We start from the raw sequence: 113,844 nt of genomic DNA, 5'->3' as shown, positions 1-113,844 counted from the left end.
ATAATCTCAGGAGAGACGTCATGTTCAAGCAGAAGCCGCTCGCAGCGGCCGTATCGTTGGCCGTATGGAGCCTGGCCGCCGTCCCGGCCGTCGCGCAGGACGCACCGGCCCAGATCCAGACCGTCGAGGTCACCGGTATCCGCGCCTCGATGGCCAAGTCGCTGGCCGTCAAGAGGGATTCCTCCGCCAACGTCGAGGTGATCACCGCCGAAGACGTGGGCAAGATGCCGGACAAGAACCTGGCCGATTCGCTGCAGCGTCTCGCCGGCGTGGCCGTGCGTACCGACTACGACGAGGCCGAGAAAGTCGCGATGCGCGGCTCCAACCCGGACCATACCCTGATCCTGTTCAACGGTCACACCGTCTCGGGCGGCGACTGGTACTTTGCCGACCAGCTCTCGAGCAGCCGTTCGACCAGCCTGTCGCTGATGCCTTCGACGGTCCTGAACCAGGCTGTCGTCTACAAGACCTCGCAGGCCAACATCGTCGACGGCGGCATGGCCGGCACCATCAACGTGTCCACCCGCAAGCCGCTGGCGCAGAAGGAGCGCCTGACCGGCGTCGTCAACCTCGGCGCCGTGTACTCGCAGCTGCCGAGCAAGGCCGCGCACGACACCAACGCCTCGATCAACTGGAAGAACGAGTCGAACACCTTCGGCTTCATCCTGCAGGGCTTCGCCGAGAAGCGCCACTCGCGCCGCGATTCGGCTTCGCGCTTCGCCTACTCGGGCGGCAGCGGCTGGGATGTGATCAACACCAGCACCATGAAGGGCATCACCGACGAATCGCTGGCCGGCACCGGCTACAAGGCTTCGGACCTGGAAGGCGTGCGCATCCCGGGTTCGATGAGCATGGAATACGTGGAAGGCGTGCGTGACCGCAAGGGCGGCATGTTCTCGGCGCAGTTCAAGCCGAACAACGACCTCGACATGACCATGACCGGTTTCCATTCGGAGATGAAGGCGAATAACTTCGGCCGCCTGAATGCCGGCGCCATGTTCAGCATGCTGCGCGGCCTGGGTGGCGCTCAGGGCGGCGCCGCGCCGACCGATTCGAACGGCCAGCGCGTCTATGCGCAGATCAAGAACCCTGTGATCGTTACCGAGCGCACCATGTACGGCCACGAGCTGAAGGTGCTCAAGGCGGCCGACATCGTCTACCCGGCCGGCACCACCCCGCAGTACATTGGCGAGACCGAAGGCGCCTACCGTGACGGCGCCAAGGCCAGCAGCGCCTTCCTCGACCTCGACGTGAAATACCGCGTCAGCCCGGACCTGACGGTCAAGGCGCTGCTGTCGGCCACCAAGGGCGTCGGCGAGACCGCGCTCGACCAGGGCCTGACCTACACCCGCTACGGCACCGGCGTCTCCTATGCGCTGGGCAGCCTGTACGACGCCCCGTTCGTCAAGTGGTATGGTACCGGCCCGAACGTCCCGGGCCGCAACGCCGACGGCAGCGGCTACGTCCTGACCGGCCGCGCCGCCTCGGGCGTGACCACCAACGACCGCGAGAAGAGCATCAACCTCGATGCCGAGTACAAGCTCGACACGACCTACGTCAAGTCGCTCGAGTTCGGCGTGCGCCACGCCGATCACCGCCGCGACAGCGCCCGCCGCTTCCCGCAGCTGCGCAGTGGCGACCTGAACGCCAACGCACCGACCGGCGCCTTCAATTTCCAGCCGATCCCGGCGGACTTCGGCGCCGACCTGGACGGCCCGGCAGGCTGGGACAACACCAGCTGGACCCTGACTCCGGACGCGCTGAAGGCCTATTTCGCGGCCAACTACAAGCCGACCAACTCGGAATGGGAGCGCCGCGTCTCGACCGAACTCGACATGCGCGAACGCCAGAGCTCGGGCTACCTGATGGCCAACCTGGAAGGCGAACGCTGGTCGGGTAACGTCGGCCTGCGCTACGTGCGCACCCAGGTCAACGCCAACGTGCCGTCGCCGATCCCGGCAGGCACCTGCCCGCGCACCGAACCGGGCAAGCCGACCACCACCTGCGCGGCCGTGCCGGGCGCGATCACCACCGCCAGCGACGGCGTGCAGTACTACGACGGCGTGCCGTTCAATCCGCTCGCAGGCGTGATGTACTACAAAGATGCCAAGGAAAGCACCTTCAACAACCTGCTGCCGAGCCTGAACCTGCGCTACGAGCTGACCAAGGACCAGATCCTGCGCTTCGGCGCCAGCAAGACCATCTCGCGCCAGAACTACAACATCCTGGGCGCCGGCTACGGTTCGCCGACCTGCACCGACGGCTTCTGCCAGGTCACCGGTCCGAATCCGAACCTGGAGCCGCTGTTCGCCAAGAACCTGGACATTTCGTACGCCTGGTACTTCGCGCGCCGTTCGATGGTGGGCGTGAACCTGTTCGCCTCGAACATCACCGGCTATCCGAAGACCGGCGTGGCCGGCCAGGACACCGTGCAGCTGCTCGACCCGCGCGACAACATCATCAAGAACTTCGCGGTGAACTCGGCCTCGCAGCAGGGCGCGCGCATCCGCGGCATCGAGCTGATGTACGAGCAGCCGTTCGGCAGCACGCCGTTCGGCTTCACCTCGAACGTGAGCCGCGCCAAGACCGAAGTGGATGACGGCCGCCCGATGGTGGGCGCTTCCGAGTATGCGGCCAACCTGGGCGTGTACTTCGAGAACGACACCGTGTCGGCGCGACTGGTCGCCAACTACCGCAGCGAGTACGTCAACACCTCGACCGCGCCGGCGCCGAACGCCAACAGCCAGGGCCTGTCGACCATCAACGGCGTCCTGATGCCGGTGGCGCCGACCATGGCCGCGCCGGTGACCACGCTGGCCTTCAACGCGAGCTACAACCTGCGTCCGGACCTGGTGCTGTCGTTCGACGCGACCAACCTGACCAACGTGAAGCGCGCCTACTACCGCTACAGCGAAGCGGAGCAGCAGAAGCTGGACGTGTCGGGCCGCATCTTCTACCTGAATCTGAAGTACCGCTTCTGATTCCGGCCTAGTCCGATCAAGGGGGAGCTTCGGCTCCCCTTTTTTTATCCGCAGCGAGACGGGCTTCCACTGCCGCCCGCCGCCCTGTAGGAGACGGCCTATCGAACAATGTGCGGCACCTAACGGTGGGTCCGGGAGCCCATCGTTATCATGGGAACCGTCTGAGTGAGGCACCTGTGCGACAAGCGCACGGTACCGACAGCTCAACAGGTTAGCCGGTCGCCTCGAGGACCGGCACCAATTTCGGGCCGCGCCCCAGGCGTCGGCCCCCAACGGAAGTGGAGGTCGCCATGTCCGAGATCAAGCAGCCACCCAAGCACCTGGTTCGTGAATACCTCGAGCGCCGTGCGCGGGACAGCGCACCACCGCCGACGCCGGAGGAAATCCGCCGCCAGCTCGGCTGGGGAATGCTGATGCCTTCCGATCTCAAGATGGGCACCAACCGCTCCTGATCCCGCGCCGCGCCGCGGCTCACCACCGTCCACCAGGAGACACTCATGACCAGAAAGATCGGCAGCAAACACGAGGCACAACACCGCGGCAAGAAGGAGCGCCAGGAGATCCGCCGTACCAACATCGCGCGCGAAGCCGTCAAGATGGCCGAAGCCCGCGCCAAGTACCGCAACCAGGTCAAGGGCCGTCCGCAGATGGACCTGTCGGCGTCAAGCTGAGTTTTACCGAAGCAGTATTCCCATCTGGCCCGCCTCCTCACAGGCGGGCTTTTTTTCGCCCCGCCATTCGCCGGCCTCGCCGCCGTCCGCCGAATACTTCGCCATTCACCGCCGCCACACTGCCATTCACCGAAAGGCGCTTCCATTGCATGTTGCTGCTCCGGTATCGTGTATCCATACAGTCCACACACGAGGAGTCACGCATCATGCATACCGAAGAAGCTTACCGCTGGCGCAAGCAGGCCGTCCTGGGCCTGGTCCTGATTGCCGTCGGCACCGTCGTCCTGCTCGACCGCATGTACTACATCGATGCCGGCGCCTACTGGCGCTACTGGCCATTGCTGCTGGTCGTGGTCGGCATCACCCAGACCATCGGCTATCCGAGCCTGCGCGAATTCCGCAGCGGCCTGTGGATGGTCTTCATCGGCCTGTGGCTGTTCGCCTGCTTCAACCATGTCTTCGGCCTGACTTTCGGTAACAGCTGGCCGCTGTTCATCCTGGCCTGGGGTGTGGAGCTGGTGTTCCAGCCGCTCGTCGCCCGCCGTTTCGCCCAGCAGCAGTCGGCCCTCAAGGGAGTGGAGCATCAACATGAAGGATAATTTCCAGTCGAAGGGCGTCACCAGCCAGGTCGTGCTCGGCCTCCTCGTGATCCTGATGGGCCTGTTGTTCCTGCTCGATAACCTCGACCTCATCGAGATCCGCCGCGTCCTGAGCTTCTGGCCGATGGTGTTCATCATCGCCGGCACTGTGAAGCTGTGCGACACCCAGAGCCGCAACGGCCAGCTGCTGGGCGGCGGCCTGATCGGGCTCGGCGTCCTGATGATCCTGGACCGCATGGACATCATCGACTTCAACATCCGCACCCTGTGGCCGCTGTTCCTGATCGGCGCCGGCGCCTTCGTGCTGTACAAGGCCCTGGATGCGCGCCGTGCCGGACCGACGGCGTCGCTGAAGGACGGGGCCGGTCCGGGAAGCGACGTGGTCGATGTGGCCGCCATCCTGGGCGGATTCGAACGCCGCGTCACGACGCAGAACTTCCGCGGCGGCGAGATCACGGCGGTGATGGGCGGCTGCTCGCTCGACATGCGCACCGCCTCGATCCAGGACGAAGCCGTGATCAACGTGTTCGCGTTCTGGGGCGGCGTCACGCTCAAGTGCCCGCCCGACTGGACCGTCGTGCTGCAGGGCACCCCGATCATGGGCGGTTTCGAGGAAAAGACCGCGACCCCGCCGCACAGTCAGAAGCGCCTGATCATCCGCGGCTACGCGATCATGGGCGGCGTCGAGGTGCGCAACTGATGGTGCTGGCGCGGCGCGGCAGCGCGCTCTACCTGCTGGCCTGGCTGATGCTGGGCCTCTTGCTGGCGGGGCTGATCAATGCCGCCACCGGCGCGGGGCCCGGCGCCAGCCTGCTGTTCGCGCTGCCGCTCACGCTGTTCTACGCGGTCGCCTGCGGCTTCTCCAGCTACTACCTGTGCCGCGCCTTTCCGCTGGCGCAGCGTCCGCTGGGTGCAGTGCTCTCGGTATTCTTCTTCAGCGGTCTGAGCGCGGCGCTGCTGTGGTGCGCGGCGGGCAGCGCCTGGGCCGCGGTGTGCGCGGCGCTGCTGGCCGAGGGCGAAGCGCTTGCCTTCACCCGGCCGTTCGCGGCCCTGATGCTGGGGATCGGGATGCTGCTGTACTGGATGACGGCGGTGGCCCAGCTGCTGGCGCTGGAATTCGAACGCGCGCGCCGCGCCGAGACGCGCGAGCTGGAATCGCGCCTGCTGGCGCAGGACGCCGAGCTGCGCATGCTGCGCACCCAGATCGATCCGCACTTCCTGTTCAACAGCCTGAACTCGATCAGCGCGCTGACGGCGATCGACCCGGGCCGGGCGCGCGACATGACCCTGCAGCTGGCGGGCTTCTTCCGCCAGACGCTCGGACTGGAAGCGCACCGCAAGGTGCGCCTGCGTGAGGAGCTGGTGCTGGTCGAGCGCTTCCTGGCGATCGAAGGGGTGCGCTTCGGCCCGCGCCTGTGCTTCGAGCACAGCGTGGGCGAGGGCGCGCAGGAATGCCTGCTGCCGCCGATGATCCTGCAGCCCTTGGTGGAGAACGCGGTCAAGCACGGGATCGGCGGACTGCTGGAAGGAGGTAGCATACGCCTGCTTGCAGAGCGCTCCGGTTCGCTGTTGCGGGTCCGGGTGGAAAACGATGCGGACCCGGATGAGACAGGTACGAAGGAAGGCAAGGGCATCGGCCTGGTGAACGTGCGCCAGCGCCTGGCGGCGGCCTATGGCAGGGACGGCAGCGTGCACTGGGCACGCGAGGACAAACTATTCCGGGTGGAGCTGGTGCTGCCCGCGGAGACGGAGGAGAAGTAAGCGATGCGAGTACTGATCGTCGACGACGAACACCTGGCGCGCGCGCTGCTGCGCGAATACCTGGCCGGTCATCCGGACATCGAGGTCGTGGGCGAATGCGCGAACGGCTTCGAGGCCGTCAAGGCCATCGGCGAGCTCGATCCGGAGCTGGTCTTCCTCGACATCCAGATGCCCAAGCTGGACGGCTTCGAGGTGGTCGAACTGGCCGGCAGCAAGCCGTATTACATTTTCGCGACCGCCTATGACCAGTACGCGCTGAAGGCCTTCGAGGTGCACGCGATCGACTACCTGCTCAAGCCCTTCAGCCGCGAGCGGCTGGCCCAGGCGCTGGACCATGCGCGCAGCCGCCGGCCGCAGCCGGAAGCTTTGCAGACCCAGCTGCAGGCCGTGGTCCTGGATGCCGCCCAGCGGCGCGGCTACCTGGAGCGGGTCCTGATCAAGGACGGGGCACGGGTGCACGTGGTGGCGAGCAGCAGCATCGACTACATCGAGGCGCAGGACGACTACGTGCAGGTGACGGCGGCCGGCAAGGCCTGGCTGAAGAACCAGCGCATGTCGGAACTCGAGGCCCAGCTCGACCCGCAGGTGTTCATCCGCATCCACCGCTCCTTCATCGCCAACCTCGGATCGATCGCGCGCATCGAACCGGCCAGCAAGGACAACCATTGCGCCGTGCTGAAGGACGGCACCCGGCTGCCGATCAGCCGCAGCGGCTACCAGAAGCTGCGCGACATGATGCGCTAGGAGGCGACAGCGGCGTCCACGTCCCACCAGGCGGGCAGCAGGGCGCGCACTTCCGGGCGGCCAAAGCGGTCGTCGATCAGCCAGACCACGCCACGGTCCGTCTCGGTACGGATCACGCGCCCCGCCGCCTGTACCACCTTCTGCATGCCGGGATAGAGATAGGTGTAGTCGTAGCCGGCCCCGAACATCGCCTGCATCCGCTCGCGCAGCTGCTCGTTCACCGGGTTTACCTGGGGCAGGCCGAGCGTGGCGACGAAAGCGCCGATCAGGCGATCCCCCGGCAGGTCGATGCCTTCGCCGAAGGAGCCGCCCAGCACCGCGAAGCCGACGCCGTGTCCGCCAGGTATAAAGCGCTCGAGGAAGGCGGCGCGTTCCGGCTCGCTCATGCGCCGTTCCTGGCGCCAGCTCGGGACCTCCGGATGGCGTGCCTGGAGTTCCTCCAGCACCTGCTCCAGGTAATCGAAGCTGCTGAAGAAGGCCAGGTAGTTGCCGGGACGTTCGGCATACTGGCGCGCGACCAGGTCCGCGATCGGCCGCAGCGAGGCGGCGCGACGCTGGTAACGGGTCGAAATGCCGCCCGCGACGTGGACCTCGAGCTGGCTGGCGGAAAACGGCGAGGCGACGTCGGCCCAGGCGGTATCGGCCGGCATGCCGAGCAGGTCGCAGAAGTAGTGCCAGGGACTGAGGGTGGCCGAGAACAGCGTCACCGAGCGGGCCAGCGCGAAGCGCGGCGCCAGGAAGGGCGCCGGCACCACGTTGCGGATGCTGATGGTCGAATCCTTGACGCCGGCACGCGCCAGGTCGCACAGCGAATGCTCGCCGAAGGATTCGGCCAGGCGCAGGAAGGCCAGGGCGTCGAAATGGAAGCGCTGCAGTTCCGGGTCGAGCGGACCGGGGACCTCCACCAGGAAGTCGTTCACGGTGCTGGTGGCGTTCTGCAGCGCGTCCAGCAGCTTGGCCGGCACTTCGGGCAGGACCTGGTAGGGGGCGAAGGGCAGCGGGGCCTCCTTGTCGGCGCCGCTCCAGGCGCGGCCGACGCGCTCCAGGGCCTTCTTGACGACCCCGGGCGCGTTGGCGCGCGCGGCGCGCAGCTGGCCGCGCTCCAGTTCCACGCTGTACATCGCGCGGGCACGCGACACCATGTTGTGGGCTTCGTCGACCAGCACGCTGGTCTTCCAGCCGCGCTCGAGCGCCAGCGCGTAGAGCATGGCGCTGCCGTCGAAATAATAGTTGTAGTCGCCGACCACCATGTCGGCCCAGCGCGCCATCTCGCTGCCGAGGTAGTAGGGGCAGACTTCATGGGCAAGGCCCACTTCGCGCAGGGCATCGCGGTCCAGCAGGGCCACCTGGGCGGCCGCCGCTCGCGCGGCCGGCAGGCGGTCGTAGAAGCCCTTCGCCAGCGGGCAGGCGTCGCCCTGGCAGGCCTTGTCCGGATGCTCGCAGGCCTTGTCGCGCGCCGTCAGTTCGAGCACCCGCAGCGGCACCGTGGCGCCGGCGCCCAGGCTGGCGGCGGCATCGAGGGCGAGGCGCCGGCCCGGGGTCTTGGCTGCCAAGAAGAAGACCTTGTCGAGGCCCTCTTGCGGCATCGCCCTCAGGACCGGGAACAGGCTGCCGACGGTCTTGCCGATGCCGGTCGGCGCCTGCGCCAGCAGGCAGCGCCCGCTGATGTTGGCGCGGTAGACGTTTTCCGCCAGCTGGCGCTGGCCGGGGCGGAAATCCGCATGCGGGAAGCGCAGTGCGCCCAGCGCCGCGTCGCGCGCCGTGCGGTGCGCCGCTTCGCTGGCAGCCCAGTCCGAGAAGCGTTCGCAGAGTTCGGTGAACAGGGCGGCAAGGTCTTGCGCGCTCCGGGTTTCGCGCAGCACGGTTTCCTGGCCGCTGCCGATGTCGTAGTAGACCAGGGCCAGGTTGACGCTGTCCATCCCGAGCTGGCGGCACAGCAGGTGGCCGTAGACCCGCACTTGCGCCCAGTGCAGGTGGCGGTGGTTGTCGGGAATGGCGTCGAACTTGCCGCGGTGGGTCTTGATCTCTTCGACCAGGTTCTGGTCCGGGTCGTAGCCGTCGGCGCGCCCGCGCACGTGCAGGTCGCCCCAGCTTCCTTCGAGCGATACCTCGGTGCGGTAGTTCTCGCCGCGCCGGCTAGTCACGACCGCATGGCCGTTGATGCCTTCCTGGGCGGTGGGCGAGGGCGTGAAGCGCATGTCGAGGTCGCCCTGCTTGGCGGTGAACTCGCACAGGGCGCGTACCGCGACGCTGTAGCGAAGGCTGACATTCAAGCGGCCTGCTCCCACTGGAGGTAGCACACCGACACCGGCATCCCGTGCGTCGAACAGTAGTCGATCCAGCGCAGCTGGTTGTCCTGCAGGCGGTCACCCGGGCCCTTCACTTCGATCATGGTGTAGCGGTGTTCCGCCGGCCAGAACTGGATCAGGTCGGGAAAGCCAGTGTGGTTGGCCCGGACGTCCGCCAGGATCCGTTCGCACCATTTGCGCAGGTGTTGCGGCGGGATGCAGGCCAGCGCCAGCTCCAGCAGTTCCTCGCTGAGTGCGCCCCAGTACACGAAAGGCGAGGCGATGCCCGCTTTCTCGCGGTAGTGGGCGCGGATGGTGTCGCGGTAGCTGCCGTCGTCCAGCCGCGCCAGGCAGGCATCGAACTCGGCCTGGCGGCGCAGGTGGAAGTCCGGGCTGTGCAGGTCGGCCGGGCCGCGGTGGAAGGGGTGGAAAAAGGCGCCGGGAATGGCGGCGAAGATCGCCGGCCAGCACAGCAGGCCGAACAGGGAGTTGGCCAGCGCGTTCTCGACGTAGAACACGGGCGCGTCTTCGCGCGCGAGGTGGTCGCGCACCACGCCCTCGACCCAGCGGTCTTCCACTGGCATCGGCAGCGCCAGGTCGAGGCGCTCGACGAGCGGCTTGCGGGCCGGCAGCCTGGCATGGCCGAGGCGGCGCGCCAGGCGCGGCCCGATACGCATCAATTGCTGGCGCTCGGCCTCGCTTTCCGGCGCGGCCTGGGCCACCTGGAACAGCGCATACGCTTCATCGAAGCGCTCGTGCTTTTCCAGCACGCGGATGGCGCGTCCGCGCGCACCGAGGAAGCGGCAGCGCGCATAGACGGCGTAGGCATTGTCCCAGTCCTTTAGCTTTTCAAAACCCTGGCCGATCTGGAACAGCAGCTTCTCGCGCCGGCTCACCAGCCAATCGTTGTCGAACACATGGGCGGGCAGGTCGCGCAGCACCTCGTCGAGCGGCTCGCCGGCGTAGAAGCGCTCCTTGCAGGCATGCAGGAGGATGTAGTGCTCGACGTCGGCGCGCGAGCGGAAACCGCGCGAGGCTTGCGAGATCTCGACCTGCTCGAAGCGGAACATGCCGAGGTCGGACAGCACGAATTCGGTCCAGTCCTGGGCCAGGTTGCCGAAGAAGATCAGGCGCAGCCGGTCGCACAGCGGCTTGACCCCGATGCGCAGCGCGAGATCGGCGCAATCGCGGTACCACGCGGAGAACGCCCGGCTGTCGGCGAATTGCTCGCGCAGCGCGTCCAGCTGCTCGCCCTTGCGCGCGTTCTTGTGCGGCAGCTGCGGACCGAAGGCGCTGGCGATCTCGGGCTTGGACAACAGGTCGAACAGCTCATCGAGCGAGATGACCGGGTCGGCCTCGACCCAGCCGGTGGCAAGCAGCTCGCGCGCGGCCTCGACCGGACAGCCGATCTCGGCATACACCAACTTACTGGCGCGGAACAGATTCCCCTTGCGCATGACCATGCGCACGAACAGGGCGCGCGCAGGCCGCGGCAGCGTGGGAAAGGCGGCAAGGAAGGCGAGCTCGTCGTCGACCAGCAGGTCGCGATAGCGTTCGCTAATCCAGTCGAGGACGCGCTGGAAATTATCCAGATAATAAAACTCGTTTTCCAGAACCCTGATCATGTCATGACGCCATACTGTGCTTTCGTACAGTATAGCGCCACGTGGGGGCAATAACCCAGCAGTAAGCCGCTTTTCGGCGAACTTTCAGCCCGGTTGCGGACTTTTCGCCACGCTACTGGCTGGGCGGGCGCGACTGGCAGGCATTGTTCGGGCACAGCAGCTCGGTCATCTGCGAGCCTTCGGGCGCGTGGCCGTTGGCGTGCACGATGACGGCCGAGATCAGCGCGACGTCGGCATCGACCGGGGCTTCCGGGCTCCGGGCCGGGTTCACGCCACGCTGGGTCTTCGCCTGGGCCGGCTTGACGGCGCTTTTCGCCACCACGACCTGTCTGGACTTGGCCGGCGCGGCCGCCGGACGCGGGACCGGCCTGGTCTCGGCCGCCGGTGCCACTGGACGGGCAGGGGCACTCGCCTTCGCTACCGATCGTGGGGGCACGGCCGCCGCGGGAAGCGGAGCGACCGTGGTGGCGCGCGCCGGCGGCGTGGCTGTTTCCGCGGCGGGCTTGTCGGGCGCCGATTTGAGCAGGCGCAGCGGCGGGACCGTCTCGGCCGGCGGCGCCTGGTCCACGATGAGCGCCGCTCCGGCCGACTGGGTGTCGGGCGCGGCCGCAGCCGGGGCCATCGCGACCTGCAGGATCGTCGCCGCTCCCGCGGGACTGTCGCCCGGCGCCGGGGCATTGCGCCGTGGCGCCTGCTCCGCTTCGGCCAGCACCGACTCCTGTACTTCGGGACGCAGGCCGTCGTTGTTGGCCGCCATCCAGATCAGTGTACCGGTCAAGGCCAGCGCCAGCGTCGCGCTGGCACCGTACCACGCCAGCCGTATGCCCGACGTACCGGCCTTGCGCTTGCGCGCCGGCTCGCGTTCGAGCATCGCCAGGATGCTGTCCTCGCCGGAGGTCGCGGTGCGGCGAGGCGACATCAGGTTCGGACGCATGGACGGGGATTGATTTTCGTCTGTAGGCCGCACGGCATTACTCCTAAGATTGGTTCTCCCAGTTCTGATTAGAAACAATCTTGGAGGAAGCGATGCTGATTTTTCTCGCCCTTCTGTACTTTTGTCTGGCGACCGCTGCAATCTGGCTGGCCCTGTTTCCGAGCGGAAGGGCCCTTCTGGGGCGTGGGCTGTTCATGCTGCGCCAGCGCTGGTCCCGGCGTGCCCTCGGCTGGCAGATCGCCGGCAGCCGCTATGCGGGCGCGGTGCGCGGCGAGCTTCCCCGGGATATCCGCGGCAACATCCTGCGCTTCATCCGGCGCCACCGCATCGCCTGCGCGGTCGGGGTGCCGGCCATCCTGATTCCCTCGCTGCTGGCGCTGGCCCTGAGCAGCCCCGCCATGCTGCCGGTCTACGAAGGGAAGACGGCGGCGCCCGACGTCCAGGTGGCGGCCCTGCTGCAGGGCGAGCGCCTGGTGCCGCCGGTAGCCCTGCCGCCGATGGCCTTCACCACCGCGGAAGTCGAGCTGGTACGGCCGATGCTGGTGAACGCGAGCCGCAACTGGGGGCTGCTGCATCCGGATTTCAGCCAGCGCCTGCTGCTGGCCTTCAAGATCATGAAGGAAAAGCACGGTTACGAAATGGCGCTGCTGGAAGGCTACCGCAGCCCCGCGCGCCAGGACGAGCTGGCAAGGGCCGGCAGCCACGTCACCAACGCGCGCGCCTTCCAGAGCTGGCACCAGTACGGCCTGGCCGCCGATTGCGCCTTCTGGCGCGACGGCAAGCTGGTGATCTCCGAAAAGGATCCCTGGGCCATGCGCGGCTACCAGTTGTACGGCCAGGTGGCCGAGCAGCTCGGCCTGACCTGGGGCGGGCGCTGGAAGATGATGGATTTCGGCCACACCGAATTACGCATGCGCGGAGTCATGCAACGCTAGGTTTTGTGCACTGCCGGGCAACCCTTGCGCCGTCGCAAGTATTGCCCGGCAGTGCCGTGCGAGCATTTCCTTTAGAACATTCCTACAATCCACCATCCTGCTCCCGCCATGGCACGAATCTGGCAGTTACTGACCGACAGCCGAGTGCTGGTCGCGATCGGCATCGCCGCGCTAGCGGCTTGCCTCTTCATCGGCGCCGACCTGATCGGCATCGACCTCATCTGGGCCCTGATCGTCGGGCTGCTACTGCTTGCCTGTTGGGGCATCTGGTGGGCGATCCGGCGCCACATCCGTGCCCGCGCGGCCAAACAGCTGGGCGAGGCGATCATCCCGGGCGACGACAACGGCGCCGGCGCGACCGGCGAGATGGCGGTGCTGCGCAAGAACATGCTGGAAGCGATCGCCACCATCAAGACCTCCAAGCTGGGCCTGACGCGCGGCGCCGCGGCGCTCTACGAGCTGCCCTGGTACATGATCATCGGGAACCCGGCGGCCGGAAAAAGCAGCGCCATCGCGCGCTCGGGCCTGAGCTTTCCGATCCCCGGCAACAAGGCGCTGCAGGGCGTGGGCGGCACCCGCAACTGCGACTGGTTCTTCACCACCGACGGCATCCTGCTCGACACCGCGGGCCGCTATTCGGTGCAGGACGACGACCGCGCCGAGTGGTTCAGCTTCCTCGACCTGCTGAAAAAACACCGGAGCAAGGCCCCGATCAACGGCATCCTGATCGCCGTCAGCGTGGCCGAGCTGGTGGCCGGGCCCACCAGCGCCTCGCACGAACTGGCCAAGAGCCTGCGCACCCGCGTGCAGGAACTCACCGAGCGCCTGGGCGTGCACGCGCCGGTCTACGTGGTCTTCACCAAGGCCGACCTGGTGGCCGGCTTCACCGACTTCTTCGCCGACACCGAACGGTCCGAACGCGAGCGCATCTGGGGCGCCACGCTGCGCTACAACCGCCGCAGCGCGCCGCAGGACGTGCTGGGCTTCTTCGACGAGCACTTCGACGAGCTGTACGACGGCCTCAAGGAGATGAGCCTGGCGAACATGGGCGCCAACCGCAGCACCCAGATGCTCCCCGGGGTGTTCACCTTCCCCCTCGAATTCGCGGCCATCAAGACGCCGCTGCGCGCCTTTCTCTCCACCCTGTTCGAAGAGAACACCTACCAGTTCAAGCCGGTGTTCCGCGGCTTTTATTTCACCAGCGCCCTGCAGGAAGGCAGCGTGCAGGACCTGTCGAGCAAGCGCGTGGCCAGCCGCTTCGACCTGGCGCTGCGCGAGCAGAAGGGCGGGGAGGTCGCCGAGCAGTCCGGCTACTTCCTGCTCGACCTGTTCCGCAAGGTGATCTTCGCCGACAAGGAGCTGGTCAAGCGCTACACCAATCCGAGCGCGGCGCGCTGGAAGGTGGCGGCCTTCTTCGGCGCCACCATCCTGCTCGGCGCCGCGCTGGGCGGCTGGAGCTGGTCCTACATGGGCAACCGCCAGCTGGTGGCCAACGTCCAGTCCGACCTCGACAAGGTGGCCAGGCTGCAGGCTGGGCGCAGCGACCTGCAGTCGCGCCTTGAGGCGCTCGACATCCTGCAGGACCGCATCGAGCAGCTCGACAAGTACCACCAGGAGACGCCGTGGGCGCTGGGCTTCGGCCTGTACCAGGGCGAGGGTTTGGCGCGCAAGCTGCGCGACGAATACTTCGCCGGGGTGCGCGCGGTGATGGTGGAGCCGGTGACCGCGTCGCTGGAATCGATGCTGGCCGAGGTCAACGCGAATGCGGCCCAGCTGACGCCTTCTGCCGCGCCCGATGCCGCCAGCGCCCACCTGGTGTCGGCGCCGGCGGTGCCGCAGGCCGGCGGCGGGCAGTACCAGAGCGTGTCCGCCACCAGCGTGGCCGACGCCTACAACGCCCTCAAGACCTACCTCATGCTGGGCGACAAGCGCCACGCCGAGCCGGGCCACCTGAACGACCAGCTGACCCGTTACTGGCGCACCTGGCTCGAGGCCAACCGCGGCAACATGCCGCGCGAGCAGATGATCCGCAGCGCCGAGCGCCTGCTGACCTTCCACCTGTCGCAGGTGAACGATCCGGCCTGGCCGCAGATGACGCTGAAACTGAGCCTGCTCGACAGCACCCGCGAGCACCTGCGCCGCGTGGTGCGCGGCACCCCGGCGCGCGAACGCGTCTACAACGACATCAAGACCCGCGCCGCGACCCGCTTCCCGGCGGTGACGGTGGCGCGCATCGTCGGCGAGCAGGACCAGGGCCTGGTGGCCGGCAGCCATGCCGTCAGCGGCGCCTTCACACGCGAAGCATGGAACAAATATGTGCTGGGCGCGATCCGCGACGCTTCCAGCAGCGAGGCGCAGAGCGCCGACTGGGTGCTCAAGACCGTATCGAAAGACGACCTGACCCTGGAAGGCAGCCCGGAACAGATCCAGAAGGCCCTGATCGAGATGTACAAGGCCGAGTATGCGCGCGAATGGCTGAAGTTCGTGCAGGGCGTCGCGATCGCCGACCTGAAGGGCTTCGAGGGCAGCGTGCAGGCCATGAACCGCCTGGGCGATCCGCAGTCTTCCCCAGTGGCGAAACTGCTGCGCACCGTCTACGACGAGACCGTGTGGGACAACCCGGGCGCCGCCGGCGCGGGCCTGTCCAGAACCGAGCGCACGTTTGCGGAGTGGTTCAAGGAAGTCATCCTGCGCCGCGCGCCCTCGGATGCGCGCACGCTGGCCAATACGGTCGACCCGGGCGCGCTGCTGGGCGGGCCGGCCAATGCGGGGGCGGGACCGATCGGCCGCGAGTTCGCCGGGGTGGCGCGCCTGGTCGGGGTCAAGGAGAAAGATGCGTCGCTCATGACCGGCTACCTCGACGCGCTGTCGAAGCTGCGCACCCGCCTGAACGCCCTGAAGAACCAGGGCGACCCGGGCCCCGGCGCCAAGCAGTTCATGCAGCAGACCCTGGAGGGCAACGGTTCCGAGCTGGCCGATGCGCTGCGCTACGTGGACGAGCAGATGCTGACCGGGATGAGCGACACCCAGAAGGCGGCGCTGCGTCCGCTGCTGGTGCGCCCGCTGACCCAGACCTTCGCCATGATCGTGCTGCCTTCCGAGGCCGAGATCAACAAGACCTGGCAGCTGCAGGTGGTCGAACCCTTCCAGCGCACGCTGGCGACGAAGTATCCCTTCGCCGCCGGTTCCAACGTGCAGGCCACGCCAGGCGAGATCGGCCAGATCTTCGGGCCGGAAGGGCAGGTCGCCAAGTTCGTGAATACCTCCATGGGCCCGCTGGTGGTGAACCGCGGCGGCGTGCTGGCGGCGCGCACCTGGGCCGATATCGGCATCTCGCTGGCGCCGCAGGTGATCTCCAGTTTCCCCGGGTGGATCGCGCCGCTGTCGGCGAATGGCGTGGCCGAGGGGGGCGGCCCGCAGACCGTGTTCCAGATCCTGCCGCAGGCGGCGCCGGGCACGCTCGAGTACACGCTCGACATCGACGGCCAGCAGCTGCGCTACAAGAACACGGCGCCGGTCTGGACCAATATGGTGCACCCGGGACCGCAGGGCGTGGCCGGCGTGCGCATCTCGGCCGTCACGTTTGATGGCCGCAGCGTGGAACTGTTCAACGAGCCGGGCCAGGCCGGCCTGAAACGGATGATCGACTCCGCCCAGAAGAAGAAAAAGGACGGCGGCGTGTTCGAGCTGCGCTGGAGCGCGGGGAACGTCGCGGTGACGGTCGACCTGAAGATCGTCTCGAGCGCGGCCGCCAACGGCAGCGGCGAGCAGGGCCAGGGCTTCCGCGGCCTGCGCCTGCCGACCGCCATCGTCGGACGCGTGCCTGACATGCCGGCGCCGGCGCTGGCCAGCGCCGGCGGAGGCCAGTGATGCGCGGCCCGGCTTCCGAACGGATCGGCTACTTCGGCAAGGTCCCGGCGCGCGCCGATTTCGTCAAGCTGGCCGACGACCCGGCCGCCATCGCGATGCTGGACCGCTGGCTGGCCCAGGTCATGACCCAGCTGGCCCAGGACGCGCGCTGGCGCATCAACTACGACGCCATGCCCCCCATCAGCTTCGCCCTGGTGGGCCCGGCGCGTCGCCATGCGATCGCCGGCCACCTGCTGGCCAGCCACGACCAGTCGGGACGGCGCTTCCCCTTCCTGGCGGCGCGCACCCATGCGGTGCAGGACCCGGCCGCTTTCGTCACGCGCTGCCCGCTGGCCTTTGCGCCGCTGTGGACCTTCCTCGAGACGCGCTGTCCGCGGGTGCTGTGCGAGGCCGACCCCGGCCCACACCTGCAGGCGATCGCCGAAGAGAACGTCGTCCTGGGCGACGCCGAGCCGACGCTGTCGCACCTGCTGGCCAACGGCACGGTCGGCTCGCTCGGCGCGCTCCTCGGGGAGCGCCAGTTCGCGCGCATGGTGCTGGCGCTCGGCCTGCTGCTGCAGCCGGTGATGCACAGCCAGCCGGCCGAGCTGCACAAGAGCCTGGTGCTGCCGCTGCCGAACGACGCCGGGCAGCGCTACCCGGTGGCCGCGTTCTGGCTGCAGCTGGTGGCGCCTTTCCTGCGCCGCTCCAACTTCGACCTGGCGATCTTCATCACGCGCCAGGAGGGGCGGCCGGTGCTGGTGGTGGGCTTTTGCGCCGCCCTGGCCGAGACCTTGCGCGCGCTGGTCGACCCGCTGGTCGGCGCCGAGCAGCAGGTGCGCCTGTCGGACACCGGCTGGATCGACGAGCAGCTCTACATCGACCTCGACGTGCGCTCGCTGGCGAGCTACCTGGCGCAGGCCGACCTGCCGCTCGGGCTGGCGCGCGACATGTTCATGAAGACCTTCATTGGAGCTGGAGCGTGAAACCTTTCGTCTTGATCCTTGCTGCGGTGCTTGCCGGCGCCGCCCATGCCCAGCAGGTGGCCCCGGTCGTCGTCAGCGGCACCGTCGCCGACGAAGCGACCAGGGCGGCGCTGCTCGACCGCCTGCGCATCGTCTACGGGGCCTCGCGCGTGGTCGACCAGCTGACGGTCGGCACCGTGGCGGCGCCCGCCAACTGGAACGACTACGTCTCGCGCCTGATCAGCCCGAACCTGAAGCTGGTGAGCCGTGGCCAGCTCAAGGTCGAGGGCAGCAATGTCAGCCTGCGCGGCGACGTCGCCAACGAAGAGCAGCGGCAACGGATCGCCGGCGACATCGCGGCCAGCCTGAACGGCACCTACACCGTCAACAACGGCCTGCGCGTGGCGGTGTCGGAACAGGGCGTGCTGGACGCCGCGCTGGCCAACCGCATCATCGAGTTCGAATCCGGCAAGGCGACCCTGACCGAATCGGGCATGGCGGTGCTGGACCAGATGAGCGCGGCGATGCAGAAGCTCAGGGGCGTCAAGGTCGAGGTGATCGGGCACACCGACAACGCCGGCTCGCGTGCCGGCAACCTGTCGCTGAGCCAGGCGCGGGCGGAGGCGGTCAAGACCTACATCGTCGGGAAGGGTATTGCGGCCGATACGATCGCGGTATCGGGCGAGGGGCCGGACCGGCCGGTGGCCGACAATCGCACGCCGGAGGGGAAGGCGAGGAATCGCCGGATCGAGTTCAAGGTGATTCAGTAGAAGCATATTCACCCGGGTCCGCGCGCAGGCGTTGACCCGGGTGGCTTGAACGCTAGGGCAAGGTAATCGTCACATGCGCCGCCTTCGGCGGCAGCTTCACCAGGTCGTTATAGGCCGCCATCTGCGTCGACGTCTCGTTCGACAGCGCCGTCCGGAAGCCCAGGTAGGCGCCCAGCCCCGCCACCATGAACACCGCGCCCAGCACCCACAGCGACAAGTCGCTCTGTAGCCGGTTGACCACCTGGTCCGGCCGCTCGGCGTGGGGCGCGAAGCCGCGGGTGCGGCCGCGCATGCGGGCGATCTCGTCGCCCAGGCGCGCCACCAGGTAGTCCAGCTTGTCGCGGCCGTCGAGCGCGTAGCGGCCCTGGAAGCCGAGCAGCAGGCACATGTGGAAGACTTCGAGCGCCTCCACGTGCACCTGGCCCTTGGCGCGCAGGTCCTCGAGGCGGTGGAAGAAGTGCTCGCCCGCCAGCTGGTCGCCGAACACGCGCAGCTGCAGGGGGCGGGTTTCCCAGGCTTCGCGCACCTCGTAGGTCGAGCGCAGGATGATCTCGTCCACCGCCGAGCAGAACGCGTACTTGGCCGCCGTCACGTCCTCGGCCGAGATGCCGAGTCCCTTGGCGTTGCGGTCGACGTCGGAAAGAAAAGCGGTCATGTTGTCGGCAAACGCCACCTTGTCCTGCGGGCCGCAGCCGTTCTTCAGCAGGAACAGGGCGTAGAAACCTTCGTACATGATGTCCACCAGGCGCTGGGGCGGACGTTCGGTCTTCTGGCCGGGTTGCGGCGCCACGCGCCGTTCGACGAAGGCGCTCATGCCGCCACCGCGATCAGTTCCAGGCGCAGGTCGCGGATCCCGTTCGGGACGTAGATCGAGATCGCCTGCGATTTGAGCATCGTTTCATACAGCATGCCACGGTTCTCCAGGGTGAAATAATAGGTATCGGGCCGCACCGGCACCGCCGCCGGCACCTGGGGGGCGTGCACCAGCTTCACGCCGGGCAGGGCCGACAGCACGAATTTGTCGACGTCTTCCGGCGCGCCCACCTTGAACTGCAGGGGCACCACGTCCACCAGCTGCAGCGCCGGCATGTCGGCCGACACCGCCAGGTAGAGGGTGGTCTGCAGGTTGATGCGTCCCGAATCGAGCGCCCCCAGGTAGTAGGACGGGCGCTCGCGGTTCAGGGCGATCGTGAAATAGCGCGACGAGATCACGGTGTCGAGCAGGTCGCGGATGATGCCGTCCAGGCGCGCGAACTGCGGACCCGGATCGGCATGCACGTAGGAGGGCAGGTCTTCCAGCCGGTAGCTGCGCGAGTAGGTCATCAGGCCGCCCGCCAGCCCCAGGAGCTCGCCGAACAGGCGTTCCGGATGCAGGTCGCGATGGCCCAGGTAGTGCGACAGCGCGGCGTAGCCGGTGCTGGCCGTGTGCAGCAGCCAGAAGGCCGAGACGTCGCCGCCGCGGATCTCGATCACGTTCTTGCTCGGCTCGCGCATGTGCCCGTACAGGGCGTTGACCTTGGCCAACAGCTTTTCCATCAGGCGCGCCAGGTTCAGGTGCAGCCCGGGCGCGGCGTCGATCGACAGGCTGGGCGGCACGAAGGATGGGTCGGCCTCGAAGCCCCCTAGCGGCACGCGCTTTAGCCGCAGCAGGGGGAAGCTGTCGTAGGCTTCCAGCGGCTCGGTGTCGGCCACCAGGCGCAGCGCCTTGCGCAAGTAGGTGATCGGGGCCTCGGCCGCGCGCGTGTACAGGTCCTGGGTCTCGCGTTCGTGAATGGCAAAGCGGGCGTCGGCCTGGGTGTCGGCATCGAGGACCGCGTTGTCGCCCCAGGCCTTCAGGGCCGGCAGGGCGGCATGGAAGGTCACCGTCTGCACGCCGGCCGGAAGCTCGCCCAGGCGAACCTGCAGCGGCAGCGGGTCGCCGTCGGGCGCGCGGTAGACCTCGCCGTCCGGGAACAGCACCGACAGTTCCTCGATCCGCAGCACGTCGTGGCGCAGGGCGTCGTAGTCGACCACCAGCTTGCGCACGCCCCAGGCATAGGGGTGCAGGGCGCAGGCCGTCTGGTTCAGGCGCACCTCGTGGTAGCGGTCCTGCTGCTGGAAATGCTGGGGCCGCAGGAAAAGTCCCTCGCCCCACAGTAGCTTCGCTGGCATGCTCATCGACATCGCCTCCTGCTCTCAAATTACTAGCTTGGCGGAAACAACGCCGGCTTCATTGACAGCGCACAGAAGAAAGCGTCGCGGCCTCGCTGCTGCCGCCCACCGTCATGGCGCAGGCGTGCAGGCCGAGCGTCACGCCGCCGCGCTCGGCGTCGGCGGCCGGCACCGCGGTGCGCCAGCGCCCTTCGGCGGGACGCTGGAACAGGGCGACCACGGCCAGGTAGCCTGCTTCGCGGCCGAGTTTCTCAAGGACCTCGTAGCGCTGCCCCGGCACCAGCATGATCTCGCGGACCTCCAGCAGGTCCGGGCCCAGGCTGTCGCGTTCCGCCTGCGCGTTGAGGAAGGCGGAATAGGGCGCCTGCTCGAACGCGTCCTTCTGACGCAGCTTGTACAGGCGCACGGCAAGGGCGATCGGCTGGCCGCGCTTGTCGACGTTCAGCTTGGGCGCGGCATGCAGGCGCAGCGCCACGCTGCGGGGCGGCTTTTGCGCATCGGGCAGCTCGGGCGGCTTGCGCAGCCCGGTGGCCTCCATGGCCTTGGCCGCGAGGCCATTGCTGCCGCAACCGGCCAGGACGCAGGCCGCCGCCAGGATGGCCAGGGATGACATTGTTCTCATCTCCATTTCCTTTACTCATCGTTTGCGGGTTCAAGCACGGATTGAAACCCAGTGGCGTGCGAGTGCCGTGATCGCGCGCAAGCGCAAGCTGCGAACGTGTGAAAGAAAGGGAACTCTGCTTTGGTTGACAGTGCGCAACTTCGCCTGAAGGCGCTTGCGAATAATGGTGGCTGGCTTAACTGTCGTGGAGAAAACAGCATGATGTACAAACGCTTGATGCCCTTGATCCTGGGAGTCGTCGCCCTGGCCGGGTGCGAAACCATCCCGAAAAAAGACACCCCAAAGTCGGCGGCCGCCCTGGGGGAGCAAGTCTTTACCGAGGCCGATGCCGCGATCGCGGCGAAGCAGGACGAGAAGGCCTACAGCATGATGAAGGCCGCCAGCCAGTCGCACCCGGTCGACAAGCGGCCCTGGGTCAAGATGGCGCAGATCCGCTTCAACGCCGGCGTCTACGGCGACGCGATCACCAACGCGCAGGAGGCGCTGGAGCGCGATCCGGACGATACGGTGGCGCACAGCATCATCGCCGTCAGCGGGCTGCGTGTGGCCAGCAAATCCCTGTCCGACCTCACCCGCAGGAACAATCTGGCCGGCGACGTGAAGAGCGAAGCGCAGGACCTGGCCAAGCTGCTGCGCCAGAGCCTGGGTGAACCTGTGCTGGTCCCCGCGAAAGGCGACATGAGCAAGTCTTCGGCGCCGGCAAGATCGCGCACGTCCACCGCATCGGCCCAACCGGCAGCCCAGACCAAGGCAGCCAGCAACGACAAGGACCCGTTCGCCGGCCTCAAGTAACCCGCGCGGCCGGCCCGCCGGCCCTTCCCAATCCCCCGCAACCTGGAGTCGACATGGCCAAGAGTGAAAGCGTGCAGAAACGCTTGCAGAAGGTGCGCGCGCCGCGCGTGCAGATGACGTATGACGTCGAGATCGGCGACGCCATCGAGAACAAGGAACTGCCCTTCGTCGTCGGCGTGGTGGGCGACTTCGGCAACGACCCCTCGCAGGAAAAGAAGCGCCTGAAGGACAAGAAGTTCGTCAACGTCGACGCCGGCAATTTCGACGAGGTGCTGGGGGCGGTGGCACCCAGCGTGACCTTCCGGGTCGACAACCACCTCTCGCCCGAGGGCGGCCAGTTCGCGGTGCAGCTGCAGTTCAAGGAGATGGACGACTTCCGGCCGGAGTCGGTGGTGCGCCAGGTGGCGCCTCTCAACGGCCTCTTGGAGGCGCGCACCAAGCTGGCCGACCTGCGCAACAAGCTGGCCGGCAACGACAAGCTCGAAGACATCCTCAGCGAAGTGCTGGGCAATACCGAAAAACTGCAAAGCCTGAAGAAGCAGGGCAAACCTGAAGGGGAGGCATGATGGCGGCAGTCCTCGATACCGCAAGGGCCAATGCGACAGCAGTGGAACTCGACGCCTCGCTGCTCGACCAGATCGTCGAGCAGAGCCGCGTCGCGAAATCCAGCAGCGAACACGAACGCGCCCGCGACATCATCTCGGAGCTCGTCACCCAGGTGATGCAGGGCACGATGGTCATGTCGAACAACCTGTCGGCGATGATCGACGCCCGCCTGGCCGAGCTGGACCGCATGATCTCCGACCAGCTGTCCGCCGTGATGCACGCGCCGGAGTTCCAGAAGCTGGAACGGAGCTGGACTGGCCTGAACTACCTGGTCAGGAACAGCGCGACGGGGGCCAACCTGCAGATCCGCATGCTCAACGCCAGCAAGCGCGAGCTGGTGAAGGACTTCCAGTCGGCGCTGGAGTTCGACCAGAGCAGCATGTTTAAGAAAGTCTACGAAGAGGAATTCGGCAGCTTCGGCGGCGCGCCCTACGGCACCCTGATCGGCGACTTCGAGATCTCGCGCCAGCCCGAGGACATCTACTTCCTCGAGCAGATGTCGCACGTCGCCGCTGCCAGCCATGCGCCCTTCATCACCTCGGCCTCGCCCGAGCTGTTCGGCATCGACAGCTTCGGCGACCTGGGCAAGCCGCGCGACCTGGCCAAGGTCTTCGACACCGTCGAATACGCCAAATGGAAGGCGTTCCGGGAGTCGGAAGACGCGCGCTACGTGGGCCTGACCCTGCCGCGCTTCCTGGGGCGCCTGCCTTACCACCCGGCCGACGGCATGACTACCGAAGGCTTCAACTACGTCGAGGACGTGGACGGCAGCGACCACCAGAAGTACCTGTGGTGCAACGCGGCCTACGCGTTTGCCTCCAAGCTGACCAAGGCCTTCGAGGACTACGGCTGGTGCGCGGCCATCCGCGGCGTCGAGGGCGGCGGCCTGGTGGAAAACCTGCCGGCCCACACCTTCAAGACCGACGAGGGCGAGGTGGCGCTCAAGTGCCCGACCGAGCTGGCGATCACCGACCGCCGCGAGAAGGAGCTGTCGGACCTCGGCTTCATCTCCCTGGTCCACTGCAAGAACACCTCGTACGCGGCTTTCTTCGGCGCGCAGTCGGCGCAGAAGGCGAAAAAATACAACAACGAGGCGGCCAATGCCAACGCGGTGCTGTCTTCGCAGCTGCAGTACATCTTCGCGGTCTCGCGCATCGCTCACTACATGAAGGCCATGATGCGCGACAAGATCGGCAGCTTCGCCGCCGCCTCGAATGTCGAGGATTACCTCAATCGCTGGTTAACCCAATATGTGCTCCTCGACGACAACGCGAGCCAGGACCAGAAGGCCCAGTTCCCGCTGCGCGAAGCCAGCGTGCAGGTGTCCGAAGTGCCGGGCCGTCCGGGCGTGTACCGCGCGGTGTCCTTCCTGCGTCCCCACTTCCAGCTCGACGAGCTGTCCGTTTCGCTCCGACTGGTCGCGGAGTTGCCCCAATCGACCAATGGCTAAGCAGCTTTTTTCTTTCAACGTGAATGGAGTAGAACATGGCAATTGACGTGTACCTGCAGATCGACGGGATCAAGGGCGAATCGATGGACGACAAGCACAAGGACTGGATCGAGTGCCTGGCCGTGGACTGGGGCGTGAAGCAACCGCGTTCGGCCACCGCATCGACCGGCGGCGGCCACACCGCCGAGCGTTGCGAACACGAGGAGATCACGCTGAAGAAGCTGGCCGACCTGTCCTCGCCGATCCTGCTGCAGACCTGCTCGGCCGGCAAGACCATCCCGAAGGCCAAGCTGGAGTTCATGCGCGCCGACGGCCAGGGCGAGCGCATCAAGTACTTCGAGATCGAACTGGAGAACGTCCTGATCGGCGCGGTCGAGCCGAGCGTGAAGGAGGGCAGCATCATCCAGGAGCAGGTCGGCCTGAAGTTCTCGAAGATCAAGTGGAAGTACACCCAGCAGAAGATCGGCGGCGGCTCGGGCGGCAACACCTCGGGCGGCTGGGACCTGGCGGCCAACAAGATCGCTTGACCCGTCCACGGCCGCCCGGGGGTGCAGACCCGGGCGGCCGGTGCGAGCGCGGCGCACGCGGCCGATGCCGCTGCGCCGCGCGCTTTTTGAACGATCGGAGGAAGCATGAAGGGCTTCAAGCCCGGCCTGCTGGACCGCCTCATGGACGAGCGCCCGGACGCCGGCCGGGGCGTGCCGCTCACGGGCGAACAGCTCAAGGACAGCGTGGCGCGCGACCTGGAAGCGCTCCTCAACACGCGCCTGCCGTTCGATCCGGCCATCCTCAACGCCTATCCGGAAACGCGCGGGTCCTTCCTGCACTACGGACTGCAGGACTTTGCCGGCTACTGCCTCACCAGCAGCGCGGACCGCGCGGCCGTCTGCGCCAGCATCCAGGACGCCATCGAAGCCCACGAGCCGCGCCTGCGCGACGTGTCAGCCACGCTCGACCTGGTGGCGGGCAGCGTCAACCGCCTCAGCTTCATCATCCATGCCCGCCTCAGCCTGCCGGACAGCAGCGAGCCGGTGAACTTCAATGCGGTGCTGCAGCCTTCGTCGCTGCACTACGCCGTCAAGCGCAACGGCCGGCCGCGTGGCTAAGGCTGCGGCCGGCCCTCTTTACTACAAGGACGCGACACGATGGACATCAACCTCAAGACCCTGATCGGCAAGCTGAACGACACTACCCGCGCCGCCGCCACACGCGCCGCCTCGATCTGCGTCGGCATGGGGCAGTACGAGGTCGAGATCGAGCATTTGTTTCTGGGCCTGATCGAGCAGCCGGGCAGCGACCTGTGCGTGATCGCGCAGGCCTGCGACGTCAGCCTGACGGGCCTGGAGACCGATTTGCGCAACGAGATCGCCCGCTTCGCCACCGGCAGCGCGCGCACGCCCGTGTTCTCGCGCCACCTGCCGGTGCTGTTCGAGCACGCCTGGCTGATCGCCTCCCTGGCGACGCCGACTGCGGGCCAACCGAACCAGATCCGCAGCAGCCACCTGCTGCTGGCGCTGCTCACCGAACCCTCGCTGTCGCAGCTGGCAATGCGCGCCTCGCCGCTGTTTCGCAAGTTCCCGGTCGACCGCCTGAAGCACGACCTGCAAAAGCTCACGCGCGGTTCAAGCGAGGCGCAGCCGGTGGCGCGGGAAGAGGACGACACGCCTGGCGACGCGGCCGGGGAAATCGCGGCCGGCCCGGCGCGCGCCACCCCGGCGCTCGACCAGTACACCACCTGCCTGACCCAGCGCGCGCGCGACGGCCGGGTCGATCCGGTGATCGGGCGCGATCCCGAGATCCGCCAGGCGATCGACATCCTGATGCGGCGGCGCCAGAACAATCCGATCCTGACCGGCGAGGCGGGCGTCGGCAAGACCGCCGTGGTGGAAGGGCTGGCGCTGCGCATCGCAAAGGAGGACGTGCCGGACGTGCTGAAGGGCGTCGAGATCCACACCCTCGACATGGGCCTGCTGCAGGCCGGGGCGTCCGTGAAAGGCGAGTTCGAGAACCGCTTGAAGAACGTGATCGACGAAGTCAAGAAAAGCCCGCACGCGATCATCCTGTTCATCGACGAGGCCCACACCATGATCGGCGCCGGCGGCGCCGCCGGCCAGAACGACGCCGCCAACCTGCTCAAGCCTGCGCTGGCGCGCGGCGAGCTGCGTACCATCGCAGCGACCACCTGGGGCGAGTACAAGAAGTACTTCGAGAAGGACGCGGCGCTGGCGCGGCGCTTCCAGGTGATCAAGGTCGAGGAACCGGACGAGCCGACCGCCTGCGCCATGCTGCGCGCCATGGCCCCGCTGATGGAAAGCCACTTCAAGGTGCGCATCTACGACGATGCCGTCACCGAGGCGGTGCGCCTGTCGCACCGCTACATCAGCGGCCGCCAGTTGCCGGACAAGGCGATCAGCGTGCTCGACACCGCCTGCGCCAAGGTGGCGCTGGGAAGAAGCGCCACGCCGGCGGCGCTGGAAGACTGCAGCCGCCGGATCGAGCGCATCGACGCCCAGATGTCGGCACTGCAGCGCGAAGCCAACAGCGGCGCCAACCATGAAGACAAGCTGGTGGAGCTGCGTCGGCAGCGCGGGGCGCTGGACGACGAACGCATCGGCCTGCAGCAGCGCTGGGACGAGGAGCAGAAGATCGCGCTTGAAATCGGCGAGATGCGCACCGCGCTCGAGGAGGGAAGGACCCAGGATGCGAGTGAATTGCGTTCCCGCGTCGACCGCCTGCGCAGCCTGCAGGGCGAGTCGCCCCTGGTGCCGGTGCAGGTGGACGGCCACACGGTGGCCGAGATCGTCGCCAACTGGACCGGGATCCCCCTGGGCCGCATGGTCAAGGACGAGCTGAACACGGTGATGCGGCTGCAGTCCATGCTGGACGAGCGCATCCTCGGCCAGTCGCACGCCAGCCACGCCGTCGCCCAGCGGGTGCGCACGGCGCGCGCCAACCTGGACGACCCGAACAAGCCCAAGGGCGTGTTCCTTTTTGTGGGCACCTCGGGCGTGGGCAAGACCGAGACCGCGCTGGCGCTGGCCGACATCCTGTATGGCGGCGAGCGCAAGCTGGTCACCATCAACATGAGCGAATACCAGGAGGCGCATAGCGTCTCGGGTCTGAAGGGTTCGCCGCCGGGCTATGTCGGCTATGGCGAGGGTGGCGTGCTGACCGAGGCCGTGCGCCGCAATCCCTACAGCGTGGTGCTGCTCGACGAAGTGGAAAAGGCGCACCCGGACGTGATGGAGCTGTTCTTCCAGGTCTTCGACAAGGGCGTGATGGACGACGCCGAAGGGCGCCAGATCGACTTTCGCAACACCATCATCATCCTGACCTCGAACGTGGGCTCGAGCCAGATGATGGCGGCCTGCCTGAACAAGCCCTTGAGCGAGGTGCCGACGCCGGAGCAGCTGGCCGAGCTGATCCGCCCGCTCTTGACAAAGCATTTCAAGCCGGCTTTCCTCGGGCGCCTGGCCGTGGTGCCTTTCTACCCGATCCGCGACGAGGTGCTCACCAACATCATTCGCCTGAAACTGGACCGCATCAAGGCGCGCGTGATGGACAACCACCGCGCGCGCTTCGAGTATGACGAGGCGCTGGTGTCGGCGGTCCTGAACCGCTGCACCGAGGTCGATTCCGGCGCGCGCAACGTCGACAACATCCTGAACGGCACGCTGCTGCCCGAGATCGCGGACAGCGTGCTGGCGCGGATGGCCGAGGGCGGGGCGATCGCCCGGGTCAAGGTGGGCGCGACCAGGGCCGGCAAGTTCAAGTACGCGATCGAATAAGGAGGGCTCATGCTGAACCTTGAAAAACTGCTGGTCCCGCTCGCTGCGGACCAGCCCTGCGGCGAGGACCTGGCGTTCTCGCCCGAGTTCGACGCCATCAACCGTGCGCGCCAGGCCGACGACCCGTCGATCGAGCAGGGCGCCTGGGTGACGACGCTGAAGGAAGCCGACTGGAAGTTCGTCTCGAAACGCTGCGCGGAGCTGATCGAAACCCGCAGCAAGGATTTGCAGCTGGCGGTCTGGCTGGCGGAAGCGGGCACCAAGACCGGCGGCCTGGCCGGCCTGGCGGACAGCCTGCGCCTGTTGGCGGCGCTGTGCGAGCGCTACTGGGACAGCGTGCATCCCTTGCCAGACGAGGACGGCCATGAGCGCCGCATCGGCAACCTGGCCTGGATCGCGGCCCGCATCGCGCCCCTGGTCAAGGAAGTGCCGCTGGCCGACGGCGTCACCATGATCGCCTTGGAAGCGGCGCGGGGGCGCGGACCGGACAGCGTCGCCGAGCTGGAAGCGGCGCGCACCAAGGCGACGCCGGCGGCGCGCCAGGCGCTGGCGGAAGCGGCGCACGATTGCCTGGCCGCGCTGACGGAGCTGGAGCGCGTGGTCGACGAGCGCCTGGGCGCCGATGGGCCCAGCTTCGGCGCCGCGCGTGCGGCGCTGCGCGACTTCGAGGACTTGGCGGCGCCGCCGGTCGCGCACCCGGCGGCGACCGCGCAGGCCATGCCGGTGGTGGTGGCCACGGGCAGTCCGCTGCGCGTGCAGGGCGTGGTGGGCGAGGGACCGCTGCAAAGCCGCGAACAGGCGCTGGCCCAGCTGCGCGGCGTGGCCGAGTTCTTCCGCCGCACCGAGCCGCACAGCCCGGTCGCCTACCTGGCCGAGAAGGCGGCGCGCTGGGGCGAGCAGCCGCTGCATGCGTGGCTGCGTTCGGTCATCAAGGACGATGCCTCGCTGGCGCGGCTGGAGGAATTGCTGGGAATCGAGACGGAAAACTGAGGGGGAGAGAAGTTGAAAGAAAATTTCATTCTACGCACGTAGATGAAATTTTCTTTCGTGAGGGCCGGCATTGCCGGCCTTCTTGCTTTATTCGGCCTGCTTCTGCGTACCCGGCTGCACCATCGACGTGGCCTTCGCGATCTGCGCTTCCACGGTCTGCACCGCCTGGCGGGTAGCCTGGGTCACCTGCTCGTAGCCTTTGAAGGCATTGTCGATCGCGGTCTTGATGATCTCCACGGCGTTCTCCGAGCCCGGCTTGACGTTCTGGGTCACGTCGTAGATGAGCGCCGACAGGGTGCTCTTGGCTTCGGCCACGTGGGTGTCGGCGGCCTGGCGGAATTCCTGGTGCATCTCGTCGATGATGGCTTTCAGTTGCTCGCGGTATTCCGCAGCGCCGGCTGCGCCCGGCTGCATGCGCGCATGCAGCGCCGCGATGGCGGCCTTCGGGTCGCCGGTGCCGGCCAGACCCGCCATTTCCTGGCCCGCCGCGATCGAGCCGGCCATCGAGCTCCTCGCTGCATTCATGTTCAGCGCCACGACCTGTTCCACACCCTTGACCGTCTTGTCGGCGAGGGTATTGAAAGTCTGCATCTGCAGGTCGAACAGGGTCTTGGTGGCGTTGGCGAACTGCTCCGGACTCGTAAACATCGGTGTCTCCTCGCTATTTGAATAATCGGATGAAGGTCGAATGAACTACGGCTTGCACCCCATTATTTAGTAACAATGGGTTTTTCGCAACGCGCGTCCCGATAGGGGCCGGCAGATTTTTCCCAGCCCGGACCGAGGGGCGTTTGCGAGCATGCAAGCGCGCCGTTCAATTTGCTGCGCCATTGGTAATAGGGCGCTGGACCGGCCAGTGCCGCATGTGCAGCCAGGCCGAGTGCAAGGAGGAGGGTAGCGTGTTTCATGTGCTGTCGAGCTTACCTTCATGGTGGCACATGTCAAGCATCGCGTCGATTTTCCTCCTCGGCCGGACCACCAGCCCTGCCTAGGCCACCCGGTTGTAGCGAAACACGATTTCGTAGCGGCTGTCCTCGTCGTCGCTGATGTATTCGCGCCGTTCGCGGTACTGGCCGGGGATCTTCTCGAGCGGCGTCACCCGGACCCTGATCCCTTGCGGCGTGACATGTTCGCTCGCCGCCGGCAGCGCGACATCCACGTTGGTCAGTTCGATCAGGTCCTGGACGCCGGGGCCGATCATGTCTTCGATGATCGGATCGGCCGGCGCCCACAGCGCCACGAAGACGTCGATCGCCACCACCACCGCGGCCGCGATGGCGGCGGCGATCAGGCCCTTGAGGCCGTAGCTGGCCAGCTTCGATGCAATGCCGCCGGCTTCCTTGAGGTGGTCCATCACGAAGGCCAGCTGGTCTTTCAGGATGTCGATGAAGGCGTCGAGGGTGTCCTCGATCTGGCGCTCGAACGCCTCCTCGCCATCGATCTCGAAGCCCCGGATCGATAGCGCGGCGCCCAGGATCGGCGTTTGGTGCGAGAACAGCAGGTGGTCCATGGCGCGCGTCTCGCCGCTGTCGACGTCGCCGAAGCGGATCGGTTCGCCGCCATTGGGCAATTGGGCTTCGCCGGAGCTCAGGTCGGGAAACAGCGGCAGCGCGAGGATCCGGATGCCGACTTCGTCCGAGCCGAACGAGGCGGGCGAGGTCTCGGCCCGTGCGTACAGGCTTTCGCTCCTGATCTCGAAGCGCGCGGTGGAAGGCGTGGCGACGCCGATGTACTCGACGTTCGACAGCAGCACGGGGCCGTGGCCGGGGTGGGTGCTGAGGTTGGGCACCGCGACCTGGAAACCATACACGCCGGGAGCCAGGTCGGCCGGCAGCTGGAAGCTGAGGCGGTCGTGCACGCGGCAATCGAGGATCAGGCGGTCTTGACCGCCGATGCGCTCGGTGAGCGGGGTCTCGTCGTCGCCGCACACCTGGGCGGGGACTTCGCGCAGCACCGTGCCCGGCGTGTCTTCCGCGAGTATCCGCACCAATGCATCGACGCTGGAAAAATTCACGCCTTCCAGCAGCACGCCCTGGCCCGCTTCGATCTCCAGCACCCGCTGGCAGGCGCCGGCCGCGCTGTTGCCGGGGCAGTCGCTCGTCTGCACTTCGCACACCTGCCGTGCTTCGTTGCCTTCCATGATGACGCGGCAACGCTGCTGCAGTTCGGAGGGCAGGTACTCGCCCGGGGAAAGCGGCGGCGTGTAGCTGCCGGTGCGCAGGCCGTTGACCCGGCAGATCCGCACCAGGGGATCGAAGTTCTCCTCGCCGGGGATATAGGGCCGCACGCGCACCCGGCCCGGATGCTCCCGGGTCGCACAGGCGGCGTCGTCGAAGGCCTGCTCGCCGACGCGGTCCGCGATCTCCTGGGCATAGCTCAGCGACAGCTGTGTAAGGTCGATCGGCTCGTCGATGGAGGGCAGCAAGCTGGTAGCGAACAGGCGGCTGCGCTCGCCGCCGGTCAGGCTATCGAGCGAATCGCCCGCGCAGGCCAGCACCCGTTTCAATTCCGGCGGCAGGCGGCGCAGGGTGGCGAAGCCGCGCTCCTCCAGCGCATTGGCTGGCGCCTTGCCCGCAAGGTAGCGCCGCATCAGGTGGAAGAAGGAGGCGCCGAGCGTGCTCGGGACGCGGTTGTTGGCGAGCAGCCGGTCGAGCTTGTTGCGCCGGCTCTGCTTGGGCTTGGCGCCGAGCGACACCGGCACGCAGGCGCCGGGCACGCCGGGCGGACAAGGGTGCTCGCCGCCCGGCGGCGCGCATGGCGCCTCGGGTGGCGTGGGCGTCGAGCAGTTGTAGATGTTGATGGTGCCGCTGCTCTTGATGCGGATGTTGATGGTGCATCCGCCTTCATGCCCGGGCTTGCCGGTATCCGGGGCATTGTTCTTTCTTGATTTCATGATGTAATCTCCGTAAGAGGCGACAAGGGCAGGGCGTGGGCCATCAGACAGGCTCGACACTAGTGACCGTAGCGCGGGATGCGCGCCCGCCCTTGGATTACGCTCAATGGAGAAGGCATGGGAGGCTAAAATCCCATGATTGGATAGGCAACAGGAGATGACAATGCTGCAAGGCGCTACGCTGCTCAATATCGGCGACGCCGCCAAGGCGTCCGGCGTGTCGGCCAAGATGATCCGCCACTACGAAGCGATCGGCCTGCTTAAGGAGGCGAAACGTACCGACGCCGGCTACCGCGTGTACGGCGAAGACGAGGTGCGCGTGCTGCAGTTCATCCATCGCGCCCGTGCGCTCGGTTTTTCGCTGGAGCAGATCGGCAAGCTGCTGAGCCTGTGGCAGGACCGGGGACGCGCCAGCGCCGACGTGCGCGCCCTGGCGCGCGCCCACATCGATGAGCTCAACCGCAAGATCGCCGAGATGGAAGCCATGCGCCGCACGCTCGAAGCGCTGGCCGCGTCCTGCCATGGCGATGCGCGCTCGAGCTGCCCGATCCTCGACGACCTGGCGGCACAGGAAGAGGGCAGGTAAACGCAAAACGCCGTAAGCCTTTTACAAAGCTTACGGCGTTTTGCGGGACTTGTCGTCCTAGGTAGAGTTTGGTGCCCACGGAGGGACTCGAACCCCCACACCTCGCGGCACATGGACCTGAACCATGCGCGTCTACCAATTCCGCCACGTGGGCACTGATACTGCTACGACTTCAAAACTTCTTGCGGATTTACATCCGGTAGTTGGTGCCCACGGAGGGACTCGAACCCCCACACCTCGCGGCACATGGACCTGAACCATGCGCGTCTACCAATTCCGCCACGTGGGCATTGATACTACGAACTGCTACAACAACATTACAACTTGCGGAAAACTGCTCCGGTAGAGTGGTGCCCACGGAGGGACTCGAACCCCCACACCTCGCGGCACATGGACCTGAACCATGCGCGTCTACCAATTCCGCCACGTGGGCACTGATACTACAAACTGCTACAACAACATTACAACTTACGGAAAACTGCTCCGGTAGAGTGGTGCCCACGGAGGGACTCGAACCCCCACACCTCGCGGCACATGGACCTGAACCATGCGCGTCTACCAATTCCGCCACGTGGGCACTGAACTAACTCTGCTACAATAGCAGGCTTTGTCATTTTTCGCCAGATCAACTTTCGTCGACCTTCGTTCTGAATGCCTCTGCCGCTACTGTTTTTCTCCTGCTGCAGCGAGCTGCGTTGCTGAAGAGACCGAGATTATAGCGGAAGGATTTCAAAAGTCAAAAGCCCAAAGCAGGTTTCCATCAGGGAGACTTCGAGCACGCTTGGCTGCACATGTTAGGCGAATCGCATGGCAATCCCTTACACTACGCCTGTCAAGGTGTTAATCAATCCCGGGCAGCTGCACCGGCAGCGCCGCTACCAAGAGAAATAAGAAAACGATTTGAAGCAACCTACTCATACCATTCCTAGCCGCGAGGAAATCCTCGCTGTCTTTCGCAGTGCCAAAGGCCCGCTCGGAGCGAGCGACCTGGCGCGCACCCTGAAGGTCAAGCCGGCCGCCCAGGAAGTGCTCGGCCGCCGGCTCAATGCCATGGAGCGCGACGGCCAGATTCGTTCCGACGTCAGTGGCACCTATCTGTTGGCCGACCAGTCCGGTTTCGTCACCGGCCGCGTCAGCGCGCACCGCGACGGCTACGGCTTCGTCATTCCGGATGAGGGCGGCGACGACCTGTTCCTGAACGATAAGGAAATGAACAAGGTGCTCAACGGCGACCGCGTGCGCGCACGCGTCACCGGCACCGACCGCCGCGGCCGTCCGGAAGGGACCATCGTCGAAGTGGTCGAGCGCGCCAACACCCACCTGATCGGCCGCCTGATGAACGAAGGCGGCGTCTGGATCGTCTCGCCGGAAGACGTGCGCATCAGCCAGGACGTGCTGGTGGCGGGTGGCCCGGGCAAGGCCAAGGCGGGGCAGGTGGTCAGCGTCGAACTGATCGAGCAGCCCTCGCGCTTCCAGCAGCCCACCGGCCGCATCGTCGAAGTGCTCGGCGAGCTGGACGACCCGGGTATGGAAATCGAGATCGCGGTGCGCAAGTTCGGCGTGCCGCACGTGTTCTCGCCCGCCGCGCTGAAGCAGGCCAACCGACTGCCGAACGAAGTCGTGGATGCGGACCTGGCAAACCGCGTCGACCTGCGCGACGTGCCCCTGGTGACCATCGACGGTGAAGACGCGCGCGACTTCGACGATGCGGTCTACTGCGAGCCGGTCAAGATCGGCCGCAGCAAGGGCTATCGCCTCCTGGTGGCGATCGCCGACGTCAGCCATTACGTCAAGCCGAACGACGCGCTGGACACGGACGCGCTCGAGCGCAGCACCTCGGTCTACTTCCCGCGCCGCGTGATCCCGATGCTGCCCGAGAAGCTGTCCAACGGCCTGTGTTCGCTGAACCCGGCGGTGGACCGCTGCACCCTGGTGTGCGACATGGTGGTCACGCAGGACGGCGAAGTCACGGCCTACCAGTTCTACCCGGCCGTGATGCACTCGGCCGCGCGCCTGACCTACAACGAAGTTGCCGAAATCCTCGGCAACACGGCCGGTCCCGAAGCGCAGCGCCGCCCCGGCATCGTGCCGCACCTGCTGAACCTGAACGAGGTATTCCGCGCGCTGCTCAAGGCGCGCCAGGAACGCGGCGCGATCGACTTCGAGACCACCGAGACCTACATCGTCTGCAATGCCGTCGGCAAGATCGAAAAGATCATCCCGCGCACCCGCAACGATGCGCACCGCCTGATCGAGGAATGCATGCTGGCCGCGAACGTGTGCGCGGCCGACCTCCTGATCCGCCACAAGCACCCCGGTACCTTCCGCATCCACGCGGTGCCGACCGAGGAAAAGCTGCTGCAGCTGCGCACCTTCCTGAAGCTGGTCGGCCTGAACCTGGGCGGCGGCACTTCGCCCACGGCGCGCGACTACGCCGAGGTCATGCAAAAGATCAAGGAGCGCCCGGACGCGGCCCTGCTGCAGACCATGCTGCTGCGCTCGATGCAGCAGGCCGTCTACAGCCCGGACAACGTCGGCCACTTCGGCCTGGCCTATGAGGCCTATGCCCACTTCACCAGCCCGATCCGCCGCTATCCCGACCTGCTGACCCATCGTGCGATCAAGGCCATCCTGCAAGGGAAGAAGTACGAGCCGAAGGGCATCGAGCCGGGCACGCTGAACACGACCCTGTCGAATTCGGCGCGCAAGCAGGCCGCCAAGGACAAGGCCGAAGGCCGCGGCAAGAAGGAACAGGACCTGACGATCTGGGACGCGCTCGGCGTGCACTGCTCCGCCAACGAGCGCCGCGCCGACGAAGCCTCGCGCGACGTCGAGAACTGGCTGAAGTGCTACTTCATGCAGGACAAGCTGGGCGAAGACTTCACCGGCACCGTGTCCGGCGTGACCCCGTTCGGCATTTTCGTCACGCTCGACCAGCTGTACGTCGAGGGCCTGGTGCACATCAGCGGCCTGGGTACCGACTACTTCCAGTACGACGAGGCGCGCCATGAACTGCGCGGCGAGCGCAGCGGCCAGGTCTACAAGCTGACCAGCAAGGTCAACGTCAAGGTTGCAAAGGTCGACCTCGAGGCACGCAAGATCGACCTGGTGCTGGCCGAAACGCAGGAAAGCATCCCGGCGCCGCTCGAGCGGGCCCGCCAGGCCGCGGTCGAGGCCCTTGAGCCGAAGCCGCCGAAGAAGCGCAAGGCGAAAGCCCAGGCCGAGGCGCCGGTGGAGCCGTCGCGCTACACCAGCGCCGAGGAAGGCGGAGACGAAGACGAAGACGTCGTCTTCGTGCCGCCGCCGCGCGCGCCGCGCAGCGCCCGCAATTCCGCTGCCAAGGGCTCCGCCAAGACCGCCGGCAAGACCGCAAGCAAAACCGCGTCCAAGACGCCCACGAAGCGTGCCGCCAAGACCAGCGCGCCAAAAACCAAAGCGGTGGCCAAGACCCCCGCTGCCAAAACTAGCAGGAAGAAACAGTAATACATGAAAAATAAAATGTTATTCGGGTTCCACGCGGTGACCTCGCGGCTGCGCCACGAGGCCCAATCGGTGGAAGAGATCTTCGTCGATGCCGAGCGCAATGATGCCCGCATGAAGGCCCTGATCGCCAGCGCGAAAGAGGCCGGCGTGCGCGTGATGCCGGTCGACGCCGCACGTCTCGACAAGATCACCGGCACCCGCCGCCACCAGGGCGTGATCGCCTTCGCCAGCCAGCTTGCGCTGGCGCGCAACCTGGACGAGCTGCTGGACGCGATCGAAGGTCCGCCGCTGCTCCTGATCCTGGACGGCATCACCGATCCGCACAACCTGGGCGCCTGCCTGCGCGTGGCCGACGGCGTCGGCGCCCACGCCGTGATCGTCCCGAAGGACCGTGCGGTCGGCCTGAACGCCACCGCCGCCAAGGTGGCGAGCGGCGCGGCCGAGACCGTGCCCTACATCACGGTCACGAACCTGGCGCGCACCATGCGCGAGCTGAAGGACCGCGGCATCTGGCTGATCGGCACCTCGGACGACGCCGACAAGGGCCTGTACGAAGCCGACTTTACCGGCCCGACCGCGCTGGTGATGGGCTCGGAAGGCGAGGGCATGCGCCGCCTGACGCGCGAGACCTGCGATCTGCTGGTCAACATCCCGATGTTCGGCTCGGTCGAGAGCCTGAACGTGTCGGTCGCCTCGGGCGTCTGCCTGTACGAGGCACGCCGCCAGCGCATCGCGCGCGAAGGCTAAGCGCCTCAGCCAATTGGGGGGAACAATGCCATCGGCATTGTTCCCCCGTTCCTTGCGCGCCCAACAGCGCAAGCTGTCCCCGCCAGTCCAAGCCATCCCCAAGCAAACCCCCGCAACATACGCTACCATCCGCATTGGTTTGCGAATTTCCTTATTATGTTTTCCAACTTACGCGACGATATCCAGAGCATCATCCAGCGCGACCCCGCCGCCCGCAACGGCTGGGAAGTCCTGACCTGCTATCCCGGCCTGCACGCCGTGATCATGCACAGCTGGGCGCACGCCTGCTGGAAGCTCGGCCTGAAGTGGATCGGCCGCTTCATTTCCTACGTCGCCCGCATCATCACCGGCATCGAGATCCACCCGGGCGCCACCATCGGCCGCCGGGTCTTCATCGACCACGGCTTCGGCGTGGTCATCGGTGAGACCGCCGTGGTCGGCGACGACTGCACCATCTACCAGGGCGTCACCCTGGGCGGCACCACCCTGGTGGCCGGCACCAAGCGTCACCCGACGCTCGAGCGCGGCGTGATCGTCGGCGCCGGCGCCCAGGTGCTGGGCGCCTTCACGGTCGGCGAATACGCCAAGATCGGCTCGAATGCCGTGGTCATCAAGCCGGTCCCGAGCGGCGCCACCGCGGTCGGCAACCCGGCCCACATCATCCGCAAGGAAGACCAGTCGCGCAGCGCCCACCTGTTCGCCGCCTACGGCGTCACGCCCAACGGCGACGATCCGCTGTCGAAGGCCCTGCGCGGCCTGATCGACCACGTGGCGCGCCAGGACGAGCAGATCGAACGCCTCACCAACACCATGCGTGAGGCCGGCCTGTGCTGTCCGAAGGTCGCCGAGGGTGATAAACTCGATTCGGAACAACTGAACCGACTGGTCGACTGAGGAAACGCATGACGAATGAAACGACGGGCACGCCCGACGGCGCTGTATTGGACCCGATGGAAATCCGCGTGCTCGCGGTACTGGCAGAAAAAGAGGCGCTGACGCCCGATAACTACCCGATGTCGGTCAACGCCATCGTCAACGGCTGCAACCAGCTGTCGAGCCGCGACCCGATCATGCAGGTGACCGACGAGGTGGTCCAGGATACCCTGCAGCGCCTGATCGAGAAAAAGCTCGTCAGCGCCATCTCGCAGGCCGGCGCCCGCGTGGTGAAGTACGAGCACCGCATGCGCATCAAGTGGACCCTGGAGCAGGACAAGGTCGCGGTGCTCAGCATCCTGATGCTGCGCGGCCTGCAGACCGCCGGCGAGATCCGCACCCGCACCGGCCGCCTGTTCGAGTTCAAGAGCGTGCAGGACGTCGAAGCCGTGCTGCAGTTCCTGATCGATAAATACCCGCCGCTGGTCGCGAAACTCGACCGCGCCGCAGGCACCAAGGAGCCGCGCTACGGCCACCTGCTGGGCGGCGAGCTGGCCGCCTACGAACCGCCCGCCGCCGGCGCCGGCCTCGGTGGAGGCGGCGCCAGCCGCGTCGGCCAGCTGGAACAGGAAGTCGCCGCACTGCGCGGCGAGCTCGAGGAACTCAAGGCGCAGTTCGAGGCGTTTCGCCAGCAGTTCCAGTAGCCGGCGCCGCTTCGGCCGGCTCGGCAAACGTCAGTTCGACCAGCGCATCGTCGCTCCAGCTGGCGTTCCCGATCGGCACCTGGAAGGTATGGCCCTTGACTTCCAGTTTCGCCGAACGGTTGCCGTCCACCAGCACCGCCCCCAGCAGCGGCTGGTCGCTGCGGAAGGGGAAATGCGCCTTCCTGCTCACGTTCTCCCAGCGGAAATCCTCGGGGTCGCCGAAGAAGTTGCACCAGTCGGTGCGCAGCAGGATGGTGTTGATGGTCATCACCCAGAAGGTCGGGATCTCGGCCTTGGCCATCGCCACGGTCACCTTGCACTCCAGCCGCAGGTCGCCCAGGCGGCGCTGGTGGGCGGCCAGGCCCGGCGTGCGGATGTCGGGGTCGGTGCGGTAGGCGCGGCGCTTGCGGTTCAGTTCCAGCTCGCTTTCCGCGTCCTCGGCGGCATCAACGCGCGGCACCACGAAGCGCCGGTCGGCGTCGATCGTGATCGGCAGTTGGTAGCCGCCGTCGCCCACCAGGCGGAGCGCCAGCGGCTGCGCCGACTCGTCCTTCCCCTGCGGGCGCAGCCGGAAATGCAGCTGTTCGGCCCTTGGTGCCAGCTGCCGGTGCCGCTCGAAGGCGTCCAGGCCGGCCAGGATGACCTTGTACTTGCGCACTTCCGGATTGCGCATGGCGTTCACATGCACGGGTTCCAGTTGGCGGACCGGCTTGTCCTCCGCGGCAGCGCTGCCGCAGAGGAGCAGGGCCCCGAGTGCTATCGCTGACAGGGCGCGCACGGAATCAGCCCTCGTCGCGCCAGCGGCGCAGGCGCATGGCGGCGTAGATCATCGCGGCGCCCGCCACGGCGGCGACCCAGGTGCTCGGGTGGCTCAGCGTGGAGTAGGACAGGCCGAGCAGGGTGGTCGGGTCCAGGCCGTACTGCTGGTTGATGGTCTCGATGTCGCCGTAGGACAGCCAGATGCCCGGCACCAGCCCGGCCAGGCCGCGCAGCACGACTTCCTGGACGAACCAGTCGACGTCGATGACCGAGTTCGACACGTGGCCGACGATGATGTTGAACCACTTCAGCAGCAGGGCCACGACCAGCGGCGTGCCGACCGCCCACAGGAAGACCTTGGAGCGCGCCCAGCTCGACACCATCAGCAGCCAGCCGACGGTCGGCAGCGCCCAGACGACGTACAGGGGCAGGAAGGCCAACAGGTACAGCGGACCGAGGTACAGGTTCGGTTCCATCAGCACCGGTGCGAACAGGTTGACGCCCTTGCCGGCGGCGCTGATCATGCCCAGCACCAGCAGGGCCAGGCCGGTCACTACGCCGATGGCGATCGTGATCAGGGGCGCCACGACCAGTGCGGTGGCGGCTTTCGACAGCACGGTGTCGCGGTCCGACAGCGGCAGCGACTTCCAGAACAGGATGCTGCGGTCGCGGCGGTCGTCGTGCAGGGCGGCCAGGCAGTAGAAGAACACCACCACGGCCAGCACGATGAACAGCGGCGCCGCCAGGCCGAGGTAGCCCGAGGCCGCGACATGCGCAATCTTGTAGCGCAGCGCCGGCGGGATACCCTGGATCGAGACGACGTTGTGGCCATTGATCTGGATGGCCTCGCTGCCGCCGAAAGCCATGGCGTACATGAAGCCGCCGCCCACCAGCAGCAGCATCGCCGCGGCGACCGCGACCGGGGTCCAGAAGAAGGCGCCCTTGTGCTCCCAGAACTCGCGCCGGAGCAGCCATTTCATCGTTTTCATGCGTAGGTTCCTTTCATGGTTGCCACGAACAGGTCGGCAACGCTGGGATTGCGGGTCTCGCCGAGCTGGGCGAGCTGGGCGCGCGACACGCCGCCCGGTGCGCCCGAATCGAACAGCATCACCGACTTGCCGAACACGGTGCGCTTGTCGAGCGGGGCCAGGGCATTGGCGGCGTTGAGCTTGTCGGCCGGGACCATTACTTCGGTATAGCGCTCGCCGATCTCTTCCATCGAGGCGGACAGCACGATCTTGCCTTCGCGGATGAACATCAGGTCGGTGAGGATGTGCTCGACTTCCTCGACCTGGTGAGTGGTGATGACGATGGTCTTTTGCTCGTCGAAGTAGTCTTCCAGCAGGTTCTGGTAGAACTGCTTGCGGTACATGATGTCCAGGCCCAGCGTCGGTTCATCGAGCACGAGCAGCCTGGCGTCGATGGCCATCACCAGCGCCAGGTGCAGCTGGACGATCATGCCCTTCGACATTTCCTTGACCTTCATGGTCGGCCTGAGCTTGGTGTGCGCGATATAGCGTTCGGCCTTCTCGCGGTTGAAGCGCGGATGCACGCCGGCCACGAAGTCGATCGCGTCCTTCACGCGCAGCCAGCGCGGCAGGATCGCGACGTCGGCGATGAAGCAGACTTCCTTCATCAGGTCGTCGCGCTGGGTGCGCGGGTCGAAGCCCAGCACCGTCAGCTGGCCGTCGAAGGGAATCAGGCCGAGGGCGGCTTTCAGGGTGGTGGTCTTGCCCGAGCCGTTGGGGCCGATCAGGCCGACGATGCGGCCGGCGGGGATGTCGAAATCGATGCCGTCGACGGCGGTACGCTTGCCGTAACGCTTGGTCAGGCCGCGTGCTTCGATAACGGCATTCATGCTGAACCTCCCGGAGCGTTGTTGCCGGAGGCATTGAGCAGCTGTTCGACGTTCAGGCCGAGGCGGCGGATGCGTTCGACCATGGCGGGCCATTCCTCGCGAATGAAGCGCTCGCGTTCGGTGGCCAGCAGTTTCTCGCTTGCTCCTTCGGTGACGTACATGCCAATTCCCCTTCGTTTTTCTACCAGGTTCTCGTCGACCAGCTCCTGGTAAGCCTTGGAGACGGTGATCGGATTCAGTTGATATTCGGCCGCGATCTGGCGGACCGAGGGCAGGGCGTCGCCGGCTTTCAAAATACCGTCGAGCATCATGCCCACCACCCGCTCCTTGAGCTGGCGGTAAATGGGTGTGTTGTCATTCCAGCCGACTGTCATGTCCAGTCCTCCTCGGTCGTAGTGCTGCATGGTTCATCTGTCTCTCCCTCGCTTATGCTGATTGGGTGATTTGTTGAAGTGGTGTTGTAGTGAAGTATAACAGCGACTTGGCAAATGTAAACATACATATTGAACAAAAACGCGGGCGCGGCTTGTCCGGCCACTTTGGTAGGATGGGGAATCTATCAAGGAAGGAAGGAGGGAAGGATGCTGACGTGCCCGAACTGTGGCGTCTCGCCGCTGACGCATGCGATCAGGGAAATGCATTACACCTACAAGGGGCAGAGCACGACGATCCCGGACGTCGTCGTCGAGCACTGCGCCGGCTGCAAGGAAGTGATGTTCGCGCAGGGCGAGCACGAGCATTACGGCGAACTGGTCGCGGCCTTCCGCAAGCTGGTGGATGCGCAGGAGCTCAAGACGATCCGGGCGATGCGCAAGGGGCTGGGACTGACCCTGCAGAAGGCGGACGAACTGTTCGGCGACGCCGCGGGGGATTTTGCGCGCTTCGAGTCGGGCGAGGCGCATGCGCCGGTGGCGCTGGTAAAGCTATTGCGGCTGCTGGGCAAGCATCCTGAACTGTTAGATGAAGTCCGGTAAATCGTGGCGGGTGAGCGTGCCATCGTGGGCCAGCTCGATCCACCCGCCGCGCCGCGGCTCCGCGTCCAGCTCCCAGTCCGGCAGCACGTAGCGCAGCCTGCCGCCGGACTCATGCATGGCCGGCCGGTGCGTGTGGCCATGGATGATGACGGTGGCATCGGCCGCATCGAACAGCGCCTCCACGCTCGAGGGCGTCACATCCATGATCTCGTAGGATTTGCCGGCCTGCGCCTCGCGGCTGCCTTCGCGCAGCCCGGCGATGATCGCCTTGCGCTGGGCCAGGGGCATGCCGAGGAACTGCTGCTGCCATGCGCGGTCGCGTACCTGGGCGCGGAAGGCCATGTACTTGAGGTCGGCAGTGCATTGGGCGTCGCCGTGCACCAGGGCGATGCGCTTTCCGCCGGCACTGATCACATGCGGCTCTTCCAGCAGGCTGAGCCCGGCCGCTTCGGCAAAGCCCGGCCCGACCAGGAAATCGCGGTTGCCGGCCAGCCAGTAGACGGCGGTGCCGGCGGCGCTCACGGCGCGGATGGCGCTAGCGACCTGCTGGTGGAAAGGCTCGTCGACGTCGTCGTCGCCGGCCCAGTATTCGAAGATATCGCCGAGCAGGTAGAGCCGCTCGGCGCGGGTCGCACGCTCGACCAGGAAGCGGAAGAAGGCTTCGGCCGTGCGCGGATGCGAGGCCTGCAGGTGCAGGTCCGAGATGAACAGCGCGAACGTGCGCGCAAGGGTGGTCATTGGATCGTTGGGACTTGCCGCCCTGCGCGCACTGCGATCATCAGATGACTTCGACCTTCTCGATGACGACCGGATCGACCGGCACGTCCGAGTGCATGCCGCTGCGGGTGGTCTTCACGCCGTTGATCTGGTCGACGATGTCCTGGCCTTCGGTGACCTTGCCGAACACGGCGTAGCCCCAGCCGTCCTGGCCCGGATAGTTCAGGAAGGCATTGTCCTTGGTGTTGATGAAGAACTGGGCCGATGCCGAGTGCGGCGCCGAGGTGCGGGCCATGGCGATGGTGTACTTGTCGTTCTTCAGGCCGTTCTTGGCTTCGTTCTCGACGGTCGCGTCGGTCGGCTTTTGCTTCATGCCCGGCTCGAAGCCGCCACCCTGGATCATGAAGTCCTTGATCACGCGGTGGAAGATGGTGTTGCTGAAATGACCCTTGTTGACGTAGTCGATAAAGTTGGCAACGGTCTTCGGGGCCTTGTCGGCATCCAGTTCGACGGTGATGTTGCCCATATTGGTGGTCATGCGAACGCTGGTCATGTGCTGTCCTGTTGAGTTGGTTATTGTTAATGCGGCAAACGCATCCGCTATTTTACAAGCTTGTCGCCCTTGAGCACGCTTACTGACTTAATGAAGATCGGCGTCACCGGCACGTTCTGCATGCCGCGCACGTCGTCCACCATCACGCCCTTGATCTTGTCCACGACTTCCTGCCCTTTCACGACCTTGCCGAAGACGGTATAGCCCGAGCCTTTGTAGAACGGATGGTCGATGCCCGAATTGTCGGCGACGTTGATGAAGAACTGCGAGGTGGCCGAATCCGGATGGTCTTCGCGCGCCATCGCGATGGTGTACGGCTGGTTCGACAGGCCGTTATTCGATTCGTTCTTGACCGGCTTGTTGGTCTTGCGGCCCTCGAACTTCTCGTTCATGCCGCCGGCCTGGATCATGAAGCCGTCGATCACCCGGTGGAAGATGGTGCCCTTGTAGAATCCCTGCTTTACGTACTGCATGAAGTTGGCCACCGTCTTCGGCGCCCGTTCCTCGTCGAGCTGGACCACGATGTCGCCCATCGTGGTCTTGATCGACACCTGCGGACCCTTGACGACCGGCGCGGCGGGCGCGGCATCCTGGGGAGCGTCGGTGGTGGTTTCCTGCGGCGCGCCCAGGGCGGCGCCGGAAAGGAGCAGGGCGCCGGCGCCGAGGGCGATGCCCTTGAGCAGCGAACGGCGGAAGGCGGTGGTCATTGTCTGGGCTCTCCTCTGATGGATACCGCGCAATGCGGTGTCAAGTGTTTTCCCGAAAAATAAAGCTGAACCATATGCGGCCAGCCGGGATTTTAACAATGCTATACTTTGCGCAGAACGTCCCATTCTATCAAAGAAGAACAACACCCGAGGGTACAGACGATCTCGCCGCGCCGCAGTTGCAGCTCCGATCCTCTCCCTCACCAGAATACACCCATGAGCCAACTCAAGATTTACAACACGCTCGCGCGTGACAAGCAGGTATTTGTCCCGATGGAAGCCGGCAAGGTCGGCATGTATGTGTGCGGCATGACCGTGTACGACTACTGCCACATCGGTCACGCGCGGATGATGATGGCTTTCGACGTGATCTATCGCTGGCTGATGGCCTCGGGCTACGAGGTCAAGTACGTCCGCAACATCACCGACATCGACGACAAGATCATCAAGCGCGCCGTCGAGAACGGCGAGACCATCGGCCAGCTGGTCGAGCGCAACGTGAAGTACATGGACGAGGACATCGGCGCCCTGGGCATGCTGCCGCCGACCGTGGTGCCGCGCGCCACCGAGTACGTGCCGCAGATGCTGTCGATCATTGAGCAGCTCGAAGCCAAGGGCCTCGCCTACCGGAGCGAGGACGGCGACGTGAACTACGCCGTGCGCGGCTTCGAAGGCTACGGCAAACTGTCCGGCAAGTCGCTCGACGACCTGCGCGCCGGCGAGCGCGTCGACGTCAGCAGCGGCAAGCGCGATCCGCTCGACTTCGTGCTGTGGAAGGCCGCCAAGGAGGCGGAACCAGCCGAAGCCAAGTGGGACTCCAAGTGGGGCAAAGGCCGTCCGGGCTGGCACATCGAGTGCTCGGCCATGTCCTGCGCCACCCTGGGCCAGCATTTCGACATCCATGGCGGCGGCGCCGACCTGCAGTTCCCGCACCACGAGAACGAGATCGCCCAATCGGAAGGCGCGTTCGGCGGCAACATGGTCAACTACTGGATCCATAACGGCTTCGTGCGCGTGGACAACGAGAAGATGTCCAAGTCGCTGGGCAACTTCTTCACCATCCGCGACGTGCTCAAGAAGTACGACGCCGAAGTCGTCCGCTTCTTCATCCTGCGCGCCCACTACCGCAGCCCGCTGAACTATTCGGATGCCCACATCGACGACGCCAAGGGCGCGCTGACCCGCCTGTACACGGCGCTGTCGACGGTCGACATCGATAACGAGCAGCCGGCCGTGAACTGGGATGAAGCCCACGCGGTGCGCTTCCGCGAAGCGATGGATGACGACTTCAACACGCCGCTGGCCGTGGCCGAGCTGTTCGACCTGGCGAGCGAAGTCAACCGCAGCAAGTCGCTGGACGCCGCGCGCCAGCTCAAGGCGCTGGCCGGCGTGCTAGGCATCCTCGAACGCGCGCCGCAAGCCTTCCTGCAAGGCGGCAGCGAAGGCGGGGGCGCGAGCATCGATGATGCGATCGCGCGCCGCGCGGCCGCCAAGAAAGCCCGCAACTTTGCCGAAGCGGACGCCATCCGCGCCGAACTGACTGCCGCCGGGATCATCCTGGAAGACAAGCCGGACGGAACGACGACCTGGCGCCGCGCATAATGGCCGCCGACAAGGACACATCCGCGGCCATGGAGCCGCAGGGAGAGCTTGCCGTCCCGATCTACTGGGCGGAAGCGAAGGCCGCGCTGATCGCGCGCGACCGCATCATGGCCAAGCTGATCCCCCAGATCGGCGACCTGCACCTGCGCGGCCAGCCCGACCCCTTCACCACGCTGGCACGTTCGATCGTGGGCCAGCAGGTGACGCCGAAGGCGGCCGACGCCGCCTGGGCCAAGCTGCTGGCCACCTGTCCGAAGCTCTCGCCGGCCCAGGTGCTCAAGGCCGGCGCCGTCGAGCTGGCCGGCTGCGGACTGTCCAAGCGCAAGACCGAATACATCCTCGACCTGGCCGACAGTTTCAAGGCCAAGCGCGTCCATGCCGACCTGTGGTCGCAGATGGACGACGAGGCCGTCATCGCCGAACTGGTCCAGATCCGCGGCATCAGCCGCTGGACAGCGGAGATGTTTTTGATATTTAATCTGCTCCGTCCAAACGTGCTGCCGCTCGACGATCCCGGCCTGATCCAGGGAATCAGCCAGAATTATTTCTCTGGCGAACCTGTTTCTCGCAGCGATGCGCGCGAAGTGGCGGCGAACTGGGAGCCCTGGCGTACGGTGGCAACCTGGTATTTATGGCGTAGTCTCGATCCGGTATCCGGTTCGGGTACGGTAGAATAACGCCCACAACAGGGGCCCACGAGGCCCGGTGCATGCTGCGCGAACGGAAACGCTGCGGCCACGAAATAATCCGGAGGTACAATGACTAAAACAACTTTCCTCAATTTTGAGCAGCCGATCGCCGAGCTGGATTCCAAGATTGAAGAGCTGCGTTTCGTGCAAGACGATTCCGCCGTCGACATCTCGGAAGAGATCGACCGCCTGGCCAAGAAGAGCCAGCAGCTCACCAAGGACATCTACGCCAAGCTGACCCCGTGGCAGGTGTCGCAGATCGCCCGCCACCCGCAGCGTCCATACACGATGGACTACGTGAACGCGATCTTCACCGATTTCCACGAACTGCACGGCGACCGCAGCTTCGCCGACGACCAGTCGATCATCGGCGGCCTGGCCCGCTTCAACGGCCAGGCCTGCATGGTCATCGGCCACCAGAAGGGCCGCGACACCAAGGAACGCGCGATGCGCAACTTCGGCATGCCGCGTCCGGAAGGCTATCGCAAGGCCATGCGCCTGATGAAGCTGGCGGAAAAATTCGGCCTGCCGATCTTCACCTTCGTCGATACCCCGGGCGCCTTCCCGGGCATCGATGCCGAAGAGCGCGGCCAGTCGGAAGCGATCGGCCACAACCTGTACGTGATGGCCGAGCTGAAGGTCCCGTTGATTGCGACCATCATCGGTGAAGGCGGTTCGGGCGGCGCGCTGGCGATCGCCGTGGGCGACGCGGTGCTGATGCTGCAGTACTCGACCTATTCGGTGATCTCGCCGGAAGGCTGCGCCTCGATCCTGTGGAAGACCTCGGAGCGCGCCAGCGACGCCGCCGACGCCCTGGGCCTGACCGCGCACCGCCTGAAGGCCATCGGCCTGATCGACAAGATCGTCAACGAGCCGCTCGGCGGCGCGCACCGCGATCCGAAGCAGATGGCGCAGCTGCTCAAGCGTGCACTGGCCGACACCCTGCGCCAGTTCCAGGGCATGAAAACCAAGGACCTGCTCGACGCCCGTCACGCAAAGCTGATGGCTTACGGCAAGTTCAAGGAAACACTGCCGCGCGAAGAGTGAGTTCCACCCGTGCCGGGCAAGTCCCGGTGACCTTCGCGCAGGCCATGCACGGCCTGCGCGAGTCGTTCACCCCCACCTCCATTGCGCTTGCCTGCAGCGGCGGCCTCGACTCGATGGCCCTGCTGCGGCTTGCCCACGCCTGGGCTGCCGAGCAGGACATCGTCCTGCATGCCTTCCACGTCCATCACGGGCTGAGCCCGAATGCCGATGCCTGGCTGGCGCATTGCCGTGAGGCCTGCGCGGCGCTCGGCATCGCCTTCGACAGCCGCCATGTCGAGGTTGTCAAAGGCAAGGACGGCATCGAGTCGGCCGCGCGCAAGCTGCGCTACCGCGCGCTGGGCGAGATGTGCGTCGCCCACGGCGTGCCGCTGCTGCTCACCGCCCACCACCTCGACGACCAGGCCGAGACGGTCCTGCTCCAGCTGCTGCGCGGCTCCGGCCCGGCCGGGCTGTCGGGCATGGACGCGGCCAACCGCGCGCCCGGCCTGCTGGGCGACCCGGAACTGGTCATGGCGCGTCCGCTGCTGCCGCTGTCGCGCGCCCAGCTCGAAGACTACGTGCGTGCCGAAGGCCTGGCGTGGGTCGAGGACGAATCGAACAGCGATCCGCGCTATGCCCGCAACGCCTTGCGCCACGCGGTGATGCCGGCGCTGGCAGCCAGCTTCCCGGGTTACCAGGCGCGGCTGGCGCGCGGGGCGGCCCACGTGCAGTCGGCCCAGCGCATCCTGGATGAAGTCGCCGGGCAGGACCTGGCCGCCTGCCTCGACGGCGAGGCGGTCGACCTCGCCCGCGTGCAACAGCTCAGCCGCGACCGCGCCGACAACATGCTGCGCCACCTGTTCCATGTGCGCGGCCTGGCGATGCCCTCGACCGCCTGGCTGGCCGAGATGGTGTCCCAGCTGTTCTCGGCGCGCGAGGATGCGCAATTGAAAGTGACGCATCCGGGCTGCGATATCCGCCGCCACCGCGGCAAGCTCTACCTCACACCGAAGCTGCCTGAGCTTGCCGGCATGCGCGACCCCGACGATATCGGCGTGCTGGTCAAGGAAGGCCAGCGCTTCCGCTGGAACGGGGAGGCCGCGCTGGACTTTCCTGCCTATGGCGGCGCGCTGCACTTCGACGCCGCGCCGGCGGGTTTCGATCCGGCCTGGCTGCGCAGCCAGTTTCTTACCATCGACTTCCGCCAGGGCGGAGAGCGCCTCAAGCCCGCCGCCAACCGTCCCACCCGGGGACTGAAGGCGCATTACCAGTCCCTCGGCGTGCCAAGCTGGGAGCGCGAGCGTGCGCCGCTGGTGTGGGCGGACCGCGAGCTGCTGTTTGCCGCCGGCATCGGCATGGATTGCCGCCACCTGAGTGCGGGGCAGGGCGAGCGCATCGCACTGCGCTGGGTGCCCCAAGCTGTCTAGACTTGTTTTTGTTTCTATACGAAAAACGGTATTACTTTATTTTGTTTTCGTATAGCTTTTTCTCCCGACCGTCTTGTGATACTGCGCTGCAGCATGCTAGAGTAAGGGTCCCCTTTTGATCTTTCAACAAGCTGGAACCCTCCCTGATATGGCTTTAATTGTCCACAAGTATGGCGGGACGTCGATGGGCTCGACGGACCGTATCAAGAATGTCGCGGCCCGCGTGGCGAAGTGGCATGATGCCGGCCACCAGATCGTCGTGGTGCCTTCCGCGATGTCCGGTGAAACCAACCGCCTGATCGCGCTGGCCAAGGAAATCATGCCGCAACCGGACCCGCGCGAACTGGACATGATTGCCTCGACCGGCGAGCAGGTCTCGGTGGGCCTCTTGGCGATGGCGCTGCTGGCCATCGGCAAGGACGCGGTCTCGTACACCGGCTGGCAGGCGGGCATCCGCACCGATTCCTCGTTCACCAAGGCGCGCATCCAGTCGATCGACGACACCCGCGTGCGCGGTGATCTCGAAGCCGGCAAGATCGTCATCATCACGGGTTTCCAGGGCATGGACGAAGATGGCAACATCTCGACGCTGGGCCGTGGCGGTTCGGACACTTCGGCCGTGGCGATCGCCGCCGCGCTGAAGGCCGACGAATGCCTGATCTACACCGACGTCGACGGCGTGTACACGACCGATCCGCGCGTGGTGCACGAGGCGCGCCGCCTGAACAAGATCACCTTCGAGGAAATGCTCGAACTGGCCTCGCTGGGCTCGAAAGTGCTGCAGACGCGTTCGGTCGAATTCGCAGGTAACTACCAGGTCCCGACGCGCGTGCTGTCGTCGCTGACCGATCCCCTGATGCCGCTGGACGAAGAAGCGAAGTCCGGCACCCTGATTTCGTTTGAGGAAGAAAGCAACATGGAACAAGCCGTCATCTCCGGTATCGCCTTCAATCGCGATGAAGCCAAGATCACCGTCCTGGGCGTGCCGGACAAGCCGGGCGTGGCCTTCCACATCCTCGGCCCGATCGCCGAAGCGAACGTCGAAGTCGACATGATCATCCAGAACCAGTCGGTGGACGGCAAGACCGACTTCACCTTCACCGTCTCGCGCGGCGACTACGCGAGGGCGATGGGCGTGCTGGAAGAGCAGCGCGAGGCGCTGGGCGCGGCCAAGATCCTGGGCGATGCGAAAGTGTCGAAGGTGTCGGCCGTGGGCGTCGGCATGCGCAGCCACGTCGGCGTGGCCTCGCAGATGTTCCGCACCCTGTCGGAAGAGGGCATCAACATCATGATGATCTCGACCTCGGAGATCAAGATCTCTGTGCTGATCGACGAGAAATACATGGAACTGGCCGTGCGCGCCCTGCACAAGGCTTTTAACCTCGAGCAAGCTTAACAATTTTCAAAATTTTTGGGCGTGCGTCCTTGACGCAACGTGCACCAGCCCTTAAGATGCGTGCACTCAGCGCTGACTGACACACAAGTCGGAACTGATTGGAGGCGTGGCCGAGTGGCCGAAGGCACTTCCCTGCTAAGGAAGCATATGGGCTTAAACCTGTATCGTGGGTTCGAATCCCACCGCCTCCGCCAAGTTACAAATAAGAAAGCCACCTTCGGGTGGCTTTTTTATTTGTAACGTCGGCGGAGGCGAGGAGAGCGCCTGCGCGCTCTCCGCGTGGGATTCGAAGGGTTGCGCGTACTCGCGCAACCGCGGCCCGCGGAACGTGGGCGAATCCCACTTTGCGCCCGCTAGCGGGCGCCCCGCGAGCGCAGCTCGCGTCCGTCATCACTTCAGGCCTTTCTACGCACCCGCCCTAACACTCACACGGCACCCCCACCGGCATCCCCAACCCCTCCACCGTCGCAATCGTCGTCGAAAACGGCAGCGCAAACGAAAACGGAATCAGCGAGAACAAGGGCACGTAAGGCACGGCGTCGCACTCATCCGCCCCCCCACCCGGCATGCAGATGCGAACCCGCACCAGCCGAATGCAGCGCGCACCATCCATGTCCTGGGCGCAGTTGACGCGGTTCTCCAGCGGACTGGCGGGCAAAGCCGCCCCGAGCGATACGGGGATGTTGGAATTCGCCGGAAGCCGCAGGTAATCGATCTTGACGTGCCGATCCGAGATGGGATCGCCCATCAACAGAACGCCCGGTGTGGTGCGGAAAATCGCCAGCTCACGTACATCCTGCATGGCGCCCTCGTTGCTGAAGTCCGTATTCACGGCCAGCGCCGCGGCCCGGCGCGTCACTTCCTGCAGGGTATTGCAGAGGTACATCGCCCGTGCAAGCTCGACAATGCCGAAAAACAGGATGAAGAAGATCAGCGCCACCAGCGCGAATTCGACCGCGGCACCGCCGAGTTGCTTTACAGGTGACCGGTAACACATGCGGGTTTTGTTAGTCGTTGTCATGATATAGCTCAACCTGCGCTCCTAGCGTCTGCTCGGGAACCAGCCCGGCGAATTCTCCGTAGAGGGAGGTGGCGGTCGCCGTCCTGGTCATGAAGAACTTTCCTATGCCAAGTACGCTTGCTTTGTTGTCGGTGACCGGGCAAGCCAGCAGGGGCAGATTCAGGACGCGCCGACCCCGGATACTTTTGTTCGTCGTCGCCGGCGCCCTGTAGAAGACTGACCCGCTCTTGTATGAATAGGGCGTGGGCGTGGCCGCTTCGGACGGGTAGGGCGTGGTCGTGGAGGGTTTCGGCTTGCCGGCATACAGGGTCTCCCATGCCGTGGTGTCGAAAGTCGCATAGCCCCCCGCCGGTTCCGGATCGCCCAGGTCCTCATACGATTCATACTTCACCGCCTTGGCGTACGACCACAGTGGCCCCCAGTGGGCGGCCGTGGTGCCGGTGGGCGCGCTGTCCGGTTCCGCGATCGTCCACCGTCGTTCCGTGGTCTCCAGGCGTTTTGCCGCTTGTCCCTCCGGTTGTACGCTCATCCATGGCGAGCCGCCGTCGTAGGTATATTCCTTGATGTTCGCATCGGCCGGCGCCGTACGGGCGTCGCACGGGATCCGCGGCGTGGTGCTGTAGGAACCGAAGCGCGAATTCAGATGGTAGTAAAGGCTGGAAATCGGGAATGAAGACGACACGACTACTTTCCCGCCTGTCAGCCTGGTCATCGCCATCGTCCCTGTGCACACGAAAGGAGCAAGGGTGTCGACATTGGTGATGGGCGCAGTACCCGGTAGGGGATTGACCGTGAAGGTCTGTCCGGCGGTCGACCCGGGCCGGTTAAGGTCCAGCAAGTTGTAACTGATGCCGCGCCGAAAACCATGTTCCTCGAGTTCGCCGTTGTGATCGCGGCGCGCCTCATCGCGCATGGCGCAAATGCCCAGCGGTGTCACGCTGATCGCGGAGCGGCCCGCGATCGCGCGGGAGCTGGAAGTCGCGATATCGGCGTCTGCAAACACATGCAAGAAAGATGCTTTCACCTCGCCGTAGTCGGCGTCGAGGTCGCGCGTGTCCACTTTCACGAACAGTAAGTCGTCGGCGTCCGCCTTCGCCTCCGCCGCGTTACGCCAGGGGCCGCCCGGGCTGCTCGCGAACGCGATGGCCCGGTCCAGCGCGCCCACCTTCTTCATGCCGTACTGGTAGCTGGCCTTCCAGTCCGTGGCCGACATGATGGTCGTCACCGCGTCCAGCGCACGCTGGATCCCCGGTTCGGTGCCGTCGAGCTGAATCGCGGCCGCCAACGCGGCCGCATCGGCCAGGTTCTGCAGCTCCATCTTGCGGTTGTGGACTCGGGAAATGTCCAGGGCCAGCGCGAAGAAGGCGATGATGATGACGAGCGCTCCCGCGAACATGATCGCGATTGCTCCGGACTCGCGCACGGGAAGCCGTGGAGTACGATGCCGCCTCCACACGCCGCGTGCTGTGCTGTCATCCACCTCCATGCGTCTCTCCTGGCCTTGCGACATGTGTGAAAAGGTGATGCGTGTCCATCACTCCTGGCGCTAGCGCCCTGCGTAAGGGAGCACGACTTTGCTTTTCAAAACGAAGTTGGGATTGTCCAGATAGAGCGCAATCAATTCTGGAAAGACATCGTTGCGAAGGCTGACCTCCACGCTGACGCGAACGGTTTCCGGTCGCGTGACGTTGCACAGCGCGGTGTCGCAAAACAGCAGAATGGTGATCCCTTCGGCCCACGGGGCGATATCCATCAGTTCCTGTTGCGCTATCCATCGGGCCACCGCTGGATAGCGTGGCTCGTTGAATGCTCCGCCACCGGTCCGTATCTCGGCTTGCGTGGCGGTCGACAGAAATCGCGCGGCATCGTGCGCAGCCTTCTGCGTTGCGCTGTAAGCCCAGAAGAGGCGTGCAAAGAAGAGCATCAAGGTGAGAAGCATGACGAGAACAGGCAGAATGAATGCCATTTCGACGGCAACACTACCCTTTTCCGTCTTGCGGAACAGCCGCGGCCACGTTTTCATCGCTTCCCTTCCCAGAGCCCTTTGCCTGTCTCGATTCTAGACACCGAATTTTTGAGGCAATTGACATAGGACATTGCGCCAACACATCATGGCGCGGTCGCGACATCGCCGCGTCCGGATTTTTTCCGGCGCGCGGCACGGCGCCGCTTGTCCGCCCTGACCAGCAAGGCGCAGCAGGCGCATAACCAGAATACCCAGCAGCCCAGCGGAAACAAGACGATGTCGAGGTCCCGGTAAGCCAGCGCGATCGGGAGAAAGAAGCCGCTCAAAGTGAGGGCGCTGCACAGGAGAACATGGTCGCGGGTGAATGCCAGCCGGGACCACGGCGCAAGGCACAGGCATGCGGCCAGCAATCCGAACAGGAGCAGGGCGCCGCTCAGGAACAGGATGCCGAGGAAGGCGCCCATGAGAAGCGGGAACAGGGCGGGCAGCAGCAGCGCCCAGGCCGAGCCCCGGTGCGCAGGCTTTGCTTCACCCGCCTTGCGCGGCGCGCCTGCCGTGGCGCGCGGCAGCGCAAGGACGGTCAGGATCGATCCGGGCAGCGCATTGAGGGCATGGGCGTACCAGCTTGCTCCCACGCTGATGGCCCATGCTTCGAGAAGCGCCCATCCTGCCACGGAAAAGACCAGGATGATGAAGGAAGAGTCGGCTTGTTGCGTCGGCTGCGCGTCGTTCGACACCATGCATGTCCTCTCGCTGTCGATCGGGGAAGAACGGATTCCTTCAGTCTGGCCCCTGGGAATTCTTACCGCAAATAAAGCTTTCGGAGAATTGAGGTGCATCAGCCGGGCACGGGGCCCGCTCAGGCGTGGCCGATCCCGGCGCTGCTGTAGGTTCGTTCGAACTCCCAGATCGGCACGGGCCGGCCCAGCAGGTAGCCCTGCAGCGTTCCACAGCCCCCGCCGACCAGGAAGCTGCGCTGCGCCTCATGCTCGACCCCCTCGGCCACGATGTCGAGCTTGAGCTTGCGCGCCAGGGCGATGATGGCTTCGACGATCGGTGCGGCATCCGGATCGAGATGCACGTCGTGCACGAAGGAGCGGTCGATCTTCAGGGCGCTCAAGGGGAAGCGCTTGAGGTAGGCGAGCGAGGAGTAACCGGTGCCGAAATCATCCAGCGAAAAATGCACGCCCTGCTTGCACAGCGCGCGCATCCGCTCGATGACCTCGGCAACGTTGTGGGCCAGCACGCTTTCGGTCAGTTCCAGGCACAGCTTGTCGGGTGGTGCGCCGGTTTCGAGCAGGGCGCCGGCCACGCGCCCGGTGAAATCGGCACTGTGCAGCTGGTGCGCGCTGATGTTGACCGCCAGCTCGAGTTGACCGAGCGTGCGGTCGGCGCGCCAGCGTGCCAGGGCGCGGCAGCTTTCATCGAGCACGTACTGGCCCAGCGGCACGATCAGGCCCGAGGATTCCGCCACGCCGATGAAGTCGTCGGGGACGAGCAGCGCGCCGTCGGCGCGGCGCCAGCGCACCAGCACCTCGGCGCCGACCAGGCGGCCAGCGCTGGAGAACTGCGGCTGGCAGTACAGCACGAACTCGTGCGCCGACAAGCCTTCGCGCAGGGCGTGCTCAAGCGCCGCCTGGTGCTCGGCCGAGGCCTGCATGCCGGGGTCGAAAAAGCGCGCCGTATTGCGTCCCTCCGACTTGGCACGGTACATGGCCAGGTCGGCCTGCTTGAGGATGGTGTCGAGATCGGTTGCGCCGCCGTCGAACAGCGCGACGCCCATGCTCGGCGTGCTCAGGAACAGCCTGCCGTCCAGGTAATAGGGCTGGGCCAGGGAGCTTTGCAGTTTTTCCACGACATGCTGGGCCTCCGCGACCGCGTCCCGGGCTTCCTCCGCCAGGTCTTCCAGCACCAGCACGAACTCGTCCCCGCCCAGGCGCGCCAGCTGGTCGCAGTGGCGCACCGTATGGCGCAGGCGCTGCGCCACCTGGCGCAGCAGCATGTCGCCGAAGTCATGGCCCATGGTGTCGTTGAGCAGCTTGAAGTTGTCCAGGTCGAGGAAGATCACGGCCCCGAAACAGCCCGAGCGCTGGCTGCGCGCCAGCGCCTTGTCCAGCTCCTCGACCAGCAGGCGCCGGTTCGGCAGGCCGGTGAGGTGGTCGAAATTGGCCAGCTCGTAGATGCGCTGCTCGGCCTGCTTGCGCTCGGTGAGGTCGGTATTGGTGCCGGAGACGCGCAGGGCCCGGCCCCTGGCGTCGCGCGTGACGAAACCGCGCGACAGCACCGGCACGTAATGCCCGTCACGATGGCGTAGGCGCCACTCGACGCTATAGGTTTCGCGGTCCCCCTCCAGCAGGTCCTTCCAGAAGCGAAGCAGCTCGGGCCGGTCCTCAGGGTGCATCAGCTCCAGCCACAGGTCCGTATGGCAGCCGAGTTCGTCGGGCTGGTAGCCGAGCATGGTCCACCAGCGCTGGGAATAATGGATCTCGTCCTCGACGAGATCGTAATCCCAGTACGCATCGGTCGAGCCCAGCAGGACAAGGCGCAGCCGCTCCTCGGATTTCTGCAGGCTCTGCTCGGCCTCCTTCAGCGCGGTGCAGTCGGTGAAGCACACGACCACCCGGCGCAATACGCCCTGCTCGTCGCGCTCAGGATAGGCGTTACAGATCAGCCAGCGTACCGGGTCCGTCTCGGTGTCGCGGATACCGAGCACCTGCTGGGACAGCTGGCGGCCGGTGCGCAGCACTATGTTGACGGGAAACTGCTTCGCTTGCATGGGGCTGCCGTCGGCACAAAACATTTGCCAGGATTTGCCGTCCGAGCCTGTGCCGCACAATTGCGCCAGGCTGCGCCCGATGAGCTCGCAGGCAAGACGGTTGGCGTGCAGGATGCGGCCGTCGACGTCGTGCACGACGACGCCCGCCGGCAGGTGCTCGAGCAGGTCGTCGAGCCGGCGCTGAAGATCCGCGGCAGTGCTGGAAGCCATGATGACAGCTGAACTGGAGTGGTCGTGTTTACGCGCGATGGTAGCACGACGCTCCATAACAGGGCAGCACGGACATCCGCGTCCCAGGCCGCTATCCGGCCAGTATCTCCTCGACGGCAGCGATGTCCGCCTCCGCCAGTTCCGGCATCGAGGCCGCCCGCACCGCCTCGACGACCTGCGAGGGCCTGCTCGCGCCGATCAGCGCCGACGTGACCGCCGGCTGGCGCAGCACCCAGCGCAGCGCCAGTTGGGCCAGCGACTGCTCGCGCTGCTGCGCAAAGGCATTCAAGGCCCGCGAGATGTTCAGGCGCTCGTCCGTGAGGTGTTCCTTGCGCAGGAAGCCCGCGCTGCCCGCCGCGCGCGAGTCGCCGGGCAGCCCATCGCCCAGGTAGCGATCGGTGAGCAGGCCCTGCGCCAGCGGAGAAAAGGCGACCGCGCCGATGCCTTCCTGCGCCAGCACCGGCAGCAGCTCGGTCTCCACCTGGCGTACGAACATGCTGTAGCGAGACTGGTTGACGATGCAGGGCGTGCCCAGCCGGCGCAGTTCCGCCGCGGCCAGGCGCGTCTGTTCGCCCGGGTAGTTCGAGATGCCGGCGTAGAGGGCGCGTCCGCTGCGCACGATGTAGTCGAGTGCCGCCATGGTTTCTTCGATCGGGGTGCCTGGGTCGGGCCGGTGGTGGTAGAAGATGTCGACGTAGTCGAGCCCCATCCGCTTCAAGCTCTGGTCCAGGCTGGCGACCAGGTACTTGCGGCTGCCGCAGTCGCCATAAGGCCCGGGCCACATGGTGTAGCCGGCCTTGGTGCTGACCACGATCTCGTCGCGGTAGGGCCGCAGGTCCAGGTCGAGGATGCGCCCGAAGTTGCTCTCCGCCGAGCCCGGCGGCGGGCCGTAGTTGTTGGCCAGGTCGAAGTGGGTGATGCCGAGGTCGAAGGCGCTGCGGACGATCTCGCGCTGGCGCGCCAGGTCGTCGCCGCCGCCGAAGTTGTGCCACAGGCCGAGCGAGATGGCGGGCAGGCGCAGGCCGCTGCGGCCGCAGCGGCGATAGGGGAGCGACCCGTAGCGTCCGGGAGCAGCTTCCCAGCTCATGCCGCGACCGCGCCGGCGCCGGCGGCGGCGCGGCAGACGTAGATCGTCGCGCTGCCGCCGTTCGGCGCGGTATAGGCGCGTTGTACGGCCTCGCGGGCGGCGTCGACCAGCTCGTGCGGCACCAGCGCCACCACGCAGCCGCCGAAGCCGCCGCCGGTCATGCGCACACCGCCGGCCGTTCCAATCACCGACTTGACGATGCCGACCAGCTGGTCGATCGCCGGCACGGTGATCTCGAAATCGTCGCGCATCGAGGCGTGCGAGGCTTCCATCAGCTCGCCCATACGCACCAGGTCGCCCGCGGCCAGGGCCTGTGCGGCGGCAGCCACGCGCGCGTTCTCGGTCACGACGTGGCGCGCGCGCCGCAGCACCATCGGGTCGAGCTCGGCGGCGCGTGCTTCCAGGGTGGCCAGGTCGAGGTCGCGCAGGGCGGGCAGGCCGAAGTGGCGGGCCGCCTGTTCGCACTGCTCGCGCCGCGTGTTGTAGGCGCTGTCCACCAGGCCGCGCGCGACATGCGAATTGAAGATCATGATGGCGGCGTTGGCCGGGATCGGCACCGGCCGGACCTCGAGCGAACGGCAGTCGATCGTCAAGGCATGGTCCTGCACGCCGCAGGCCGAACTGATCTGGTCCATGTTGCCGCACTTGGTGCCGACGAAATCGTTCTCGGCGCGCTGGGCGACCAGGGCCATGTCGACCGGGCTCAAGCCCTCGAAGCCGGGCAGGGTGGCGAACAGCCGGCAAACGGCCACCGACAGCGAGGCCGACGAGGACAGCCCGGCGCCCTGCGGCACGTCGCCGGCGATGGCCAGGTCCATGCCCTGCATCGGCAGACCGCGCTCCACCAGATCGCGCACCACGCCGCGCACGTAGTTGGCCCACATCGGGGCGTCCAGGCGTTCGATCAGGGCGTCGAGCGAGTAGGTGTCGAGCGCGCCGTCATAGTCGGCGGCGGCGACGCGTATCTGGCGGTCGTCGCGGGGGCGCGCCACGATGACCGTACGGTAGTCGATGGCGCAGGGTAGCACCAGGCCGTCGTTGTAGTCGGTGTGTTCGCCGATCAGGTTGACGCGGCCGGGAGCCTGGACCTGGATCGAGGGAGCCTGGCCGAAGGCGGCCTGGAATACGGTGGCCGCGCGGGCCAGCGGGGTAGCGTTCATCGTGCTTTCAGGTGGACGGGTTGTGGAGGTAATGCACTTCGGACTGGGCGCGCAGCTGGGCGGCCGCCTGTTCCGGCGTGAGGTCGCGCTGGGTCTCGGCCAGCATCTCGAAGCCGACCATGAACTTGCGTACAGAGGCCGAGCGCAGCAGGGGCGGGTAGAAGTGCGCGTGCAGCTGCCATGGGGTGGCGTCGTCCTCTGAATACGGCGCGCCGTGCCAGCCCATCGAATAGGGGAAAGAGGTCTGGAACAGGTTGTCGTAACGGGTCGTCAGGCGCTTCAGGGCCAGCGCCAGGTCGGCGCGCTGTTCCTGGTTGAGGTCTTCCAGGCGCTTGACCGGGAAGCGAGGCAGCAGCAGGGTCTCGAAGGGCCAGCTGGCCCAGTAGGGCACCACCGCCAGCCAGTGGGAGGTAGCGACGACCACGCGTTCGCCATCGGCCGCCTCGCGCTCGACGTAGTCGAGCAGCAGCGGCTTGCCCTGTTCGGCGAAATACGCGCGCTGCTGGCGGTCTTCCGTCGCCGGCAGGTCGGGCAGGAAGCTGGTGGCCCAGATCTGGCCGTGCGGGTGCGGGTTCGAGCAGCCCATCACGGCGCCCTTGTTCTCGAAGACCTGCACCCAGCGGTGCTGCCGGCCGAGCTCCGCGGACTGCTCGCACCAGGTGTCGACCACGCCTTCGATCGCCGCCAGCTCCAGCAGGGGCAGCGACTTGCTGTGGTCCGGGGAAAAGCAGATGACGCGGCTGGTGCCGCGCGCGCTCATCGACTGGAACAGCGGATCGTCGCCGGGCGTGGCCTCGGGCGTATCGGCCATCAGGGCGGCGAAGTCGTTGGTAAACACATAGGTGCCCGTATAGTCGGGATTCTTCTCGCCGTTGACGCGGGTATTGCCGGCGCACAGGTAGCAGCTGGGGTCGTGCGCGGGCTTGGCTTCGCGGTCGACCGCCTCCTGCTGGCCCTGCCATGGGCGCTTGGCGCGGTGCGGCGAGACCAGCACCCAGTCGCCCATGAGCGGGTTGTAGCGGCGGTGAGGATGATCGGTGGGATTGAACATCGAGGGCCTCGTTCGGTTCTAGGATATCAAGGAATGCTTGTACGGCGTCTTGCCGACAGGATGGCGAATAGTAATGGGTTTCCCTTTTCAAGAACGCATGCTTGGCAAATTGCTCATGTTCATGAGTGCTTGATGGAAAAACTCAAGGGCGTGAGTGTTTCGGGCGGCGGGCCGATAGCGCTTGCGGTGCGCGCTCGGGCATGCCTAGACTGGCAGCCCGTTCTTGTTGCTCATCGTACATCACCATGATCACTTTCGATTTCGCCGCCGCCGGGCTGCTGCGCAAGGCCGCGGCCGCCGGACTGGTCACCTGCTTCGCAGCCTTCGCCGCCGCGCAGGCCGCGCCGGTCGACCTGAACCAGGGCTGGCTGTTCCACCGCGACGACAGCCGCCAGGCCGCCGGCATCGAACAGGTCCCCGCCAATGGCTGGACCCGGGTCGACCTGCCGCATGCGGCGCGCATCGAGCCGCGGGTGCCGACGGCGCCCTGGCAGGGGACGGTCTTCTACAAGAAGCAGCTCCAGAGCGCGCTGCGTCCGGGGGAACGCGCCATCCTGCGCTTCGAGGGCGTGATGAACGTGGCGGACGTCTGGCTGAACGGGAAACACCTGGGCCAGCACCTGGGCGGCTACCTGCCGTTCGCCTTCGACATCACCGACATCCTGCAGGCGGGAGGCGACAACGAACTGGTGGTGCGCGCGAATAACGAAGACAACCCGATCACCGGCCCCAAGCCGCTCAAGGACCTGGACTACATCCAGCACGGCGGCATCTACCGCGGCGTGTCGCTCGTGATCAAGCCGCCGGTGCACGTCACCGACGAGATGCTCTCCGATACGCCGGGCGGCGGCGGCATCTTCGTCACCACGCCCCAGGCCGACAGGAAGGCGGCCGTGGTCCAGGTCAAGACCGAAGTCAGCAATACGTCGAACAGCGCGCAGGCGGTGACCGTGCGCCATACCCTGGCCTGGCGCGGCCGCCAGGTGGCGCGGGTGGAACAGCAAGTGCAGCTGGCAGCGGGCGAGCGCCGCCACGTGAGCATCCCGCTGACACTCACGCAGCCGAAGCTGTGGTCGCCGAAGGCGCCGAACCTGTACCAGCTGGAGACCAGGGTAGCGGCCGCCGGCCGCGAAGACGTGGTCAACACCCGCATCGGCGTGCGCCGCCTGGCCTTCGAGGGCGGCAAGCTGCTGCTCAATGGCGAGCCGGTCCACCTGCGCGGCGTGAACCGGCACCAGGAATATCCCTACGTCGGCTACGCCCTGTCAGAAAGCGCGGACCTGCGCGACGCGATCCTGATCAAGAAGTACGGCTTCGACTACGTGCGGCTGTCGCACTATCCGCAGTCGCCCGCCTTCATGGCGGCGGCCGACGAGCTGGGGCTGATGGTGCTGCCGGCGATCCCGGGCTGGCAGTTCCACAACCCCGATCCCGCCTTTGCCCGCCAGGTGATCCGCACCTGCGCCGACATGATCCGGCGCGACCGCAACCACCCGAGCGTGCTGGCCTGGGAGTGCTCGCTGAACGAGAGCCGGATGCCGGACGCGCTGGTGCAGGCCCTGCACGACACGGTGCATGCGGAATACCCGGGCGAGCAGGCCTTCTCGGCCGGCTGGGTGCCGCAGACCTATGACATTTACCTGCAGGCGCGCCAGCACAGGATCGGCAGCAAGCATGCGCTGCCGAACAAGCCGCTGATCGTGTCCGAATACGGCGACTGGGAATACTACGCGATGAACGCGGGCTTCAACCAGGGCGCCTGGTCCGACCTGAAACCGGCCGACCGTTCCAGCCGCCAGGCGCTGGGGAGCGGCGAAACGCGCCTGCTGCAGCAGGCCAGGAACGTGGCCGAGGCCCATGACGACAACTACGCGACCCCGGCCTTCGCCGACGGCTACTGGGTGATGTTCGACTACGCGCGCGGCTACGCGCCGGACCTCGAAGAATCGGGCGCACTGAGCATCGAGCGCCTGCCCAAGTTCTCGGCCGAGTTCTTCCGCTCGCAGCGCGATGCGAAGGAAGCTTCGCCGCGCTGGGGCGGCGGCCCGATGGTGTTCATCGCCAGCTACTGGCAGGCCGATTCAATGCCGCGGGTACGCGTGTTCAGCAATGCCGAGGAGGTCGAGCTGCGCCTGAACGGCAAGCCGGTCGGGCGCAAGAAGAGCCTGCCCTCGGCGACGCATCCGCGCCTGGCGCATCCGCCGCTGGAATTCGATACCGGCGGCTTCGCGCCCGGCGAACTGGTGGCGCGCGCGTATTCCGGCGGGCGCCAGGTGGCCGAGCATCGCGTCCGCACGCCCGGCGCGCCGGTCAAACTGGCACTGGCGCTGGACGACGTGGGCGTGCCCCCGGCTGCGGGAGACCTGGTGTTCGTGCGTGCCCGCCTGCTCGATGCCAACGGAACTACGGTGCCGCTGAGCGGCCGGGAAGTGGCCTTCACCGCCGGTTCGGGAACAGAGATCGTCGGCGCTTCCACGGTGTCCACCGAGGCCGGCATCGCCAGCGTGCTGGTGCGCGTCCAGGGGCCACGCGCCAAGCTGAGCGCCCAGGCGGGCAACCTGACAGGAGGCCTTGCCCCATGAAGACCGACAAGTTCCTGAAGCGCGCCGCGCGCACCTCGCTGGCCGTCCTCTTGTGGGGTGCTTGCTCGCTCGGCCAGGCCGCCGAGGTGCTCGACCTGTCCGGCGCCTGGCAGTTCGCACTGGATCGCGAGGACCAGGGCGTGGCGCAGGGCTGGCATGGCCGCAGCCTGCCGGACAGCATCAGGCTGCCCGGCATCCTGAATGCGCAAGGCTACGGCGACGAGATCAGCGCCCAGACCCCGTGGGTATTGTCCCTGTACGACAAGCACTGGCACCAGCGCGCGCAGTACCTGCCGTATGCCCAGCCGGGCAAGGTGAAGGTGCCCTTCCTGGCCCAGCCGCAACGCCACTACCTGGGCGCCGCCTGGTACGGGCGCGAGATCGACGTGCCGGCCACGTGGAAGGGCAAGCGCGTGGTGCTGTTCCTGGAGCGGCCGCGCTGGGGATCGACGTTGTGGGTCGACGGGCGCGAGATCGGCGCCAATCGCAGCCTGGTGGCCGAACACGCCTACGATCTGGGCCTGTTGGCGCCGGGCCGGCACCGCATCAGTGTCCGCGTCGACAACCGCATGCTGATGGACTACCGCCCCGATTCGCACAGCGTCTCCGATTCGCAGGGCATGAGCTGGAACGGCATCGTCGGCAAGGTGGAACTGCGCGCCACCACGCCGGTGTACATCGACGACGCCCAGGTCTTCCCGCGCGTGAGCGACCGCAGCGCCCTGGTGCGGGTGCGGATCGGCAATGCCAGCGGCAAGGCGGGCAGCGGTACGCTGACGGCCAATGGCAGGCGCATCCCGGTGCGCTGGCTTGCATCCGGCGGCGAGGCCCAGTTCCGGATGCAGTACCCGAAGAATGCGCAGACCTGGGACGAATGGAATCCGGCCCTGCAGAAGCTCGCGCTGCGCCTGCAGGGGGAGGGGGCGGACGACCGGCAGCAGCTGCGCTTCGGCTTCGTCGAAATCCGGACCGAGGGCAAGGACATCCTGGTCAACGGCCGGCCCACCTTTTTCCGCGGCACCCATGATGGCGGCGGTTTTCCGCTCACCGGCCATCCGCCCACCGACGTCGAATCCTGGAAGCGCATCTTCAGGATCAACAAGGCCTGGGGCATCAACCACGTGCGCTTCCATTCCTACAACCCGCCGCAGGCGGCCTTTGCCGCCGCCGACGAGGTCGGGATCTACCTGCAGGCCGAGCCGGGCATGTGGAATGCCGTGTCGCCCGGCACGCCGATGGAAGCCATGCTCTACGAGGAAAGCGAGCGCATGCTGCGCGCCTATGGCAACCATCCGTCCTTCCTGCTGTTCAGCCCCAGCAACGAGCCGAAGGGCAACTGGAAAGCCGCCTTCGACAAGTGGATCGCCCATTACCGCGCGAAAGACCCGCGCCGCCTGTACACCAACGGCACCGGCCATACCGAACCCTCGGTGCCGGGACTGGACCAGGGCACCGACTTCCTGGCCGTCCAGCGCATCGGCCCCAAGCCCCTGCGCAACAAGACCGGCTGGTTCGGCCGCGACTACGCGGCCTCGCTCGAGGGCGTCAAGGTGCCGGTGATCACCCACGAGATCGGGCAGTGGATCGCCTATCCGGACTTCAAGGTGATCGACAAGTTCACAGGCTACCTGCGTCCCGGGAACTACGAGATCTTCCGCGACTCGGCGCGCGACCAGGGCGTGCTGGAGAAGAACGGGGAATTCGCGCTGGCCTCCGGCGCCTTCCAGCTGGCCTGCTACAAGGAAGAAATCGAAGCGGCGCTGCGCACGCGCGGCATCTCGGGCTACCAGATGCTCGACCTGCACGACTACCTGGGCCAGGGCACGGCCCTGGTCGGGGTGCTGGACGCCTTCTGGGAACCGAAGGGCTACGCCACGCCGGAAGGCTTCCGCCGCTTCAACGGCGAGACCGTGCCGCTGGCGCGCCTCGAGCGCCGCGTCTACACCACCGCGCAGCAGCTGGAAGTGCCGGTGGAGATCGCCCACTACGGCCGCGCCGACCTGCGCGGGGCCCGGCCCTGGTGGAAGCTGGTGGACGCCGCCGGCAAGACCGTGATCGAGGGCCGCCTGCCGGCGCTGGATATCGCCGCCGGGACCAACACCCTACTTGGACGGATCGGCGTCGACCTGTCGCAGCTGGCGGCGCCGCAGGAGTACCGGCTGGTGGTGGGCCTGGACGGCACCCGGATTGCCAATGACTGGAACCTGTGGGTCTACCCCGAACGGGTCGACACCGCCGCGCCGCCGGGCGTGTTCGTCACCCATGCCTGGGTCGACGCCGAGCGCTTGCTGGCCGAGGGCGCGAAGGTGCTGTACATGCCGCCCAAGGCTGACCTGGACTGGAGCTCGCCGCCGCTGGCGGACGTCCCGGTGTTCTGGAACCGCTTGATGAGCCCGGGCTGGGGCCGCATGCTCGGCACCTGGGTCGACACAGCGCATCCGGCGCTGGCGGGCTTTCCCACGGCCGCCCACCACGACTGGCAATGGACGGAACTGGTGGCGGGCGCGCGCGCCATGAACCTCGGCCGTCTGCCGCGCGCGCTGCAGCCTATCGTGCAGCCGATCGACGACTGGAACCGCAACTACAAGCTGGGCCTGCTGTTCGAAGCCCGGGTAGGGAAGGGCCGGCTGCTGGTGTCGACCGCCGACCTGGCCAACCGCCTGGACGAGCGCGTGGTGGCGCGCCAGCTGCGCCGCTCGGTGCTGGACTACATGGCAAGCAGCGCCTTCGCCCCGAAGGTGGAAGTCGCCCCCGCCGCGTTCAGGTCGGTCCTGTTCGATACCCGCGTGATGAAAAAGCTCGGCGCCACGGCCAGCGGCTGGCCGAACGCCGGCAATGCGGTCGACGGCGACCCGAATACCTTCGCCCTGCTCAATGCCCCCGCCGGCGCGCCGCGGCCGCAGACCGCGCTCACCATCGCCTTTCCCCAGGCGGTCCCCTTCGACGGCCTGGTCCTGATGCCGCGCCAGAACCACCGCGACCACGAGGGCGACGTACGCGAGCTGTCGGTGCAGGTCAGCGACGATGGCCAGAGCTGGCGCGAAGTGCTGCGCACCGAGCTGGCGTCCAGCTTCGATCCGCAGGCGCTGCGCTTTGGCCAGGCTGTGAGCGCCCGCCAGCTCCGGCTGGTGCCGCTGTCCGGCTTCGGCGCGGACCGCGCCAGCGCTTTTGCCGACGTCGCCGTCTCGTACACGGGGCCGGCGCTGCCGGCCCTGCCGGGTGACGTGGAGTACAGCCGCTCGCGCTCGGCCAGCGCCGACGTCGACGAGGCCGGCATGGACGACCGGCGGCCGAGGCGGGACAGCAGGCCTTGATCTGCGGATCGTCCCGTTTTTTCCACGAAAAAATCATCCGGATGAGTCATTGTGGGGGTGGCGATTTTTGCATGGGACAGCGGCTTATGATGCATCGCTGACATCGTTTTCATGTCAGGCAGTCGTAGGCAAAACCCATACCAAATACGCCAACGGAGACAACATGATTCACAAGAAAGCGAGAGCCTCGACCCTCGTGCTCGCATTGCTGGCCGCCGCCGGCAGCGCCAGCGCGGTCATCACCATCCCCGGCAAGCAGATCGAAAACCTGAACCGCGGCGCGGTCGCGATCGCGAGCGCGAACGCGTCCAACCCGGGAGTCTTCATCAGCTGGCGCCAGCTGGCTACCGACGCCAATGGCACCAGCTTCAACGTGTACCGCGGCGCGACCCGGCTGAACGCCTCGCCCCTGAACGCACTGAACTTCACCGACCCGGGCGGCACTGCCACCGACAGCTACACCGTGCGCGAGGTCGTGAACGGCGTGGAGCAGCCGGGCAGCCCGGCCGGCGCCACCTGGGCAAAGCCCTACAAGTCGATCCCGGTGCAGGCGCCCCCGAGCGGCGTCACGCCCGCCGGCGAAGCCTATACCTATGAAATCAACGACGGCAGCCCGGCCGACCTGGACGGCGACGGCAGCTACGAGATCATCGTCAAGTGGCAGCCGAGCAATGCCAAGGACAACTCGCAGTCGGGCTACACCGGCAACACCTACCTGGATGCCTACAAACTCGACGGCACCCGCATGTGGCGCATCGACCTGGGCAAGAACATCCGCGCCGGCGCCCACTACACCACCTTCGTCGCCTACGACTTCGACGGCGACGGCCAGGCCGAGCTGATGGCGAAGACGGCCGACGGCACGGTCGACGGCCAGGGCGTGGTGATCGGTTCGCCGAGCGCCGACCACCGCAACAGCGCCGGCTACGTCCTCGCCGGCCCTGAATTCCTGACCGTGTTCAACGGCCTGACCGGCGCCGCCATGAAGACGGTGAACTACCTGCCGGCGCGCGGCAGCGTGTCGGCCTGGGGCGACAACTACGGCAACCGGGTCGACCGCTTCCTCGGCGGCGTGGCCAACCTCGACGGCAACCGCCCGAGCGCCATCTTCTCGCGCGGCTACTACACGCGCGCCGTGATCGCGGCCTGGGACTGGCGCGACGGCGCCTTGACCAGCCGCTGGGTGTTCGACACCGACGTCGCCGGCAGCGCGGCCAGGGGGCAGGGCGCGCACTGGTTCGCGACCGGCGACGCCAATGGCGACGGCCGCGACGACATCGTCTACGGCGCCGCCACCATCGACAGCTATGGCCAGCTGCTGTACACCACCAACCTGGGACATGGCGACGCGCTCCACTTCGGCAAGTTCGACCCGGACCGCGCCGGCCTGCAGGTCTACATGATCCACGAGTCGCCCGCCGCCTACGGCGCCAGCGGCTCCGGCCTGCACGACGCGGCGACCGGCGCCCTGATCTGGGGCGCGAGCGGCTCGAACGCCGACGTCGGCCGCGGCGTCTGCTTCGATGTCGACCCCAACTATCCCGGCGCGGAATGCTGGGCCTCGCGCGGCGGCCACCGCACGGTCACCGGCGCCCTGATCAACAGCACGGCACCGAGCTCGATGAACTTCGGTGTCTGGTGGGACGGCGACCTGCTGCGCGAACCGATGGGCAGCGTGGCGGTCCAGAAATGGAACCCGGCCACCAGGACCTTCTCCACGCTGCTCGATACCAGCAGCTACGGCGGCACGACCAACAACGGCACCAAGGCCACGCCGGTGCTCACCGCCGACCTGTTCGGCGACTGGCGCGAAGAGATTGTCGTGCGCAACAGCAGCAATACCGAGCTGATGGTGTTCAGCACCGCGATTCCGACCACCACCCGCATCAACACCCTGATGCACGACCCGCACTACCGCAGCCAGGTGGCGGCGCAGAACGCCGGCTACAACCAGCCGCCGCATACCAGCTTCTACCTCGGCCATGGAGCGACTTCCTTCCCGCAGGCCCCGGTGCACGTGCCCTACGACGGCACCGGGACGGTGCAGGCCGAGACCGCGATCGTCGGCGGCGGCACCGCCGTGAAAAGCGACCGCGGCGGCTACCGCCAGCTGGGCTTCCTGAACTTCCCCCTGAATGGCGGCGCCGCGGAGTTCCAGCGCATCAACGGCGGGGCGGGCGGCGCCAGGACCATCACGATCCGCTACGCGAACGGCAACCCGACCCCGCGTACCGGCGTGCTGCGCGTGAACGGCGTGGCCCAGGCGATCACCTTCCGGGTCACCGGCAGCTGGACCACCTGGACCACCATGAGCGCCACCGTCAACCTGGCCCCCGGCCAGAACAACACGCTGCGCTTCGAATCGACCGGCCAGGGCCTGGGCAATATCGACGAGCTGATCGTCCCGTAATGAACAAAATGCATAAGGTGATCCGGATGAAAAAACTTCACATGCTGTTTGCGCTGTTCCTTGGCCTCCTCGCCCAGGCCGCGTGGGCCGCGCCGATCGGTTGGTACGAGTACGGGGCGACCTGGCGCGACGGGACTTTCCAGGGCCGCTTCCATTACGACAGCGCGTCCCCGGCGCGCATCACGGCGGTCGAGGGCCTGCTCTCGACGTCGGTCCAGGCCACGGCCATCGACCAGGTCTACTACCTCGACTACGACCAGCCCGCCGATTGGCACTTCCTCGCCAATACCAACCCGGCCGACCCGGGCGGCCATGACGCGGGCTTCTACCTCACGCTGCTCGACCTCGGCGCCTCCTTGAGCATCGACCTGTCCGGCCAGAACGGACTGTATGACTGGAGCAGGTTCGAGGAAGCCTACATCGACGACTCGCCCCTGCTGTCGTTCACGCTGCGGGAAGCGAGCGCCGTGCCGGAGCCGGGCAGCGCCATGCTGCTGCTGGGCGGGATGGCGGGCCTGGCCGCGCTGCGCCGCAGGAAGGGCAAGGGGGATTGATGTCGCGCCGCCCGCTGTCGGTCGCCGCCGGCATCCTGCTGGCGCTCCAGCTGTCCTGGAGCGCCCCGGCCGGCGCCGCCGCACCCTCCGTGGTGCAGGTGGCGCAGGCGGCCTATCCCGAGCTGCCCCTGAAGGTGAGCCTCGACCGCCCGGACTGGACCTACCGCGCGGGCGAGCACGCGATCTTCCGGATCAGTATCGACAAGAAGCCCTATCCGCGCGAAGGCATCCGGATCAGGTATCGCCTGGGACCGGACATGCTGGAGGGGCCGGAGCGCAGCGCGGTGGTGCCGGAGGACGGTCTGTTGCTGGCGGCGCCGGGCGGGGACAGGCCGGGATTCGTGCGCTGCATCGTCAGCGCCAGCATCGACGGCAAGGCGCTCGAAGCGGCGGCGACGGCGGCCTTCAGCCCGCTGGAGCTGCGCCCGGTGCAGGCGGAACCCGAGGATTTCGACGCCTTCTGGGCGGCGCAGAAGCGCGAGCTGGCCAAGGTCGAGCCGGCGTTCCGGCTGCTGCCGGCGCCGGCGCTGTCCACGCCGGAAGTCGAGGTGTCCTATCTCAGCTTCCAGAACGTGGGACCGGGCACCCGCACCACCCGCATGTACGGCGTGCTCTCGGTGCCGCGCGGGGAGGGGCCGTTCCCGGCGGTGCTGCAGGTGCCGGGCGCCGGCGTGCGCGGCTACAAGGGCACGCCGGAGCTGGCCGCGAAGGGCTTCATCACGCTGCAGCTCGGGATCCATGGCATCCCCGTGGACCTGCCGGCGGAACTGTACGAGCAGCTCAACGCCGGCGCGCTGGCCGGCTACAACCGCTTCAACCTGGACGACCGCCACGCTTATTACTACCGCCGGGTCTACCTGGGGACGCTGCGCGCCCTCGACTACCTGGTGCAGCACCCGAAGTGGAACGGCAGGCAGCTCGCCACCCAAGGCGGCAGCCAGGGCGGCCAGCTGGCGATCATGGCCAGCGCCCTGCATCCGCGCGTGTCGCTGACGATCGCGTCCTACCCGGCCTACAGCGACGTCACCGGCTACCTGCACGAGCGCGCCGGCGGTTGGCCCGCGCTGTTCCGCAAGGACGGGGAGGGGCGAAGGCAGGACCAGCCGGTCGAGCCGAAGGCCGCCACCTCGGCCTACTACGACACCGCGAACTTTGCCAGACGCCTGCGCACCCCGGTGCTGTACTACGCCGGCTACAACGATACCGTGACGCCGCCGACGTCGACCTTCGCGGTGTACAACGTGATTCCGACCGCCCGTACCCTGGTGGTCGAGCCGGACCAGGTGCACCTGACGTCGCAGGCGCACCGCGACACGATCGAGCGCTGGCTGCTCGAGCACGCGGCGGGCAAGCGCTGATGGCGGTCTTTGCGTTCACCTTGCGAATCGATCAAGTCCTTGATTACTTCGCGCCCGCCGGAGGATCGGCTGCCCGTCCTTCGTCTTTATGGATGACGGCCCCGTGCGGCCTGCCGCACGGCCGTCGACTCCATGGGCTTCTTTCGCTTGGAAGACGCTCTTACGCACGGTCCGTCGCGGCCGTGCTTTTTTTTGTCCAGCAGGATCATTCATGAGCAAGTCCTTCGTACACAAGCCCTCCCTCCTTGCCGGCGCCATCGGCGTCCTGGTGGCCTCGCTGTCCTGCGCGGCCGCCGCCCAGGACCCGGTGGTGTTCGACCGCATCGCCGAGGTCGCCGCGCGCGTGGCGTCCCCGCCGCCGGACGCCAGGCCGCTGGTGCGCTGGTGGTGGTTCGGCCCCGCCGTGGTGCCGGCCCAGCTGGAACGCGAGATCGCGGCCATGAAGGCCGGCGGCTTCGGCGGCTTCGAGATCCAGCCGGTGTACCCGATGGAACTCGACGATGCGGCGCGCGGCATCAGGAACCTGCCCTACCTGTCGACGGAGTTCCTGGACGCCGTCTCCTTCGCCAACCGCCAGGGCCGCGCGCAGGGGCTGCGCGTGGACATCACGCTCGGTTCGGGCTGGCCCTTCGGCGGGCCGCACGTCAAGGTCCAGCACGCCGCGGCGCGCCTGCGCCTGGCCAGCATCGAGGTGCCGGCCGGGAGCGGGAGCTTCGCGCTGCCGGCGGTGATGAACGGCGAGCGCCTGCTGGCCACCTTCGTCGCCCCCGGCAATGCCAAGCAGTACGAGGCCGGCAAGCTGCAGCGCATCGGGGCGAGTGCGGACGCCGGCGGCCGCGCCGCCATCGCGCCGGACGCAGCGGAGCGCGTGGTGCTGGCCTATATCGCCACCCGCACCGGCCAGCAGGTCAAGCGTCCGGCGCTCAATGCCGAAGGCTTCGTGCTCGACCACCTGAACCGCGAGGCGGTCGAGCACCACCTCAAGACCGTGGCCGAACCGCTGTTGAAGGCCTTCGGTGAGCAGCCGCCCTACGCGGTGTTCTCGGACAGCCTCGAGGTCTATGGCAGCGACTGGACCGCCGACTTCGTCGAGGAATTCCGCAAGCGGCGCGGCTACGACGTGCTGGCGCACCTGCCGGCCATCTTCAACGGCATCGGCGAGCAGGCCGGCGCGCTCAAGCGCGACTGGGCGCTGACCCAGACCGAACTGGTGAACGAGCGCTACCTTACCCCGATGGACGACTGGGCCAGGGCCCACAAGACCCGGTTCCGCTCCCAGACCTATGGCGAGCCGGCGGTATCGATGTCGAGCAACCGCCTGGTGGCGCTGCCTGAAGGCGAGGGGCCGCAGCACCGCGCCTTTTCCTTCACCCGCCTGGCGACGTCCGCCGGCCACCTTTACGGGCGCCCGGTGATCTCGGCCGAGACCTGGACCTGGCTGAATTCGCCGGCCTTCTCGGCCACCCCGCTCGACATGAAGGCCGAGGCCGACCGCATGCTGCTCGAGGGTGTGAACCTGTTCGTCGGCCACGGCTGGCCGTATACGCCGCCCGGGACCCGTGCGCCCGGCTACGCCTTTTATGCGGCGGCCGTGTTCAACGATCACAACCCCTGGTGGAACGTGATGCCGGACGTGAACGCCTACCTCACGCGCATGAGCTGGCTGATGCGCCAGGGGGCACCCGCCAACCAGGTAGCGGTGTTCCTGCCCAATGACGACGTCTACGCGCGCCTGGTGCCGGGCAAGGTTTCACTCTCGGCCGAGATGCACCACTACGTCACGCCCGAGCTCACCGCCCAGGTCCTGGACGCCGGCCACAACCTCGACTACGTCGATGCCGAATCCATCCTCGCGCTCGGCCTGAAGCACCCGGTGCTGGTGATGCCGCGCGTGCGCCGGCTGGCGCCCGAGGTGCTGGACAAGCTGGCCGCCTACGTGCGCGGCGGCGGCAAGATCATCGCCGTGGGCGGCACGCCGTCGATGGCGCCGGGCTACCTCGATGCCGCGCGGATCTCCGCGCAGGTTGCGGCAGCTTCGAAGGCCCTGTTCGCATCCGGTCCGAACGTGCAGGTGGTGGCCGACGATACGGCGGTGGGCGCGGCGCTGGACAAGGCGCTGGTGCCGGACTTCAGGCTGGCCTCCAACGCCGCCGAGGTCGGCTTCGTGCGCCGCAAGCTGGCGGACGCCGACATCTACTTCGTCGCCAACACCGGCAATACGGTGGTGGACACCACGGCCACGCCCGGCGTGCGGCGCGCGCATGCGGCCTGGCTGGATCCGCACAGCGGCAGGTTGACGCGCGCCCCCGCCGGCGGCCCGCTGCCGCTGGCGCTGGCCCCCTACGAGTCGCGCGTGCTGGTGCTGTCCGATACGCCGCTGGCGGCCGCCGAGGCCCCGCGTCCGGGCCCGGCCAGCGTGCTGGCCGACCTCGGGCGCGACTGGCAGGTCGCCTTCCCCGGCAGCGCGGCCAAGCGGCCGATGCCGCAGCTGCGCTCCTGGACGGACGAAGAGGCGACCCGCTACTTCTCCGGCGTGGCGACCTACAGCAAGACCGTCAGGCTGGACGCCACCCTGCTTGCGGGCCAGCGCGTACTGCTGGACTTTGGCCCGGGCACGGCGCTGGCGAGCACGCCCAAGGTGCCGGCCGGGATGCGCGCCATGCTGGACAGCCCGGTGCGCGAGGCGGCCGAGGTCTGGGTCAACGGCAAGCGCGCCGGCGCGGTCTGGCATCCGCCGTATCGCGTCGACGTGACGCAGTACCTGACCCCGGGCAGCAACCGCATCGAGGTCAAGGTCGCGAACCTGGCCCTAAATGCGCTGGCGGGGCAGGCGCTGCCGGATTACCGTCTGCTGTCGGCGCGCTACGGCCAGCGTTTCGTCCCGCAAGACACCCAGCTGATCGCGCCGCGCCCGGCAGGCATCCTGGGGCCGGTCCGGCTGGTCGGGGAAAAGGCCCTGTAATGCCTGGACGGCACGCTCAGTGCGCGAACAGGACCGGCAGCGGCGCGCGGTCGAGCAGCAGGCGGGTCACGCCGCCCAGCACGATCTCGCGGTAGCGGCTATGGCCAAAGGCACCGGTCACCAGCAGGCCGGCGCCGCAGGCCCGCGCGACGCCGAGCAGGGCCTCGCCCACTGGGACCCCGGTGCGCTCCACCAGCACCTCGACGCGCACCCCGTGGCGCGCCAGGAAGAGCGCCATGTCGGCGCCAGGCTCCTCGCCGTGCAGGCCGGATTCGAGGTCCGGGTTGACCAGCGCCAGGCGCACCGTGCCGGCGCGCGCCAGGAGCGGCATGGCGGCGCCGATGGCGCGGATCGCCTGGGCGCTGCCGTCCCAGCCGACCACCACGCTGTCGGCGATCGGCGCGCCGCCGTAGGAGGGCGGCACCACCAGCACCGGGCGCACGCCGTGCATGGCCAGGTACTGCGGCAGGCCGCGCACGGTGGCGGCGTCGCCCGCGTCCTGGCCGGTCACGACCAGATCGGCATAGCGCGCCTGCAGCAGCAGGGCGTCGCGGTTCTCGTCCTCGACCAGGCGTTCCTCGATCGAGTCCACGCCCAGCTGGCAGGCGCGCTCGGCGAAGCGCTGCAGGCTTGCCTGCGCCATGCTGCGCAGGGAGTCGAATTCGGCGACCGGCGACACCGCCATCGAGCCGGTGAGCATGGCGTAGGCGGGCCAGGACAGGCCGGTGGCGGCGCACCCCACCAGGTGCGCGGCGTGGCTGTTGGCAAGCCAGGCGGCGGCGCGCAGGCGGGCGTCCAGCAGCGGGCTTTCGTCGACATGGACAATGATGGTCTTGTACACGGCAGCACCTCCTGCGAATACGTCGCGGCAGCGATGACTCTACGCCGAGTGGACGGCTGTGTCAGACGTGCGCCTGATGCAGATCAAATCTTTGTCGAATTTCGGTGTTCATGCGCCGCGGTAGCGGATGGCGTCGATGACCAGGCCCAGCGCACGCGAGGAATGGCGCCGGCTGGGGTAGAAGGCGTGCAGCCCGGGAAAGCTCGGGCACCAGTCTTCCATCACGCTCATCAAGCGGCCGGCCCGGACGTGGTCGGCGACCATGTCCTCGGGCAGGAAGGCCAGGCCGTTGCCGCTCAGTGCGGCATCCAGGTGGTGGCTGACATCGTTGAAGACGGCCTGGCCGCGCACCCGCGCCTCGATGTCCTCGCCCTTGTGGCGCAGTTCCCAGGCGTAGATGCCGCCGCTGCTGGACAGGCGCAGCGTGATGCAGTTGTGCTTCATGAGGTCGGCAACCGAGGCGGGCGTCGGGCGCCGTTCGAAGTAGGCGGGCGCGCCGACGATGCGCATCGGGACGTCGCTGGTGAGGCGCACGGCGACCATGTCCTTGTCGACCTGGTCGCCGTGGCGTACGCCGATGTCGAAACGCTCGGCGGCGATGTCGACGATGCGGTAGTCGGCGCTGAACTCGACGTGCAGGTCGGGGTATTGCGGCAGCAGCGGGGCGATGCGCGGCCACAGGACCTGTTCGACCACGTGGTCGACGGCGGTGATGCGGATGGTGCCCACCGGCTTGCCGCCGAGGTCGCTGATGTCGGCGATCTCGGCCTCGATCTCTTCCAGCCTGGGGGCGACGTTCTGGATCAGGCGCTCGCCGGCCTCGGTGGGCGAGACGCTGCGCGTGGTGCGCTGGAGGAGACGCACGCCCAGGCGCTGTTCGAGCGAGCGCACGATGTGGCTGAGCGCCGACTGGGTCATGCCCAGCCTGGCCGCGGCGCGGGTGAAGCTGCGTTCGCGCGCGACGGCGAGGAACACGAGGATGTCGTTGATGTTGTCGCGAGCCATCGATAGGGGCGGAAGTGGGAATTATGCAAATTTTCTCACGAATCGGGCGGGTCATTCATGACGTGCATTCATAAGCCCATGCAATTTCCAATACGTTTTTTGCTACCGTCAGCCGCTACCATGCTCCCTTTGCAAGAACATGGAAGGATCCAGCATGACTGTCAACGCATACGGCGCCCACGCGGGCGACCAGCCCCTCGGCCCGATCGCCATCACGCGCCGCGCGCCCGGCGCGCACGACGTCGAGATCGACATCGCTTTCTGCGGCGTTTGCCATTCGGACCTGCACCAGGTGCGCGGCGAATGGGCCGGCACGGTCTACCCCTGCGTGCCGGGCCACGAGATCGTCGGGCAGGTGTCCGCCGTCGGCGCCCACGTCCGAGGCTTCGCGGTGGGCGACCTGGTCGGCGTCGGCTGCATGGTCGACAGCTGCCGCAGCTGCCCCGACTGCGACGCGGGCCTGGAAAACTACTGCGACGGCATGGTCGGCACCTACAATTCGCCGACCCCGGACGCGCCCGGCCATACGCTGGGCGGCTATTCCGAGCGCATCGTCGTGAACGAGCGCTACGTGCTGCGCGTGCGCCACGATCCCTCCCAGCTGGCGGCGGTCGCGCCGCTGCTGTGCGCGGGCATCACCACCTGGTCGCCGCTGCGCCACTGGCAGGCTGGCCCCGGCAAGCGGGTGGGCATCGTCGGCATCGGCGGCCTGGGCCACATGGGCATCAAGCTGGCGCGTGCGCTGGGCGCCCACGTGGTGGCCTTCACGACCTCGGAATCGAAGCGCCGCGATGCCGAGGCGCTGGGCGCGCACGAGGTCGTGGTCTCGCGCGATCTGGAAGCCATGGCGGCGCAAGGGAGGCGCCTCGACCTGATCGTGAATACCGTGGCGGCCCCGCACGACCTCGACGCCTATCTGTCCCTGCTGAAGCGCGACGGCACCATGGTGCTGGTCGGCGCGCCATCCTCGCCGCACCCGTCGCCGCAGGTCTTCAACCTGATCATGAAGCGCCGCGCGCTGGCCGGCTCGATGATCGGCGGGATCCCGGAAACCCAGGAGATGCTGGACTTCTGCGCCGAACACGGCATCGTCGCCGACATCGAGATGATCGAGGCAAGCGAGATCAACGCCGCCTACGAACGCATGCTGGAAGGCAAGGTCAAGTACCGCTTCGTGATCGACAGCGCCACCCTCAAGGCTCGAGGGAAAGCGCTGCCGCGGGCTTCCATGGCAGACTAGGGTTTTGCCGCACTGGAGTCCGCATGAACGAACACATCCTCCCCGTCCCCCTCGAGAAGGCCTACCGGCTGCTCACGCATGGCCCGACCGTGCTGGTGTCGAGCAGCCACGAGGGCGTGGACAATGTCATGGCGGCGGCCTGGGCCTGCGCCCTCGATTTTGCCCCGCCCAAGCTCACCGTGGTGCTCGACAAGTCGACCCGCACCCGCGCCCTGGTCGAGGGCAGCGGCAGCTTCGTGATCCAGCTGCCCACGGTGGCGCAGCTGCGCCTGACCCAGGAGGTGGGGAACCGCTCGCTCGATGCCGAGCCGGACAAGCTGGCCCAGGCCGGCGTCGTCCTGAAACGTATGGAAGGGGTGGCGGCGCCGCTGGTGGAAGGCTGTTCGGCCTGGCTGGCCTGCCGGCTGGTGCCGGAACCGCACAACCAGCAGGCCTACGACCTGTTCATCGGCGAGGTGACGGCCGCCTGGGCCGATGCGCGCGTGTTCCGCGACGGCCACTGGCATTTCGAGACGGCCGATCCGTCCTGGCGCAGCATCCACCACGTCGCCGGCGGCAACTTCTATGCGATCGGCGAAGCGGTGCGCGCCGCCGACTGAGGCCGCCGCGCCCTGGGGAAGCCCTAGTGCGGGCCGCGGGTATCGGACTTGGCGGGCTGGGCGGCGGCGGTCTTGATCTCGGTGCCCTGGTGCAGCGAGATGCGCCAGCCTTCGGGCTGGCGGGTCCAGACCCGCACGTAGCGGCCGCGCAGCGGCTGGGCCGTGCCGAGGTCGAGGCGGGCGGCGCGCCAGGTGCCGGTGACGATCGCCACGTCCTCGTTCACGACCTCGACCTCCATGTCTTCCAGCCCATAGTTGCGGATGCGGTACTCGTCGCGCGCCAGCGCCTGCAGGAACTCGGTCTTGGAACGCAGCCTGCCGTTGGTCTCGACGTGGCGATAATTGCCGCCCATGAGGCGGCGCAGCAGCTCGATGTCACGTTCGTTCAGCGCGAGGGCGCGCTGGCGCTCGGCCTCGCGCACGCCGAGTCTGGCATCGCGCGCGGCGGCGTCGGAGGCGACGGCGTGGAAGGGCAGCAACAGGCTGGCGAGGCAAAGGAGGACGGCGGGAAGAGGGCGCATGGCTGGTCTCGAATCATACTGCAACGACGATGGGCGGGCTTTCCTTAGAATAATGTCACAGATTTACTGGAATGCGACACATTGTTGGTACTTGTGACACCTTAATTTTGTGTCGGAAATGCAGTATCTGTTACAGTTCCACCTGGACGGCAGCCACGCCGTTAATTGATCACACGGACGTTATGCCTGCTGCCCCACTGCCTCCCGACGAACTTGACCGGCTGTCGATGCTCGACGCCCTCCACCTGCTCGATACCCCGCCCGAACCGGTGTTCGACCGCGTCACCCGCCTGGCCAGCCGCATGCTGGACGTGCCGATGGCGCTGTTCTCGCTGGTCGATGCCGACCGCCAGTGGTTCAAGTCGCGCGTCGGGATGGAACCGGGACAGACGCCGCGCGAACATGCCTTCTGCGCCCATGCGATCGGCATGAGCGCGCCGCTGGTGGTGCAGGACGCGCTGGAGGACGGGCGCTTCAGCGACAGCCCGCTGGTCAACGGTCCGCCCGGAATCCGTTTCTATGCCGGGGTGCCGATCCGTACCACGGCCGGCCTGGCGATCGGCACCTTGTGCGCGCTCGACACCAAGCCGCGCACGCTGAGCGAGGACGAGGCCGGCCTGCTGAACGACCTGGCCGCGATCCTGACCAAGGAAGTGCAGTACCGCGAGCGCATGGCGGTGGCGCGCGAGCAGCTGGCGCGTTCCAGCGCGGTGCTGGGCGCCAGCGAGGCGCGCTTCCGCAGCGTGTTCGACATCGCCAGCGTGGGCATCGCGCTGGTGGCGCCGGACGGCGGCTGGCTCAGCGTCAACAAGGCCCTGTGCGACATCGTCGGTTATGGCGAGGAAGAGCTGTGGAGCCGCACTTTCCGCCAGATCACCCACCCGGACGACGTCGACCTCGGCATGGACCAGATGCGCGCCATCCAGCGGGGCGAGCTCGACGGGTTCCGGCTCGAGAAGCGCTATATGCGCAAGGATGGCAGGCCGGTATGGGTCGCCCTTGACGTCTCGACCAAACGCAATGCCGCGGGGCAGGTCGAATACACGGTGGCGGTCATCAAGGACATCGACGCCCAGAAGGCGGCCCAGGATGCGCTGTCCGCCCTGAATGCCGACCTGGAACGCCGGGTACAGGCGCGCACCGCCGAGCTGCACGCGCGCGAGGCGGAAATCCGCAGCGTGGTGGAAAACGCCTACGACGCCTATATCAGCCTGGACGAGGAGGGCCTGGTCACGGCCTGGAACCGCCAGGCCGAGGACACCTTCGGCTGGCCGCGCGACGAGGCCCTGGGCCGCAGCCTGGACGAGCTGATCATCCCGGACGAATACCGCGAGCGCCATCGCCACGGCATGCGGCGCTTCCTGGCGACCCGGCTCGCCAGCGCCGTCGACCAGCGCCTCGAACTGCCGGCGCTGCGGCGCGACGGCAGTGCGCTGACGGTCGAGGTGCGCATCCGCGCGCTCGAGTCGAACGGGCGCACGGTGTTCAGCGCCTTCCTGCACGACATCACCGAGCGCAAGCAGGAACAGGCCCAGCGCGAATACGAGAACCGGCACGACCTGCTCACGGGCCTGTTGAACCGGCGCGCGCTGCTGGAGGCGATTCCGGTAGCCCAGTCGCGCGCCAGCCGCAGCGGCAAGGCGGTCGGCATGCTGTTCATCGACCTGGACGGCTTCAAGGCGGTGAACGATTCGCTCGGCCACGAGGCCGGCGACATCTTGCTGCGCGAGATCGCCGGGCGCCTGCGCGCCGGGGTGCGCAAGACCGACAGCGTCTACCGCCTGGCCGGCGACGAGTTCACCGTGTTGCTCGAGGACATGGCCGACACCTTCGACGATGCCCACACCGTGGCCGAGAAGCTGATCTCGAGCATTTCCGAGCCGGTGATGCTGCCGGGACGGGCGATGCGCGTGCGCGCCAGCATCGGCATCTCGCTCGACAGCGGCAACGCCGTGCGCGCGCCGGAAGAACTCCTGAAGGAAGCCGACCACTTCATGTACCAGGCCAAGAAGGCCGGGCGTGGACGCGTGTGTTCGGCGCGCTCTCCTTACTAAGCCTTATTCGAGTTCCAGGTGTCCAAAAAAGTTGCTTGACCTTCCCATCGTGGGAAGGAATATCCTTCGGGTATGGCATTCCATGATTGAAGGAAGCAAATGGACACGAGAACGCATCCCGAGGGCGCGACCCTCCTGAGTATCGAAGGCATGACCTGCGCGTCCTGCGTGGCACGGGTCGAAAAGGCCTTGCAGAAGGTGCCCGGCGTAAGCGCGGCGACGGTCAACCTGGCCACCGAGAAGGCCAGCGTGCATGGCGGCGCCGCGCTCGACGCGCTGGTGGCGGCGGTGCGCGCGGCCGGCTACGAAGCCGCCGCGGAGCCGGCGCCCGGCGCGGCCCGGCCCGAGGGCGACGGGAAGACCGGCGCCGGCCTGCCGGCCTGGTGGCCGGTGGCCCTGAGCGCGCTGCTGAGCATGCCGCTGGTGGCGCCGATGCTGGTGCAGCCCTTCGGCCTGAACCCGATGCTGCCCGGCTGGCTGCAGCTCGTCCTGGCGACCCCGGTCCAGTTCTGGCTGGGCGCGCGCTTTTACCGGGCCGGCTGGAAGGCCTTGCGTGCCGGCAGCGGCAACATGGACCTGCTGGTCGCGATCGGCACCAGCGCCGCCTACGGCCTGTCGCTGTACCTGCTGCTGGCGGGCAGTCACCACGGCACGCCCCACCTGTACTTCGAATCCTCGGCGGTGGTGATCACCCTGGTCCTGCTCGGCAAGTGGCTGGAGGCCCGCGCCAAGCGCCAGGCGGTGGCGGCGATCGGCGCGCTGGAAGCCCTGCGCAGCAACGATGCCCTGGTGCGGCGCGACGGCCGCGACCAGCGCATCCCGCTGGCCGAACTGCGCGTGGGCGAGCTGATGGTGGTGCGGCCCGGGGAACGGGTGCCCGCCGACGGCAGCGTGGAAGAAGGACGCAGCCACCTCGACGAATCCCTGTTGACGGGCGAATCCCTGCCGGTGGCCAAGGGCCCGGGCGATCGCGTGGCGGGCGGCGCCATCAACGCCGAGGGCCTGCTGCTGGTGCGCGCCACCGCGGTCGGCAGCGAGACGATGCTGTCGCAGATCATCCGCATGGTGGAAGACGCGCAGGCGGTCAAGGCGCCGATCCAGCGCCTGGTGGACCGCGTCAGCGCGGTGTTCGTGCCGGCCGTGCTGCTGGTGTCGCTCGTCACGCTGCTCGGCTGGGGCCTGGCGACGGGCGACTGGCAGGCGGCGCTGCTCAATGCGGTGGCGGTGCAGGTGATCGCCTGTCCGTGTGCGCTCGGCCTGGCCACGCCCGCCTCGATCATGGTCGGCACCGGCGCCAGCGCCCGCCACGGCATCCTGATCAAGGATGCGGAGGCGCTCGAAACCGCGCATGCGGTGGGCGTGGTCGTGTTCGACAAGACCGGCACCCTGACCGAAGGCCGTCCGCGCCTGGCCGCGCTCGAAGGCGCCGACGGCGAGCGGGTCTTGCGCCTGGCCGCGGCCGTACAGCAGGCCAGCAGCCATCCGCTGGCGCATGCGGTGCTGGAGGCCGCGCAGGCGCGCGGCGTCGCGCTGCAGCCGGTGGCGAACGCCCGGGCGCTGCCCGGGCGCGGGATGCAGGGGGAGGTGGAGGGCGCGATCGTCTTGCTCGGCAATGCGCGCATGATGCGGGAGCAGGGCGCCGCCACCGCCGCATGGGAGGCGCAGGCCGCCGCGCACGAGGCGCAGGGGCGCACCGTGTCCTGGCTGGCCCTGGCGCGTCCCGAAGGGGCCGAGGTGCTCGGCCTGCTGGCCTTCGGCGACAGCCTCAAGCCGGGTGCGGCCGCGGCGGTGGCGCGCCTGGCCGCCATGGGCATCGAGTCGGTCATGCTCACCGGTGACAGCGAGGGCGCCGCGCGTGCGGTTGCCGAGCAGGCCGGCATCGCGCGCTTCCATGCCGGGGTGCTGCCGGGAGACAAGGCCAGCCTGGTGGCGGAGCTGAAAGCGACCGGCCGCAAGGTGGCGATGGTCGGCGACGGCATCAACGATGCGCCGGCGCTGGCGGCGGCCGACGTCGGCATTGCGATGGCCAGCGGTACCGATGTCGCCATGCAGACCGCCGGCATCACGCTGATGCGCGGCGACCCCGGCCTGGTGGCCGATGCGGTGGCGATCTCGCAGCGCACCTATGCGAAGATCCGCCAGAACCTCGGCTGGGCCTTCGTCTACAACGTGGTCGGCATCCCGCTGGCCGCTTTCGGCCTGCTCAACCCGGTGCTGGCCGGCGCCGCGATGGCGCTCAGTTCGGTCAGCGTGGTGGCCAACGCGCTGCTGCTGCGCGGCTGGCGGCCCTCAACGGCAGCCGCGCCGCACGCCGCCAGGGAAGAATTCATTCACCAAGGGCCGGAAACGCCCGTTCAACCAGGAGCACGAGAAATGTACCAATTGACCGTAGAAGACATGAGCTGTGGCCACTGCGTCGGCCGCGTGACCAAGGCCGTGCAGGGCATCGACGAGGCGGCGAAAGTCAGCATCGACCTGCCGAGCAAGCGGGTGAGCATCGACAGCGATGCCGATCTCGACCGGATTGTTGCGGCGATCGACGCCGCCGGCTACCCGGTGAGCGCACGGAGCTGAGATATCAGAAAAACAAGTGCTTGAATGTCGCAAATGGGATATATTTTTATGTAAATTGATGAGGGCAAATAAGCGCCTGATACATATGCTTCGCATTCCATTGGGATGATCCATGCGATACGGTGTACTAGCAGAACCGGCAGATCTGGCGAAACACCCTCCCTCTGCTGCGCAGTTGCGCAACGTCCTCGTGGTGCTGGCGGTGCTGGCGGTTTTCTTTTCGCTGCTGGCGCCGTTTGCGCGCACGCCGCTGCCGGTAGCGCCGGAATTCATCCCGATGTACCAGTCGGTGCTCATCGGCAGCAACCTGCTCACCGGCATCCTCTTGCTGGGCCACGTGCATACCAGCCGTTCCTGGTCGCTCGGCATCCTCACGCTGGGCTACCTGTTCACGGCGCTGATCGCGCTGGCCCACCTCCTGACCTTTCCCGGCCTGTTCTCCGCCCACGGTGTGCTGGGCGGGAACGACCAGACCACGCCGTGGCTGTTCATGATCTGGCACGCGCTGTTCCCGCTGTTCGTGCTCGGCTATGCGGCCAGCTACCGGCGCCCCTTGCCGGCGCATTTCATGCGCGTCGGTGCACTCCTGACGGCGCTGTTCGTCTCGGCGCTGGTCCTGCTGTGCACCACCGGCGCCCCCTACCTGCCGGAGCTGATGGACGGGGACCGCTTTCGTCCCGCCTACCGCTGGATCAGCGCTTGCGTGCTGGCGCTGTCCTTGTACGCCCTGTGGAAGACGGCCCAGAAGCGCCCGCGCGCCGTGCTCGACGTCTGGCTGACGATCGCGATGTCGGCCTGGGCCTTCGAGGTCCTGCTGTCCTGCCTGCTCAACGGCGGACGCTTCGACCTCGGCTTCTACGCCGGGCGGCTGTACGGCCTGGCGGCCTCGCTGTTCGTGCTGGGCGCCGTCGCCATCGACAACATCGCCCTGCACGGGCGCCTGCGCGACACCTTCGAAGAAATGATCGAGACCCGTTCGCGCGCGCAGTGGCAGAGCCTGCTCGGCTCGGTGTTGCGCCAGCTGCCCGACGGCGTCTTGATCGTCGACCGCGAGGGCCGCTGCGTGATGGCCAACGACCTGGCCGAGCAGATGGCGGCCCGTTTCGAGCACACCGGCAAGGGCGGCATGGCCGGCCCGGCCGCGATGCTGTCCCTGATCGGCGAGCCGGTGCGGCGCGCGGTCCGCGGCGAAGCCTTCCGCGATGCCGTGCTCGAGAGCCTGACGCGCGACGGGCGGCGCGTGTATTCGGTCAGCGGGGCGCCCCTGCGCGACGCCGCGGCCGAGCTGGCGGCGGCGGTGATCGTGCTGGACGACATCACCGAACGGACCGAAGCGAACGCCGCGCTGGCGCGCGCGCTCGACCAGACGCGCTACCTCATCGAAAACACGCCGCTGGCCGTGATCGAATGGGACCGCGACTTCGTGATCCGCCTGTGGAACCGGCGCGCCGAGGAACTGTTCGGCTGGACGGCCGAGGAAGCGGTCGGGCAGCGCATCGACGCGCTGCCGGTGATCCACGAGGAGGACGCCGGCATGGTGGCCGGCGCGATGGGGCGCCTGCTCGATTCGGCCACGCGCTACGTCGAGTCGAGCAACCGCAACCGCACGCGCGACGGCCGCACGCTCTGCTGCGAATGGTACAACTCGGTGCTGCACGACGAGGACGGACGGATCGACCGGGTGTTCTCGCTGGTGCTGGACGTGAGCGAACGCGAGGAAGCGATGGAAGGCCTGAAGGAAGCCGACCGCCGCAAGGACGTCTACATCGCCACCCTGGCGCACGAGCTGCGCAACCCGCTGGCGCCGATCGCCAACGCCGCCTCGCTCCTGCGCGGCAAGGCGCTGCCCCAGGACCGCATCGACTGGATCGCCGCCATGGTCGGACGCCAGACCGGCCAGATGGCGCGCCTGCTCGACGACCTGCTCGACGTCACCCGCATCAGCCGCGGCAAGATCGAACTGCACCGCGCGCCGGTGGAGCTGGGCCGGCTGCTGCGCGACACCCTGCAGACCAGCATGCCGCTGATCGAGGCCGGGCGCCACACCGTGGCGCTCGACCTGTGCCAGGAGCCGGTCTGGGTCGATGCCGACGCGCTGCGCCTGACCCAGGTGCTGGCCAACCTGATCAACAATGCCGCCAAGTACACGCCGCCGGGCGGACGCATCGCGATCCTGCTGCAGGAAAGCGGCGGCGAGGCGCGGGTCGAGGTGAGCGACAACGGCATCGGCATCGAGCCGGACATGCTGGCGCGCGTGTTCGACGCCTTCGTCCAGGTGTCCAGCGCCAGCCACCTGGCGCAGGGCGGCCTGGGGATCGGCCTGTCGCTGGCCAAGGGCCTGGTCGAGCTGCACGGCGGCCGGCTGGCGGCGCATAGCGAAGGGCCGGGATATGGCTCGGCCTTCACGGTGACGCTGCCGGCGATCCGGCCGGCGGCCACGCCCGACGTGGCCGAGCAGCGCGGCGCCGCGGGTCCGCGCCTGGGCAAGCACGTGCTGGTGGCCGACGACAACGTCGATGCCGCCGAGTCCCTGGCCTGGCTGCTGCGCTCGGAAGGCGCGACGGTGGACGTGGCGCACGACGGCGCGGCCGCCCTGTGCCTGTTCAACGAACACCCGGCCGACATCGCGGTGCTGGACCAGGGCATGCCCGAGATGGACGGACTGGAGGTGGCGGCGATCCTGGCGCGGCGGGTGCCGCGCCCCTTCCTGGTGGCGGTGACCGGGCGCGGGCGGCAGGAGGATCGCGCGGCCTCGCTGGCGGCCGGCTTCGACGAGCACCTCACCAAGCCGGTGGCGCCGCAGCAGCTGATCGACCTGCTGGCGAAGATATAGCTGTGCAGGCGCGCAACAGCAGCCCGGCGAGATATTGCCGATAATGAAATGCACAGTTAGTATGCTCAGGATATTGACTTGGAGGGTGCGATGCAGATGCTGTTCCGCCTGTTCGGCCCGCGACGCAGGAAAAACCAGGAAGACATCGCCGCCCGCGCGGCCGAAGTGATCGTCCACGTCCTGTTCGACGTCGGGCTCGACCGTTTCCTGGCCGGCACCATCTTGCTCGACCGTGAATTCCGTCTGCGCTTCTACGCAGTGGCGCCGCAGCCGTCGCCCGCCATCCTGGCCAGCATCGCGGTGAGCGAGCTGGACGAGGCGCACCTGTTCCGCGCCCAGGTGCTCGAAGCCGGCATCGACGCCCCTCGGCTTGCCACCCACACCCGTATCATGGCCGACAGCATCATGGGGGCGCTGCGGATCCGCTCGCCGGCCCTGTGCGCGCTGCCGGCCACGCGCCGCGAGCGGCGCGGCATGCTGCGACCTTAGAAACGCGACAGGCCGTGCGCGCCGCCTCGTAAAGGGGCGCTATGCTTCTCGGACGGGGCGCAGGGGCGCCCGCGTCATCCGAGGAAAGGTCACCGCATGAGCGTTCGCAACCTCGAACACCTGTTCGCACCGAAGTCGGTGGCGCTGGTCGGCGCTTCCGAGCGGCCGGGCAGCCTGGGCGCGACGCTGCTGCACAACCTGCTGGCGGGCGGATTCAAGGGCGAGGTCTGGCCGGTCAACCCAAAGTACGGCGAGCTGGCCGGGCGGCGCTGCTATGCCAGCGTGTCCGAGCTGCCCGCGGCGCCGGCCCTGGCCGTGATCTGCACGCCGCCCGCGACGATTCCAGCGATCGTGCGCCAGCTGGGCGAGCGCGGCACCCGCGCCGCGGTGGTCCTGAGCAGCGGCATCAGCGATGGACGTACCGCGCGCGGCCGCGGCCTGCGCCAGGCCATGCTGGACGCCGCCCATCCCTACCTGCTGCGCCTGCTCGGGCCGAACAGCGCCGGCCTGCTGGCGCCCGGCCTGGGGCTCAACGCCAGCGTCGCCACCAGCGGCGCGCTGCCCGGGCGGATCGCCTTCGTGTCGCAGTCGGGCGCCCTGATGGTCGGGGTGCTGGACTGGGCGCGCACGCGTGGCATCGGCTTTTCCCACTTCATCGCGCTGGGCGACGCGGCCGACGTCGACCTGGGCGACGTGCTCGATTACCTGGCTAGCGACGGCGCCACCGGCGCCATCCTGCTCTACCTGCAGGACCTGCGCTATGCGCGCAAGTTCATGTCGGCCGCGCGCGCGGCGGCGCGCAGCAAGCCGGTGCTGGTGCTGCGCGCCGGGCGCGAGGACGATCCCCTGCCTTCCGCGGCCAGCGAAAGCGGCGCCCTGGCGCGCCGCGACGACGTGTTCGACGCCGCGATCCGGCGCGCCGGCATGCTGCGCGTGACCACCACCGACCAGCTGTTCTCGGCCGCCGAGACCCTGGCCTACGCGCGCCCGCTGCACGGCGAGCGCCTCGCCATCGTCAGCAACGGTGCGGGACCGGGCGTGCTGGCGCGCGATGCGCTGGCCTATGGCGGCGGGGTCGGGGCGCAGTTTTCAAACGAATCGCAGGCGCGCCTGGACGCGCTGCTGGCGCCGGGTTGGCGGCGCGGGAACGTGGTCAACCTGCAGGGCCGGGCGGCGCCCGAACTGTACCGCGAGACCCTCGAGATCCTGCTGGCCGACCCGCAGGTCGACGCGCTGCTGCTGATCCAGTCGCCCACCGCGACGGTGGCGAGCCGCGACGTGGCGGACGCCATCGCGCCGCTGGTGCGCAGCGCGTCCAAGACCCTGCTCTCGTGCTGGCTGGGCGGCAGCGCGGTATCCGAGGCCCGTGCCATCGCCTCGGGCGCGCGCCTGCCGGCCTATCGCACGCCGGAAGACGCGGTGGCCGGCTTCCTGCAGCTGGTGCACTACCGGCGCAACCAGAACCTCCTGATGGAGGTGCCGCCCTCGATGGTGGGCTCGGTGGCCCCCGACCGCGCCGCGGCGCGCGCGCTGGTGCGCGAGGCGGTCGCGAGCGGGCGCTACCTGCTGTCCGACCCCGAGACCAAGGCCATCCTGCGCACCTACGGCATGGCGGTGGTCGAGACGCGCCAGGCCGCCAGCGTGGAAGAGGCGGTGAGCGCCGCCCAGCGCATCGGCTACCCGGTGGCGGTCAAGATCCTGACGCCGGACGTGATGCACAAGTCGGACGTCGGCGGCGTGACCCTCGACCTCGACGGCGACGAGGGCGTGCGCGCGGCCGCCACGCGCATGCGCCGCCGCCTCGCCGAGCTGTTCCCGCAGGCGAAGTTCGAGGGCTACTCGGTGCAGGCCATGGTAAGGCGCAGCAACGCGCACGAACTGATCGTCGGGGCGGCGCTGGACGCCGTGTTCGGCCCGGTGATCGTGTTCGGGCAGGGCGGGGTGACGGTGGAAGTGGCCGACGACCATGCGGTCGGCCTGCCGCCCCTGAACCTGGTGCTGGCGCGCGACCTGGTCGACCGTACCCGCGTGGCCCGGCTGCTGGCCGGCTACCGCAACCGGCCGGCGGCCAACATGGACGCGGTGCTGGCCACGCTGGTGCAGGTCTCGCGCATGGTCGCCGACATTCCCGAGATCGTCGAGCTGGATTTAAATCCGCTGCTGGCCGACAGCCGCGGCGTCGTGGTGCTGGACGCGCGCATGCGCCTGGCGCTGGCCGACCGTTCCGGCAGCACCCTGGACCGGCTGGCGATCCGGCCCTATCCGCGCGAGCTGGAAGAGACCATCGATTGGCAGGGCGCGCCCCTGCTGCTGCGCCCGATCCGCCCGGAGGACGGTCCGGCCCACCTGGCCTTCTTCGATGCGCTCACGCCGGACGACGTGCGCTACCGGATGTTCGTCCGCGTGCGCGAACTGCAGCCCTCGCAGCTGGCGCGCTTCACCCAGATCGACTACGACCGCGAGATGGCGTTTATTGCCACCCGGCCCAATGCGCAAGGCGTGGCCGAGACGCTGGCGGTGGGGCGGGTGGTGGCCGATCCGGACAACATCACGGCGGAATTCGCGGTGACGGTGCGCTCGGACCTGAAGGGCATGGGGTTGGGCAAGCTCATGATGCAAAAGCTCATCGACTACTGCCGCGCGCGCGGCACGCGCGAGATCGTGGGCGAGGCGCTGCCGCAGAACTCGCGCATCACCGGGCTGGCCAAGCGAATGGGGTTTACCGTCAAGTCCACGGGTTTGGAAGGAATGCGAGAGATGCGCTTGGTGTTGTAGGGTGGGCAGGTTTCCTGCCCACGCGGTCAACCATCGTCAGCACGGTCGCACGGTAATTCAATTTAACTATCACCGCGTGGGCGGGAGACCCGCCCACCCTACGGAATATTATTTCAATAATCCTGAGCAAAAGAAATAATATTTCACCTCCTGAAGCGCACGTCCTCCTGCACCACCTTGGTGTCCCCTTTTGGTTTCTTGGGCTTCTTCGGCTTCTTGACGATCTGCCCGCCCGCGACCGTCTCCGGCACGCGGTGTTCCGGCTCGAAGCCGCTTTCTTCCACGCGCTTGATTAGCTGGCGCGTCAGCGCCTCGATCGCGGCCAGGAATTCGACCTCGTCGGCCGCCACCAGCGAGACCGCCTCGCCCGAGGCCCCGGCGCGCCCGGTACGCCCGGTGCGGTGCACGTAATCCTCGGCCACGATCGGCAGGTCGACGTTGACCACCACCGGCAGGCCGTCGATGTCGAGGCCGCGCGCGGCGACGTCGGTCGCCACCAGCACCTTCACCTCGCCCGCCTTGAAGCGCTCCAGCGCGCGCAGGCGCGCCGGCTGCGGCTTGTCGCCGTGGATCGCATCGGCCGGGATGCGCTTGGCGTCCAGCAGGCCGACCAGCTCGTCCACCCCCTTGCGGGTTTTGGCGAAGGCCAGCACCTGGGTCCAGTCGTGTTTTTTCAGCAGGTGCAGGAACAGCTCGGGTTTGCGCTTCTTGTCCACCGGGACCAGCCACTGGGTGACCTTGGCCACCGTGGTGTTGCGCGGGCTCGCCTCGATGCGCACCGGCTCGCGCAGCAGGCGGTTGGACATGGCGCGGATCTGGTCGGAGAAGGTGGCCGAGAACAGCAGGGTCTGGCGCTTTTTCGGCAGCGCCGCGAACACCTGGTCGAGTTCCTTCGAGAAGCCGAGATCGAGCATGCGGTCGGCCTCGTCCAGCACCAGGGTGATGACTTCCGTGAACTTCACCGCGTTCTGGCGGTGCAGGTCGAGCAGGCGGCCCGGCGTCGCCACCAGCACGTCGACTCCCTTGCGCAGGTTCATCATCTGCGGATTGATGCTGACCCCGCCATAAGCGACCATGGTGCGCAGGTTCAGCCCGGCGCCGTAGCTGCGGAAGCTCTCGTGCACCTGCTCGGCCAGTTCGCGCGTCGGCACCAGCACCAGGGCGCGCGCGGCATTGCTGCCGACCGGCTTGTCGCGCTTGAACAGGCGCTGCAGGATGGGCAGGGCGAAGCCGGCGGTCTTGCCGGTGCCGGTCTGGGCCGCGGCCATGACGTCCTTGCCGGACAGGATGACGGGAATCGCCTGCTGCTGGACGGCGGTCGGGGTGCTGTAGTCGAGCGAAGCGAGGGTCTGGACGATCGGATCGATCAGTCCAAGCGAAGCAAAGGACATGGAAACCTTACGACGAGTAAATGTACAGGCCGTAGTTTAACTTGCCGGAGGCGGCAAGCGAAGGGCACGCCGGCTCAGGCGAGGTCAATCAGGACCGACAGGTCGACAATCGGCTTGACCGGCTCGCGCTGGTCCTTGCAGGCAGTCAGCAACAGGCAGGCAATCGCGAGCGCGGCGGCGGGGAAGAGGCGGCGCGGTGGCATGATGGCTCCTTGTCAAGAAGCCCCATCATACGCCAGTCCGCGCCGAAAATGCATACGGCGCGAAATCAGAAGTTGTACGAGATGCCGGCGCGCAGTACCGGGTAGATCTTGTAGTCCGAGACTTCTTCCTGCAGGCGCAGTTCTTCGACGTTGACGTCGCTCGCCAGCTTGCTGCAGAAGGTGATGTTGGTGCTGCAGCCGTAGGCGATCAGGTTGACGCGAGCCTTGCCCTGGTGGAAGACGCCGATGTCGGCATTGAAGTTCCAGCGCTTGTTCGGGGTGAGGGCGTTGCCCCAGCCGATGCCGATGTACGGCGCGGCGCGGCGGAAGTTGACTTCGCCTTTCAGGGCACCGAAGTCGGCGGCCAGGTAGTTGATGCCGTTGAAGTTGAAGCTGCCGTTCGCGGTCGGGACGCCAAGGGCCTTGAAACGGGTACCGTTATACAGGATGCCGCCGGTCAGACGGAAGCTGCTGTGCGGGATGACATACCAGTCGAACAGCACGTCGAAGGTCGCCAGTTTGCCGTCGAGCTCGTAGTCGACCAGGCCCGAGCGCTTGTCGAAGTCGTGCTTGAAGTAGTTGGCGCCGAAGCGGCCGTTCAGGTTGCTCTCCATCGGGACGACCAGGTGGAAGCCGGCGCCGGTGGTGCCGAGGTCGGCGGTGACGGCGGCGCCGATTTGCGCCTGGGCCGACATACTGGCGGCGAGGGCCGTCAGGGCAAGGAATGCGTGCTTGAGTGCCATGCTGGGAAAGCCTTGTGATGTTGAATTAGGGCATCATTGTAGCGGCAGCGCCTGCCGGCGGCGAGAAAAGCCGGCCCGGGTGAGGGCGATGTACAACGCTTTATTTGTGCCCGCCAGGGCCGGTTTCGTCGCCACTATCCCGGCTCCGTCGCATAATGTCACCCGGCAATAGAGACCAGGACTAATCTGGCACTGCCCTGACTACTGAAAGAACATCATGATTTCAAGCACTTTCCACATTGGACGCCTGCTGGCCGCCTGGCTCGGCTGCTACCTGGTCTTCGCGATCATCGTTGCCGAGGGGACCCGGGATATCGTCGAGCGCGAGGTCGGTGGCTATTTCGCGCTGCTGGCGCTGTTCCTCGGCCTGTGGGTGCTCTCCGGCGTGTTCTCGCACATGCGTCGGGTGCGCCTGATTGCCGGAACCCTCAACAGCAGCACCCTGTCCAACCGCCAGCGCCGCCAGATCGAGATTCCCTTCGAGGCGGGCGAGGCCTTCGACCTGATCGATGCCGCGATCCGCGAACTGCCCGGCGCGATCCTGGTCGAGAGCGCGCGCGACAGCCTGCAGGTGCGCGCCAAGGTCAAGCGCATCAATCCCTACGCCATGCACCACGACGGCCAGCCGCCTGCCGCCAGCTGGGCCTTCATTCCTTTTGGCGAGCGGCGCAACCAGATCCTGGCCACGGTGACGCCGAACGGCGATTCCGCCGGCAGTGTCACCCTGATCTGCGAACCGGAAGACCCGGCCTGGACCGACACCTTCCTGGTCGACCACGGCACCAACCTGGAAAACGCCGAAGCGATCGTGCGGGCGATTACCCGCCGGGTAGCCGAGCGGCGCCGCGGCGAACAGGCGATGGTGGCCCAGACCGCCACCGAGAAGGAGCTCACCGTGGCCAAGCTGAATTTGCTGCACGCCCAGGTCGAGCCGCACTTCCTGTACAACACCCTGGCCAGCGCCCAGGTGCTGACCCGCACCGACCCGGCGCGCGCCGACGAGATGCTGGGCAACCTGATCCAGTACCTGCGCCACTCGCTGCCGCGCACCGAGGACGCGCCCTCGACCATCGGCGAGGAACTGGAGCGCGCCCGCGCCTACCTCGACATCCTGAAGATCCGCATGGGGCCGCGCCTGCAGCTGCAGGTCGACGTGCCGGACGCACTGCGCGCGGTGCTGTTCCCGAGCATGATGCTGCAGACTCTGGTCGAGAACGCGATCAAGCACGGCCTCGAGCCCAAGCCGGGCGGCGGCACGGTCTGGATCCTGGCGCGCCAGGTCGACAGTGCGGTGGCGGTGACGGTGGCCGACGACGGCCGCGGCTTCACCGCCGAAGGCGGGGGAACCGGGGTCGGCCTGCGCAACGTGCGCGAGCGTCTGCGCCTGGCCTACGGCAACGCGGCCGCGTTCTCGATCGTGGCCAACTTCCCGAGCGGCGTGGCCGCCACCATCACCGTTCCGCACACTGTCAACAGCGCCGTAGCGGCAGGAGGCCACCATGCTTGATTCCCGCATCCGCTGCGTCGTGGCGGAAGACGAAGCCCTGCTGCGCGAATCGCTGGTCCAGCTGCTCGGCCAGGTGTGGCCGGAACTCGAGATCGTGGCCAGCTGCGAGGATGGCGGCAGCGCCCTCGATGCGATCGCCGAGCACCGTCCGGACGTGGTGTTCCTGGACATCCGCATGCCCGGCCTGAGCGGGCTGGAAGTGGCGTCGAACCTGCTGGCCGCCGGCATCAAGACCGAAGTGGTGTTCGTCACCGCCTACGACCAGTACGCGATCGACGCCTTCGAGCGCGGCGCCGTCGACTACCTGCTCAAGCCGGTGGCGCGCGAGCGCCTGGCCGGCGCGGTCGGGCGGGTGCAGGCGCGCCTGCAGCGCGGCGGCCAGGACAGCGGGCAACTGAGACAGCTGCAGGCTTTGCTGCAGCAGCTGCAGGCGGTTGCGCCGCCGCAGCCGAAGGCGCCGCCGCTGGTCTGGCTGACCGCCAGCCGCGGCCAGGAAACGCGCCTGATCCTGGTGGACGACGTGTGCTACTTCCAGGCCGACTCCAAGTACACGGTGGTGATGACGATCGAGGGCGAGACCCTGCTGAGGAAGCCCATCCGCGACCTGCTCGAGGTCCTCGATCCGACCCACTTCAAGCAGGTGCACCGCTCGACCATCGTCAACCTGCGCGCAGTCAGCGGCGTGACCCGCGACGAGAGCGGGCGCGGCGTCCTGCGCCTGAAGAACCGGCCCGAGACACTGGCGGTGAGCCAGCCCTTCATGGGCCTGTTCCGCAACATGTAACCAGATGTGAAAGCCTACACAGAGTGTATCGGGTCAATGGAATCGTGCTTGCCGATGGTAAAGTTATGCCATCAACAAGCCTGGAGGCACCATGAAAGCCCTGATTCTCTCTGCAGCCCTGGCGGCAGCTTCGTTCCCGGCCCTGGCCCAGACCAATGTCAGCATCAGCATCGGCCAGCCCGGCTTCTACGGCCGCATCGACCTCGGCGACGGCTACCGCAGCTACGGCCCGCCGCCGGTGTACGTGGCCGAACCGATCATCATCGAGCGCCGCCACCGCGTGCGCGCCGAGCCGGTCTACCTGCGCGTCCCGCCGGGCCACCGCAAGAACTGGAGCAAGCATTGCCGCAAGTACGGCGCTTGCGGCCAGCCGGTGCTGTTCGTGCAGGACCGCTGGTACTCGGACGTGTACGCGCCGCGCTACCGCGAAGTGCATTACCGCGAGCGCTACGACGACCGTGGCGGCCGTGGACATGACCGCCACCACGACCGTGGCCATGGCAGGGATCACGACCGCGGTCACGGCCACGGCAAGGGCCACGGCCGCGGCCACGACTGAGCCGGTGCCGGCTTCACGCCGGTAGCGGCACCCCCTCCGGCAGCAAGCCCTCGGCGATCAAGGCCTGCCAGAACGCCGCCGGAATCTTGATGTCCATCAGGTCGGCATTGCGGCGCAGGTGGCGCGTGCTGCTGGCGCCGGGAATGGTGGCCACCACCACCGGATGGGCCGCGCCGAACTGCAGGGCCGCCGCCGGCAGGTCGACGCCATGGCGCGCCGCCACGTGGCGCAGCCGTTCGCGGTGTTCGAAGTGTTTCGGCTTGGCCGGCACGTAGTCGTAGTGGTCGCCGCCCGCCAGGAAACCCGAGTTGAACGGGCCGCCGAGCACGATGCCGGCGCCGCGCTCCTCGCACCGCGGGAACAGGGCCTCCAGCGGCGTGGTTTCCATCAGCGTGTAGCGCCCGGCCAGCAGGAAGATGTCCGGATCGGAGTCGCGCAGCGCGCGCAGGCAGGGTTCGACCGTGTTCACGCCCAGGCCCCAGGCCTTGATCAGCCCTTCCTCGCGCATCCGCACCAGTTCCTCGAAGGCGCCGCCGCGGCCGGCCGCGATCCGGTAATGGTGGTCGAACCCTTCGCCCAGGTGGTCCGGGGAGAGGTCGTGCACGTAGACGATGTCGATGCTGCCGAGAGCCAGGCGCTGCAGGCTGTCCTCGACCGAGCGGCGCGCACCGGTCGCCGTGTAGTCGGTCAGGCGCCGGAAGGGCAGTGACGAGACGAAGGGCGGGGCGATGTCGCCGCTCGGATCGGGCACCAGCACGCGTCCGACCTTGGTCGACAGCGTGTAGTCCGTGCGCGGCCGGGTGCGCAGGGCCTGGCCGAAGCGGTGCTCGGACAGGCCGGTGCCGTAGTGCGGGGCGGTGTCGAAATAGCGGATGCCCGCTTCCCAGGCCGCGTCGACGGTGGTGCGGGCCGCCTCGTCGCTCGTGGTGTGGTACATGTCGCCCAGGCCGGTGCCGCCAAGGCCCAGGCGCGAGATCGGTCGGTAGCGCTGGTTCATGCTGTCCTTTCGTGTCGATAGTCGCGCCATGCTACACCGGCGCGCGGCGCGCACCGTTGAACCGGGCGGCCGTCGCTGCCGCCGACTCTTCCACACGAGCCAGGGTGCCGCAGGCTTTGCGCCGACGTAGTAAGATTGCCACATCGCCCATGTGCTGGCATTGCCGGACGGGCGCACCATGAAGGAGCTTACTTTGCGTAGCGAAATCGTGATCGTGGGTGGCGGGGCGGGCGGCCTGGAACTGGCCTGCAAACTGGGCCGCAAGCTGGGGCCATCGAAGGTGACGCTGGTGGACAGCCGGCTTTACCACATCTGGAAGCCGTCGCTGCACGAAGTCGCGGCCGGCACCCTGGACATCCACCAGGAAGGCCTGTCCTACCAGATGCTGGCGCATGACAACGGCTTCAATTTCGTATTCGGGCCGATGACCGCCCTCGACGCCGCGTCGAAGACCATCACCGTGGGCGCGATCCTGGCGGCCACCGACAACGACGAGGTCCTGCCCGAGCGCCGCATCGCCTACGGTTCCCTCGTGCTCGCGGTCGGCAGCACCTCGAACTACTTCGGCGTGCCCGGCGCCATGGAGCACACCATTTCCCTGAACGCCACCGAGGATGCCGAGCGCTTCCGCCTGCGCATGCTGCGCCTGATGCTGGCCGCCGAGCAGGATCACGAAGAAGGCAAGGGAAGCGGCCTGGACGTGGTGATCATCGGCGGCGGCGCCACCGGCGTCGAACTGGCGGCCGAACTACGCGAGGCCTCCGGCGCCTATGTCACCTACGGTTTCGACCAGCTGGACGTGAAGCGCGACGTGCGCATCACCATCCTGGAAGGCGCCTCGCGCGTGCTGGCGCCGCTGCCGGAAAAGGTGTCGAGCGCGGCCAACGACCTGCTCGCCAAGCGCGGCATCCGCGTGGTCACCGACTGCCGGGTCACGCAGATCGACCGCGACCGCGTCGTCGACAAGGACGGCAACGTGTATCCGTCCAAGCTGTGCGTCTGGGCCGCCGGCATCAAGGCGCCCGACCTGCTGGCATCGCTGGGCTTGCCGACCGCCAGGGGCGGCCAGGTCGAGGTCGACGCGCACCTGCGCGTGAAGGGCGCGGAGGACATCTATGCGCTGGGCGATTGCGCCGCCTGCGTCGACGGCAAGGGCAATGCGGTGCCGCCGCGCGCCCAGGCCGCCCACCAGCAGGCCGACTACCTGGTCACGACTTTCCTGCGCAAGTCCAAGGGCCATGCGCCCCAGGAGCGGCCGTATGAATACCGCGACTACGGTTCGCTGGTGTCGGTGGGCCGCTCCACGAGCGTGGGCAGCCTGATGGGCTCATTGCGCGGCGCCAGCTGGTTCGTGCAGGGCACGATGGCGCGCCTGATGTACACCAGCCTGCACCTGATGCACCACCGCGCGGTGCTCGGCACCTTGCGCACCGGGGTGCTGGCGCTGGCGCGCTTCCTGGTGCGGCGCGCCACGCCGCTCGTCAAACTGCATTGATACCGTAGGGTGGACGGCTTCGCCGTCCGCGCGTTCAAAGCACGTCTGAAAGTGCTGGAGCGATTATTCAAGGGCTGGTTGAACGCGCGGGCGGGAAACCCGCCCACCCTACAAAACCGGCCGTTCGGCAAAGTTTGTGACTCAGGCTGCGGGTGCCTGCTTCGGCAAAGTCATGCGCAACACCGCGCCGCCGGTCTCGCCGGCGCCGAGCTCCAGCGTGCCGCCCAGGAAGCGCGCGCGCTCGCGCAGCAGGCGCAGGCCGTGGCAGCTGGTCGACTCCAACACATTGTCATGCTTCGGCAGGCCGCTGCCGTTGTCGCGGATGGTCAGCATCACCTGCTCGCCGTCGTCGTCCAGGATCACGTCGACCTCGGTCGCGCGCGCATGCGCGGCCACGTTGCGCAGGCCTTCCTCGACGCAGCGCAGCAGCACCACGCCCTGGGTGCGGGTATAGGACCCGTCCTCGTCGGGCAGGCTGGCGCGCGCCTTGATGCCGTGCGCAGCGGCGAAGCCGGGGACCAGCTCGGCCAGCGCGGCCTTCAGGCCGAGGAACTCGAGCTTGTCGTTCCACAGCTCGAGCTGCATCTTGCGGTTGGTCTCGATGATGTTGGCGAGCAGCCCCTTCATCTGGGCGCTGCGGTCGCGCATCGACTGGTTCTCGGCCGGGATGTGCTGGCTGAGCAGGGCAAGGTGCATGGTCAGCGCCGTCATCGACGAGCCGAGGCTGTCGTGGAGCTGGCGTGCCAGCAGTCGGCGTTCCTCGTCCCAGCAGGCGGCGAGGTAGCCCAGCATCTCGGTGAGTTCAGCGGTGCGGTCCGCGCCAGGCGCTGTCGATGCGACTGCGGCGGGCAGGGGCTGCGGATGTGCCGGTTCGGTCATCGTAGGCTCGGTTAAATGTTTCCCAAATCATACAACAGTTGGCCGCGTGACGGCGCGCAAGGCCGGTGCATTGTACCCGGCGGGGTGCCGGAAGCAGCGTGCGCTGCCGTACAGTCGCGTTGCCCGTTTCAGGCGAAGCTTGGGGCGTGGCCATACCACTTTATTAATAACCGGGGGTAATACAATGACGACCGCAAGCAAATCGCAGGATGCCATCACGCTCCTCACCGCGCAGCACCGCGAAGTCCACGAGATGTTCGAGAAGTTCGAGAACATGACCGACCGCGCCAAGGTCAGCAAGAAAAAGCTCGCCGACGAGATCTGCCAGGCGCTGATCATGCACACCACGATCGAGGAAGAGATCTTGTATCCGGCAGTGCGCGAAGCAACCGAGGAAACCGAGGACATGGTCGACGAGGCCGTCGTCGAACACGCGTCGGCCAAGGACCTGATCGCCCAGATCCAGGAAATGGACCCGGGCGACGACCTGTACGACGCCAAGGTGAAGGTGCTGGGCGAGCTGGTCGACCACCACGTCGAGGAAGAAGAGAAGGAAATGTTCCCGAAGATGAAGGAACTGAAGCTGGACCTGCAGGCGCTGGGCCAGGAAATGGCAGCCCGCGCCGCCGAGCTGCAGTAAGCAATACCTGTCCCGGCGCCGCCGGGACTCCCAGCCTTCGCCGGGACAGTCTCAGGCCGCGTCGGCCGGCACCGTGGCCGGCGCGAGCGCCTCCAGCAACTGGTCCATGCCGACCGGCTTGACCAGGTGCTGGTCGAAGCCCGCTTCCATCACGCGCCGCTTGTCCTCGGCCAGTCCGTAGCCGGTCAGGGCGATCAGGCGGATGTGCGACGTGGCCGGGTCGCGCCGCAGGCGGCGCGCCACTTCGTAGCCGTCGATGCCGGGCAGGCCGATGTCGACCAGTGCCGCGGCCGGGCGGCCGGCCAGCGCGGCCGCCACGCCCTGCAGCCCATCGGCGGCGGTGTCCACCGGGAAGCCATGGGCGGACAGCATGGTCGCCATCATCTCGCGTCCGTCTTCGTTGTCTTCGATCAGCAGCACCGCTGGCTTGCCGGAGTTGTCGCCGCTCGACTGCTGCGCGGCCACGGACGGCACGACGGGTTCGGTGCGCGGCAGGCGGATCATGAAGGTACTGCCGCTGCCGCTGCCGTCGCTATGGGCGCTGACGCTGCCGCCATGCAGTTCCACCAGGCGCCGCACCAGCGACAGGCCGATCCCCAGGCCGCCCTGCGAGCGGTCGATCGAGATCGCGCCCTGGACGAACACGTCGAACACGTGCGGCAGCAGTTCCTCGGGGATGCCGACGCCGGTATCGCGCACTGTCAGCACCACGTCTTCGCCTGACTGCGCCACTCCGACGTCGATGCTGCCGCCCGCGGGTGTGTACTTGAGCGCGTTGTCCAGCAGGTTGGTGGTGATCTGTTCGAGCCGGGTCGGGTCGCCGTCGACCCAGTTCGGCGCCAGGTCGACGCTGATGCGGTAGCCGGCGGAACGGCCGGTGGCGCGCAGCGTTTCCAGGCAGCCCGATACCAGGTTGGACAGATCGATCGGCTTGCGCGCCAACAGGATCTTGCCCGACATCGCACGCGACAGGTCGAGCAGGTCGTCGACGATGCGCGACAGGTGCTGGCTCTGGCGCTGGATGATCTGCTTGGCGCGGCTCACCGTCTCGGCGTTGGCGCCGGCCATCCCGATCAGCGAGGAAGCACTGCTGATTGCCGACAGCGGGTTGCGCAGCTCGTGGCCGAGCATGGCGAGGAATTCGTCCTTGGCGTGGCTCTTGCGTTCGGCGTCGCGGCGTTCTTCCATCTCGCGCACCAGGCGGCGGTTGGTCGCGGTCAGCTCGGTGGTGCGCTGCGAGAGCTTTTCGGCCTGGCGCTTGAGTTGCTCGTTCTTCATCGCCAGCGCCACGAACACCGAGACCTTGGCGTGCAGGATCTGCGGGATCACCGGGGTGAACAGGAAGTCGGCGGCGCCGCGCTGGTAAGCCTTGAGGCGGTCGATCTCGTCGGCCAGGAAGGCGGTGACGAAGATGATCGGGATATCCGCCGAGCGCGCGCGCTGGTGGATCGCCTCGGCGGTCTCGAAACCGTCCATCCCGGGCATGTTCACATCGAGCAGGATCACAGCGAAATCGTGGAGCAGCACCTGGCGCAGGGCGTCCTGGCCGGAACGCGCAGAATGCACCGAATAATTGCTTTCTTCCGCCCACTGGTCGAGCAGGCTCGTCAGCGCTAAGAGGCTGGCGGCGTCGTCGTTGACGACCAGGATCTTGGGTTTGTCAGTGTGTGCCACGATGGTTCGCTGTGCTTTTCCTCAAAGGGTTTGCCTTTAGGAAAGATCTTACCAAATCAAGAGTGTAAGGTTTCAAAGAATCACTGTAATAACAAAGAATGATATCACGGGCAATTTAAGTGCAAATAGGCAAAACTCAATCGTGCGCGTGGTGACGTGTACGGTGCCGCACATACGTGCCCAAGTGGCTGTGCGATAGTGGAATCGTCCAGTTCAACCGACTCCATGGGAACGGGGCTGCCTACATGAAAGGACAGATAATGAATATCGACTCTATCGTAAATCAGGATTATCACGGCAAATCGTTCCGTGAGCTCGTCAATTCGCCGCTGACCGCCCTGTGTGGCGTCAGCGAACAACAGGCCAGTGCCTTTGCCGCCGCCGGCGTGCACACGATCAGTGATCTCGCCAACATGCAGATCGTCAACTACGCGCTCGCCATCAAGGCGCTGTCCAGCTGCGAAAACGCCTCGGGCAAGGAGCAGGCCGAGGAAGAGCTGCTCGACGACGCCGTCGAGATGACCTTCCCGGCCAGCGACCCGGTATCGGTCCAGTCCAGCATCACCCGCATCGAGGTGGCGCCCGACAAGGTCGACGCCAGCCGCGACCACCAGGCCGCGCAGGCGATCGAGTCGCATAGCGAGGAGATGCTGCGTTCGGCGGAAATCAATACCAGGTATCTGCAGAAGGACGAGGGCGGGAATCGCTGATCGATCAGCGGTTCTGTAGTTCATGACGGGCCACGGGCGGCGGGAGCTGCCGGTGGCCTGTTTGTTTTGGCAGGCGTGACGGTTTGAGCTGGCGGTATGCGACAAACCTGGGTGCCCGCGAAGGCGGAACCCAGGTTAACGTGTCAACCGAGAGCAAAAATGCGACGCGCCCGCTCAGCGATGCGCCGCCGTCTCCACCGTAGAGGGAGCAGCCGCGGCCGGCATTTTGGATCCAGCCTGGCGGTTGGCCGCCGGCGAGCAGAAGCGGTTCTTGCCGGCGCGCTTGGCTTCGTACAGCGCGTAGTCGGCGATGCTGATGAGGGCGTCGACCGATTCGGCGTCGTCCGGATAGATGCTGATGCCGATCGAGGTCAACAGGCGCAGGGTCAGGTCGTTGATGAAATAGGGCTCGGACACGGCTTCGACCAGCTTGGCCGCCGGACCCTGGGCGTCGGCCAGGCTGTGGATCTCGCCCAGCACCACCATGAATTCGTCGCCGCCGAGGCGCGCCACCGTGTCTTCCTTGCGCGAATTGGCCAGCAGGCGCTGCGACACCATCTTGAGGATGTCGTCGCCATAGGCGTGGCCGTAGGTGTCGTTGATCGCCTTGAAGCCGTCCAGGTCGAGGTACATGATCGCGGCCTTGGTATGGCTGCGGTTGGCGTGCTGCAGGGCGGTCTCGATGCGGTCTTCCAGCAGGCGGCGGTTGGGCAGGCCGGTGAGGGCGTCGTGCAGCGCCAGCTCCTGCTGCGCGCGCGAATACTGGGCCAGCTCCTTGTAGAGCAGGCGTACTTCCAGCATGTTGTGGATGCGCTTGTGTACTTCCAGTAAGTCGAACGGCTTGCTGATGAAGTCGCGGGCGCCGGCTTCCAGCGCGGCGATCTTGAAGCTCGGCTGGGCGGTCAGCGCCAGCACCGGCAGGTAGCCGCCTTGTTCGATTTCCTTCAGGCCCTTCATGACCTGGAAGCCGTTCAGGCCGGGCATCTGCAGGTCGAGCAGGATCAGGTCGTAGTTGTGCTCGCGATGCAGCGGGCATACCTGCTCGGGCAGCATCGTCGAACTGACGCAGGTGTAGCCTTCCTCGCGCAATATCTCTTCCATCAATTCGATATTGTCGGGCGAATCGTCCACCACCAGGATCTTCGCGTTCAAAATGTCTTGTCTGCTCGGCATGCTCGTTCTCTTCTACTCTGTCGGGAACGTGTTCCATTTCCTTTTGGAATGGACGCCTCCCATATCTTCATAGTCTAGCAAAAGCCTAAAAATTTCTTGTAGGACAGCGCCGCGTGTCCGGGTAGGATCATTATCGACCAAGCCCGCGTGCTGCGCCATTCACCATCTGTGCAGTCGGAACCGCGACCGAAGCGACGGCGGCGATGAGTTCTCCCGGCTCCACCGGCTTCGAAATATGGGTCGAAAAACCCGCTTCCAGCGCCTTCAGCCGGTCTTCGGGCCGGGCAAAGGCGGTCAGGGCGATGGCCGGCAGCTGGCCGCCGGCCTCGCGCGGCAGGGCACGCACCCAGCCGATCAGTTCGAACCCGTCGACCTCGGGCATGCCCAGGTCGCTCACCAGGACGTCCGGCCGGTCGGCGCGCAGCGCATCGAAGGCTTCGCGCGCGCTGGCGGCCACCCGTACCCGGGCATGGCAGTCGGTCAGGATGCGCGCGATCAGCTCGCGGCCGTCGCGCGCGTCGTCCACCACCAGCACCGTCAGCCCGGCCAGGTCGCGCACCGCGCCGTCGGGCGGCTCCGGCACCGGCGAGGGCGCGGGCGCGGCGCGTGACGGCCGGCTGCCGGAGGCCGGCGCCTCGGCGCGCGGCAGCTCGATCGTGAAGCTGGCGCCCAGGCCCTCGCCCGCGCTATCGGCCCGCACCGTGCCGCCGTGCTGCTCGACCAGGTGCTTGACGATCGACAATCCCAGGCCCAGGCCGCCATGCCGGCGCGTCATCGACGCGTCTTCCTGGCGGAAGCGCTCGAACACGTGGGTGATGAATTCGGGACGGATCCCGACGCCGTTGTCGCGCACGGTGATCGCCACCACCTTGCCGCCCGCGCCATGATCGTCGTCGCGTTCGCTGACCTCGACCGCCACCAGGCCGTCGCGCGGGGTGAACTTGATCGCATTCGACAGCAGGTTCCAGATTACCTGTTGCAGCCGGCCGGTGTCGCCGGCCACGAGCGCGCCCGGCGCCAGGTAGTGTTTCTCGATGGCGATGTGCTTGGCGTCGGCCGCCGGGCGCACCGTCTCGATGGCGGCATCGATGAAGGATGCTGGCGCGATCGCCTGCATGTCGAGCAGCACCTTGCCCGAGGTGATGCGGCTCATGTCGAGCAGGTCTTCGATCAGCTGGGCCTGGGCGCGCGCGTTGCGTTCGATGGTCTGCAGGCCGCGTTGCAGGTCGGCGCCGTCGCGGCTGCCGCGGCGCAGGACCTGCGACCAGCCGAGGATCGCCGACAGCGGGGTGCGCAGCTCGTGCGACAGGGTGGCCAGGAACTCGTCCTTCATCTGGCTGCTGCGCTCGGCCTCGGCGCGCGCCTCGCGTTCGTTCTCGAGCAGCACCTTGCGCTCCTCGGCGGCGCGGCGGGTGGCTTCGTACAGCCGGGTGTTGTCGACCGCGATCGCGGCCTGGGCGGCGATGCCGCGCACGATGCGCTCGCTACGTTCGGTGAACACGCCGGGTTCCGGGTGGCCGAAGAACATGGTGCCGAGCAGTTCGCCCGAGCGTGCCGCCACCGGCACCGCCATGTAGCTGCGCAGGTCCGGCTCCGCGGCTGCCGGATGCCCGGCCGGCAGCCCGAACCGGGGCGCGCTGCCGGCGTAGCGCGGGTCCTGGGCGATGTCGTCGATGCGCACCAGGTCCTCGGTGCGCAAGGCCGGCGGGTAAAGCGTGCTGGCGCGCGCTTCGTCGAAACTCTGGAATTCGCTCGAAGTCGCGCCCGACAGCGTGACCATCGAGAACAGGGTGCCGTCGCCGTCCTGCCCGTAATGGATGAAGGCGCCGAAGCGTGCGCCGCTGACCCCCAGCGCCGCCTCGGTGGCCGCGCGCAGCAGCGAGCGCAGGTCGCGGGTCGAGGCCAGGATGCTGCCGGTATTGTTGAGCAGCTCGAGCACGTGCGATTCGTCGCGCAGCGCCTGTTCGGCGCGCTTGACCTGGTCGACGTCGGTATTGGTGCCGAACCAGCGCACCACGCGTCCTTCTGCGTCGCGCACCGCGCTCAAGCGCGTCAGGTACCAGCGGTAGTTGCCGTCGGCGCCGCGCAGCGGGAATTCCATCTCGAAGGGTTCGCCGCTGCGGATGGTCTCGCGCCAGCGCCCCATCACCGCGGGCAGGGCGGCGGGGTCGATGGTGTCCTGCCAGCCCCAGCCCACGCTCTGTTCCGGCGTGCGCCCGGTGTATTCGTACCAGCGGTCGTTGAACCAGACGATGCCGCCGTCGGTGCCGGCCATCCAGGCCAGCTGCGGGATCGTGTTGGCCAGCGCGCGCAGCAGTTCCTCGCTCTGGCGCAGGGTGTCTTCGGCGCTCTTGCGGCCGCTGATGTCCTGCACCACGCCGGTCATGCCGACCAGGGTTTCCTGGCCCTTGCGTTCGGCATAGTCGGGGCGGCCGACCAGGGCCACCCAGCGCGCGGCCTGGCTCCCGGAAGCGCCGGTCGCGACCCGGCATTCGATGTTCAGGTCGGCCCGCGCCTCGAAGGCCTTGAGCACGGCGCGCCGTACCTGGATGCGGTGCTCGGGATGCAGGCGCGCGCGCAGCTGCGGCCAGGGCAGCGGGGTCTCGGCCGGCAGGCCCAGGATGCCGGCCGCGCGCGGCCCGAGGAGCACGCGGTCGAGCGCCGCGTCCCAGCGCCAGTCGCCCAGGCGCCCGGCGGCCAGCGCCACCTGCAGGCGGTTGTTGTTCTCGACCAGGGCCTGCTGGTCCAGCTTGCGCTGGGTGATGTCCTGGAAGTACAGGGTCAGCCCGTCCGGCGACGGGTGCAGGCGCATCTCCAGCCAGCACTGCAGGCGCACATAATAGAAGTCGCGCACCACGGTCTCGCGCCGTTCCATGGCGCGCCGGCAGTCCTCCGCCACCGAGGTGCCGTGCAGGTCCTCGAACTCGTCCCACAGGTTCTTGCCGACCAGGCCCGCGCGGCTCTTGTCGAGCGGGGCGATCATGTCGAGTGCGCGCCCGTTGATGTACATGATGCGCCACTCGCGGTCGACCGCGCAGAAGCCGTCGGACAGGCTTTCGAGCATGTTCTCCATGCGCTCGTTGGCGCGGCGCAGCGCTTGCTGCGCCCCCAGCAGCTCTTCCTCGGCGCGCTGGCGCGCCGCCAGCACGCTCTGGGCGTTGCGCAGCGCGGCCGAACGCATCATCTCGAGTTCGTGTTCGTCGCTCACGCGGCCCCCTCCAGCAGTGCGCTTGCCAGGCGCGTGCCCTCGACCCGTGCGCGTATCTTGGCGAAGGCGGTGGCGCGGCTGATGCTGTCGTCGTCGAAGAAGGGAGCGAAGCCGGCGTCGTCGGTCGTGCCGAGCCGATGCGGGTCGAGGTATTGGGCCGCCAGCAGCACCCGGTCGCGCACCTGCGCGGCGCTCTCGATGCGCGCCTCGAAAGGATCGACGACGCCGACGAACACGCGCTGCTCGGGACGCGCATAGTCGCGCGCGATGCGCAGCACGCGCTCGGGGTCGGGCTGCCCGGCCACCGCGATATAGAAGCTGCCGGCGCGGATCTCGAACAGTGCCGGCAGCAGCTCGGCGTAGTCGACCGCGGCATCGGACCCGCCCGCGGCCGTACGGACCCCGGCCGCCGACACGTGCAGTCCGATCAGGGCGCGTTCGGCGGCGGAAAAGCGCGCCAAGGCCATGTTGTTCAGGTGGACGAAGCTGGCCAGCAGGGCGCCGCTCGGGTCGAGCCGCATCGCCAGCGGACCTTCGGCGAAATCGATCTGCACCTTGTGGGCGCCGGCCTCGAGGCAGCGCCGGATCTCGGTCTCGTGTTCGCGTACCAGGTCGTCAAGGAATTGCTCGCGCGGATAGCCGGCCAAGCCGTCGGGCGGGTAGAGCAGCGACAGGGCCGAAGGCGAGATGATGGCCTGCTTGACCGGCTGGGTCGCATGGCGCCGCGCCGCGCGCACGTACTGGTCGGCGTAGCACTGGTAGCGGAAGGGGCCGTGCGTGAGGCGCGGCATGCGGTGGCTGGTGGGGCCGGAACCAGTATGCACGGGGATGCGGAAGCCGTCCGGCGCGGTATTGGCCGCGCCGCGCACCGGATAGCTCCAGAAGTTCTCGAGCTTGCCCTGCTCACCGTCGCTGATGACGGGCGCCCCGGTCGCCTCAAACTCGGCCACGGTGGCGTGCACCGCCGCCTCGAGCAGGGGCGCGAGCGTGTCTCCCGCGGCGCCGCCGCGGATCGCGGCGACCAGCTCGGGCGGACGGGGAATGCTGCCGATCGGTTCAGTTGGAATCATCAGTGCTGGCATGGTGGCAGGCGCCGGGCGCACGGCTGCGCCTGGCCTGGTAAGGGCCATTGTAGCCCAGCCGAAGCCTGCCGGCACGCGGCATCGGCCTCACCTGGCGGGCGCCGGCTGGCGCGCCACCTTTGCCAGGGCGTCCTGGAGCTGGTCCAGCTCGTAGGGCTTCTGCAGCGACAGGTAGGGGAACTCGAGGTGGCGCAGCAGCGAATCGCCATAGCCGGACGCGAAGATCACCTTCAGCGCCGGATTGTCTTCGAGCGCGCGGCGCGCCAGGTCCACGCCCGACATGCCGGGCAGGCTGACGTCCGAGAACAGCACCTGGTAGCGCTGCTTGGCCAGCAGGACCAGGGCGTCGTCCGGATGCGCCACGCCGTCCGCTTCGTGGCCGAAGGCCTTGAGCATCTCGCACACCAGGTACTGGGAATCGAGGTTGTCCTCGACCACCAGGATGCGCAGCGCGGCGTCTTCGGGCTCCGTCTCGAGCGCCGCCGGCGCGGCGGCTGGAGGGGCCAGCAGGATGTGGATGCCGCCGATGCCGCCGTGGCCGTCCGGCAGCGGCGTGAGGCGCAGGTCGCAACGATGTTCGAGCGGGCCGTCGGCGTGGCGGAAGCCGAGTGTCGTGCCTGCCACCAGGCCGGGCTGCCCGGACCAGGCCTGCTGCAGGGCGGCGGCGGCAGCGGACAGCGGCGGCGGCAGCACCGAGGGCACCGAGCCGCCCGGCACCCGGCCGAAGCCCAGGCCGGCAAGCGCCGCATAGGCCTCGTTGAACACCAGGATGGTTTCGCGCCCCCACACCAGCAATCCCGGCAGGGGGGAGTTGAGCAGCAGGTCGGCCGCCACGCGCAGCGGCGCGGGCCAGCGGGCGGGTTCGCCCAGGCTGCTTCCAGACCAGTCATAGGAGCTAGCAGTGCGCGGATCGTGTTCAGGCATGGGCAGACTGTTGTAGGAACGAAAACATGGCGGCCATCCTACACCAAATGCAGGCCAACTGCCGTCTCGATCCGTGCGAGCCATGCCGGGCAAAAAAAAGCCCGCTTCTGGGAAGCGGGCTGAATCTATTTCCTTGGAGGAGAATAGAGGAGACAGGAAGCATGATGCTGCATTGCCGCAAATTAGTCCAATTTATATTTCAAATGACCGCCATCAAGATTATTGATGAGTCCGCTTTGTCAACCAAGCCGTGGCGTGGCTGCGACGCCGGCCCGGCGGGAGGCGCGCACGCTTGGTGCATGGGTGAAAATGTTCTACGATGGCAACTATGTTAAAACCTTCCCAGCTAGCCTGCGTCTGTGCGGCACTGTTTTTGCTGCACGCAGGCGGCGGGCTTGCGGCCGGGCATGCCGGACTGGGGCAGGAAGGCGCGGATGCGCTTGCGCTGGAAGACTACTCCCTGGAGCAGCTGGCCGATATCGTGGTCACCTCGGTCTCGCGCCAGCAAGGGCGGCTCAGCAGCGCGCCGGCCTCGGTGTATGTCATTAGCGGCGCCGAGATCGCGCGCTCGGGCGCGACCACGGTCCCCGAAGCGCTGCGCCTGGCGCCGAACCTGCAGGTGGCCTTCACCGGCGCCCAGGAATATGCGGTCAGCGCGCGCGGCTTCTCCTCGCAGCTGGCCAACAAGCTGCTGGTGCTGGTGGACGGCCGCAGCGTCTATTCGCCGCTGTTTTCCGGCGTCTACTGGGAAGCCCTGGACGTGGTCCTGGCCGACGTCGAGCGCATCGAGGTGATCAGCGGCCCCGGCGGCACCATCTGGGGCACCAATGCCGTCAACGGCGTCATCAACATCATCACGCGCAGCGCCGCCGATACCCAGGGCGGGCTGGCACAGGCGCATGCCGGCAAGCGTTACGCCGGCGCCGTGCTGCGCCACGGCAAGCGCCTGGCCAACGGCGCCTACGTGCGCGTATACGGCAAGCGCGACGAAGCCGGAGCGGCGCCCGGCGACGTCCCGGATGCGCAGGGCGGCGGCGCTGGCCGGCGCCAGGCGGGCTTCCGCCTCGATTGGGATGGCGCAGGCCAGGACCTGAGCGTGAGCGGCGACCTGCATGCCGGCGCGCTGCGCGCCGCGGGCGAGCCGCGCACCGATTTCTCCGGCGCCAACCTGGTGGCGCGCTTCGATACCCAGGTGGGCGGCGCCACCGCCCTGCGCCTGCAAGCCTGGCTCGGCCAGCAGCGGCGCGAGCAGCCCGGCGCCGGCCGGCACAAGCTCGATACCGCCGACCTCGAGGTCCAGCTGGCCACGCGGCTCGGGCAGCGCCATTCCTTCAGCTGGGGGGGGCGGGGTGCGCCAGGCGCGCGACCGCTTCGACAACGGCCCCATCCTGCAATTCGCACCGACCCATCGCACGCTGCGCTCGACCAACCTGTTTGCCCAGGACGAATTCAGCCTCACGCCGGCCCTGCGCGCGACAGCCGGCCTGCGCCTGGAGCACAATGCCTACAGCGGCACCGAACTGCTGCCCAGCCTGCGCTTGGCCTGGGAACACGCCGCCGGCGCCATGCTGTGGGCGGCCGCCTCGCGCACGGTGCGCGCCCCGGCCCGGATCGACCGCGACCTGCGGCTGGTGGATCCGGCGTCGAACGGCCAGCGCTACCTGATTGCGGGCGGCCCCGACATGCAGTCCGAGGTGGCCCGCGTGCTGGAGCTGGGCTACCGCGCCCAGCCGGCCAGCACGGTGTCGTATGCGATTGCCCTGTTCTACAGCGACTACGAGCGCCTGCGCACGCTGGAGCCCCAAGCGGGCGGGGCGGTATTTCGCAACCTGGGGCACGGCCGGGCGCGCGGGGTGGAAGCCTGGGGCAGCTGGCAGCCCATGCGCGGCTGGCGCCTGTTCGCGGGCGCGGTGTTGCAGGATATCGACACCGGCGTGGCCCTCAGCAGCCTGGATGCCTCGGCGCGTGCCGGTCTGGCGACCAACGACCCGCGCAGCTACTGGCAGCTGCGCTCATCGCACGAACTCGGCGCCGGGCTGAGCGCCGACCTGCTGCTGCGGGGCGTCGCGCGCCTGCCGCAGCCGGCCGTGCCGGGCTATCATGAACTCGACGTACGGCTGGCGTGGCAGGCAGGCCCCGGCGTCGAACTGGCCCTCGCGGGCCGTAACCTGCTGCACGCCCGCCATCCCGAGTTCGGGGAGGCGGGCCTGCGCCAACTGGCTGAACGGCATGTGTTCGCCAGCGCAACGCTGCGTTTCTGAAAGCTCCATGACAAGAATGAAGACAAAGCTCCCTGACCGAATGCGACGCCGCCTGGCCTGCCGGGCGCTCGCATTGCCGCTGTTCCTGGCGGCGGCTGCAGGGATGGCGCCGCGCGCGCTGGCGGAAGGGGGCGGCGCCCAGGCGCTCGAGCGCCGCGTCAAGGCGGCCTTCCTGTATAAATTCCTCGGCTATGCCGAGTTTCCGGCGCATGCGTTTGCCGACCCCAACGGGCCGCTGACGATCGCCGTGGTCGGCTCGGACGAGATGGCCGCCGAACTGGCGCGCATCGCCAGCGGCCGCATGATCGCCGGGCGTCCGATCGTGGTGCGGCAGGTGGCCATGAACGAGGCGCCGCCGGCGGTGCACCTGCTGTTCGTGGCAGGTGGCGACGCCGAACGGGCCGGCCGCGTGCTGCGCGCCGCCCCCGGCGCCTACCTGACCGTGACCGAATGCGACGGGGGCCTGCGCTGTGGCAGCGTCATCAACTTCCGCATCGTCGACGAGCGCGTGCGCTTCGACGTCTCGCTGGATGCCGCCGAAAAGAAGAACGTGAAGCTCAGTTCGCGCCTGCTGACCGTGGCGAACCGGGTACAGAAGGGAGGGTCGTGATGGGCATGCACGATACCGGCTCGGTCCGCAGCAAACTGATCCTGATGGCCGTGGCGACCACCATCGTCGCGCTCCTGACGGCCGCCATCGCCATGATCGTCGTCGACGCGCGCAGCTTCCAGCGCGTCTGGATCGACGACCTGAGCACCCAGGCCGACATCGTCGCCGACGTCGCCGCCCCGGCGGTGTCGTTCAACGACAGCAGCGCCGCCGAGCGCAGCCTGGCGGTGCTGCGGGTGCGGCCGCAGATCATGGCCGCCGCCATCTATACCAACAGCGGCCAGCGCTTCGCCACCTATGCCAAGGCGGGCACGGAAGCATCCTTCCCGGCGCGTCCGGAAGCGGCGGGCCACCGCATGGAGAGCGGCGAACTGGAGGTGTTCCGCCCGATCGTCGAGAACGGCGAGCCGCTCGGCACCGTCTACCTGCGCTCGCGCTTCGGACTGCTGGACCGGGTGCTCAGCTACGGCGCCATCCTCGGCGGCGTGATGCTGGGCGCGCTGGTGATCGCGGCCCTGGTGGCCTCGCGCCTGCAGGCCTCGATCACCCGGCCGCTGCAGGCGGTGACCAACGTGGCGCGCCAGGTGATGCTGCGGCGCGACTTCAGCTTGCGCGTGCCTGGCAAGGAAAAGGGCGAGATCGGCGTGCTGGTGGAAGCCTTCAACGACATGCTGGCCGAGATCGGGCGCCGTTCGGACGCACTGCAGGCGGCCAACCGCACGCTGGAACACGAGATGACGGTGCGCGAGCGCGCCGAGCAGGCCCTGATCGTGGCCGACCGCAGGAAAGACGAATTCCTCGCGACCCTGGCGCACGAATTGCGCAATCCGCTGGCGCCGATCCGCACCGGCCTGGACATCCTGCGCATCCGCAGCGGCGACGCCCAGGCGACCCAGCGCGCCACCGACATCATGGAACGCCAGCTGCGCCAGATGGTGCGCCTGGTCGACGACCTGCTGGACGTCTCGCGCATCAACACCGGCAAGTTCACCATCAAGATGGGCCGCGTGGAGCTGAAGGCCGTGGTCAACGACGCCCTCGAGGTGGTGCGCTCCTATATAGAACTGCATGGCCACGAGCTGGTGATCGACCTGCCGGACCGCCCGGTGTTCCTGCACGGCGACGCGACGCGCCTGGCCCAGGTGCTGTCGAACCTCCTGAACAACGCCGCCAAGTACACCAACCGCGGCGGACGCGTCACCCTCAAGGCGGGCGTCGAGGACCGCACCCTGGTGCTGGAAGTGGCCGACACCGGGATCGGCATCGCGCCGGACATGCTCGACACCGTGTTCGAGATGTTCGTGCAGGTCGATTCGACCCTGGAGCGCAGCGTGGCCGGCCTGGGCGTCGGCCTGTCGCTGGCGCGCAAGCTGGTGGAGCTGCACGGCGGGACCATCGAGGCCAGGTCCGAAGGCCTGGGCCAGGGCAGCAGTTTCGTCGTGCGCCTGCCGATCGTGGTCGACCCGGAGCCGATCGCCAAGCCGACGCCGGCCGCCTTCATCAGCACCGAGTCCTACCGCATCCTGCTAGCGGACGACAACGTCGACTTCGTCAACAGCATCGGCGCGCTGCTCACCGCCATGGGCCACAGCGTGGTCATCACCCACAACGGTCCGGACGCGCTGGCGGCGGCGGCCCGCTTCTGCCCGGACTATGCCTTCCTGGACATCGGCCTGCCGCACATGTCGGGCTACGACCTGGCACGCGGGATCCGCAAGCTGGCCTGCGGCTCGATGACGGTGCTGATCGCCGTCACCGGCTGGGGCCAGGAGAAGGACCGCCAGCTCGCCTTCGAGGCTGGCTTCGACCACCACATGGTCAAGCCGGTGCGTTTCGAGCAGATCGAGGAAATCCTGGGGAACCGCAGCATCATCAAGAAGCTGCGTACCTGATCCGCGGGCCCCGCAGCCGGGGCCCAAGCCTTCTTTCGGGGTCAGGTCTGACATTTGGACACGGACTCGAGCATGCCGTCGTTTTTATTGCTCAGCTCGTGTCTGAATGTCAGACCTGACCCCTTGTGACTGACGTTTCTTTGGACAAAAAAAGACGGAAGCGCTTGCGCGCTTCCGTCGTTCTATTTCAGCAGGTGTGAGGCTCAGGCCTGCTTGGCTTTGCGGCGGCGTGCCAGGAAGCCCAGGATACCGAGGCCGCCCAGCATCATGCCGTAGGTTTCCGGCTCCGGAACTGGAGCCAGCATCACGGCACCGCCGAACGAGGCGCCGGTATCCGACACCAGATTGCCGCTGACCTGCAGGTAGTAGTTACCGGCGGCCAGGTTATCGCTGGAGATGCTCCAGACGTCCATTGCGCCGCTCATCAGCGAGGTACCGGTGGTGATGAGCGTGTCGTCTTCGCCATACAGGGCCAGGGCGGTGATGTCCAGGCCCTCGCTTTCGCTGCGGCTGATCGACGAGATGATCGCATCCAGGTTCATCGGCATATCACCTTCGACGGTGAAGGTGAAGCGGTCAGCGAAGGTATTACCTTCGTTGTCAGCCGCGAAGGTGTCGCCGAAGAAGGCGGTGTTGTCGATCAGCTCCAGAGCCTGTGGGGAGTTGCCGACGACCTCCTGGGCCATCACGGCCGACGAACCAAACGAAGCGGAAGCAAACACAATTGCAGCAATCAGAGATTTTTTCATTTCTTTCCTCGCATTAGAATCAGCCGCGTCCTGCAGCCTGGGTTTCAAGTATCGGGGAACTTCATGCTATCAAAAGGGCAAAAAAAAGCACGTGGAAGTGTGATTGAACGTTCAATGCGTGCTACATGTTCCGCAAAACAAGAGATTTCTGAGAGGACATACTGTGCGCCTTCTCTTCATAGGAGAACTCGTTTCATCGGGGTTGATAGGTAGAAAAAAATTCTCGAGTTGCTGAAAATGTGTAAGCGCAGTCCTACAGAAACGGGAGGGGCTTTCCGGCGCTGAGCCCGTGCGATTTCAGTCCGGTTTAATGAACGAAGCGTAGCAGTTAGCGCGTTTTAGGAGGTTTTTGCTGAGTTACCTCAGCAGCGGATCGAGGGCTCGGCACGGGCGCAGGCAGGCGTCGACGAGAATAGGCCTACCCGGGTCGGAAAAACGAGAGGGGATGGCGGAAAAGAAAAATGGCCCAGAATCGCTTCTGAGCCATTTTATAAAAGTTGGCGCGGCTGGCAGGAATCGAACCCACGACCCCTTGGTTCGTAGCCAAGTACTCTATCCAGCTGAGCTACAGCCGCCCGAGGCACGCATTATAGCAGCATTGGATGATTTGGCAAATCCCCCGATTCGTTGAACCCAAGCCCATCCGGAGTGATTCCCCCCAGCCCCGTTGCGAGGATCGGACGCCCGGTGAAGCGCGGAAGCCGCGGGGGAGGGAAATCGAATTGCGATGCTGCGGGATGAATCTTCTCAGAGCCGTCTTAGAAGGCGCTTAAGCGTGGCGCTGGCGGGCGCAACATGTCAATCTGCCGGGAAGCCGGCGAGGGGACAAGGAGAGCGGCCGCATCAAGCCGATGCCGCAACGAAAAAAGGGACCAGATTTTTCAATCTGGTCCCTCATATTCTGGCGCGGCTGGCAGGAATCGAACCCACGACCCCTTGGTTCGTAGCCAAGTACTCTATCCAGCTGAGCTACAGCCGCCCGATGCACGCATTATAGCAGGAGCTTCGCATATTGCCAAAGCCTCATTGGCATCCTGGCACATCCTGCGGGTCTTACAACGAAAAAAGGGACCAGATCTCTCAATCTGGTCCCTCATATTCTGGCGCGGCTGGCAGGAATCGAACCCACGACCCCTTGGTTCGTAGCCAAGTACTCTATCCAGCTGAGCTACAGCCGCCCGAGGCACGCATTATAGCAGGAGCTTCGCATATTGCAAAAGCCTTCATTGGCATCCTGGCACATCCCGCGGGACCTGCGTGGGCCCCAACGAAAAAAGGGACCAGATCTTTCAATCTGGTCCCTCATATTCTGGCGCGGCTGGCAGGAATCGAACCCACGACCCCTTGGTTCGTAGCCAAGTACTCTATCCAGCTGAGCTACAGCCGCCCGAGGCACGCATTATAGCAGCGCCTTGTCATTTCCGGAAGCCTCAATTTTTTTCCGTAGGCAAACTCGCTCTGGTAGATTAGCCGGGTTGGGACCTGATGAGACACCTATGTTTGCCTTGAAGCCGGGAGCGCGCCTCGCGCTGGTCGCTCTATGTATGCTGTGCCTGTGGGCGGGCAGCGCCCTCGGCGCGCCGCGTAGCCTGCGCTTCGAACGCCTGTCGATCGAGGAGGGTCTGTCGCAGCAGTCGGTGCTGACTATCCTGCAGGACCGGCGCGGTTTCATGTGGTTCGGCACGCAGGCCGGCCTGAACCGCTTCGACGGCTACCGCGTCACGGTCTATCGCAACGACCCGAACGACCCCGCCAGCATTCCCGATAACTATGTGCTCGCGTCCTACGAGGACGAGCAGGGCAGGCTGTGGTTCGGCACCAAGGGCGGCCTGAGCCGGTTCGACCACGCCACCGGCAAGTTCATGCGCTTCGCAGCTCCCGGCGCCGGCGCCGGCGCTCCGTATACCGGCAACCGCGCCGTGCTGGCGATCCAGCCGGCGCCGGGCGGCGGACTGTGGCTCGCCACCGGCGACGGCCTGCAGTACCTCGATCCCGCCAGCGGGCGCCTGCGCGCTTACCGCCATGACCCGGCCGATCCGCGCACCCTGCGCGACAACCGCGTCAATGCGCTGGCGCTGGACGGCCGCGGCCACCTGTGGATCGGCACCGCGGCAGGGCTGGACCGGCTGGTGCCCGGCGCCGACCGCTTCGAGCACCATGACCTCGACCCGGAAGACCTGCAGCGCAATACCGTGCTGGCCCTGTCGATGGGCCCGCGCGATACGCTCTGGGTCGGCACCGCGGCCGGGCTGGAAGCCTGGCGCCTCGGCGACGGCGCGGCCGATGCGCGGCCGCAGCGGCGCCGCATCGGCAGCCAGCTCGGCATGGAAGAGTCGCGCATCAATGCGCTGTACCACGATCGCGGCAACACCCTGTGGGTCGGCACCGAACTGGAAGGGCTGAAATGGCTGGACCCGGCGACCGGGCGCTTCCTCAGCTACCGCAACGACCCGGCCGATCCGCACACGCTGTCGGACAACCAGGTCACCGCGATGCTGGTCGACCGCACCGGCACCCTGTGGGCCGGCACCCAGTTCGGCGGCGTCAGCCGCACCGACCTGGCCAGCGGCGGTTTCGCCCGCTATGGCGGCAACGAGGGCCTGGGACGGGCCAAGGTACGCGCCATCGCCGAGGATCCGGACGGCGCGGTGTGGATCGGCACCACCGGCGACGGCCTGATGCGGATGGTCCGCCCGGGTGGACGGATCGAGCGCGTCGGCCAGGGCGAGCTGCCGGGCGAGGTGGTGAGCGCGCTGGCGCATGCGCGCGGCCGCACCTGGATCGGCACCCCGACCGGCCTGGCCTGGGTTGATGCCGCCGGGCGCTTCGGCCAGACCGGACTGGGCGCCAGCCCGGGCGCCAACTATGTGCAGGCGCTTCACCCCGGCCGCAGCGGCACGCTGTGGATCGTCACGCGCGGCGGCCTGGCCGCGCTGCTGCCGGGGCAGGCGCATGGCAAAGACCTGGTGCGCACCTGGCGCCACGACCCCGACGACCCGGGCAGCCTGGGCGAGAACTACGGCTTCACGGCGCTGGAGGACCGCCGCGGGATCGTCTGGATCGGGACCGAGACCGGCCTGGAGCGCTACGACCCGGCGAGCGGGCGCTTCACCCACTATCGCCCCGACCCGCACAACCCGAACGGCCTGCGCCACGGGCGCATCTATCACTTGATGGAGTCGGCGCGCGGCGAACTGTGGGTCGGCACCGCCGGCGGCTTGCACCGGATGGAAGCCGGCAAGGAAGGAGTGCGTTTCCGTTACTACCCGTTCAACAAGGGCCCGGAGGCGCTGCCGATCGGGGCGATGATCGAGGACGAGCACGGCTTCGTCTGGGCCAGCACGACGGCCGGCATCACGCGCGTCGATCCCGCCACCGGCGCCACCAAGAACTACACCGCGAAGGACGGCCTGGTGGACGGTTCCTATTTCGTCGGCGCGGCCATGCGCGGCCGCGACGGCCAGTT

Annotated in this window: 90 protein-coding genes, 9 tRNA genes and 1 pseudogene (1 of these 100 only partly in view); 54 read left to right on the top strand and 46 right to left on the bottom strand. The window is 67.2% G+C overall.

What is annotated here, in order from left to right; translation table 11 throughout:
• The first annotated feature begins 20 nt into the window (after positions 1–20).
• The 7 genes from ACK6C6_RS13220 to ACK6C6_RS13190 all read left to right on the top strand — a co-directional run bounded on the left by ACK6C6_RS13220 (position 21) and on the right by ACK6C6_RS13190 (position 6,756).
• Positions 21–2,981 (top strand): TonB-dependent receptor, encoded by a 2,961-nt coding sequence (locus ACK6C6_RS13220; protein WP_409267687.1) that lies wholly within the window; start codon positions 21–23, stop codon positions 2,979–2,981.
• A 290-nt stretch (positions 2,982–3,271) separates the two neighbouring features.
• Positions 3,272–3,433: a hypothetical protein gene (locus ACK6C6_RS13215; protein ID WP_169728101.1), complete on the top strand. Its 162-nt coding sequence runs from the start codon at positions 3,272–3,274 to the stop codon at positions 3,431–3,433.
• Positions 3,434–3,478: 45 nt separating this feature from the next.
• The gene (locus tag ACK6C6_RS13210) at positions 3,479–3,652 is read left to right on the top strand and encodes a hypothetical protein (protein ID WP_209588389.1); all 174 of its coding nucleotides are present in this window, start codon (positions 3,479–3,481) and stop codon (positions 3,650–3,652) included.
• 206 nt (positions 3,653–3,858) lie between these two features.
• Positions 3,859–4,251, top strand: coding sequence for a LiaI-LiaF-like domain-containing protein (locus tag ACK6C6_RS13205; protein ID WP_409267686.1), 393 nt, complete (start codon positions 3,859–3,861; stop codon positions 4,249–4,251).
• The gene (locus ACK6C6_RS13200) at positions 4,241–4,951 is read left to right on the top strand and encodes a LiaI-LiaF-like domain-containing protein (RefSeq protein WP_209588387.1); all 711 of its coding nucleotides are present in this window, start codon (positions 4,241–4,243) and stop codon (positions 4,949–4,951) included. Before ACK6C6_RS13205 ends, ACK6C6_RS13200 begins: the two co-directional genes overlap by 11 nt.
• Positions 4,951–6,012: a sensor histidine kinase gene (locus tag ACK6C6_RS13195; protein WP_409267685.1), complete on the top strand. Its 1,062-nt coding sequence runs from the start codon at positions 4,951–4,953 to the stop codon at positions 6,010–6,012. The genes ACK6C6_RS13200 and ACK6C6_RS13195 overlap by 1 nt, the downstream gene beginning before the upstream one ends.
• A gap of 3 nt (positions 6,013–6,015) precedes the next feature.
• A complete protein-coding gene (locus ACK6C6_RS13190; protein ID WP_409267684.1) occupies positions 6,016–6,756 on the top strand; it encodes a LytR/AlgR family response regulator transcription factor in 741 nt (246 codons plus the stop codon).
• Here ACK6C6_RS13190 and ACK6C6_RS13185 read toward each other — a convergent pair.
• The 3 genes from ACK6C6_RS13185 to ACK6C6_RS13175 form a co-directional block, all read right to left on the bottom strand.
• On the bottom strand, positions 6,753–9,029 hold the full coding sequence (locus ACK6C6_RS13185) for a helicase C-terminal domain-containing protein (RefSeq protein ID WP_409267683.1): 2,277 nt from the start codon (positions 9,027–9,029) through the stop codon (positions 6,753–6,755). The two genes, ACK6C6_RS13190 and ACK6C6_RS13185, sit on opposite strands and share 4 nt — an antisense overlap.
• Complete coding sequence (locus tag ACK6C6_RS13180; RefSeq protein ID WP_409267682.1) at positions 9,026–10,669, bottom strand: VRR-NUC domain-containing protein; 1,644 nt, start codon at positions 10,667–10,669, stop codon at positions 9,026–9,028. The genes ACK6C6_RS13185 and ACK6C6_RS13180 overlap by 4 nt, the downstream gene beginning before the upstream one ends.
• Positions 10,670–10,781: 112 nt before the next feature.
• Entirely contained in the window at positions 10,782–11,603 is an 822-nt protein-coding gene (locus tag ACK6C6_RS13175; protein ID WP_409267681.1) for a hypothetical protein, read from the bottom strand.
• A 92-nt stretch (positions 11,604–11,695) separates the two neighbouring features.
• Here ACK6C6_RS13175 and ACK6C6_RS13170 point away from each other — a divergent pair, with 92 nt between their 5' ends.
• The 4 genes from ACK6C6_RS13170 to ACK6C6_RS13155 all read left to right on the top strand — a co-directional run bounded on the left by ACK6C6_RS13170 (position 11,696) and on the right by ACK6C6_RS13155 (position 18,122).
• A complete protein-coding gene (locus ACK6C6_RS13170) occupies positions 11,696–12,538 on the top strand; it encodes a M15 family metallopeptidase (protein ID WP_409267680.1) in 843 nt (280 codons plus the stop codon).
• Positions 12,539–12,646: 108 nt separating this feature from the next.
• Positions 12,647–16,408 carry a type VI secretion system membrane subunit TssM gene (tssM, locus tag ACK6C6_RS13165; protein ID WP_409267679.1) on the top strand — a complete coding sequence of 1,254 codons (3,762 nt, stop codon included), beginning with the start codon at positions 12,647–12,649 and terminating at the stop codon, positions 16,406–16,408.
• Positions 16,408–17,373: a type VI secretion system-associated protein TagF gene (gene tagF / locus ACK6C6_RS13160; RefSeq protein ID WP_409267678.1), complete on the top strand. Its 966-nt coding sequence runs from the start codon at positions 16,408–16,410 to the stop codon at positions 17,371–17,373. Before tssM ends, tagF begins: the two co-directional genes overlap by 1 nt.
• A complete protein-coding gene (locus ACK6C6_RS13155) occupies positions 17,370–18,122 on the top strand; it encodes an OmpA family protein (protein ID WP_409267677.1) in 753 nt (250 codons plus the stop codon). Before tagF ends, ACK6C6_RS13155 begins: the two co-directional genes overlap by 4 nt.
• 52 nt (positions 18,123–18,174) lie before the next feature.
• Here the strand turns inward: ACK6C6_RS13155 and icmH are convergent, their stop codons facing one another.
• The 3 genes from icmH to tssJ are packed head-to-tail and all read right to left on the bottom strand — an operon-like array spanning position 18,175 to position 20,895.
• A complete protein-coding gene (gene icmH, locus ACK6C6_RS13150) occupies positions 18,175–18,936 on the bottom strand; it encodes a type IVB secretion system protein IcmH/DotU (RefSeq protein ID WP_409267676.1) in 762 nt (253 codons plus the stop codon).
• Positions 18,933–20,279 carry a type VI secretion system baseplate subunit TssK gene (gene tssK / locus ACK6C6_RS13145; RefSeq protein WP_409267675.1) on the bottom strand — a complete coding sequence of 449 codons (1,347 nt, stop codon included), beginning with the start codon at positions 20,277–20,279 and terminating at the stop codon, positions 18,933–18,935. The genes icmH and tssK overlap by 4 nt, the downstream gene beginning before the upstream one ends.
• 52 nt (positions 20,280–20,331) lie before the next feature.
• Positions 20,332–20,895, bottom strand: coding sequence for a type VI secretion system lipoprotein TssJ (gene tssJ, locus ACK6C6_RS13140; protein WP_409267674.1), 564 nt, complete (start codon positions 20,893–20,895; stop codon positions 20,332–20,334).
• 198 nt (positions 20,896–21,093) lie between these two features.
• On the opposite strand from tssJ, the gene ACK6C6_RS13135 reads away from it, so the two are divergent.
• The 7 genes from ACK6C6_RS13135 (at position 21,094) to tssA (ending at position 28,521) form a co-directional block, all read left to right on the top strand.
• Positions 21,094–21,687, top strand: a complete 594-nt coding sequence (locus tag ACK6C6_RS13135) for a tetratricopeptide repeat protein (RefSeq protein WP_409267673.1) — start codon at positions 21,094–21,096, stop codon at positions 21,685–21,687.
• A gap of 53 nt (positions 21,688–21,740) precedes the next feature.
• Positions 21,741–22,253 carry a type VI secretion system contractile sheath small subunit gene (gene tssB / locus ACK6C6_RS13130; RefSeq protein ID WP_209588375.1) on the top strand — a complete coding sequence of 171 codons (513 nt, stop codon included), beginning with the start codon at positions 21,741–21,743 and terminating at the stop codon, positions 22,251–22,253.
• Positions 22,253–23,743 carry a type VI secretion system contractile sheath large subunit gene (gene tssC / locus ACK6C6_RS13125; RefSeq protein WP_209588765.1) on the top strand — a complete coding sequence of 497 codons (1,491 nt, stop codon included), beginning with the start codon at positions 22,253–22,255 and terminating at the stop codon, positions 23,741–23,743. Before tssB ends, tssC begins: the two co-directional genes overlap by 1 nt.
• A 35-nt stretch (positions 23,744–23,778) precedes the next feature.
• A complete protein-coding gene (locus ACK6C6_RS13120; RefSeq protein ID WP_209588374.1) occupies positions 23,779–24,270 on the top strand; it encodes a type VI secretion system tube protein TssD in 492 nt (163 codons plus the stop codon).
• A gap of 105 nt (positions 24,271–24,375) precedes the next feature.
• On the top strand, positions 24,376–24,849 hold the full coding sequence (gene tssE / locus ACK6C6_RS13115; protein WP_409267671.1) for a type VI secretion system baseplate subunit TssE: 474 nt from the start codon (positions 24,376–24,378) through the stop codon (positions 24,847–24,849).
• A 39-nt stretch (positions 24,850–24,888) separates the two neighbouring features.
• Entirely contained in the window at positions 24,889–27,531 is a 2,643-nt protein-coding gene (gene tssH, locus ACK6C6_RS13110; protein ID WP_409267670.1) for a type VI secretion system ATPase TssH, read from the top strand.
• A gap of 9 nt (positions 27,532–27,540) precedes the next feature.
• Positions 27,541–28,521 (top strand): type VI secretion system protein TssA, encoded by a 981-nt coding sequence (gene tssA / locus ACK6C6_RS13105; RefSeq protein ID WP_409267669.1) that lies wholly within the window; start codon positions 27,541–27,543, stop codon positions 28,519–28,521.
• Positions 28,522–28,608: 87 nt separating this feature from the next.
• Here the strand turns inward: tssA and phaP are convergent, their stop codons facing one another.
• The 3 genes from phaP to ACK6C6_RS13090 form a co-directional block, all read right to left on the bottom strand.
• Positions 28,609–29,169, bottom strand: coding sequence for a TIGR01841 family phasin (gene phaP, locus ACK6C6_RS13100; RefSeq protein WP_027865059.1), 561 nt, complete (start codon positions 29,167–29,169; stop codon positions 28,609–28,611).
• Positions 29,170–29,231: 62 nt separating this feature from the next.
• Positions 29,232–29,429, bottom strand: a complete 198-nt coding sequence (locus tag ACK6C6_RS13095) for a hypothetical protein (protein WP_081926025.1) — start codon at positions 29,427–29,429, stop codon at positions 29,232–29,234.
• 80 nt (positions 29,430–29,509) lie between these two features.
• Positions 29,510–31,414 carry a hypothetical protein gene (locus ACK6C6_RS13090; protein ID WP_409267668.1) on the bottom strand — a complete coding sequence of 635 codons (1,905 nt, stop codon included), beginning with the start codon at positions 31,412–31,414 and terminating at the stop codon, positions 29,510–29,512.
• Between the two features lie 163 nt (positions 31,415–31,577).
• On the opposite strand from ACK6C6_RS13090, the gene cueR reads away from it, so the two are divergent.
• Entirely contained in the window at positions 31,578–32,000 is a 423-nt protein-coding gene (gene cueR, locus ACK6C6_RS13085) for a Cu(I)-responsive transcriptional regulator (protein WP_409267667.1), read from the top strand.
• Positions 32,001–32,069: 69 nt separating this feature from the next.
• Here cueR and ACK6C6_RS13080 read toward each other — a convergent pair.
• From ACK6C6_RS13080 to ACK6C6_RS13065, 4 genes are all read right to left on the bottom strand, one after another.
• Positions 32,070–32,154: transfer RNA gene (locus tag ACK6C6_RS13080), tRNA-Leu, on the bottom strand.
• Between the two features lie 50 nt (positions 32,155–32,204).
• Positions 32,205–32,289, bottom strand: a tRNA-Leu gene (locus ACK6C6_RS13075).
• 59 nt (positions 32,290–32,348) lie between these two features.
• Positions 32,349–32,433, bottom strand: a tRNA-Leu gene (locus tag ACK6C6_RS13070).
• A 59-nt stretch (positions 32,434–32,492) separates the two neighbouring features.
• A tRNA-Leu gene (locus ACK6C6_RS13065) sits at positions 32,493–32,577 on the bottom strand.
• 323 nt (positions 32,578–32,900) lie between these two features.
• On the opposite strand from ACK6C6_RS13065, the gene rnr reads away from it, so the two are divergent.
• The 4 genes from rnr to ACK6C6_RS13045 all read left to right on the top strand — a co-directional run bounded on the left by rnr (position 32,901) and on the right by ACK6C6_RS13045 (position 37,807).
• A complete protein-coding gene (rnr, locus tag ACK6C6_RS13060) occupies positions 32,901–35,483 on the top strand; it encodes a ribonuclease R (protein ID WP_409267666.1) in 2,583 nt (860 codons plus the stop codon).
• Between the two features lie 3 nt (positions 35,484–35,486).
• Entirely contained in the window at positions 35,487–36,230 is a 744-nt protein-coding gene (gene rlmB / locus ACK6C6_RS13055) for a 23S rRNA (guanosine(2251)-2'-O)-methyltransferase RlmB (RefSeq protein ID WP_027865063.1), read from the top strand.
• 156 nt (positions 36,231–36,386) lie between these two features.
• Complete coding sequence (gene cysE, locus ACK6C6_RS13050; RefSeq protein ID WP_027865064.1) at positions 36,387–37,124, top strand: serine O-acetyltransferase; 738 nt, start codon at positions 36,387–36,389, stop codon at positions 37,122–37,124.
• Between the two features lie 8 nt (positions 37,125–37,132).
• Positions 37,133–37,807 (top strand): YceH family protein, encoded by a 675-nt coding sequence (locus ACK6C6_RS13045; protein WP_409267665.1) that lies wholly within the window; start codon positions 37,133–37,135, stop codon positions 37,805–37,807.
• Here the strand turns inward: ACK6C6_RS13045 and ACK6C6_RS13040 are convergent.
• The 4 genes from ACK6C6_RS13040 to ACK6C6_RS13025 are packed head-to-tail and all read right to left on the bottom strand — an operon-like array spanning position 37,767 to position 40,798.
• Entirely contained in the window at positions 37,767–38,585 is an 819-nt protein-coding gene (locus ACK6C6_RS13040) for a hypothetical protein (RefSeq protein WP_409267664.1), read from the bottom strand. The genes ACK6C6_RS13045 and ACK6C6_RS13040 overlap by 41 nt on opposite strands.
• 4 nt (positions 38,586–38,589) lie before the next feature.
• Entirely contained in the window at positions 38,590–39,555 is a 966-nt protein-coding gene (locus tag ACK6C6_RS13035; RefSeq protein ID WP_409267663.1) for a hypothetical protein, read from the bottom strand.
• Positions 39,552–40,424 (bottom strand): ABC transporter ATP-binding protein, encoded by an 873-nt coding sequence (locus ACK6C6_RS13030; protein WP_409267662.1) that lies wholly within the window; start codon positions 40,422–40,424, stop codon positions 39,552–39,554. Before ACK6C6_RS13030 ends, ACK6C6_RS13035 begins: the two co-directional genes overlap by 4 nt.
• Complete coding sequence (locus tag ACK6C6_RS13025; protein WP_036213661.1) at positions 40,421–40,798, bottom strand: GntR family transcriptional regulator; 378 nt, start codon at positions 40,796–40,798, stop codon at positions 40,421–40,423. Before ACK6C6_RS13025 ends, ACK6C6_RS13030 begins: the two co-directional genes overlap by 4 nt.
• 207 nt (positions 40,799–41,005) lie before the next feature.
• Between ACK6C6_RS13025 and ACK6C6_RS13020 the strand changes: the two genes are divergently transcribed.
• Positions 41,006–41,398 (top strand): type II TA system antitoxin MqsA family protein, encoded by a 393-nt coding sequence (locus ACK6C6_RS13020; protein WP_409267661.1) that lies wholly within the window; start codon positions 41,006–41,008, stop codon positions 41,396–41,398.
• Here ACK6C6_RS13020 and ACK6C6_RS13015 read toward each other — a convergent pair.
• Genes ACK6C6_RS13015 through ACK6C6_RS13005 form a run of 3 tightly spaced genes read right to left on the bottom strand, consistent with a single transcriptional unit; the run spans position 41,381 to position 43,375 of the window.
• The gene (locus ACK6C6_RS13015; RefSeq protein ID WP_409267660.1) at positions 41,381–42,136 is read right to left on the bottom strand and encodes a UDP-2,3-diacylglucosamine diphosphatase; all 756 of its coding nucleotides are present in this window, start codon (positions 42,134–42,136) and stop codon (positions 41,381–41,383) included. The two genes, ACK6C6_RS13020 and ACK6C6_RS13015, sit on opposite strands and share 18 nt — an antisense overlap.
• 40 nt (positions 42,137–42,176) lie before the next feature.
• Entirely contained in the window at positions 42,177–42,668 is a 492-nt protein-coding gene (locus tag ACK6C6_RS13010; protein WP_036207674.1) for a peptidylprolyl isomerase, read from the bottom strand.
• Between the two features lie 47 nt (positions 42,669–42,715).
• Positions 42,716–43,375: a peptidylprolyl isomerase gene (locus ACK6C6_RS13005; protein WP_409267659.1), complete on the bottom strand. Its 660-nt coding sequence runs from the start codon at positions 43,373–43,375 to the stop codon at positions 42,716–42,718.
• A 216-nt stretch (positions 43,376–43,591) separates the two neighbouring features.
• Between ACK6C6_RS13005 and cysS the strand changes: the two genes are divergently transcribed.
• The 6 genes from cysS to ACK6C6_RS12975 all read left to right on the top strand — a co-directional run bounded on the left by cysS (position 43,592) and on the right by ACK6C6_RS12975 (position 49,709).
• The gene (gene cysS / locus ACK6C6_RS13000) at positions 43,592–44,977 is read left to right on the top strand and encodes a cysteine--tRNA ligase (protein ID WP_409267658.1); all 1,386 of its coding nucleotides are present in this window, start codon (positions 43,592–43,594) and stop codon (positions 44,975–44,977) included.
• Between the two features lie 29 nt (positions 44,978–45,006).
• Positions 45,007–45,654 (top strand): DNA-3-methyladenine glycosylase family protein, encoded by a 648-nt coding sequence (locus ACK6C6_RS12995; protein WP_409267657.1) that lies wholly within the window; start codon positions 45,007–45,009, stop codon positions 45,652–45,654.
• An 81-nt stretch (positions 45,655–45,735) separates the two neighbouring features.
• Positions 45,736–46,713 carry an acetyl-CoA carboxylase carboxyltransferase subunit alpha gene (locus ACK6C6_RS12990; protein ID WP_036207683.1) on the top strand — a complete coding sequence of 326 codons (978 nt, stop codon included), beginning with the start codon at positions 45,736–45,738 and terminating at the stop codon, positions 46,711–46,713.
• Positions 46,714–46,757: 44 nt separating this feature from the next.
• A complete protein-coding gene (tilS, locus tag ACK6C6_RS12985) occupies positions 46,758–48,119 on the top strand; it encodes a tRNA lysidine(34) synthetase TilS (RefSeq protein ID WP_409268280.1) in 1,362 nt (453 codons plus the stop codon).
• Positions 48,120–48,267: 148 nt separating this feature from the next.
• On the top strand, positions 48,268–49,515 hold the full coding sequence (locus ACK6C6_RS12980) for an aspartate kinase (RefSeq protein WP_036207687.1): 1,248 nt from the start codon (positions 48,268–48,270) through the stop codon (positions 49,513–49,515).
• 100 nt (positions 49,516–49,615) lie between these two features.
• Positions 49,616–49,709: transfer RNA gene (locus ACK6C6_RS12975), tRNA-Ser, on the top strand.
• Between the two features lie 224 nt (positions 49,710–49,933).
• On the opposite strand, the gene ACK6C6_RS12970 is transcribed toward ACK6C6_RS12975, so the two are convergent.
• The 8 genes from ACK6C6_RS12970 to ACK6C6_RS12935 all read right to left on the bottom strand — a co-directional run bounded on the left by ACK6C6_RS12970 (position 49,934) and on the right by ACK6C6_RS12935 (position 58,786).
• Complete coding sequence (locus ACK6C6_RS12970; protein WP_409267656.1) at positions 49,934–50,536, bottom strand: TadE/TadG family type IV pilus assembly protein; 603 nt, start codon at positions 50,534–50,536, stop codon at positions 49,934–49,936.
• Positions 50,523–52,022, bottom strand: a complete 1,500-nt coding sequence (locus tag ACK6C6_RS12965) for a pilus assembly protein TadG-related protein (protein ID WP_409267655.1) — start codon at positions 52,020–52,022, stop codon at positions 50,523–50,525. Before ACK6C6_RS12965 ends, ACK6C6_RS12970 begins: the two co-directional genes overlap by 14 nt.
• Positions 52,023–52,082: 60 nt before the next feature.
• Positions 52,083–52,559 (bottom strand): TadE/TadG family type IV pilus assembly protein, encoded by a 477-nt coding sequence (locus ACK6C6_RS12960; RefSeq protein WP_409267654.1) that lies wholly within the window; start codon positions 52,557–52,559, stop codon positions 52,083–52,085.
• An 86-nt stretch (positions 52,560–52,645) separates the two neighbouring features.
• Positions 52,646–53,242, bottom strand: a complete 597-nt coding sequence (locus ACK6C6_RS12955) for a hypothetical protein (RefSeq protein WP_409267653.1) — start codon at positions 53,240–53,242, stop codon at positions 52,646–52,648.
• Between the two features lie 119 nt (positions 53,243–53,361).
• A complete protein-coding gene (locus tag ACK6C6_RS12950; protein WP_409267652.1) occupies positions 53,362–55,488 on the bottom strand; it encodes a putative bifunctional diguanylate cyclase/phosphodiesterase in 2,127 nt (708 codons plus the stop codon).
• Positions 55,489–55,579: 91 nt separating this feature from the next.
• Positions 55,580–56,575, bottom strand: a complete 996-nt coding sequence (locus tag ACK6C6_RS12945; protein ID WP_409267651.1) for an aldo/keto reductase — start codon at positions 56,573–56,575, stop codon at positions 55,580–55,582.
• Positions 56,572–57,735 carry a galactokinase gene (gene galK / locus ACK6C6_RS12940; RefSeq protein ID WP_409267650.1) on the bottom strand — a complete coding sequence of 388 codons (1,164 nt, stop codon included), beginning with the start codon at positions 57,733–57,735 and terminating at the stop codon, positions 56,572–56,574. Before galK ends, ACK6C6_RS12945 begins: the two co-directional genes overlap by 4 nt.
• Positions 57,736–57,742: 7 nt before the next feature.
• Positions 57,743–58,786: a UDP-glucose--hexose-1-phosphate uridylyltransferase gene (locus ACK6C6_RS12935; RefSeq protein WP_409267649.1), complete on the bottom strand. Its 1,044-nt coding sequence runs from the start codon at positions 58,784–58,786 to the stop codon at positions 57,743–57,745.
• Between the two features lie 245 nt (positions 58,787–59,031).
• On the opposite strand from ACK6C6_RS12935, the gene ACK6C6_RS12930 reads away from it, so the two are divergent.
• The 6 genes from ACK6C6_RS12930 (at position 59,032) to ACK6C6_RS12905 (ending at position 71,966) form a co-directional block, all read left to right on the top strand.
• Positions 59,032–61,368, top strand: a complete 2,337-nt coding sequence (locus tag ACK6C6_RS12930) for a glycoside hydrolase family 2 TIM barrel-domain containing protein (RefSeq protein ID WP_409267648.1) — start codon at positions 59,032–59,034, stop codon at positions 61,366–61,368.
• Positions 61,365–64,682 carry a discoidin domain-containing protein gene (locus ACK6C6_RS12925; protein ID WP_409267647.1) on the top strand — a complete coding sequence of 1,106 codons (3,318 nt, stop codon included), beginning with the start codon at positions 61,365–61,367 and terminating at the stop codon, positions 64,680–64,682. Before ACK6C6_RS12930 ends, ACK6C6_RS12925 begins: the two co-directional genes overlap by 4 nt.
• A 163-nt stretch (positions 64,683–64,845) precedes the next feature.
• Positions 64,846–67,092, top strand: coding sequence for a carbohydrate-binding protein (locus tag ACK6C6_RS12920; protein WP_409267646.1), 2,247 nt, complete (start codon positions 64,846–64,848; stop codon positions 67,090–67,092).
• A 26-nt stretch (positions 67,093–67,118) separates the two neighbouring features.
• Positions 67,119–67,646 (top strand): PEP-CTERM sorting domain-containing protein, encoded by a 528-nt coding sequence (locus tag ACK6C6_RS12915; protein WP_409267645.1) that lies wholly within the window; start codon positions 67,119–67,121, stop codon positions 67,644–67,646.
• Positions 67,646–69,004: an acetylxylan esterase gene (locus ACK6C6_RS12910; RefSeq protein ID WP_409267644.1), complete on the top strand. Its 1,359-nt coding sequence runs from the start codon at positions 67,646–67,648 to the stop codon at positions 69,002–69,004. Before ACK6C6_RS12915 ends, ACK6C6_RS12910 begins: the two co-directional genes overlap by 1 nt.
• Positions 69,005–69,215: 211 nt before the next feature.
• Positions 69,216–71,966: a glycosyl hydrolase gene (locus ACK6C6_RS12905; RefSeq protein WP_409267643.1), complete on the top strand. Its 2,751-nt coding sequence runs from the start codon at positions 69,216–69,218 to the stop codon at positions 71,964–71,966.
• A 16-nt stretch (positions 71,967–71,982) separates the two neighbouring features.
• Here the strand turns inward: ACK6C6_RS12905 and ACK6C6_RS12900 are convergent, their stop codons facing one another.
• On the bottom strand, positions 71,983–72,807 hold the full coding sequence (locus tag ACK6C6_RS12900; RefSeq protein ID WP_409267642.1) for a universal stress protein: 825 nt from the start codon (positions 72,805–72,807) through the stop codon (positions 71,983–71,985).
• A gap of 108 nt (positions 72,808–72,915) precedes the next feature.
• Positions 72,916–73,812, bottom strand: a complete 897-nt coding sequence (locus ACK6C6_RS12895) for a LysR family transcriptional regulator (RefSeq protein ID WP_409267641.1) — start codon at positions 73,810–73,812, stop codon at positions 72,916–72,918.
• Positions 73,813–73,966: 154 nt separating this feature from the next.
• Between ACK6C6_RS12895 and ACK6C6_RS12890 the strand changes: the two genes are divergently transcribed.
• On the top strand, positions 73,967–75,052 hold the full coding sequence (locus ACK6C6_RS12890) for an NAD(P)-dependent alcohol dehydrogenase (RefSeq protein WP_409267640.1): 1,086 nt from the start codon (positions 73,967–73,969) through the stop codon (positions 75,050–75,052).
• Positions 75,053–75,075: 23 nt separating this feature from the next.
• Positions 75,076–75,651, top strand: coding sequence for a flavin reductase family protein (locus ACK6C6_RS12885; RefSeq protein ID WP_409267639.1), 576 nt, complete (start codon positions 75,076–75,078; stop codon positions 75,649–75,651).
• 23 nt (positions 75,652–75,674) lie between these two features.
• Here ACK6C6_RS12885 and ACK6C6_RS12880 read toward each other — a convergent pair whose 3' ends face one another.
• Positions 75,675–76,172, bottom strand: a complete 498-nt coding sequence (locus ACK6C6_RS12880; RefSeq protein ID WP_409267638.1) for a nuclear transport factor 2 family protein — start codon at positions 76,170–76,172, stop codon at positions 75,675–75,677.
• 182 nt (positions 76,173–76,354) lie between these two features.
• Here ACK6C6_RS12880 and ACK6C6_RS12875 point away from each other — a divergent pair, with 182 nt between their 5' ends.
• From ACK6C6_RS12875 to ACK6C6_RS12855, 5 genes are all read left to right on the top strand, one after another.
• The gene (locus tag ACK6C6_RS12875; RefSeq protein WP_409267637.1) at positions 76,355–78,226 is read left to right on the top strand and encodes a PAS domain S-box protein; all 1,872 of its coding nucleotides are present in this window, start codon (positions 76,355–76,357) and stop codon (positions 78,224–78,226) included.
• A gap of 99 nt (positions 78,227–78,325) precedes the next feature.
• The gene (locus tag ACK6C6_RS12870; protein WP_409267636.1) at positions 78,326–80,800 is read left to right on the top strand and encodes a heavy metal translocating P-type ATPase; all 2,475 of its coding nucleotides are present in this window, start codon (positions 78,326–78,328) and stop codon (positions 80,798–80,800) included.
• Between the two features lie 175 nt (positions 80,801–80,975).
• Entirely contained in the window at positions 80,976–83,633 is a 2,658-nt protein-coding gene (locus tag ACK6C6_RS12865) for an ATP-binding protein (protein ID WP_409267635.1), read from the top strand.
• 90 nt (positions 83,634–83,723) lie between these two features.
• Entirely contained in the window at positions 83,724–84,122 is a 399-nt protein-coding gene (locus tag ACK6C6_RS12860; RefSeq protein WP_209588335.1) for a hypothetical protein, read from the top strand.
• 96 nt (positions 84,123–84,218) lie between these two features.
• Positions 84,219–86,897 (top strand): GNAT family N-acetyltransferase, encoded by a 2,679-nt coding sequence (locus tag ACK6C6_RS12855; RefSeq protein ID WP_409267634.1) that lies wholly within the window; start codon positions 84,219–84,221, stop codon positions 86,895–86,897.
• Between the two features lie 143 nt (positions 86,898–87,040).
• On the opposite strand, the gene ACK6C6_RS12850 is transcribed toward ACK6C6_RS12855, so the two are convergent.
• The 3 genes from ACK6C6_RS12850 to ACK6C6_RS12840 form a co-directional block, all read right to left on the bottom strand.
• Complete coding sequence (locus tag ACK6C6_RS12850) at positions 87,041–88,288, bottom strand: DEAD/DEAH box helicase (protein WP_409267633.1); 1,248 nt, start codon at positions 88,286–88,288, stop codon at positions 87,041–87,043.
• A gap of 74 nt (positions 88,289–88,362) precedes the next feature.
• Positions 88,363–88,491, bottom strand: a complete 129-nt coding sequence (locus ACK6C6_RS12845) for a hypothetical protein (RefSeq protein ID WP_267872328.1) — start codon at positions 88,489–88,491, stop codon at positions 88,363–88,365.
• Between the two features lie 65 nt (positions 88,492–88,556).
• Positions 88,557–89,234 (bottom strand): hypothetical protein, encoded by a 678-nt coding sequence (locus ACK6C6_RS12840; RefSeq protein ID WP_409267632.1) that lies wholly within the window; start codon positions 89,232–89,234, stop codon positions 88,557–88,559.
• A 217-nt stretch (positions 89,235–89,451) separates the two neighbouring features.
• On the opposite strand from ACK6C6_RS12840, the gene ACK6C6_RS12835 reads away from it, so the two are divergent.
• The 3 genes from ACK6C6_RS12835 (at position 89,452) to ACK6C6_RS12825 (ending at position 92,084) form a co-directional block, all read left to right on the top strand.
• Entirely contained in the window at positions 89,452–90,741 is a 1,290-nt protein-coding gene (locus ACK6C6_RS12835; protein ID WP_409267631.1) for a sensor histidine kinase, read from the top strand.
• Positions 90,734–91,525, top strand: coding sequence for a LytTR family DNA-binding domain-containing protein (locus tag ACK6C6_RS12830; RefSeq protein ID WP_292043720.1), 792 nt, complete (start codon positions 90,734–90,736; stop codon positions 91,523–91,525). Before ACK6C6_RS12835 ends, ACK6C6_RS12830 begins: the two co-directional genes overlap by 8 nt.
• Before the next feature lie 91 nt (positions 91,526–91,616).
• On the top strand, positions 91,617–92,084 hold the full coding sequence (locus ACK6C6_RS12825) for a hypothetical protein (RefSeq protein ID WP_292043723.1): 468 nt from the start codon (positions 91,617–91,619) through the stop codon (positions 92,082–92,084).
• A gap of 13 nt (positions 92,085–92,097) precedes the next feature.
• Here ACK6C6_RS12825 and ACK6C6_RS12820 read toward each other — a convergent pair whose 3' ends face one another.
• Positions 92,098–93,081: an aldo/keto reductase gene (locus tag ACK6C6_RS12820; RefSeq protein ID WP_409267630.1), complete on the bottom strand. Its 984-nt coding sequence runs from the start codon at positions 93,079–93,081 to the stop codon at positions 92,098–92,100.
• Between the two features lie 178 nt (positions 93,082–93,259).
• Here ACK6C6_RS12820 and ACK6C6_RS12815 point away from each other — a divergent pair, with 178 nt between their 5' ends.
• Entirely contained in the window at positions 93,260–94,576 is a 1,317-nt protein-coding gene (locus tag ACK6C6_RS12815) for an NAD(P)/FAD-dependent oxidoreductase (RefSeq protein WP_409267629.1), read from the top strand.
• A gap of 141 nt (positions 94,577–94,717) precedes the next feature.
• Here ACK6C6_RS12815 and ACK6C6_RS12810 read toward each other — a convergent pair whose 3' ends face one another.
• On the bottom strand, positions 94,718–95,455 hold the full coding sequence (locus ACK6C6_RS12810; protein WP_409267628.1) for a sensor histidine kinase: 738 nt from the start codon (positions 95,453–95,455) through the stop codon (positions 94,718–94,720).
• A 184-nt stretch (positions 95,456–95,639) separates the two neighbouring features.
• Between ACK6C6_RS12810 and ACK6C6_RS12805 the strand changes: the two genes are divergently transcribed.
• A complete protein-coding gene (locus ACK6C6_RS12805) occupies positions 95,640–96,095 on the top strand; it encodes a hemerythrin domain-containing protein (RefSeq protein WP_036208017.1) in 456 nt (151 codons plus the stop codon).
• A gap of 51 nt (positions 96,096–96,146) precedes the next feature.
• On the opposite strand, the gene ACK6C6_RS12800 is transcribed toward ACK6C6_RS12805, so the two are convergent.
• Entirely contained in the window at positions 96,147–97,769 is a 1,623-nt protein-coding gene (locus tag ACK6C6_RS12800; protein WP_409267627.1) for a response regulator, read from the bottom strand.
• 260 nt (positions 97,770–98,029) lie between these two features.
• On the opposite strand from ACK6C6_RS12800, the gene ACK6C6_RS12795 reads away from it, so the two are divergent.
• Entirely contained in the window at positions 98,030–98,479 is a 450-nt protein-coding gene (locus tag ACK6C6_RS12795; RefSeq protein ID WP_409267626.1) for a hypothetical protein, read from the top strand.
• A gap of 174 nt (positions 98,480–98,653) precedes the next feature.
• Here the strand turns inward: ACK6C6_RS12795 and ACK6C6_RS12790 are convergent, their stop codons facing one another.
• The 4 genes from ACK6C6_RS12790 to ACK6C6_RS12775 form a co-directional block, all read right to left on the bottom strand.
• Positions 98,654–99,652 carry a diguanylate cyclase domain-containing protein gene (locus tag ACK6C6_RS12790; RefSeq protein ID WP_409267625.1) on the bottom strand — a complete coding sequence of 333 codons (999 nt, stop codon included), beginning with the start codon at positions 99,650–99,652 and terminating at the stop codon, positions 98,654–98,656.
• 130 nt (positions 99,653–99,782) lie between these two features.
• Entirely contained in the window at positions 99,783–102,860 is a 3,078-nt protein-coding gene (locus tag ACK6C6_RS12785) for an ATP-binding protein (RefSeq protein WP_409267624.1), read from the bottom strand.
• Positions 102,857–103,930: a 5-methyltetrahydropteroyltriglutamate--homocysteine methyltransferase gene (locus ACK6C6_RS12780; RefSeq protein WP_409267622.1), complete on the bottom strand. Its 1,074-nt coding sequence runs from the start codon at positions 103,928–103,930 to the stop codon at positions 102,857–102,859. The genes ACK6C6_RS12785 and ACK6C6_RS12780 overlap by 4 nt, the downstream gene beginning before the upstream one ends.
• 99 nt (positions 103,931–104,029) lie before the next feature.
• A complete protein-coding gene (locus tag ACK6C6_RS12775) occupies positions 104,030–104,866 on the bottom strand; it encodes a response regulator (protein WP_409267621.1) in 837 nt (278 codons plus the stop codon).
• Positions 104,867–105,185: 319 nt separating this feature from the next.
• On the opposite strand from ACK6C6_RS12775, the pseudogene ACK6C6_RS12770 reads away from it, so the two are divergent.
• The 4 genes and pseudogenes from ACK6C6_RS12770 to ACK6C6_RS12755 form a co-directional block, all read left to right on the top strand.
• Positions 105,186–105,650, top strand: a pseudogene (locus tag ACK6C6_RS12770) (TonB-dependent receptor plug domain-containing protein); the annotation flags it as partial.
• A gap of 565 nt (positions 105,651–106,215) precedes the next feature.
• Positions 106,216–107,127, top strand: a complete 912-nt coding sequence (locus tag ACK6C6_RS12765) for a TonB-dependent receptor plug domain-containing protein (RefSeq protein ID WP_409267620.1) — start codon at positions 106,216–106,218, stop codon at positions 107,125–107,127.
• Positions 107,128–107,167: 40 nt separating this feature from the next.
• The gene (locus tag ACK6C6_RS12760; protein ID WP_409267619.1) at positions 107,168–107,737 is read left to right on the top strand and encodes a YfiR family protein; all 570 of its coding nucleotides are present in this window, start codon (positions 107,168–107,170) and stop codon (positions 107,735–107,737) included.
• On the top strand, positions 107,737–109,629 hold the full coding sequence (locus ACK6C6_RS12755; RefSeq protein ID WP_209588320.1) for an ATP-binding protein: 1,893 nt from the start codon (positions 107,737–107,739) through the stop codon (positions 109,627–109,629). Before ACK6C6_RS12760 ends, ACK6C6_RS12755 begins: the two co-directional genes overlap by 1 nt.
• Positions 109,630–109,832: 203 nt before the next feature.
• Here ACK6C6_RS12755 and ACK6C6_RS12750 read toward each other — a convergent pair whose 3' ends face one another.
• The 5 genes from ACK6C6_RS12750 to ACK6C6_RS12730 all read right to left on the bottom strand — a co-directional run bounded on the left by ACK6C6_RS12750 (position 109,833) and on the right by ACK6C6_RS12730 (position 111,765).
• Positions 109,833–110,378, bottom strand: coding sequence for an FxDxF family PEP-CTERM protein (locus tag ACK6C6_RS12750; protein WP_209588319.1), 546 nt, complete (start codon positions 110,376–110,378; stop codon positions 109,833–109,835).
• 498 nt (positions 110,379–110,876) lie between these two features.
• Positions 110,877–110,953 (bottom strand) — tRNA-Arg (locus ACK6C6_RS12745).
• A gap of 327 nt (positions 110,954–111,280) precedes the next feature.
• Positions 111,281–111,357, bottom strand: a tRNA-Arg gene (locus ACK6C6_RS12740).
• Positions 111,358–111,479: 122 nt separating this feature from the next.
• A tRNA-Arg gene (locus ACK6C6_RS12735) sits at positions 111,480–111,556 on the bottom strand.
• A gap of 132 nt (positions 111,557–111,688) precedes the next feature.
• Positions 111,689–111,765: transfer RNA gene (locus ACK6C6_RS12730), tRNA-Arg, on the bottom strand.
• Positions 111,766–111,874: 109 nt separating this feature from the next.
• Between ACK6C6_RS12730 and ACK6C6_RS12725 the strand changes: the two genes are divergently transcribed.
• On the top strand, positions 111,875–113,844 hold the 5' portion of the coding sequence (locus tag ACK6C6_RS12725) for a two-component regulator propeller domain-containing protein (RefSeq protein ID WP_409267618.1). It continues 1,960 nt past the right edge of the window; 1,970 of the gene's 3,930 nt are visible here — the first part of the coding sequence; it begins with the start codon at positions 111,875–111,877; the stop codon falls past the right edge of the window.

The organism is Massilia sp. BHUDP2 (genome assembly GCF_046236355.1).
GTDB lineage: Bacteria > Pseudomonadota > Gammaproteobacteria > Burkholderiales > Burkholderiaceae_D > Telluria > Telluria varians.
This window is presented reverse-complemented; position numbering and strand designations above follow the sequence as displayed.

What these genes read in the sequence shown, in the direction of transcription:
- cueR (WP_409267667.1), top strand. Translation starts at nt 31,578, where the DNA reads ATGCTGCAAGGCGCTACGCTGCTCAATATCGGCGACGCCGCCAAGGCG.
- ACK6C6_RS12950 (WP_409267652.1), bottom strand. Translation starts at nt 55,488, where the DNA reads ATGGCTTCCAGCACTGCCGCGGATCTTCAGCGCCGGCTCGACGACCTG.
- ACK6C6_RS13220 (WP_409267687.1), top strand. Translation starts at nt 21, where the DNA reads ATGTTCAAGCAGAAGCCGCTCGCAGCGGCCGTATCGTTGGCCGTATGG.
- ACK6C6_RS12960 (WP_409267654.1), bottom strand. Translation starts at nt 52,559, where the DNA reads ATGAAAACGTGGCCGCGGCTGTTCCGCAAGACGGAAAAGGGTAGTGTT.
- phaP (WP_027865059.1), bottom strand. Translation starts at nt 29,169, where the DNA reads ATGTTTACGAGTCCGGAGCAGTTCGCCAACGCCACCAAGACCCTGTTC.
- ACK6C6_RS12810 (WP_409267628.1), bottom strand. Translation starts at nt 95,455, where the DNA reads ATGACCGAACCGGCACATCCGCAGCCCCTGCCCGCCGCAGTCGCATCG.
- ACK6C6_RS12795 (WP_409267626.1), top strand. Translation starts at nt 98,030, where the DNA reads ATGAATATCGACTCTATCGTAAATCAGGATTATCACGGCAAATCGTTC.
- ACK6C6_RS13190 (WP_409267684.1), top strand. Translation starts at nt 6,016, where the DNA reads ATGCGAGTACTGATCGTCGACGACGAACACCTGGCGCGCGCGCTGCTG.
- ACK6C6_RS13030 (WP_409267662.1), bottom strand. Translation starts at nt 40,424, where the DNA reads ATGAATGCCGTTATCGAAGCACGCGGCCTGACCAAGCGTTACGGCAAG.
- tssH (WP_409267670.1), top strand. Translation starts at nt 24,889, where the DNA reads ATGGACATCAACCTCAAGACCCTGATCGGCAAGCTGAACGACACTACC.
- ACK6C6_RS12775 (WP_409267621.1), bottom strand. Translation starts at nt 104,866, where the DNA reads ATGCCTGAACACGATCCGCGCACTGCTAGCTCCTATGACTGGTCTGGA.
- ACK6C6_RS13025 (WP_036213661.1), bottom strand. Translation starts at nt 40,798, where the DNA reads ATGACAGTCGGCTGGAATGACAACACACCCATTTACCGCCAGCTCAAG.
- tssA (WP_409267669.1), top strand. Translation starts at nt 27,541, where the DNA reads ATGCTGAACCTTGAAAAACTGCTGGTCCCGCTCGCTGCGGACCAGCCC.
- ACK6C6_RS12760 (WP_409267619.1), top strand. Translation starts at nt 107,168, where the DNA reads ATGCGACGCCGCCTGGCCTGCCGGGCGCTCGCATTGCCGCTGTTCCTG.
- icmH (WP_409267676.1), bottom strand. Translation starts at nt 18,936, where the DNA reads ATGAGCGCCTTCGTCGAACGGCGCGTGGCGCCGCAACCCGGCCAGAAG.
- ACK6C6_RS12830 (WP_292043720.1), top strand. Translation starts at nt 90,734, where the DNA reads ATGCTTGATTCCCGCATCCGCTGCGTCGTGGCGGAAGACGAAGCCCTG.
- ACK6C6_RS13045 (WP_409267665.1), top strand. Translation starts at nt 37,133, where the DNA reads ATGACGAATGAAACGACGGGCACGCCCGACGGCGCTGTATTGGACCCG.
- ACK6C6_RS13090 (WP_409267668.1), bottom strand. Translation starts at nt 31,414, where the DNA reads ATGAAATCAAGAAAGAACAATGCCCCGGATACCGGCAAGCCCGGGCAT.
- ACK6C6_RS12930 (WP_409267648.1), top strand. Translation starts at nt 59,032, where the DNA reads ATGATCACTTTCGATTTCGCCGCCGCCGGGCTGCTGCGCAAGGCCGCG.
- tilS (WP_409268280.1), top strand. Translation starts at nt 46,758, where the DNA reads ATGCACGGCCTGCGCGAGTCGTTCACCCCCACCTCCATTGCGCTTGCC.
- ACK6C6_RS12850 (WP_409267633.1), bottom strand. Translation starts at nt 88,288, where the DNA reads ATGTCCTTTGCTTCGCTTGGACTGATCGATCCGATCGTCCAGACCCTC.
- ACK6C6_RS13120 (WP_209588374.1), top strand. Translation starts at nt 23,779, where the DNA reads ATGGCAATTGACGTGTACCTGCAGATCGACGGGATCAAGGGCGAATCG.
- ACK6C6_RS12905 (WP_409267643.1), top strand. Translation starts at nt 69,216, where the DNA reads ATGAGCAAGTCCTTCGTACACAAGCCCTCCCTCCTTGCCGGCGCCATC.
- cysS (WP_409267658.1), top strand. Translation starts at nt 43,592, where the DNA reads ATGAGCCAACTCAAGATTTACAACACGCTCGCGCGTGACAAGCAGGTA.
- ACK6C6_RS13215 (WP_169728101.1), top strand. Translation starts at nt 3,272, where the DNA reads ATGTCCGAGATCAAGCAGCCACCCAAGCACCTGGTTCGTGAATACCTC.
- ACK6C6_RS12815 (WP_409267629.1), top strand. Translation starts at nt 93,260, where the DNA reads ATGAAGGAGCTTACTTTGCGTAGCGAAATCGTGATCGTGGGTGGCGGG.
- ACK6C6_RS12835 (WP_409267631.1), top strand. Translation starts at nt 89,452, where the DNA reads ATGATTTCAAGCACTTTCCACATTGGACGCCTGCTGGCCGCCTGGCTC.
- ACK6C6_RS12845 (WP_267872328.1), bottom strand. Translation starts at nt 88,491, where the DNA reads ATGCCACCGCGCCGCCTCTTCCCCGCCGCCGCGCTCGCGATTGCCTGC.
- ACK6C6_RS12755 (WP_209588320.1), top strand. Translation starts at nt 107,737, where the DNA reads ATGGGCATGCACGATACCGGCTCGGTCCGCAGCAAACTGATCCTGATG.
- ACK6C6_RS12880 (WP_409267638.1), bottom strand. Translation starts at nt 76,172, where the DNA reads ATGCGCCCTCTTCCCGCCGTCCTCCTTTGCCTCGCCAGCCTGTTGCTG.
- ACK6C6_RS12860 (WP_209588335.1), top strand. Translation starts at nt 83,724, where the DNA reads ATGCAGATGCTGTTCCGCCTGTTCGGCCCGCGACGCAGGAAAAACCAG.
- ACK6C6_RS12870 (WP_409267636.1), top strand. Translation starts at nt 78,326, where the DNA reads ATGGACACGAGAACGCATCCCGAGGGCGCGACCCTCCTGAGTATCGAA.
- ACK6C6_RS12995 (WP_409267657.1), top strand. Translation starts at nt 45,007, where the DNA reads ATGGAGCCGCAGGGAGAGCTTGCCGTCCCGATCTACTGGGCGGAAGCG.
- tssK (WP_409267675.1), bottom strand. Translation starts at nt 20,279, where the DNA reads ATGAGCATGCCAGCGAAGCTACTGTGGGGCGAGGGACTTTTCCTGCGG.
- ACK6C6_RS13035 (WP_409267663.1), bottom strand. Translation starts at nt 39,555, where the DNA reads ATGAAAACGATGAAATGGCTGCTCCGGCGCGAGTTCTGGGAGCACAAG.
- ACK6C6_RS12970 (WP_409267656.1), bottom strand. Translation starts at nt 50,536, where the DNA reads ATGACAACGACTAACAAAACCCGCATGTGTTACCGGTCACCTGTAAAG.
- ACK6C6_RS12825 (WP_292043723.1), top strand. Translation starts at nt 91,617, where the DNA reads ATGAAAGCCCTGATTCTCTCTGCAGCCCTGGCGGCAGCTTCGTTCCCG.
- ACK6C6_RS12790 (WP_409267625.1), bottom strand. Translation starts at nt 99,652, where the DNA reads ATGCCGAGCAGACAAGACATTTTGAACGCGAAGATCCTGGTGGTGGAC.
- galK (WP_409267650.1), bottom strand. Translation starts at nt 57,735, where the DNA reads ATGAACGCTACCCCGCTGGCCCGCGCGGCCACCGTATTCCAGGCCGCC.
- ACK6C6_RS13195 (WP_409267685.1), top strand. Translation starts at nt 4,951, where the DNA reads ATGGTGCTGGCGCGGCGCGGCAGCGCGCTCTACCTGCTGGCCTGGCTG.
- tssC (WP_209588765.1), top strand. Translation starts at nt 22,253, where the DNA reads ATGGCGGCAGTCCTCGATACCGCAAGGGCCAATGCGACAGCAGTGGAA.
- ACK6C6_RS12945 (WP_409267651.1), bottom strand. Translation starts at nt 56,575, where the DNA reads ATGAGCTGGGAAGCTGCTCCCGGACGCTACGGGTCGCTCCCCTATCGC.
- ACK6C6_RS12915 (WP_409267645.1), top strand. Translation starts at nt 67,119, where the DNA reads ATGAAAAAACTTCACATGCTGTTTGCGCTGTTCCTTGGCCTCCTCGCC.
- ACK6C6_RS13005 (WP_409267659.1), bottom strand. Translation starts at nt 43,375, where the DNA reads ATGACCACCGCCTTCCGCCGTTCGCTGCTCAAGGGCATCGCCCTCGGC.
- ACK6C6_RS13205 (WP_409267686.1), top strand. Translation starts at nt 3,859, where the DNA reads ATGCATACCGAAGAAGCTTACCGCTGGCGCAAGCAGGCCGTCCTGGGC.
- ACK6C6_RS12990 (WP_036207683.1), top strand. Translation starts at nt 45,736, where the DNA reads ATGACTAAAACAACTTTCCTCAATTTTGAGCAGCCGATCGCCGAGCTG.
- ACK6C6_RS13135 (WP_409267673.1), top strand. Translation starts at nt 21,094, where the DNA reads ATGATGTACAAACGCTTGATGCCCTTGATCCTGGGAGTCGTCGCCCTG.
- rlmB (WP_027865063.1), top strand. Translation starts at nt 35,487, where the DNA reads ATGAAAAATAAAATGTTATTCGGGTTCCACGCGGTGACCTCGCGGCTG.
- tssJ (WP_409267674.1), bottom strand. Translation starts at nt 20,895, where the DNA reads ATGAGAACAATGTCATCCCTGGCCATCCTGGCGGCGGCCTGCGTCCTG.
- ACK6C6_RS12935 (WP_409267649.1), bottom strand. Translation starts at nt 58,786, where the DNA reads ATGTTCAATCCCACCGATCATCCTCACCGCCGCTACAACCCGCTCATG.
- ACK6C6_RS13010 (WP_036207674.1), bottom strand. Translation starts at nt 42,668, where the DNA reads ATGACCAGCGTTCGCATGACCACCAATATGGGCAACATCACCGTCGAA.
- ACK6C6_RS12885 (WP_409267639.1), top strand. Translation starts at nt 75,076, where the DNA reads ATGAACGAACACATCCTCCCCGTCCCCCTCGAGAAGGCCTACCGGCTG.
- ACK6C6_RS12910 (WP_409267644.1), top strand. Translation starts at nt 67,646, where the DNA reads ATGTCGCGCCGCCCGCTGTCGGTCGCCGCCGGCATCCTGCTGGCGCTC.
- ACK6C6_RS13175 (WP_409267681.1), bottom strand. Translation starts at nt 11,603, where the DNA reads ATGCGTCCGAACCTGATGTCGCCTCGCCGCACCGCGACCTCCGGCGAG.
- ACK6C6_RS12805 (WP_036208017.1), top strand. Translation starts at nt 95,640, where the DNA reads ATGACGACCGCAAGCAAATCGCAGGATGCCATCACGCTCCTCACCGCG.
- ACK6C6_RS13170 (WP_409267680.1), top strand. Translation starts at nt 11,696, where the DNA reads ATGCTGATTTTTCTCGCCCTTCTGTACTTTTGTCTGGCGACCGCTGCA.
- ACK6C6_RS13180 (WP_409267682.1), bottom strand. Translation starts at nt 10,669, where the DNA reads ATGATCAGGGTTCTGGAAAACGAGTTTTATTATCTGGATAATTTCCAG.
- tssE (WP_409267671.1), top strand. Translation starts at nt 24,376, where the DNA reads ATGAAGGGCTTCAAGCCCGGCCTGCTGGACCGCCTCATGGACGAGCGC.
- ACK6C6_RS12875 (WP_409267637.1), top strand. Translation starts at nt 76,355, where the DNA reads ATGCCTGCTGCCCCACTGCCTCCCGACGAACTTGACCGGCTGTCGATG.
- ACK6C6_RS13200 (WP_209588387.1), top strand. Translation starts at nt 4,241, where the DNA reads ATGAAGGATAATTTCCAGTCGAAGGGCGTCACCAGCCAGGTCGTGCTC.
- ACK6C6_RS12965 (WP_409267655.1), bottom strand. Translation starts at nt 52,022, where the DNA reads ATGGAGGTGGATGACAGCACAGCACGCGGCGTGTGGAGGCGGCATCGT.
- tssM (WP_409267679.1), top strand. Translation starts at nt 12,647, where the DNA reads ATGGCACGAATCTGGCAGTTACTGACCGACAGCCGAGTGCTGGTCGCG.
- ACK6C6_RS13095 (WP_081926025.1), bottom strand. Translation starts at nt 29,429, where the DNA reads ATGAAACACGCTACCCTCCTCCTTGCACTCGGCCTGGCTGCACATGCG.
- ACK6C6_RS12820 (WP_409267630.1), bottom strand. Translation starts at nt 93,081, where the DNA reads ATGAACCAGCGCTACCGACCGATCTCGCGCCTGGGCCTTGGCGGCACC.
- ACK6C6_RS13020 (WP_409267661.1), top strand. Translation starts at nt 41,006, where the DNA reads ATGCTGACGTGCCCGAACTGTGGCGTCTCGCCGCTGACGCATGCGATC.
- tagF (WP_409267678.1), top strand. Translation starts at nt 16,408, where the DNA reads ATGCGCGGCCCGGCTTCCGAACGGATCGGCTACTTCGGCAAGGTCCCG.
- ACK6C6_RS12980 (WP_036207687.1), top strand. Translation starts at nt 48,268, where the DNA reads ATGGCTTTAATTGTCCACAAGTATGGCGGGACGTCGATGGGCTCGACG.
- ACK6C6_RS12890 (WP_409267640.1), top strand. Translation starts at nt 73,967, where the DNA reads ATGACTGTCAACGCATACGGCGCCCACGCGGGCGACCAGCCCCTCGGC.
- ACK6C6_RS12895 (WP_409267641.1), bottom strand. Translation starts at nt 73,812, where the DNA reads ATGGCTCGCGACAACATCAACGACATCCTCGTGTTCCTCGCCGTCGCG.
- ACK6C6_RS13015 (WP_409267660.1), bottom strand. Translation starts at nt 42,136, where the DNA reads ATGACCACCCTTGCGCGCACGTTCGCGCTGTTCATCTCGGACCTGCAC.
- ACK6C6_RS12840 (WP_409267632.1), bottom strand. Translation starts at nt 89,234, where the DNA reads ATGGCACTCAAGCACGCATTCCTTGCCCTGACGGCCCTCGCCGCCAGT.
- ACK6C6_RS12925 (WP_409267647.1), top strand. Translation starts at nt 61,365, where the DNA reads ATGAAGACCGACAAGTTCCTGAAGCGCGCCGCGCGCACCTCGCTGGCC.
- ACK6C6_RS12855 (WP_409267634.1), top strand. Translation starts at nt 84,219, where the DNA reads ATGAGCGTTCGCAACCTCGAACACCTGTTCGCACCGAAGTCGGTGGCG.
- ACK6C6_RS12955 (WP_409267653.1), bottom strand. Translation starts at nt 53,242, where the DNA reads ATGGTGTCGAACGACGCGCAGCCGACGCAACAAGCCGACTCTTCCTTC.
- ACK6C6_RS12750 (WP_209588319.1), bottom strand. Translation starts at nt 110,378, where the DNA reads ATGAAAAAATCTCTGATTGCTGCAATTGTGTTTGCTTCCGCTTCGTTT.
- tssB (WP_209588375.1), top strand. Translation starts at nt 21,741, where the DNA reads ATGGCCAAGAGTGAAAGCGTGCAGAAACGCTTGCAGAAGGTGCGCGCG.
- ACK6C6_RS12920 (WP_409267646.1), top strand. Translation starts at nt 64,846, where the DNA reads ATGATTCACAAGAAAGCGAGAGCCTCGACCCTCGTGCTCGCATTGCTG.
- cysE (WP_027865064.1), top strand. Translation starts at nt 36,387, where the DNA reads ATGTTTTCCAACTTACGCGACGATATCCAGAGCATCATCCAGCGCGAC.
- ACK6C6_RS12780 (WP_409267622.1), bottom strand. Translation starts at nt 103,930, where the DNA reads ATGATTCCAACTGAACCGATCGGCAGCATTCCCCGTCCGCCCGAGCTG.
- ACK6C6_RS13210 (WP_209588389.1), top strand. Translation starts at nt 3,479, where the DNA reads ATGACCAGAAAGATCGGCAGCAAACACGAGGCACAACACCGCGGCAAG.